We start from the raw sequence: 115,343 nt of genomic DNA on the forward strand, positions 1-115,343 counted from the left end.
GTTGGCATCGTCCTTGGACGGCACCTGCACACCGATCATCGCTTGGGTGGCCTTGCCGGTGGTGGTCAGCTCGTCGGCGATCCGCTTGGCCTGATCGACCGGGATCGCGAATCCGAGACCGATCGAGCCGCTCTGTGCGCCGGAGCCCTCACTGCCGCCCAGAGTGGCGATGGCGGTGTTGATGCCGATCAGTTGGCCATCGGTATTGACGAGAGCGCCGCCGGAGTTGCCGGGGTTGATGGCCGCGTCGGTCTGAATGGCGTCGATCACCGAGTTCTGGTTGCCGGACTCACCGGACGTCGATACCGGGCGGTTGAGTGAGGAAACGATGCCGGTGGTGACCGTTCCGGCGAGACCGAGAGGCGAGCCGATGGCGACGACCTGCTGGCCGACCTCGAGGTTGGACGAGCTGCCCAACTCGATCGGGGTCAGATTCGTCTTTCCTTCGGCCTTGATGACGGCCATGTCCGAGACCGAGTCCGCACCGACGATGGTGGCGTCGGCCACCGACCCGTCGGCGAACGCGACGGTCAGTTTGCCGTTGGCCCCTGCGCCGGTGGCGACGTGGTTGTTCGTCAGGATCAGGCCGTCACTGCTGAGGATGACGCCGGAGCCCTCACCTTCCTGCTGTGAGCCCTTCACCTGAATCTGCACGACACTCGGCAGCACCTTGTTCGCGACGGCCTGAACGGAACCGTCGGGGAAGTTGGCGGCCGGTTGCGCGGCGGTGATCGGCGAGTTCAGCGAATTGGTGACACCGGCGTTGTTGCCGTTGGCGTTGTTGGTCGCGATGGCACCGACCGCGCCGCCGATTCCGCCGCCCACGAGGACAAGAGCAATCGCTCCGGCCACCAGAGCGGAACGGCCCGGCCGGGACTTGACGGTGCCCGATGCCGAATGAGGCTGCGGCGCAACCTGTTGGGGCTGCGCATGCTGACCGGGGTTGTGTTGACCGGCCTGCGAGTCGCCGTGCTGACCGTAGGGGCCGTAGCCGGGCTGGTACTGATTCTGCCCGTAGCCCGCGTACTGCTGTGGGTAGCTCTGCTGGGGGTGCGCCTGCTGCGGCGGGAATTGATGCGTCGGATTCTGCTGAGCCGGCTGCTGCTGGGTGGGCTGGTGTTGGGTGGGCTGGTGCTGAGTCGAGGGATCGTGCTCGCCGCCGTGTGAAGCCCGGTCCGCAGGATGATGCTGTGCACCGGCATCCCGTCCGGGCTGTTCTGGTTCGTTACGGTCGTCGCTCATCGCTGTTGCTTCCTTCGATAGAGACCTCGGCTTCGAGGTCGCCCGCCTTCTTGCTACTCACTGTGCAGGGCGGTACTGAGAGCGCGCTGAGACTCGCCTATCAGTTTGCCGAGAGTGTCTCGGGGTCCGCGGCACCCTCACCGGGCAACACGATTCGAATGAGAGCTCCACCCCGCTCGGACACCTCGACGGCAATCGTGCCGCCGTGTTTGACGACCACCTGCCGCACGATGGCAAGTCCCAGACCGGATCCGGGCATGGAACGCGATGCCGTCGAGCGATAGAAGCGCTCGAAGACGAGTTCGCGGTCTTCCTCCGGAATGCCGGGGCCCGCATCGTCCACTGTCAGCTCGAGCAGGCCGTCACCGATCTGCCGCATGGCAACTCGCACTTCTCCGCCACTGGGGCTCCACTTGGCCGCGTTGTCGAGCACATTGAGCACTGCCCTCGACAGGCCCGCCTGATCTCCGTAGACGAACCACGGCATGAGCGTGGCATCGAAGTCGATCTCGTTGCGGCGACGGCGAGCTCGTTCGAGGCTGCGCTCGACGGCATCGGCCAGATCGACCCGCTCGAACACCGTCTCGGGTGCGTCCTCGCGTGCAAGATCCACCAGATCACCTACCAGCGTGGACAATTCCTGAATTTGAGCTACCACGTCGGTTCGCAGCTCGGCCATGTCCTCGTCGGGAATGGACGGTGCACCCGGACGTCCCGCCGCGATCAACAGTTCCATGTTGGTGCGCAGCGACGTCAGCGGCGTGCGAAGTTCGTGCCCGGCGTCGGCGACCAATCTGCTCTGCCTGCCGCGAGATTCGGCCAAGGCTCGGAGCATCGTGTTGAAACTCTCGGTCAATCGGGCCAATTCGTCGTCGCCGGTCACCGGAATCGGCGTCAGATCGTCGGTACGCGCCACCCGCTCTGCGGCCGCGGTCAATCGTGCAATCGGCCGTAACCCGGTGCGCGCCACGGCCATGCCGGCACCCGCCGCCAACACCACACCGCACGCACCGACGACCAGTAGAACCCACGCCAATCGATCCAGCACTTCCCCGGTGGGCAGCAGTCGCTGCGCCACGATCAGGGTGCTGCCGTCCTTGGTGCGCAGCGCGAGCACTCGCTGATCGTCGAGTGTGCGCAGCGACGAGGCCTGCTCTCCGCGCACCACAGCAAGTTCCGAATCGCCGACGGGCACCTTGGGTCCGGGCGGATTGTAACTGGTCATGTCGGGGTAGATCAACGCCACACTGACGTCGGTGCTGTACAACGTGGCACCGGCCACGAACCGTGGGTCGTAGGACACCAGGTCCGATTCCGCCAATGCCGATGCGCGAGAACGCAACTGGGTGTCCACGTCGCCGTACAACGCGCGCGAGACCACGGTGTAGGCCGCAATGGCCATGACGGCCACCGCGATCGCCACGACGGACGCAGCCAACAGCGTCACCCGCCACCGCAACGACACCGATCTCGTCAACGGCGTCGGTGGCCGCATCGGCGGAGGCGGAAGTGCGCCGCCGTCGGGCGTCTTGCGCCCGAACGAACTGCCTATCACGGGGGCGTCTCGCGCAGGACGTATCCGACACCGCGAACGGTATGGATCAGTCGCGACTCCCCTTCGGCCTCGGTCTTGCGCCGCAGATACCCGACGTACACCTCGAGCGCGTTGCCGGAAGTCGGGAAGTCGTAGCCCCAGACCTCTTCGAGAATGCGACTTCTGGTGAGCACTCGGCGCGGATTGGTCATGAGCATCTCGAGCAACGAGAACTCGGTCCTGGTGAGGCTGATCGAACGCTCGCCGCGCGAGACCTCACGGGTGACCGGGTCCAGCGACAGGTCCGCGAACGTCATGGTCTCCGAGTCGATGCCGGCTTCCATAGCTGTGCGCCGCAACAATGCCCGCAGCCGAGCCAGGAGCTCCTCGAGCGCGAACGGCTTGGGCAGGTAGTCGTCTGCACCGGCGTCGAGACCGGCTACGCGCTCGGACACCGAATCACGCGCCGTCAGCACCAGGATCGGCAGGTCGTCGCCCACGCTGCGCAATCGCCGACACACCTCGAGGCCGTCGAGACGCGGCATCATCACATCGAGCACCAACGCATCGGGACGCGCCGCAGCTACCTGTTCCAGGGCATCGAGGCCGTCGACCGCCAGGTCCACGGTGTACCCGTTGAACGTGAGCGACCTGCGCAGCGATTCGCGCACCGCTCGATCGTCGTCGACCACCAGTATCCGCATCGGTACAGTTTGTCCTGGTCGACTGAGACACGGCTGAGAGGGGTGGTCGGTCGGTACGCGCACCGGCAGTCGAAGCTCACAACGTAGGTAGGTTCCGAGCCTGGGGCAGGTTCCATTTACGCCACAGGGCCAGCAATCTCAGGCCGGTCGCCAGTACCGTCCCCGCGACCAACCCGACGTTCTCCGGCAGGGTGAGCGCCTCGGCCACCACGACGGCCGTCGCACCGAGCAGCGCAGGTAGGGCATACAGGTCGCGGTGCAGCAGCAGGGGAACGTCGTTGACGAGGACGTCCCGGATGACGCCACCGGCCACGGCCGTCGTCGTCCCGATCAGCGCTCCCGATAGGGCGCTACCGCCGACACCCAAGGCGATCGTCGCGCCGGTCGACGCGAACAGGCCCATCCCGAACGCGTCGAGCACGAGCACGCCTCGGCGCACCTTGCCCATCTGCCGATGCGCGACGAACACCACCAGCGAGGCGAAGAAGCCGACGGTGACGTTCGGCCAGGTGTCCAGTGACGTCGGTGGATGGATACCGAGCAGCAGATCGCGAACGATGCCGCCCCCGATACCCGTCGTGATTCCGACGACGCAGACCCCGAACAGGTCGAGTCGTCGATGTACGCCGACCAAGGCACCGGACGCCGCGAAGACTGCGATACCGATGTATCCGAGGAGGTCGAGAAGCACCGAACGAGCATGTCATGCGACTGACAGCAGCTTCACAGCAACATCGAAACGGCGTCACAGCCTTCGGGAGCACGGTTGCGTTGTCATACAGGGCCGACGAGTAAGGACGAAGACATGGGCATCGGATTCAAGAAGACGATCGCCACCCTCGCGGTGGCTGGGGCACTCACTCTCGGCGGCGGTGCCATCGCCGACGCAGCGCCCGACCGCGCGACGCTTCCCGCAGTGTCCGGACTGACCGAATCGGACGCGGAGCAGGCATTGTCGGATGCAGGCTTCTCCGACGTGAACAGTGACTACGACCGTCCTGACGCGACGGTTGTCGGAACCAACTTTCAAGCCGGCGACAAGGTCAGTGAGAACGCCTCCCTTCTACTGATAGTCGGTGCCGGCTAAGTCAGCCGAACCGTCCCGTCGTCGTCGACGCGCCAACCGGGGTTGTGGCAGATTTCCCAGATGACTCCGTTGGGGTCGGCGATGTGGGCGTGATAGCCACCGAACGATGTCCGCTCCGGTGCCTTGATCGGTGTCGCGCCGGCCGCGAGAGTGGCCGCGAACATCGCGTCGACGGCCGCCGCGTCGTCGACGTTGTGCGCCAACGTGACCGAGCCGAGATCGTGTTCGCGCGGCGGCCGTCCCAGATCCCCGTCGAACGCGGTGGCGTCGTACAGACCGAGCACCGCACCGGGCCCGATCTGGAAGAACAGAATCTCGCCAGGAACGTCGAGCAACGGCGTCCACCCCAGGCCGTCGCAATAGAACGTTCGAGCGGCATCGAGATCCGCAGTGGCCAGAGTGGTGAAATGAACTTGCTGCTGCATCGCCCCATTGTTTCAGGCGATAGTCTCGGTCGGGTGCCGTCCGGCACATTAGAAGTTCTCGAACCGAGGTGACCCGAAGTGCCGATCGTCGACAATGCCGTCTATGTCGAGGGAAAGCGGACCGCGAATCCGGAGAGTCTCGACATCACGTTCGAGTGCATGCGTGACCGCCACGGTATGGCGTGGATCGGCCTGTACCGTCCCGAGATCAGCGAAATCAACGCAGTAGCAACGGAATTCGGGCTGCACCGACTCGCCGTCGAGGATGCCATCGCGGCGCATCAGCGGCCGAAGCTCGAACGCTACGCCGAGCAATTGTTCGTCGTTCTGCGACCCGCGCGGTACATAGACGAGACCGAAAAGGTCGAATTCGGTGAATTGCACATTTTTCTCGGAGCCGATTTCGTCGTCACGATCCGCCACGCCGAATCACCCGAACTCGGTCTCGTCCGACATCGACTGGAGGAATCGCCCGAGTTGCTCGCGCTCGGGCCCGAGGCCATCCTGTACGGAATCCTCGACCAGGTGGTCGACGAGTACGTCCCGGTGGTGAAGGGACTGCAGACCGACATCGACGAAATCGAGGATCAGCTGTTCACCGGCGATCCCAGCGTATCGAGGCGCATCTACTCACTGCTGCGTGAGGTGTCCGAATTCGACCGTGCGGCAAAACCTCTGGTGGAGATGATCAAATCCCTCAAGCGCGGGTCCGACAAGTATCACGTCGATGTCGAGCTGCAACGAAACCTTCGGGACGTGTTGGACCACGCAATTCGCATCTCCGACCGCATCGAATCGTTCCGATCCAACCTGCAGAACGCGATGACGGTGCACTCCACCATGGTGGCGCAGCAGCAGAACGAAGAGATGCGGAACATGACGCAGGTCAGCCTCGAGCAGAACGAACAGGTCAAACGAATCTCGTCCTGGGGCGCAATCCTGTTCGCGCCGTCGCTCATCGCCGCGATCTACGGCATGAACTTCGAGGACATGCCGGAACTGAAGTGGCACTTGGGTTATCCGCTGGCGCTGGTCGCCATGGTGATCTGCTCCAGCGCGCTCTACGTGGTGTTCAAACGTCAGAAGTGGCTGTAGAGCGGCTGCGCCGCACGTGAGTGGAAGTTCGTAGCAGGGGTCGAAGTTCCACTCACATGGGCACTCAGGAGGAACCGAAGATCGGGCCCACCGGGATATCGCGCTCGAAGGTGAGGCGATCGAATTCGTTGCCGTATTCGTCGATCGCTCCGATGGACATCGCGCTGGCCTTGATGCCCGGAATACCCGGCACCACATCGACTCTCACGAACGAGTAGTTCAGGAATCTCACTCGCGACCACGTGATCGACTCCGCCGACTTGGTGCCGTCGGGCGCCCAGACGTAGCTGTTCGGAACAGCCGTGTCCGGCAATTCGTGGCCCCGGTAGCTGACGCCCTCGCCGTCCTGGAACGTGTAACGCGGACGACCACCCCCGCCGACGGTGTAGTACACGGTGCCGTCGGTCTTTCCGCGAACCGTGGCGTTGTCGCCGGCGACCCGCGTCGCACGGTTGGAGCGGATCGGATCGGTGCGCTCGAACACGTGGTTGTGCGCCTGGAGCACCACGTCGACCTCGTACTTGTCGAACAGCGATACCCACGCGTCGCGTACGCCGCCGTCGCTCGCGTGCGTCGAGGTGGTCGAGTAGGCGCAGTGATGGAAGAAGCAGACGATGAAGTCGATGTTCGGGTCCGCCCGATACTTGGCGAGAGTCTGCTCCACCCAGGTGTTCTGGGCTCCGCCGCTGTAGCCGGTGTTGGCTTTGATCTCGTAGCTGACGTCGTTCGCGTCGAGCGAGAGCACCGCGGTGTTGCCGTACACGAACGAATATGCCGACGGGCAGCCTTTCGGCCCGGTGCTCGGTTGATCGAGACGTGCCGCGTGGCCGCCGTATCCGTTGGGGCTGTACAGCGCCTCCATGTCGTGGTTGCCGGTGGCAAACAACCACGGTGTCGTCGACGCGCTGGCCTCGATCGCCTGGAAGTAGCCGTCCCAGACGAAGGGATTGAACTTGTCGAATCCCTTCGGCGGCGTCTTGCCGTGGCCGGCGAACTGCGGTGGCAGACCGGCACCCGACGGGTCCGCGTAGGCGATATCGCCGGCGAGAATGTGGAAGTCCGGACGCGACGCCTCGATCTGGCGATTGATGTTGCGCGCGTGCTTGACCGACGGTTCGTTGTCGGCCTTGTAGTACAGGTCGTCGTAATCACCGGCCACCAGACCGGCTGGCTGCGAAGGGGTTTCGTCGACGCCCTGGTCCCCCATCATGGTGAAGCGGAACGGAGCGATGCGTCCGGTCGGCAGCGCCGGAGATGCGCTGCGGATGTCGCTGACGAAACCGTCCGCGGTACGCCATCGGTAATAGTGCGGCAGCTTGGGCGTCAGATTGTCGACGGGCACGTGCACGTAGTACTGCTCGGCCGACAGGATGCCGCCATCGGTCTGCGGAACCTGGCTGACGAGGTTGCGCACCTCGGCGGAGGTCGTGGCTCCCAACGCAGGCGTCGGGCCGTGATCGAGGAAGACACCGGTGATGCCGGGATTACGGGAAAGCTGAGCGGAGAATCGCAACTGCGTCGCCGGGTCGTTGCCGAAGCCCATGTGTCGACCGGCCACCGCCAGCGGGGCGTCCTGCGCATAGGCGGTGCGCGTGAACGCCGAATTACCGACGCCCACCGCGGCTGCCGTGGCTGCGGCACCGACCAGGAAGTTGCGTCGACTCACCGGGTGCCGCCGCAGGAACGACCGATGCCAGTCGTGTTGCTCGGCCATCGTCATGTTCTCGGCGAGCGTCCCCGGAATTCCGGTCGCGACGGTCTCGCCTGCGGGATTGAGCGTCATGAATCGATGGTGACCGCCGAGCCCCCTCGGACGCTGAACAGCAGAGCACATTGCAGGTGAACAGACGGAGAACAGCGAGGCACAACAGGACGAACGGGGACAATCCCGTCGAGAAGGAAGGCCCCACCGGACCAAGGGCAACGGCGGTTCAGAAAGGCCGCAACCTCACGCAACACTGCGGTAAAGATCGGTAGATATCCAGCCACACGAGCGCCAGTCAGAGCTCTTGAGATATCCGAGTGGATAATCGCGACAATTTGCTTGCCCATTCAGTGGACAACCAGCGCGCCGATGGCCGTACGCACTGCTACTGTGAGCACGAAACTTGAGGTCAGCGCCCGTTGGCTGAAGTTCGACGTGAGTTATACACCTCCGGTGATTGCACGCGCCCCTGTGGCTGCAGCCAGTCAGCGGGAGCCAACAGTTGAAAACCGAGGAGATGTCATGTTGAAGAAGTCGTTGACCGTAGCTGCACTGTCCATTGCCTGTGCGCTCGGATTCGCCCCGCTGGCGCAGGCCGCCGATGTGCCCGATTTCAAGGACAAGATCGAGGGCAAGTCGATCTCCGCCGCGCGAGCAATCATCAAGGACAGCGGCAACCTGATGCTGGTCAAGCTCGACGGCCCCATCAACGATTGCGCACTCGCAGATCGCACAGCAACTGCCCTGCGCTCGGTGTACTTCGCGCCCATCGACCGCAGCAACGTGACCATCACCTTCTCGTGCCCCGAAGAGGAGTGAGTCTTCTCCTCCCCTGAACGACACGAAGGACGCGCACCGAGAGTGATCTCGGTGCGCGTCCTTCGTCGTTCAACAGGGCCCTGCACCCTCAGGTCCCCTTGACGTTGAGAATCTGGCGTAGCTCGTGCTCGACGCTCACCAGGTCGCGGGCGTCCTCCATCACGACGTCGATGGACTTGTAGGCGTCGGGAATCTCGTCGATGAAGTCTGCACTGTCGCGAAACTCGATCCCCTTCATCCGCTCCTGCAGGTTCTCGTGGGTGAACCGCTTCCTGGCCTCGGTCCGAGAGAACTGCCGACCGGCACCGTGAGGAGCCGAGCACAGGCCGGCCTTGGAACCCTTACCGGCGACCACGTACGAACGCGTCCCCATCGACCCCGGGATGATCGCCTTCACACCCTCGTGTGCGTCGATTGCACCCTTACGGGTGAGCCAGACGTCCTTGCCGAAGTGCGTTTCCTTCACCGTGTAGTTGTGATGGCAATTGATTCGCTCGACTTCGCGATGGTCGTCCGTTCCCATCCACTCGGCGAACACCGCGCCGAACCGGTCCATCATCTCGGCCCGGTTCAGGTACGCGAACCGCTGCGCCCACTTCAGATCTCTGATGTACTGCGCGAATTCAGTCGAGCTCTCGGGCAGGTACGCGAGATCTTTGTTGGGCAACGAAATCCACCATTGGGCACACAATCGCTGCGCAATCGCGATGTGCTTCTTCGCGATCTTGTTCCCCACGCCCCTCGACCCACTGTGCAGAAACAGCCACACTCGATCGGTCTCGTCGAGGCACAACTCGGCAAAGTGATTGCCGCCGCCTAACGAACCGAGCTGCTCCCGCCACTGCGGTGAGTGGTTCAGCTCTACACCGTCCCTGGCCGCCAACTCCTCGAGTTCGAGCAGCTTTGGCGCAGTGAACTGCCATCGATCGACACCGACGTTGTAGTTGCCGGGCGAGAGGGGGATGCTGGCCTCGATGGCGAGTCGCAAATCCTTCAGGTTCCGTCCGTCGAGGTCATCGAGTGTGAATTCTGTTCGAACACCGATCATTCCGCAGCCGATGTCGACACCGACGGCAGCCGGAATGACAGCACCCAACGTCGGAATGACTGTTCCTACAGCACTTCCCATGCCGCTGTGCGCGTCGGGCATCAACGCGACGTGCGGATGCACGAACGGCATCGATGCTGTTTCGCGGGCCTGCTCGAGTGTCTTGTCCTCGAGTTGTGACGCCCAGTTGAGCAGCCGTAAGCCCACCTTGTTCGGGGGCATGATGTTCCTTTCTGCCCCCTCGGCGAGAGAGAGCTATTCGATGGGTCGCTGTTTGCCGGTGAGAGCAGCACACAGCTCGGATGAATATGCGCGCAGCACAATGCTCGGACGGACTCTCGTGTCGAGAGCCGCGCAGGGCAGACAAGTGGCGCGCATGGCGATGACCCTATCGAGCTGAAAGTCTCCGACGCGAGCTAATTAATTCGACCGTGAGGATGGGAGACGGGACAGAATGCACAGAAGTGCGCCGCTCAGAAGGGATCCCGTCGAGGTACGTCGCATTTGTGCATTCCTGCCCAGAACGCAGAGCGGAACCTACACTCCCCCACCGAATGCGAGTCCCAGTAGATACGTCGCCCCGGCCGCGCCGTATCCGATGGCGAGTTGTCGCAGTGCACGTTTGACGGGCGGACCGCCGCTGAGCAGTCCGACGATCAGGCCCGTACAGATCAGCGCCAGTCCGACGAGCACCGCAGCAACGGCAAGGGCCACATAGCCTTCGAGACCGAACAGGTACGGCAACACCGGGATGACGGCACCGGAGGCGAAGAAGCAGAAGCTCGCTGCGGCGGCACCGAGTCCGGTTCCGATGGATTCGTGCTCGTCGATGTCGGTGGCCGGTTCTTCGACGGCGGGGAGCAGTCGGATGATGTCCGCGGCTTTCGCGTCGGCTTCCTCGTGGGTCATTCCGCGAGCGCGGTAGACGAGTGCGAGTTCGTTGGCGTCGACGTCGAGGTGTTGAACGGCCTCATTTGCGGCGCTGTCGGGCGACGACGCCTCGAGCAGCTCGCGTTGCGAGCGCACCGAGACGTATTCGCCTGCTCCCATCGACAGCGCACCGGCAAGCAGGCCGGCCAGTCCGGTGACCAACACGATCTGGTTGGACACCCCGGATCCGCTGATGCCGAGCACCAGGGCGAGGTTGCTCACCAAGCCGTCGTTGGCACCGAACACCGCGGCGCGGAAGGTTCCCGAGAGCCGATTACGGCCGCGGGCAGCCAAAGCCCGGATGACCTCGGCGTGAATTTGCTCGTCGGCCGTCATTGCGTCCGTTGCGTCGGCGTCGGTCGCGTAGGGCGAGCGGGTCTCGGCGCGTTGCGCGAGGGCGAGCACGAACACCGATCCGAAGCGGCGCGCCAGCACGCCGAGGATCCGGGTACGAATGTCGCCTTTGAGTGGCATCCCGACGCGATCGCCGAGCAGATTGCGCCAATGCTGTTCGTGGCGGCCTTCCGCGTCGGCCAACTCGAGCAGAATGTCGCGTTCCTCACCGCTGCGCCTACCCGCCAGGTCGCGATAGACGGCGGCCTCGGCCCGCTCGTCGGCGAGGTACTGCCGCCATCGCTTGACGTCCTTCGACGAAGGTTCCGTTCCGTCCATCGAGCAAACGTACCGGGCTCCGCCCTCGTGCGCGTTGTGCGTACCTGGAAGGGCGCACAACGCGCACGAGCGGGGGGTCAGCTCGGGTCGTACACCCCGGCCTGGACCGCTTTGACCAACCTGCGCGGCACTCTGAACTCGCGGCCCTGAAAACGCACGGTCACGAGATCCGGGGCGACGGCTTTCCACTGTGCCCGTCGGCTACGCGTGTTGGAACGCGACATTTTTCTCTTCGGAACAGCCATGTCTCACGCCTCCTTTCGGCTTCGACGGCCGTAGCGCTTCTCGAACTTCTCGACGCGTCCCTGGGTGTCCATGACGCGTGTCGCCCCGGTCCAGAAGGGATGCGACTCGGACGAGACGTCGACGACGATCAGCGGGTAGGTGTTGCCGTCTTCCCACTCGGTCTCGCGGGCGGACGTGACGGTGGATCGAGTGAGGAACTTGTTCCCGGTGCTCGAGTCCTGGAACACCACCGGATGGTAATCGGGGTGGATGCCTGGCTTCATTCTGTTGCCTCTCGTGACTGGTCTGCGTACGGGGATTCGCTGCTCTCGCAGGGGTCTTCGTGCCACTGGCCGAACGGGTCGGTCCACGTGGCCCACTGAGCGGGATCGGTCATCTCGTCGTCGGACACCAACGCCCACTGCAGAGTTCGGTCGATCTCGGTGGGGTCGGCCTGGTGTACCAAGATCACCAAGGACGTGTCTCGATCGCCGAACTGCTCGTCCCACCGCAGCGCAGCCATCGCTCGCCTGGTTGTGTCGACGCGATCCTGTTCCACCGGAGTCATTGCCGCAAGCCACTTTCCGGCACTCGCCACCCGTAGTCCGCCGCCGGCCGATTCGATCCAGAGCGCTTCGTCGGGTTGCGTGGCCACCCACGCCCGTCCGCGGGCGGTGACGACGCCGTCGAGCAACACGTCGATGGCCTCGTGCAGTCGTTCGGGATGGAACGGCCGAGTTGCGGTGAACTCCACGAGTGCGACTCCGCAGTCGACGGACAAGGGCGGCTGGCCGCGCAACAGCGGAGAGTGGGCGTCGGTGATCTCACCGCGCCGGGCATCGAAGGGAACGGACGCGAGAACTGCTGGGCCGTCGACCATCGAGTCCTGAGAAACCCAGACGACGGGTGCGTTCGGTGCCAACCGCGCGAGGACAGCCGCGAGCCTGGCACGCTCCCAGGCGTCGATTTCGGGACCTGCGGTGACGACGAGCGAGTCGGAGTAGTCCACCTGGCCTACTACCAGCTGCGCGACGGTTCGATCGTCGTCACCGCTGGCGACGATGCCGCGGTCGGCCAAGGTGTCGTCGCCGGTGGCGTCGGCCAACCAGGTTGCCGCGTCGAGGCAGCCGATCACGGCCTCGATACGTACGTCCCTCGAGGCCGGTCCGTCGATCTGCCCCACCACGTCGGCGACGATGACGTTGTCCACCGCCCAGCACAACGCCTCGGGCTCGAGAGCAGGGTCCAGTACGAGCACGATGCGATCGACACTGCTGCGGGTCGACAGTGCACGTAGCAGCGGCAGCAGGTCCTCGCGCAGCGTGCAGGAGACACAGCCGTGCGCCAGTTCCAAGATCGTCTCGCGCGGGTTCTCACCCAGGACGAACAACGTTCGGCGTACGACGCCCTCGGTGACGCGGCTCAGGTCGTGGCGGACTGCGACAGTTCCCGGCGCGAGCAGCGATGTCACGACAGCGTCCATGGCTCCGGTCCAGCCGGAGACGAGGACCATCGGGGTTCGATCGTCCGGTGATGTGTTCACGAGCACCTTTCTTCTCGACAACGATTGTCATTCTCTGAAGATGCACGCTACATTCGCTTGAACGCTTTGTCGAAAACGATTGTCATAACAGCAAGAAAGGAGTGCTCATGTCAGCGCACTGCCAAGTCACCGGCCGCACCCCCAGCTTCGGAAAGTCGGTCTCGCACTCCCACGTGCGCACCAGCCGCAGGTGGGATCCCAACATCCAGCGCAAGACCTACTACGCCCCCAGCCTCGGACGCCGCGTCACCCTCACGCTCTCGGCCAAGGGCATCAAGACCATCGACCGCGACGGCATCGACGCCGTGGTGGCCAAGATCCGCGCACGTGGGGAGAAGATCTGATGGGCAAGAGCACCGACGTCCGGCCCATCGTCAAACTGAAGTCGACCGCGGGTACCGGCTACACCTACGTCACCCGCAAGAACCGCCGCAACGACCCGGACCGACTGGTCATGAAGAAATACGACCCGGTCGTGCGCAAGCACGTCGATTTCCGAGAGGAGCGCTGATCGGTGGCCAAGAAATCGAAGATCGCGAAGAACGAGCAACGCAAGGTCGTCGTCGCCCGCTGGGCAACGCGTCGCGCAGAGCTCAAGGAGATCATTCGCAAGCCCTCGAGCAGCGATTCCGAGCGCGCGGAGGCCCAGGCGGCACTGCAGCGTCTGCCACGCGATTCGAGTCCGGTACGATTGCGCAATCGTGACGCTGCGGATGGACGTCCGCGCGGTTACCTACGGAAATTCGGGCTGTCCCGCGTGAAGATGCGCGAGATGGCTCACCGCGGGGAGCTGCCAGGCGTCCACAAGTCGAGCTGGTAAGGGAAAAGGTAGAGATGGCAGTCAAGAGAGCACCGTCGAAGAAGGTCCGCGCAGAGGCGGGTCGTCGACCGAAGAAGAACCCGTTGAACGCCGCCAAGGTCACCACGGTGGACTACAAGGACATCAACCTTCTTCGTCAGTTCATTTCCGACCGCGGCAAGATCCGTAGCCGCCGGGTCACCGGGCTCACCCCGCAGCAGCAGCGCCAGGTCGCTGTCGCAGTGAAGAACGCTCGTGAAATGGCATTGCTGCCGTTCACCAGCCGCTGAATCAGCTTTCGAGAAAGGCCACGTAGCCCTGGGCTACGTGGCCTTTCTGTCGTTCCTAGCAAGAAACGAGCAGTTCTACGATGTCCGGCGTTCTCGAAGGCTTCACCGTCATCTTCGTCGTCATCGCATTGGGCTACCTGCTCGCCCATCTGAAAATTCTCGGCGAACACGGCCAATTCGTTCTGAGCCGACTGGTCTTCTTCGTGGCGACGCCGTCACTGCTGTTCATCACGTTGGCCAGGTCGGATCTGTCGGTCATCCTGTCCCCCGTACTGGCCGTCGCCGGTTCCACTGCGCTACTCGTCGGGGCCATCTACTTCGTCATCGCGAAGCTCGCGCTGAAACGCGCCGTGCCCGACGCGACCGTCGGCGCACTCGCGAGCTCCTACGTCAATGCCGCGAACCTCGGTATCCCGATCGCTGTGTTCGTGCTGGGCGACGCCAACTTCGTCGCACCCCTGCTGCTGTTCCAGATCATGATCTACACGCCGATCGCGGTGACCGTCCTCGACATCTCCACCAAGATCGACGAGGTCTCACTGTTCAAGACGATCACGACGCCGTTCCGAAACCCGATCGTGCTGGCCGGGGCTGCGGGTCTCGTACTGTCGATCACCGGATTCGAGCTCCCCGAGGCGCTCATGCAGCCGTTCCAACTCGTCGGCAACCTGTCCGTTCCGGGTGCACTGCTCGCGTTCGGACTGTCGCTGTACGGCGCGCGGGTGCTGCAGAAGGGCATCAGCCCGCGACGGGACGTGGCTCTGGCGACCCTGTTCAAGATGGCGCTGCAGCCCCTGCTCGGGTATCTGATGGCCCGATTCGTCTTCGGCCTCGACGGGCACGACCTGTTCGCCATCGTCGTCGTCTCGGCACTGCCCACAGCGCAGAACGTCTTCGTCTTCGCGAGCCGTTACCAGCGAGGGGTCGTTCTGGCCCGCGACACGGCATTCGTCACGACCCTGGTCTCGATTCCCGTCATCGCACTCGTCACGGTGCTGCTGGCATGAGACGAACACAAAGGTTCTCCTCAGCTCCCAGCGCTACTTTGGGTTCATGAGGTTTCTCGCTGCAGGTGTCATGCTGTGCCTGCTCTTGGCCGGCTGCAGCACCGCCGCCGGTGACGACGACGAGACGACACCGACAACGAACTCCACCACCCCCATCGGGTTCGTCCAGCAACCCAGCGCGCCGCCCGTCCCCCACGAGGTTCCCGTCGGCGACGTCGGCACGATGTTCGAGTCGACCCCGGATCTGATCCGCGCGACGACCACTCCGTTCGAGTCGTGGAGCCAGGTGTCCCCCAACACCATCGCGGTGCACTTCGTCACCGGCACGCCCGAGTGCTACGGAGCCGACGCGACGGTGACCGAGACCGATACGGCCGTCACGATCGAACTGCGTACCGGGACCAGACCGGACGCCGAGGACAAGTCCTGCATCATGGTTGCCGTCTACGCCACCATGCAGATCACGCTGGCGTCGCCGCTGGGTCATCGCGCAATCCTGAATGCGGCCTGACCCGGTCGCCGGTAATGTCCGACCGGTGAGCGACCAACTACCCGACCGAAATCGAAGTACGGTGCGCGCTGCCGATGCCGATCGCAACCTCGTGGCGCAGCTGCTGAGCGACGCGTTCGCCAACGGTCAACTGACCATCACCGAGTACGACGAGCGGACGGCCGCGGCGTACCGAGCGAAGACCTACGGCGACTTGGACCTGTTGACCGACGATCTGGCCCTCACCCCACCTCCGCAGACAACGCAGACCGGTGCGCCCCAGACCGATCGGGCCATCGCGATCATGAGCGGCTCGGTTCGCAAAGGCGAATGGACTGTCGCCGCACGCATCGACGCCCTCGCCTTCTGGGGCGGAGTGCAACTCGACCTACGCCGAGCGACGTTCTCGGCCCAGGAAACCACGATCAACTGCGTCGCGATCATGGGCGGCATCGAGATCACCGTGCCGCCCGGCATCGGCGTCGAGGTCCGCGGCACCGGAATCATGGGCGGATTCGAGCACGTCAGCGCCACGCACCCCGGTGCGCCCCGAGTGGTCATCACCGGACTCGCCTTCTGGGGCGGAGTCTCGGTGGACATCAAGGCAGCAGAGAAATGACTACGATCGCCGACGCTTGAGGTAGTCGCTCACCACCGCAGCACCCAATCCGTCCAGATCCGGCGCGATCACCCGGCCGCCGACCCGCTCGGCCATCTTGTCCACCACCCGGGCCAGACCGGGATCGTCACCGAGACGGAAAATCGTCACCTGCGCACCGAGTTTCGCGACGGTATCGAGCTCACGCACCGTCAAACCCAACGTCTTCGACGACGGCGGGTAATCGAAATACGCATGGCCGTCCGGCTCCAGATGAGCCGTCGGTTCACCGTCGGTGACGATCAAGACCACCGGCTGCGCATTGGGATGACGACGCAGATGCCGCACTGCGAGCATCAACGCGTGATGCAGATTGGTGCCCTGATCGTAGGCACCGTCCAGGCCGGCAAGCTCCGAGGCCGTCAAAGTCTGAGCATGCCTGCCGAATCCGATCAGCTGCAGATCGTCGCCGCGGAATCGAGTACTCACCAGGTGATTGAGAGCCAATGCGGTGCGCTTCATCGGCACCCAGCGGCCGTCCATCACCATCGAGAACGACGTGTCGACCAACAACGCCACCGCAGCCTGCGTCCGGGTTTCGGTCTCGCTGATCTCCACATCCGTCACCTGTAGCTGCACCGGAAAGCCCGATCCCTGTGCAGCCGTACGCAAGACGGCATTGTTGACCGTGCGGGTCACGTCCCACGGTTCGGTGTCGCCGAATTCCCAGGTGCGCGACGCTCCCGTCGGCTCACCCATCGCGCCGGCCTTACGAGTATCTCGCTCGCCGCCGCGTCGAGACAGCTTTCCCGCGACATCCTTCAACGCCGACTGCCCCAATTGACGCATGGCCTTCGGCGACAGACGCCACTGACCATCGGCCCCCTTGTCCATGAAACCCTGCTGCTGCAGCGCCTTTTCGAGCTCCGAGAGCATCCGGGCATCGGCAGCAGCCTCCGGTCCGAGCTGTTTCAGCAGGGCATCGGCGTCGATATCGTCCAGCGCCGCGCCGTTGTACTGCTGCGAGAGCTGGTTTCCCAGGTTCTCGAGATCGGCAATGTCCTGCAGTGCCCCGGTACCGTCACCGAGGCCCATTCCGTTCTCTCCGCGGAAATTCTGCGAACCGTCCCAGTCCTCACCGGGCCGGGCCTGCTGCAGATTCTGATCCAGTTGATCGAGCTGATCCAGCAGGTTCGAATCACCGAAGGCCTGCTGGGCCAACGCATCCAACTCGGCTCGCTGCTCGGGAGTCAGAGAGTTGCGCAACCGCTGCGCGGCGGCAGCCCTTTCCGCCAGTGAATCGAGTAGCTCGTCGACATTCTTCGGATTCTCCGGAAAATGCTGACCGTGCTTGTTCATGAACTCGTCGAACTGCTCGTCGGTGTTCTCGCCCTTGTTGTGGGCGTCGAGCAGTTCGTTGAGGTCCTTCAGCATCTCGCTGATGGCCTGACGATCCTGCTCGGTGGCACCTTCGAGAGCCTGCTTCATGCCGGCGAATCTCTGATCGAGCATCTCGCGGCCGAGCAGATCCTTGATCTTCTCGTAGTTCTCGCGCCCCTCCGACGAACGCCAGTCGTAATCCGAGAGCTCCTGCACCGCTTGGGCGGTGGACGGAGACAGATCGCCGATCTGCATCTCCTGGAACCGCGCATCGTCGTCGAGGGCACGCGCCAACGCCTTACGCTCCTCGAGCACCGCCTTGTCCAGCAGCTCACGCACTTCCTGCAGCGTTCCGTCGAGGTTGTTCTGCTTCAACAGATCTCGGCGACGCTTGGCAGCCTGGGCCGCGAGGTCGTCGAGCCCGCGCATGTTCTTCGTCCCGCGCCGCAGCATCTCCTGCAACGCCCGGCGAGGCGACGCCCCCTCAAGGACGTCCTCGCCGATCGCATCCAGCGCCTCCCGCAGATCGACGGGAGGAGCCAGTGGATCCGGGCCCTCGTGATAGCGCCCGTACCTGGAGCGACGCATCAGCTGTACACCGTCTGGCCGTCGTCGTCGGGATCCTTCGAGATTCGCCGCGCGAGGTAGAGACCTTCGAGCGCCAGTTCGACGGCGGCTGCTTTCTCGCCGTCCGAGGTCGCCTTCAACCGCTCGGTGATGTCGCCGATCACGGATACGTCGGGCAGCTCGTCGAGCAGAGCCTTTGCGGTGATGCGATCGCCGGTGACGATCGGGTCGCCGGTCTCGACGGCCGTCACCAACGCCGCGAGGTTCAGGCCACCCAGGTGTGCCCGGACGGTATCGGCCGTCGCGCGTCGCAGCATGTGTTCGAGAACCTCGATTTCGCGGCCTTCTTCGCCCGACTCGAACTCGACCTTGCCGCGCAGCACCTCGATGATCGTTCCCAGGTCCACCGGCCGTGCTACCGCGTCCGCTTCGCCGAGTATCGCGGCGCGGTGAACCGCTGCGGCAGCGATCGTTTCGGCTGCGGCGATCGCGAATCGTGCCGAGACGCCGGAGCGCTGGTCGACCGACGGCGATTCGCGCAGCAGTCGAGTAAATCGAGCGAGCACCTCGAGCAGGTATGCCGGGACCTCGGCCTGCAGGTCCGCTTCCTGATCGATGACGGCTACCTCGTCGTCCAGCTCGAGCGGGTAGTGGGTCCTGATCTCGGCCCCGAAGCGGTCCTTGAGCGGGGTGATGATGCGTCCGCGATTGGTGTAGTCCTCGGGGTTGGCACTGGCCACCAACATGACGTCGAGCGGGAGCCGCAGGGTGTAGCCGCGAACCTGAATGTCGCGCTCCTCCATGACGTTGAGCAGCGACACCTGGATGCGCTCGGCGAGGTCGGGAAGTTCGTTGATCGCCACGATGCCGCGGTGACTCCGCGGAACGAGACCGAAGTGAATAGTCTCCGGGTCGCCCAAGCTGCGGCCCTCCGCGACCTTCACCGGATCGACATCGCCGACGAGGTCGGCCACCGAGGTATCCGGGGTCGCGAGCTTCTCTGCGTACCGCTCGCTGCGGTGCCGCCATTCGATGGGCAAATCGTCGCCCAGTTCCTTCGCTCTACGAATGCTCGCAGGGGTGATGGGCTCGTACGGATGCTCGCCCAGTTCGGCACCGGCGATCACCGGCACCCACTCGTCGAGGAGCAGGTTGAGGGTACGCAGCAGACGGGTCTTGCCCTGCCCACGCTCACCCAGCAGAACGACGTCATGACCGGCCAGAATCGCGCGCTCGAATTGCGGCAGCACCGTCGACCCGAAGCCGACGATCCCCGGCCACGGATCGTCGCCGTCACGCAATGCTTTCAAAAGATTTTCGCGGAGCTCTTCCTTGATCGACCGCTGCCGATGTCCGGATGCCTTGAGTTCGCCGAGAGTGGAGATGCCAGGTTTGGTGGAGGTCACTTCTCCACGCTACGAGCGTTTGACGATTGCTGCCATCTAGTGGTCCGTTGTGGTTCCGCCGAGTTCGCACTTATGCCACCCGAACTGGACAAATCCCCTGCACAACTGCGATCTCGCTAGATCGGTGCTCCTGCCTCACGGAGCTTGGCCCGAACTCGACGGACGACTTCGTCGGGACGACGGCGGAGTTGTTCGGAATTGACCCGAGCGATATGCCAATCGCACTGCTGCAGGTCCTCGTACCGCTCGATGTCGCGGGTCCGCTGACGCTCGTCGAGCCAGTGCTGCACCCCCTCGTATTCCACCCCGACACGCCACCTCTCCCACCCCATGTCGATCCGCGCGACAAATCGACCACGCGCATCTCGAATGTCGATCTGGGTGGTGGGTTTCGGGAGTCCAGCATCGATCAGCAACAGACGTGTGCGCGTCTCCTGCGGCGATTCCGCGCCTCCGTCCACCCGACCGAGGGCGTCGAGCAGCACCCGGATACCCCGACACCTCGGACGCAGTGACGCGAATGCACTCACCGCATCCCGCTCGAGGCCGGTCGCGGCCATGAGTGAATCGAGGAAGATCACGGACTGCGGTGGCGGAACCCATCGCCCTATATCGAACGCGGTTCGTACGGGGTTGGTCACCGCCACCCCGCCGACAACGAGCACATCGCCAGGCTCGATCGAGTCGCGCCGGAGGATCAGCCCTGGTATTCGATGTGATTTTTCCAGCGCAAGCACAGTGGGCGGCACCGTGGCGTCGACCCATCGCGCGCCATGCATGGCGGCCGCCGAAGTACCCGCGACAATTGCGCTGTTTCCGACGCACACAGATGCCGCCACAGCCAGGGTCCGCGCATCTATGGTGGTTCCCGCGGGCACATACGTGTCACGGAACACTCGTACATAGTCGCGGCTCAGTCGATGACGACTCAGTGCTCCCGACTGCACTGCAACCGACCCACGAAACGGTCCTGACTCGATCCCCATCGCTCAACCCTGGCAGGGTCGAGCTCCTCGAAACGGCCAGCAGGCCAATCTGTGGATTATGGTTTCGTTCATCCACAGATCGTCGAGATCGCAGTTATGCGAGCGGAAATGGTGTAAAAGGCTGCACAACTGCGATCTCGACGGAGCAGCTAGTGGGCGAAGTGCCGCGAACCCGTCAGATACAGCGTCACTCCCGCGTCCTGTGCAGCAGCGATCACTTCGTTGTCGCGGACCGAACCACCGGGCTGCACAACGGCTTTGACACCCGCGGTCATGAGGACCTGCAAGCCGTCGGGGAACGGGAAGAAGGCATCGGAGGACGCGACCGAACCGACGACGCGATCCCCGGCTCGCTGGACTGCCAGGTGGGCGGCGTCGACGCGGTTGACCTGGCCCATTCCGACGCCGACCGACGCGCCGTCGTTGGCAAGCAGAATTGCGTTGGACTTGACGGCTCGTCCTGCGCGCCAAGCGAATTCGAGATCCTTGAGGGTCTGCTCGTCGGCGGGTTCGCCTGCGGCGAGGGTCCAGTTGGCCGGATCGTCGCCGTCGGCGTCGATGACGTCGCGCTGCTGCAGCAGTGCCCCGCCGGAGATCGGCTTGAGTTCGACACCCGCGGTGGGCGGCGCTTCTGCGAGCAGAACTCGAATGTTCTTCTTGCGCTGCAGCACTCCCAGTGCACCGTCGGCGTAGGAGGGCGCGATGATGACCTCGGTGAAGATCTCGGCGACCTGCTCGGCCATCTCGACGGTGACCTCACGGTTGGCCGCGATGACGCCGCCGTAGGCGCTCACCGGATCGCACGCATGCGCCTTGCGGTGCGCCTCGGCGATGTCGGTGCCGACGGCGATTCCGCACGGGTTGGCGTGCTTGATGATCGCGACGGTGGGCTCCGAGTGATCGAACGCTGCCCGCCAGGCCGCATCCGAATCAGTGAAGTTGTTGTACGACATCTCTTTTCCGTGCAGCTGCTCGGCCTGAGCGATGCCGGCAGCAGCGGAGGAGTCGACGTACAGGGCAGCCTTCTGGTGCGGGTTCTCGCCGTACCGAAGTACTGCGGAGCGGTCCCAGGTGCCGCCGATCCACTCGGGAAACACCGTCTCGGTGTCGGGAGCCAGGACGCTCGACATCCACGACGCCACTGCGACGTCGTACGCCGCGGTGTGCTGAAATGCCTGCGCGGCAAGAGATGTGCGCTCGGCGAGCGTGAATCCACCACCGGAGACAGCGGAGAGTACGTCGTCGTACCGGCTCGGGTCGACGACAACCGCGACCGACGGGTGATTCTTGGCTGCGGCGCGCACCATCGACGGGCCGCCGATATCGATCTGCTCGACGCATTCGTCGGGAGTCGCACCGCTGGCGACGGTCTCGGTGAACGGGTACAGGTTGACCACGACGAGCTCGAACGCCTCGATGCCAAGCTCGTCGAGCTGAGCCATGTGCTCGGGCTTGCGGGTGTCGGCGAGGACCCCGGCATGGACGCGAGGATGCAGCGTCTTGACGCGACCCTCGAGGGTTTCGGGGAATCCGGTGAGGTCCTCGACCTTGGTGACCGGGATTCCGGCGTCGGCGATCTTGCTCGCCGTCGATCCGGTGGACACCAGAGCGACGCCCGCGGCATGCAAACCGGTCGCAAGTTCGATCAGTCCGGTCTTGTCGTAGACACTGACCAGTGCGCGGCGCACCGCTTTACGTTCACTCATCGGATTATCTGAGCCTTTCGTCCATCGGAGGTGACACCTTTGGCTGCGACCGCTGCGATCACGTCGACCAGCAACCGTCGTTCCACAGTCTTGATGCGTTCGTGCAATGCGGCTTCGTCGTCGCCGTCGAGTACAGGCACGGCTTCCTGAGCCAGGATCGGCCCGGTGTCGACACCGGAATCGACCAGATGCACCGTCGAACCGGTCAGTTTCACGCCGTGGTCCAGCGCGTCTCGAACGGCGTGCGCACCGGGGAACGACGGCAGCAGCGCGGGGTGCGTGTTGACGATTCGGCCGGCGAACGCGTCGAGAAATCGAGGACCGAGGATCTTCATGAACCCTGCGGTGACGATCAGATCGGGCTCGAACCCCAGTGCAGCGTCGGTGAGCGCCGCATCCCAGGCCGACCGATCGGCGAAGTCTCGCAAGCCGATACGAAAATGTGGGATCGCGGCATCGTCGGCATGACGAGCGGCCGCGCACTCTCGATCGACTCCGACGGCCACGATGCGTGCCGGGTAGTCCTCGGCAGTTGTCGCGGCGACGAGCGACTGCAGGAGCGAGCCGGTCCCCGACGCGAGGACGACGACCCGCGCGGGTGTCTCACGCAAGGCAGTCAGCGCACTACTCCTGAGGTATCGAGGGGATCGTTCGAGCCAGCAGAAAGCCTAGTCGCTCCGACCCGCGCCCCTACCGGGCAGGTCCGTCCTCCGCAGTGCTCGACGCGTCGTCCTGGGCCGGGGGCGGAGCGACGATCTCGGCTTCGAGCGGTTCCTCGGATTCGGCGTCTGCCGCGATCGGATCGTCTGCTTCCACTGTCGCGACCGGCTTCTCGTCGACGACCTCGGCCTCGACGACGGTGTCCGCGACAGCCTCGTCCGGTTCCGACGCAGGCGCTCGAATGGCCAGTTCTGCTGCGGGCACGGTCGCCGGTACAGGCTGCTCGGTACCGGATCGGTCGTGGGGTTCGTGGTCGGGTTCCGGGTCTGCTCGACGCCACACGACGAGGGCGGCCGAAGCGGATCCGACGACGCCGAGCCAGGCGAAGGTCAGCAGTGCGAAGCTCCACACGGTGACTTCGACTGTGCCGAACGTGCCCAGGTTCCCGCCTGCGGCGTAGCCGAACACCGCGGCGAGGGCTCCCATGACTGCAGCGACGGCCCACACCGAGGAGACCGCGACCTGGACGTCCACGCTTCGGATCGCGCAGTCGCGTCCCAGGAGTAGCCCGGCTGCGATGGGAACGACGAGCATGACGACCCAGATCGTCTGCGCGGAGCCCTCGGGGAGGACGGCGAGGATCGGGAGCGGTGGGAGCGGCCCGCCGGTCGTCGAGAACAGGCTGACCGATGCGTCTCCGAAACTCGCCGAGGACCCCGTCGCGACGGCGAGGGCACCGAGGACGATGTTCGGCAGGTACAGCACCGACAGCACGGTCAGTCCCAGCATGCCGACGAGGGTGCGTCCGTTGTCGAGCAGTGAACCGGCGGTGTCCCAGGAGGCGAGCAGAGCCAGCAGCACGATGGCGGCACCGCCTGCCGTCAGCACCGAAACGGACCGCACGAGTGGTGCGACGAGTGCGCGTACCCAGTCTGGAAGGTGTCGATCGATCACCAGGGAATCCCAGCGAGCGAGGATCAGGCCGGTGCCCGACGCCGCTGCGTGTACTCCCGCCACCCACGAGAAGGCGACGAGTGCGTTGGGGCTCGACAGTCCGATGACCGTCGACGCATCCTTGGCGACGGCCAGAGCGATGGCCGTGACGGCGAGGGGTCCGGCCATCGACGCGGCGAACACCCACCTGACCATGCGACGGTCGGTGGTCTCGTCCACCGCGTGGTGAACCGTGCGTGCGACGGACCAGGCGACGACGAGGGTGGGAAGCATCGGGGCGACGCCCATCGACGTGCCACCGATACTCAGCGGCACCAGGTGCACCGCGAACCAGGAACCGGCGATGGCACCGAGGGTTCCGGTGAGATCGCTGTTGACCGAGACAAGGGTGATCAGGACCAGAGTCGTGGCGATGACCACCACCAACCCGGAGGTTTTGAAGGCCACGGCAGCGAGCGTTCGTGACTGATCGGGCGTAGGCCCGGTGCTCACACGGGAACTGCGTGCGGCCGCGCGTCGAGTATCTCGGTTCAATAGATCGCTCATCACTACGAGATTCGCATCAACGACGCGGCACGCCGGTCAGGCGCGCCGCGAAGTCGAGTGTGACGTGCGAAATCAGTCGCGCTTGTTGTCGTCTTCCGCGGGAGTCGCGCCGAACGATTGAGTCGGTGCGCCGTACGGCGTCGACTGTGCGCCCGACTCGGACTCGTCGGGTGTGCTCGACGGCTGACCGTAACCGGACGGCTGGCCACCGTACGGGTACTGGTTCGGCGGGTAGGCCTGCCCTGCGGGCGGACCGCTCGGACCGGTGTAGGGCGGCGGCGAATAGCCACCCTGCGGTCCGGTGTTCGGCGCAGGCTGATTGCCGTACGGCGACTGTGCGCCGGGACCGTAGGAATGCTGGCCGGACGCCTGTCCACTCGGTGCTTGCCCGAAGTTCGACGAGCCCGCTGTGTTCGACGGGGACTGACCGTAGGCCGGCGGGTTGCTGTAGTTCTGCGGTCCGGACGGTCCACCGAACGACGTCGTCGGCGCGTTGTACGGATTCTGCTGGCCGTAACCGGACTGCTGACCCTGGTTCCCGAAGCCGGACTGCTTGGGTGCCGGGGCCTTGACGATGCCTGCATCGAGCAGCAGCGCAACCACAGCGGCCGCTGCCTGCACGAAGCCCAACACGAGTACCAGGATCGCGCCGATTCCGAGCGAACTGCTGGTGCTGGCGAACTCGTTGCCCTCGGCACTGGGCAGGCTGAACGATTGGAAGACCAGCACCAGGAATCCGGCGATGGCCAGTGCCGCGATCACGGCCTGGTTCCGGGCATCCTTCTGCAGCAGCGACGCACCTGCGATCAGACCGGCGGCGAGCAGAAACGCGATCGACGCCGCACTTCCGCCGGACTCGAAGAAGTTGGTGCTGAACGAGGTCTGGATGCCGCTGGGCAGTTGCTCGGACGACGACACTTCGGCGGTGACGAAATCGAGCAGGCCGAGCAGGAAGTTGACGATACCGAGACCGAGCACCACGAAGGTCAGGATCTTCGGCAGTTGCGCGAGCCCGGCACCGGACGACTTCGTCGAGTGCCCGGACGTGCCCGGCGCGGACCCGCTCGGAGCGGAGGTTCCTGGCACGGGCGGGCCGAACGGGTTGGATACCGACGGCTGGTGGAACGCCTGGTTCTGACCCGACTGGGGGTAGGCACCGGACGACGGCTGATTCGGCTGATTGGGCGTGGACTGATTCGGCGTGGACGGGGGGCCGTAGGACGGTCCGCCTCCGCCGTAGCCACCAGAGTTGGAGCCCCCGTTGTCAGGGCTGCCGGGCGAGTAGGTCATCGCGTCTCCTCATCCTGATAGTGCCGTACCCAGGTCGGTCGGGTCCGAGATCTCACGCTACTGCACGGACCCGACCGCTCGAGGAACTCCAGGTCAGTGGGACGCGACCAACTCGTGGTCGTTCGATTCGGCCACTTCGAGCTCCCGCACCAGCGGCAGCACCTTCGCTCCGAAGTATTCGATTTCCTCCTGAAAGTGCAGGAAGCCACCGAGAACGAGGTCGACGCCGAGGCGTCGGTAGGCGACGATGCGTTCGGCAACCTGCTCCGGGGTGCCGATCAACTGCGTCTTGAACCCGTCGTTGTACTGAACGAGGTCCTCGAACGTCGAGTCGGCCCACATCCCCTTCTTGTCGGCCGTCGAATTGCCCGCCTGCTGCACCGCACCTCTGAAACCCTCGACGGCAGGCTTGTTGGCCTTGTCGATGATCTCTCGCAACGTATCTCGCGCTTCCTTCTCGCTGTCTCGCGCGATGATGAATCCGTTGAGCCCGAACTTGACCTCACGTCGGTGATCGCGCGCGACCCGACGCAGGTTGTCGAGCTGCTCGGTGACGCCGTCGAAATCCTTGCCGTTGCTGAAGTACCAATCCGAGTACCGGCCGGCATTCTCCTGCGCAGCGGACGAGTTACCACCTTGGAAGAGTTCAGGATTGGGCCGTTCCGGGGTGTTGAGCGGTTTCGGCTTCAGCGTGAAATCGTGGATCCGATAGAAATCGCCCCGGAAATCCACGTCGTCCTCGGTCCAGATCTTGCGCAGTACCTGCAGGAATTCGGCGCTGCGACGGTATCTTTCGTCGTGCTCGAGCCACGGCTCACCGAGGTGGGTGAATTCGTCCTTGAACCAACCACTGACGACGTTGACCGCAAAACGGCCGTTCGAGAGGTGGTCTGCCGTCGCTCCCAGCTTGGCCAACACGGCAGGCTGCCAGAGCCCGGGATGCACGGCGGCAATGACTTTCAGACGTTCGGTGGCCAACAGCAACGCGAGCGAGAAACTCGTCGACTCGTGCTGGAACTCGGCCCCGTAGCTCGCCTCGTAACGGACCTGACTGAGCGCGTACTCGAAGCCGTTGTTCTCGGCGGTCTGCGCCAGCTTCTTGTTGTACTCGTAGTCCCAACTGGTCCGTTGCTCGATGGTGCTGGTGACCAGGCCACCCGAGACATTGGGAACCCAGTACGCGAACTTGATTGCGTCGGCGATCTTTTCGGTGCTCATGTGTGCGTCATCCTTCATCGGATGAATGCGCCATCCACGCACTCAGATGGCGTGGATGGCACATTCATCCGGAAATCGGGGGTCGGATCGGGGCCGGAAATTTGGGACTACGAGTACCAGGTGGGCTCGGGCAGCTCTCCGGTGAGCACCCAGCGGCCGACTTCGCGTCGCTTGTAGGCAACCGGATCGTGCAGGGTGTGGGTACGGACGTTGCGCCAGAAGCGATCGAACCCGTACTTGCTGGCCGTGGCACGGGCACCGAGGGCCTCGAACACGGTCGAGGTGATCTCGAGCGAGACGTCGGTGGCGCGAGCCTTGACTGCGGCCACCCGGACCTCGTGGTCACCGCGCTCCTCGGCGGTGACGTTCCACGCGTTGTCGTGAATCTTCTGGCCTTCCAACGCCACTGCGTCGGCCAGCGCTTCGACGGCCCACAGTTTGGCAGTCAGATCGCCGTAGATGTCGATGATGTACGGCTCGTCGACGGCCTTGTCCACCGTGCTGTGCAGCCACGCGCGAGTCTTGTCCTTGGTGTACGACGCGGCCTCCTCGAGAGCACCCCTCGCGATCCCGAGGTAGAAGTTGACGAACACCAACTGAATGGTCGGCACGTTGAGGGTGTTGTAGACGCGTGGCTGAAACACCTTGTCCACGAACCCCGCTGCACTTGCCCAGTCGACGCGAACCTTGTCGATCGTGACGCTGCCACTTTCGGTCTGACGCTGGCCGATGTTGTCCCAGTCGTCGTGGAAGGACAGACCCTCGATGTTCGACGGCACGATAGCGAACACGTGATCGGTGCTGCCCTCGAGCGCACCTTCGAGCACGGTCACGTCCGAGACACGACTGCCGGTGGAGAACGTCTTGGAACCGTCGAACACGATGGTGTCGCCCTCGTCGGTGACCGACACGTCGTTGTCGCGTGGATTGACGGCACCGCCGAAGAACCACTTGTTCTTCGTGGCATCGGCCTCGACGGCCTCGATCTGCTCGGGAGTACCGACCAGACGCGCGGCCCAGAACCAGAGAAGGTGGTAGCCCAGCAGCTGACCGATCGAGCCGTCGGCCTTCGAGACGGTGCGAATCACCTGGTAGGCCGTGGGCCAATCCTGGCCGCCGCCACCGTGCTCGACGGGACCGAGCAGCGTGACGAGCCCGGCGTCCTTGAGCAACTGAACCTCGGCGGACGGAAGCTCGCGGCCCTTGTCGCGGGCCACGGCGTCGACAGCGAGAAGCTGCGCTACCTCACCTGCGCGGGACACCCATCCGGCGGCAGTGGTGGGAGCGTCGGGCCAGTTCTTGGCGAGTGCACGATTTTCGGTAGTTGTCATGACGCACAGTGAAGTCCCGCGTCGAAGCAATGACCACAGTTCGATTCAGCGTGATTCTAACGGGCTCACCCACGAAGAATTTTCTCCATCTTCTTGCCCTTGGCCAGCTCGTCGATCAGCTTGTCCAGCAATCGGATTTTCTTCATCAGGGGATCTTCGACGTTCTCGACGCGGATGCCGCAGACCACTCCGGTGATCAGTGTCGCGTTCGGGTTCAGGTTCGCCGCCGCGAAGAAGTCCTCGAATGTCGTCTCGGCCTCGAGGTGTTCCTTCAGCGTCGCTTGATCGAACCCGGTGAACCACCGAACGATCTCGTCGACCTCCGCTTCGGTGCGGCCCTTTCGCTCGACCTTCTTGATGTAGAGCCGATGGACCGTCACGTAGGCGGTGGTGAAGATGTTGTGCACGGGGCCAATCTAGTCCACCGACGCGCCCGCGAAGTAGGCCCGCACACGAGGCGTGAACAGCAGCACTGCTACCGCCAGCAGGATGACCACTTGAATCGCTTGCACCACGTGGGTCCACGGAAGATTCGGGGTGAAGATCAGGTAGGAGTAGGCAGCAACTCCGAAGACGCTCCAGCTCAACAAGAGCCGATGTTCGGATGGACTGCGCCTGGAGAGTCGCTGGACAAGATACGAGTAGCCGAAGATCAGGCTGACCACGGTGATCACCCGCAGCGAGTAGGCCCCGTAGACGATCGCTTTCGCCGAGGCCGGTAGGGAGCCGTCGTCCATGCCCTGTCGATGCATCTGGAAGTCGGCCAGCGACTTCGCCAGCGCCACCGAGGCGAGTGCATACAGGCACGACACCACCATGGCCGCGATCATCAACCGGCCGACCGGTCGTACAGCGGGGTCCGCGTGCCACCCCTGTCGATACAGACGGTGCAGAAATTCCGACATCAGCCCTCCCCGAACGGTGTCACAGAGATTGTGACATGATGTCGTTACTTTAGCTATTGACTCCCCTTTACCTTCATTGTGAATTCCAATTACTATGCAACACAACACTTTTCAGGAAGAATGGGCAGCGACATCGTCGAACGGGAGGGCAAGACATGACACGCAAGAGGTTCGAGTACTTCAAAGTCGCGTTGTTTCTGATGTCCGCAATCGTCCTGGCATGGGCTGCAGGAACTTTCGAATCGCTCTACTACGCACTCGCGGCGGCGCTGTTCGGAGCGATGACAGTGTTCGTCCTGTGGCGAGTGGACAAGTTCGAGACCGAATAGCGCTGCCCATACGTCGTGCGCGTTTTGCGTACCTTCAGGTACGCAAAACGCGCACAAGGGATTGGGGCACGAAAAAGCCCGCCACCGAATCGGTGGCGGGCTCTTTCAGAAGCGAGTCCTACTTGACGGACAGCGATTCCAGGATTTCGCGCGCGAGGGCAGCGGTCTCGGACGGCGTCTTGCCGACCTTGACGCCTGCGGCCTCGAGTGCGTCCTTCTTCGCCTGTGCCGTTCCCAGCGAGCCGGAGACGATGGCGCCGGCGTGGCCCATGGTCTTGCCCTCGGGAGCGGTGAAGCCTGCGACATAGCCGACGACCGGCTTGGTCACGTTGGCCTTGATGTAGTCGGCTGCACGCTCTTCGGCGTCGCCACCGATCTCGCCGATCATGACGATGATCTTGGTATCGGGGTCCGCCTCGAACGCCTCGATGGCGTCGATGTGGGTGGTTCCGATGACGGGGTCGCCGCCGATGCCGATGGCCGTCGAGAATCCGAAGTCGCGGAGCTCGAACATCATCTGGTAGGTCAGCGTGCCACTCTTGGAGACCAGGCCGATGGGGCCGGTTCCCGAGATGTTGGCGGGCGTGATGCCGACCAATGCCTCACCGGGAGTGATGATTCCGGGGCAGTTCGGGCCGATGATGCGGGTCTTCTTGCCCTTCTCCACGTTGTAGGCCCACGCGTATGCGGAGTCCTGCACGGGGATGCCCTCGGTGATGACGACGAGCAGCGGGATCTCCGCGTCGATCGCTTCGACGATGGCGTCCTTGGAGAATGCCGGCGGCACGAACGCGATGGACACGTCGGCTCCGGTCTTCTCCATGGCCTCGGAAACCGAAGCGAACACCGGCAATTCGATGTCGTTGCCCTGTGCGTCGACGTGCTTGACCGTGGTTCCGGCCTTGCGTGCGTTGACGCCACCGACGACCTGGGTGCCGGCCTTGAGCATCAGGGCGGTGTGCTTGGTGCCTTCGCCGCCGGTGATGCCCTGGACGATGACCTTGTTGTCCTTGTTCAGAAAGATAGACATTGTTTCCTCTACTTCGCTGCCAGCTCGGCGGCCTTGTCGGCGCCCTCGTCCATGGTTCCGGCGAGCGTCACCAGCGGGTGCGCGGCGTCGGCGAGAATCTTGCGGCCCTCTTCGACCTTGTTGCCGTCGAGACGGACGACCAGCGGCTTGTTGGCGTCGTCGCCCAGCTTCTTCAGCGCGCCGACGATGCCGTTGGCCACTGCGTCACACGCGGTGATGCCACCGAAGACGTTGACGAACACGCTCTTGACCTGCTCGTCACCGAGGATGACGTCGAGGCCTGCGGCCATGACCTCGGCCGAAGCGCCGCCGCCGATGTCGAGGAAGTTGGCCGGCTTGACGCCGCCGTGTGCCTCGCCTGCGTATGCGACCACGTCGAGGGTCGACATGACCAGTCCGGCACCGTTTCCGATGATGCCGACCTGTCCGTCGAGCTTGACGTAGTTGAGGTCGTTCTCCTTGGCCTTGGCCTCGAGGGGATCGGCTGCGTCCTTGTCCTCGAACTCGGCGTGGCCGGGCTGGCGGAAGTCTGCATTGGCGTCGAGCGTGACCTTGCCGTCGAGGGCGAGGATCCGATCGTCGGGGGTGCGAACCAGCGGGTTGACCTCGACCAGGAGAGCGTCTTCGTTGATGAAGACCTCCCACAGCTTCTGGATGGTCACCGCAGCGGCGTCGAGCACCTCGGCGGGCAGCTTGCCCTTCTCGGCGATCTCACGAGCGAACGCGAGGTCGACGCCCTTGACTGCGTCGACGGGGATACGTGCGAGTGCGTCGGGGTTCTCCTCCGCCGTCACCTCGATCTCGACTCCACCTTCGACCGAACACATCGCGAGGTAGGTGCGGTTGGTGCGATCGAGCAGGAAGGAGATGTAGTACTCCTCGGCGATGTCGGAGGCTTCTGCGACGAGAAGCTTCTTGACGACATGGCCCTTGATGTCGAGTCCGAGAATCGCTTCTGCGTTCTCGGTTGCTGCTGCGACGTCCTTGGAGTACTTGACGCCGCCGGCCTTGCCGCGGCCGCCGACCTTGACCTGCGCCTTGACCATTACTGGCTTGCCGATTTCTTCGGCAATCTGTGTTGCTCCGGCGACCGTGTCGGTGACACGACCGGCGGAGGTGGGTACGCCATGCTTGGCGAACAATTCCTTCGCCTGGTATTCGAAGAGATCCATCAGCTCACCGTCTCGTCTACGTTGACGCCCGCTCCAGGGGTGTGAGCGGGTCTGAGCATGGACTTTATCCAGGTGCCCCGACGGCGCATCGGGCGCATGGATGCTATGTGGTCTATCTCACCGCTGCGGCCGCAGTGAAACCGGCGTCACCGATCGGTGCGACGAACCGAAAGTGCCGCCGCGACACCGAGAACGACGATTCCGGCGACCGATGGCACCACACCGGGTCCCATCTCCGGGTCGGCTGCGCGAGCGGACGTCAGTGGCCACGACGCGAGATGAACGACACCCGCGACGGCCGCACCGGCGAGCAGAACGCTGCCACGCGCGGGGCGGGCCCGGGCGGCAACGAGGGCGGCGACGACGACGCCGACAGCGAGCAGCAGCTGCCCCCAGGTGTCCCAACCCCACGGAAACTCGGTGATGGTCGCCGCGGTCAGATCGCTGCCTCGATACAGGGGCAGGGCCAATCCGACTGCCAGTAGAAGGGCCCCGACGAGCGCAGTTCCCAGCACCGGGAAGTAGGTGGCCGCATCCTCGGACGTGTCGACGTCGTCACGCTCGGCCGATCCGGCGAACAGGGCCAGCAGTCCGGCGACGGCCGCGAACACGACGCCCGCGATGATCAGCAGAGCACCCGTCCCGGTATCGACGCCCGCGAGGTCCTCGGCCAGCACCACCGACTGCAACACGGCCGCCGCGGCCGACACCGCGGCGAGCCAGAAGACGGACAAGAACGGACGAGCCGCCGCAGCGAACTCGGAGAACAGCAGCGGCACCGAGGCCAGAATCGAGACGAAGCCCGCTATGAGCACCACGCGGGTCGCCAGGATCGTGGGCGCAGTTCCCGCGGCGTCGGTCTCGAGAATCGGCAGCAGCGACCCCACCACCAGCAGTACGCCGGCAACTACGCCCGCACTGCCTGCTGCCGCATGCCACCTCGTGGTGCCGGGCCCCGAGACCCCGCGCGGACCCCGACCACCCTCGGCGACGGATCGCGCCGCCGCCAGAGCGTGGCGATCACGGCCGGAGGCAATAGGTGCGAGTACAGCGCCTCCGACGGTCAATCCGAGCCCGGCAACGGTGCCGAGGTATGCCCCGAGGCCGGCCTCGATCCGAGCACCGGTAGCCACTCCAGCGAGCAGACCGACACCCGCGAACGAGAGGACCCCGAGACCCGCGCCGACGGCGGCACCGGACGCGACCACCGGCGAGAGCGACGCCAACGCCGAGGCCGTGACCACGAGTGCGCCGATTCCGACCAGCGCGGACCCCACCGCCACGAACACCGGCGACTCCACCACCGCCGAGACGATCACCACCGGATCGGCCGACCGGTACAGCGAGGCGAATGCCGCTGCGGCGGCCACGACACCGAACACTCCGAGCAGGATCGACAACAGCGGACCCACCCGGCCCGCGGTCGCTCGTCCCACGTGCTCCGAGTAGACCGAATGTCCGTACCCGTCACCGAGCGCTGCGCGATGCACTGCGGACCACCCCGCCGCACCCGCCAGAACCGACGCAGCGTGACCGGCGAGCAGAACATGAGAGCCAAGGGTGGCGTCGAGCATCGCGGCGCTCAGGGGACGGAACAGCTCGAGCCGGTTCGCATCGATCGGATCGGACAGCACAGCGAGATCGAGGATCGCGATTCCGAGCGTCACCGCGCCGAAGCCTGAGAGCAGAGCGGCACCGAATTCGACGCGTCGCATCGCAGCACTGACGGCGGCGGCAACCGCCACCACGACCGGGAGCGCAACGGCCAGCACAGCGGCCGACGAGACCCCGTCGCCCACCGGCGAACCGTCGACGGCCTGGACGACGCCGATCAACGGAGCTGCAGCGGCACACAGTGCGGCGACGACAGCGAGCACGACGGCGACGACGATGCGCGACGTGGGCGAATGATCCTCCACGCCGCCGCGGGCGTCCTGCGGCGCGATACGTTGCGGTTCGGCTCGGTCGGAGCCGTGGGCGGACGATTCGTCGAAGGTGGGGGTCGGCACCCGTAGGACGGTATCGGCTCGGTCGCGTCCCCAGCCGTCGGTCACGGTGCGTGCCGCATTCGTGTCCGATTACGGATGTGGCGTGTCACCACATAAACCCTGGTCACCCTGTGAGCCATCTCACATATTGCCCTGGTTTCGGCTGTTAACTTGCGCGCGCCGCAACCATTTCGTTACCGTCTGCCGAGTCTTTCAGTAACGGCCAGGTCACAGATATCGGAGGTTGTAGGTCTTGCAGCAGCACCGCGCGTCCTTTACTTCCAGCCGATTCTCTCGCCCGACGGCGGACGACGCGACCACGGTGTACAGCTACGAGCCCACCACCGAGCCGAGTGCATACGAGGCCTATTCCTACCCCACGTACGAGTACGTCGAAGCCGATTTCGCCGGTGCAGTAGCAGCCGACGAGACACCGACCGTCTTCACGACCTACGCAACCACTGCAGACGCTGCACCCGTGGCTCGTCGCGGCGGAGCGCACCGCATCCCCGTTCCTCCGACTGCACTGAAGGGTCGCGCCGCCGTCTTGGCCGTGGCCGCCGGTGCCGTTGTTGCCGCAGGGCAAGCCGTCATCAACGACGATGCGCCCACCGCAGTCGCCACCTCCGAGTACGCACTCGCCGCGGGTGAAGCACCGGCCGCCGCAGCACTCGCGGCCACCACCGCACCGCAGGCCGACGAGCCGGTAGCCGACGTTTCGAGCGCAACTCCCTCGCAGGCACCGCAGATCCTCAGCGTCGCCGCACCGGTCGACCTCAGCCAGTTCAACGACCTGCTCGCCAAGGGCCAGCGTTTCAGCGAAGAGCGTGCCGCCCGCGAGGCCGCGGCCCGTCGCCCGCTGTTCTCCCTCCCGGCTCAGGGCACGTACACCTCCAACTTCGGCACTCGATGGGGCGTCCTGCATGCCGGCGTCGACGTCGCCAATGCCATCGGAACCCCCATCTACGCCGTCGCCGACGGCAAGGTGATCGATTCCGGTCCCGCGTCGGGCTTCGGAATGTGGGTTCGCCTGCAGCACGCCGACGGCACGATCACGGTCTACGGCCACATCGACACCTCGACAGTCACCGTGGGCCAGGACGTCATGGCTGGCGACCAGATCGCAACCATGGGCAACCGTGGCTTCTCCACCGGCCCGCACCTGCACTTCGAGGTTCATCTCCCGGGTGAGGTCAAGATCGATCCGCTCCCCTGGCTCGCGTCCCGAGGAATCTCCCTCGGACCCGAAATGGACTGAGTCCTTCTCCACCGCTTCACAACAAAGCCGGACCCCGCTTTCGCAGGGCCCGGCTTTCGCGTTGTCGGGACTTCTACAGCTTGGTCATCGGGACGCCGCCGATGAGCATCATCTTGACGCGACCTGCCGAGCCGAAATCGATCAGGACCATCGCCTTGACTCCGGCACCGGTGGATTCGAGCACCGTACCCAGTCCATACTTGTCGTGGCTGACTCGATCACCCACAGCCAGAACCAGATTGGAGTTTCGGCCCTTCGCGGCACCGAAGCTCGGAGACGAACTCTGGCCACGACTCGACGACCCGCCGTAGCTACCGGAGCCGTAGTTGCCCGAGCCGTAACCGCCGCCCGAGCCGTAACTGTTCGATCCGTAGCTGCCGGATCTACCGCCGCCGATTGCGCGGCCGCCGCCGGTGCCCGGGTCTTCGCGACGCCAGTCGATCAGATGTTGCGGAACCTCTTGCAGGAAGCGTGATTCCGGGTTGGCGATGGGCTGACCCCACGCCGACCTCATGATCGCGCGCGTGAGATAGAGCCGTTGCCGCGCGCGAGTGATGCCCACGTACGCCAGCCGTCGTTCCTCGGACAGCTCGTTCGGATCACCGAGCGCACGCATGTGCGGGAACTGGCCGTCCTCCCACCCGGTGACGAAGACAACCGGAAATTCCAGCCCTTTGGCGGTGTGCAGCGTCATCAACGTCACGACGCCGGTGCCCGAGTCGGGGATCTGATCGGTATCGGCAACCAGAGAAACCCGTTCGAGGAACGCGGCCAACGAACCCGGCTCGGCCAGACCGTCGACCCCGCCGTCGTCGTCGTTTCGGTCGTCACCTGTCTCAAGCGCCTCTTCGGCCACTGCGGCCTGGTTACGCGCCTCGGACGTGAACTCCCGTGCGACGCTGACCAATTCGTTGAGGTTGTCCAGGCGAGCACCGTCCTGCGGGTCGCTACTGGCCTCGAGCTCGGCGCGATAGCCGGTGCGGTCCAGAACTGCTTCGACCACGTCGCCGATATCGGCGATGTCGTTGCCGTCTCCGTCGGTGGCCGTCAGTACGGCACGCAACTCGTCGAGCAGCTCCATGAACTGAGCGATCAACTTCTGCTGCCGCGAGTTGAGCAACGCCACCTTGCCCGCGGCCGCGTCGTGCAGCGCTCGTGAGAAGCTGATGTCGCGTTGCTCGGCGTGCACGGCCACACACGCCTCGGCGCGGTCTCCGATGCCGCGTCGGGGGGTATTGAGGATGCGCCGCATGCTGACGGTGTCGTCTTCGTTGGACAGCACGCGCAGGTACGCAACGAGGTCCCGGACTTCCTTGCGCTCGTAGAACCGGACGCCGCCGACGACCTTGTACGGCAGGCCGAGACGAATGAAGATCTCTTCGAGCGCGCGCGAAGAGTTGTTGGTCCGGTAGAACACCGCCACCTCGTCGAAACGCACATCCCCGCTGTCGACGAGACGATCGATTTCCGACGCGACGAACGACGCCTCGTCGTGCTCGTTGTCGGCGACGTACCCGACGATCAGTTCGCCTTCACCGGTGTCGGTCCACAACTTCTTCTCGCGCCGTCCGATGTTGCGCGAGATGACGGCATTGGCCGCCGACAGAATGTTCTGCGTCGATCGGTAGTTCTGCTCGAGCAGAATGGTGCGAGCGTCGGGGTAGTCGCGCTCGAACTCCTCGATGTTGCGAATGGTCGCGCCGCGGAATGCGTAGATCGACTGATCGGCGTCACCCACCACGCAGAGTTCACCCGGCGCGACGGTGCCCTCGAGCGCGCCGTCTGCATCGGGCGTGCCGACGAGTTCGCGAACCAGCATGTACTGGGCGTGGTTGGTGTCCTGGTACTCGTCGACCAGTACGTGCCGGAACCGGCGTCGGTAGTACTGCGCCACCTGCGGGAAGGCCTGCAGAATGCCCACCGTTTCGCCGATGAGGTCGTCGAAGTCCATGGCGTTGGCTGCGCGCAGACGCTGCTGATAGATGCGGTAGACCTTCGCGACGAGTCGGGGCAGCTCGGCAGGGTCGCCGTCGGCGTCCTCGGCGGCCTTGTCCGGGCCGATCAGCTCGTTCTTGAGGTTGGAGATCGCCGTCGAGAGCAGACGAGCCGAGAACTTCTTGGTGTCGATCTGCAGGTCTTTGGAGATCATCGTCAGCAGCCGGCGTGAGTCGTCCGCGTCGTAGATCGAGAAGTTGGAGTTCAATCCCGGCAACAATGCCGCCTGGGCGCGCAGGATGCGCACGCAGCTGGAGTGGAACGTCGACACCCACATGGCGTTCGCCCGCGGCCCCACCAGACCTGCCACTCGCTCGCGCATCTCCGCGGCGGCCTTGTTGGTGAACGTGATCGCCAGGACCTGCCCCGGCGACACCCCCCGCTCCGCGAGCAGATACGCGATGCGACGCGTCAGCACCGCTGTCTTGCCCGAGCCTGCACCGGCCACGATGAGCAGCGGCGATCCCGTGTGCACGACGGCCTCACGCTGCTGAGGATTGAGCCCCTCCAGCAGTGCGTCGGACGAGGTGTTCTTACGGGACTCGAGGCCCTGGAGGAATGTGTTCATCGTCTGGCCAGGCTACCGGCGCGTACCGACAAACCCACATCCCGTGGTCGTCGGCGTCATCTCCGACTTTTCAGGACGGTTACCCCGTGGCACACTGGATCGGTGATCGAAAAAGTCGTGCGTCATCGCTTGCGTCGGATCGGCCACTGCGCAGCCGGACGAGCGGGAGCCTGTCGACAGTCGTAACGCCCCAGCTTTCCCGGCGGGAATCTCGTCGATCTCGGTCCTTCGAGACGAAACCCAGCCGACAGCCGCTGCAGTTCCGAATACGAAAGGCGTAACGGTGCCGGACGACGCAACGATCCAAGATGTGACCCGAGGAGAGACGATGGCTATGACGACGAAGATCGATTCAGAGACTGCATTGCCTTCCAGCGAAGCCGAGATCAACGACCTGCGTCAGGAGATCGACCGTCTCGACGCCGAGATCCTCGCGGCAGTGCGGCGTCGCTCCGAGGTCTCGCAGATCATCGGACGCACCCGCATGGCGTCCGGCGGCCCGCGCCTCGTGCACAGCCGTGAGATGAAAGTTCTCGAGCGCTTCAGCAGCCTCGGTCAGGAAGGCCACACGCTGGCCATGCTCCTGCTGCGCCTCGGCCGCGGTCGCCTCGGCCACTGACCGAACCCCGGTTGGGCGCGCAGGATGCACGCCCAACCGATGCTCTACTTCAGAGCGATGTACTTGGTCTCGAGGTATTCCTCGATTCCCTCGGATCCGCCCTCACGGCCGAATCCGGATTCTTTGACTCCGCCGAACGGTGCTGCCGCGTCCGAGATCACTCCGCGGTTGACACCCACCATGCCGCTGTCGATCGCGTCGGCCACCCGTAGCGCACGGTCCAGGCTCTCGGTGTAGATGTACGACGCTAATCCGTACTCGGTGGCGTTGGCTGCGTCGATTCCTTCCTGTTCGGTGTCGAATCCGACGATCGGGGCCACCGGGCCGAACACTTCTTCCTTCAGAATGCGGGCCGACGTCGGCATGTCGGTGAGTACGGTCGCCGGGTAGAAATAGCCGTCGCCACCCGGTGCGCTACCGCCGAGCGCTACCGTCGCACCCTTCTCCACTGCATCGTCGACGAGCTCCTGCACGGTCTCGAGCTGGTCTGCGTTGATCAGCGGTCCGAGCTTGGTGTCGGGGTCGACGCCGGGTCCGAGCTTCATCTCGGACATCTTCGCCACCAACTTGGTGGTGAATTCCTCACGCACGCTGTTGTGCACGTGCAGACGGTTCGCCGCCGTGCAGGCCTCGCCGCCGTTGCGCATCTTCGCCAGCATCGCGCCGTCCACCGCGTCGTCGATGTTCGCGTCGTCGAACACGACGAACGGGGCATTGCCACCGAGTTCCATCGACGTCCGCAGCAACCTCGTCGCGGACTTCTCGACTAGCGATTTGCCGACGCCGGTGGATCCGGTGAAGGTGAGTTTGCGGAGCCTCGGGTCTTCGAGCAGCGGCCCGGTGACGTCGCCGGACTTCGAGGTCGTCAGCACCGAGAGCACGCCCTCCGGTAGACCCACCTCGTCGAAGATCTGCGCGAGCAGCAGCATCGTCAGCGGGGTCTCTCGTGCCGGCTTGACCACGATTGTGCAGCCGGCGGCCAGGGCAGGGCCGATCTTCCTGGTGCCCATCGCCAACGGGAAATTCCACGGGGTGATCGCCAGTACCGGGCCGACCGGAGCCTTGGTCACGAGAATGCGGCCGTTGCCCGCCGGGGCCGGGGTGTAGCGACCACCGATGCGCACCGCTTCCTCGGCGAACCACCGGAAGAACTCCGCACCGTATTTCACCTCGGCCTTCGACTCTGCAAGGGCCTTGCCCATCTCCAGGGTCATCAGCAGCGCGATGTCGTCGGCACGTTCGGTGACCTTCTCGAACGCCGCTCGAAGAATTTCACTGCGTTCGCGGGCAGGTGTTGCCGCCCAGCTCTTCTGCGCCGCAGCAGCCGCGTCGAGGGCCTTCATCGCGTCGGCCGGGGATGCGTCGGCCACGTCGGTCAACGGCTTACCTGTAGCGGGATCGTTCACCGGGAACGTCTTACCGCCCTCGGCGTCGACGGCCTTGCCGCCGATCCACAGTTTTGCCGGAATCGATTCGATCAATGCACGTTGGTCCATACCGTCCATGATGCCTCCGCAGTGCCCGTCGCAAACGACAAACGACGCGCGCGCGGCACCGGCCCGCATTACTGTTGGATCGTATGAGCGTCGATATCACCGGCACGGATGCCTGGCAGAAACTGACCGATCACCACTCCGAGATTGCCGATACTCATCTCCGAACTCTGTTCGCCGATGACGCCGACCGAGGGCGCACCTTCACCCTCGCCGCCGCGGATCTTCACATCGACTACAGCAAGCACCGCGTCACCAGCGAGACTCTCGCCCTGCTGATCGAACTGGCCCGCACCGCAGACGTCGAAGGCAAGCGCGACGCCATGTTCGCAGGCGAACACATCAACACCTCCGAGGATCGCGCTGTTCTGCACACCGCGCTGCGCCTTCCCGCCGACGCGTCGTTGACCGTCGACGGCCAGGACGTCGTCGCCGATGTACACGAAGTCCTCACGGCCATGGGCGAATTCACCGATCGCGTGCGTTCGGGCGAATGGGTCGGTGCCACCGGCGAGAAGATCTCCACCGTCGTCAACATCGGTATCGGTGGATCCGATCTGGGCCCGGTCATGGTCTACAACGCACTCCGTCACTACGCCGACGCGGGGATCTCGGCGAAGTTCGTCTCGAACGTCGACCCCGCGGATCTGGTCGGCGCACTCGACGGACTCGACCCGGCGTCGACGCTGTTCATCATCGCCTCCAAGACGTTCTCCACCCTCGAGACGCTGACCAACGCCACCGCGGCCCGTCGATGGCTCGTCGACGCACTCGGTGAGGACGCCGTCGCCAAGCACTTTGTCGCCGTGTCCACCAACGCCGAACGCGTCGCGGACTTCGGCATCGACACCGACAACATGTTCGGCTTCTGGGACTGGGTGGGCGGACGCTATTCCGTGGACTCGGCAATCGGACTGTCGGTCATGGCCGTCGTCGGCAAAGAGGCGTTCGCCGAATTCCTCGACGGTTTCCATCGGATCGACGAGCACTTCCGGTTGACGCCTCTCGCCGAGAACGCACCGGTTCTGCTCGGCCTCATCGGCCTGTGGTACAGCAACTTCTTCGGCGCGGAAACCCGTGCAGTGCTGCCGTATTCGAACGACCTCTCCCGTTTCGCGGCCTACCTGCAGCAGCTGACCATGGAGTCCAACGGCAAGTCCGTCAAGGCCGACGGCTCACCCGTCACCACCTCCACCGGCGAAATCTTCTGGGGCGAACCGGGCACCAACGGACAGCATGCCTTCTACCAATTGCTGCACCAGGGAACACGTTTGGTGCCCGCCGACTTCATCGGCTTCGCCGAGCCCACCGACGATCTGCCCACCCGCGACGGCAGCGGCTCGATGCACGACCTGCTGATGAGCAACTTCTTCGCCCAGACCAAGGTGCTCGCTTTCGGCAAGACGGCCGAGGAGATCGCCGCCGAGGACACACCGGAAGATGTGGTGCCGCACAAGGTGATGCCGGGCAACCGACCGTCCACCTCGATCCTCGCCCCCAAACTCACCCCGTCCGTCGTCGGACAATTGATCGCCCTGTACGAACACCAGGTCTTCGTCGAAGGCGTCATCTGGGGCGTCGACTCCTACGACCAGTGGGGCGTCGAACTCGGCAAGACCCAGGCACTCGAACTGACCCCGGTACTCACCGACGCCGAAGCCCCTGCCGTGCAATCGGATTCATCCACCGACGCCCTGGTGCGCTGGTACCGCGATCAGCGGGGTCGCGCGAAGTAGGTCGGTCGGTGCCGGCCGGGACGCAGATCAGCTCCCCAGTTTCGGATTTATGCCTCCGATCGGCGTCGGATATCCGAAACTGGGGAGCTTTTTCGCTGCATACGGATCCGAATCGACGGTCGGCGCGTCCAAGCATCCATGGACCTACCTCACACCGACCTGTTCACCAGAGCTGACGCACTTACCTTCGGGTTGACCGACGACGACCTTAAAAGGCTGCGCCGCGCCGGTGAATTGTCGGTGCTGCGACCGGGCTTCTATGTGCCTACCACGCTGATGGACGAGGCCAGCCCGACCGAACGTCATTTCCTGCTGGCGCGGTCGTATCTGATGTCCGCACCGGCGGACGAAGTGCTCAGCCACGTCTCGGCGGCCATCGCCTGGGGCTTCGACGTCTGGCAGCTGCCGCTCGACAAGGTGCACATGACACACGGTCTCGATTACGCGAGCAAGCGTCGCCCGCTCCGAATTCTCCACGGGACTACATTGAACCCCGCCGAACGCACAACCATCAACGGCTACCCGGTCACCACCGCGGCTCGAACGGTCGTGGACATCGCTCGAACCAGCAGTGTGGATCGATCGGTATGCGTCGGCGACAGTGCACTGAGATCCGTCCACACGGACTCGGACACGCTGGCCCACGCGGTCGAATCCGCCCGATTCCGAACCGGCATCGCGGCCGCCCGACGCGCGGTGTCTCTTATGAACGGGCGCAGTGAGAGCGTCGGCGAATCGCGCAGCCGAGTGCTGTTCGAAACCCTCCCGCTCCCCACACCTCTGCTCAACCAATGGGTGCACGACGGAGCCGGCCGCTTCGTGGGAAGAGTCGACTTCCTGTTCTGGGAGCTGGGTGTCATCGGCGAATTCGACGGTGAATCGAAGTACGACTCGAAACGCGTTCTGCTGGATGAGAAGTATCGCGAGGACCGACTTCGCGAACTGGGTTGGGTCATCGTGCGGTGGAACTGGCGAGAACTCGACGATCCCCGAGCACTGCTTCGCCGCTTCGAGCAGGCCTTCGCCCGCGCAGCTGCGCTACCGGCACCCAGCGGATGGTTCGGCGACCAGAGGATGGCGGCGGATCAGCTCCCCAGTTTCGGATAACTGACTCCGATCGGCGTCACATTTACGAATGTGGGGAGCTGATCCGCAGGACACGAGCCAAATCGTCACACCCGACCCAACACAGCCGCCGTATCGACTCCGACGGGCAGGGTGCCGAAGGCAATGCCCCAGTCTCGGTCGAGTCGGCTCGCGCAGAAGGCGTCGGCCACTGCGGGGTTTCCGTTCATCACCAGCTGCGCACCTTGGAAGGTCAATGCCATCAGTTCGACGACGCGGCGGGCGCGGTATTCCATGTTGGAGGTGTCGGAGAGTTCTTTCCCGACGCGGGCGATGGCGTCGTCCAGTCGAGAGTCCACACCCGACGCCTTGCCGATCTCACCGAAGAAGGCCTCGACACTGTCGGGTTGACGGGCCAGTGCGCGGAGGGAATCGAGTGCGGCGACGTTGCCCGACCCTTCCCAGATCGACATCAATGGCGATTCGCGGAACAACCGAGGCATGCCCGATTCTTCGACATAACCGTTGCCGCCCAGGCATTCGAGTGCTTCGGCCGCGTGGGCCGGTGCGCGTTTGCACACCCAGTACTTGGTGATGGCCAACGCAATTCGGCGTAGCGCGCTCTCCTGCTCGTCGCCGCGGGCGGAACCGTCGGTGGCCTGCGCCAGGCGAATCATGGCGGCGGTGGCGGCCTCGGATTCGAGGGTCAAGTCTGCCAACACGTTTCGCATCAGAGGCTGATCGATCAGTTGCGCACCGAAGGCAGCTCGGTGACGTGCGTGATGCACCGCGCGGACGGTGGCGTTGCGAATACCGGCAGCAGAGCCGATGACGCAGTCCAGCCGGGTCATGTTCACCATCTCGATGATGGTGCGCACCCCGCGGCCCTCCTCGCCGACGAGCCAGCCGGTCGCACCGTCGTACTCCAGTTCTCCCGAGGCGTTGGACTTGTTGCCGAGCTTGTCCTTCAAGCGCTGCAACATCATTCGGTTACGGGTGCCGTCGGGCAGCACCCGCGGCAACATGAAGCACGACAGCCCGCCCGGTGCCTGGGCCAAGGTGAGGAACATGTCCGACATCGGCGCAGAGGTGAACCATTTGTGGCCGACGATCGAATAGGTGCCGTCCGACGACGGGGTGGCCGTGGTGGTGTTGGCGCGAACGTCCGATCCGCCTTGCTTCTCCGTCATCGACATACCGGCGATCAGTCCGCGTTTGCTCGACGGTTCGCGCAGCCCGAAGTCGTACTCCCGGGACGCGAGCAGAGGCTCGAACTGCGCGGCGAGAGAGGGGTTGTGCCGCAACGCCGGTACGACGGCGTAGGTCATCGAGATCGGGCACATGTGGCCTGCTTCGGCCTGTCCCCATACATAGAATTTCGCGGCGCGGGCCACGTGCGCACCCACTCGGTCGTCCGTCCACGGGCTGGCGTGCAGTCCGTGCTGCACCGCGACGGTCATCAGATCATGCCAGTGCGGGTGGAATTCGACCTCGTCGACGCGATGGCCGTACCGATCGTGTGTTCTGAGCACCGGTGGGTTCTCGTTCGCGAGCCTGCCCCACTCCTGGGCCTCGACTCCGCCTGCGAGAGCGCCCAATTGACGCACCTCGTCGCGCGCCCAGCCGCCGCCGGCTCGGTCGAGACCGTCCAGCAGCGAGGCGTCGTCGGACACGTCGTAGGGCGTCAGGTCGGTCGCCTGATTGAAGACCTCATGTGTGTTCATCTCGAACTCCTAACGCACGCAACGAATAAGCGACGAGACCGGGGACCACGTCCACGGACTCGTGCGAGGACAACGGACCGACCAGCACTTCGCCGACGGCACCCACGAGCCCGGCGGCCGAGATCGCCGCGTCCTGATCGGGAATTTCCCCGGCCGCGATTCCTGCCACAATCGCGTCGGCGAACGCAGCAGTGAATTTGCGCCGGAACACCAACCGCTCGGCGTCCACTGCTGGATCGACCGGTTCGGCGAGCAGCGCGTAGGCCATCGTGCGGTTCTTCAGGGCCCGCCCGGCGAAGGTCTGCACCACCGCGGCGACTCGCTCGGATGTGCTGCCGTGTGCGGCGACGGCGACCACCGCAGCCACTTCTCGGGTGCAGACCTGCCGGAAGATCTCGACGACCAGGTCGGACTTGCCGTCGAAGTGCGTGTAGACGCTGCCCGCGGACACGCCTGCGGCCGCGGCGACCGAGGCCACCGACAGGCCCGCGTATCCCTTGGTGGACAGGACCTCGACGGCGGCAGCAAGCAGTTTCGTTCGGCCGGCATCGAGCCGGGCCTGCACTGCGGGTGTTCGCCGGTAGGGCATTGAAGGATTGAAGCACTGATTCAGTGCTTCACGCAAGGGGACTCGAGTAGGTTCGTAACCATGCCGGTACGGATCGAACGATCAGGCCCCGTCACCACCGTGGTCCTCTCACGCCCGGAGGCACGCAACGCCGTCGACGGGCCCACTGCTCAGGAACTCACCCAGGCCTTCGAGGAATTCGATGCCGACGAATCCGCGTCGGTTGCCGTGTTGTGGGGCGAAGGAGGAACCTTCTGCTCGGGTGCCGATCTGAAGGCGCTCGGCACACCCAGGTCGAACCACGCGACCGAACACGGCGACGGTCCGATGGGCCCGACGCGAATGCGGTTGTCCAAGCCGGTCATCGCCGCGGTGTCGGGATACGCCGTCGCGGGCGGGCTCGAACTCGCCCTGTGGTGCGACCTACGCATCGCGGAGGACGACGCCACGTTCGGCGTGTTCTGTCGGCGCTGGGGCGTGCCTCTGATCGACGGCGGCACAGTGCGATTGCCGCGCATCATCGGTACCGGACGAGCGATGGACATGATTCTCACCGGTCGTGCCGTGGCCGCCCAGGAGGCGTTGGACATCGGATTGGTTACCCGGGTGGTTCCGGTCGGCCGTGCCCGATCCGAGGCCGAGGCATTGGCCGCCGAACTGGCATTGCTGCCCCAGACCTGCATGCGCGAGGATCGACTGTCCGTCCTCGAGCAGGACGGCCTCGACGAGGAAGCCGCGCTGAAGAACGAGTTTCGGCACGGTGCCATCTCGATCACCGCCGACGCGCTCACCGGAGCGAGTCGGTTCGCCTCGGGCGCGGGGCGACACGGTACCCCCAGTCCGTGACCTCGACCCGCCTGTCGGTGATCGACGAAATCTTTCTCCGCACACACCGCGGGTACGGCACACCGATTGCACTGCAGGGTATTTGGCGTACTGCCGAGTCGGTGACCCAGGACGAACTCGATCGGGTACACGCTGCGCTCGAACGTGGGCAGCTGGGTCGACAGGTCGGCGTGCCTCGCATCCCCGGTGCCAGGCTCCGATGGGACGTCTGTTCCACCTCGCTGCCGCTGACGGTCGCCTCCGAGCCGGTCGACGACGCCATCGAGTGGGCCGACCACCAGGCCGATGTGCAGTTGGATCCGCAATACGGACCGGGCTGGCGGTTGACGGCAGCTCCGCTGACCGGCGGCGGTACCGTCGTATCGCTGGTGTGCTCGCATGCGCTCGCCGATGCCCGTGGGCTCATCGACGCTGCCGCACAGTCGTTTTCGGGCTCGGTAGAAACCGAACCGATCGCCTCCCCCGGTTCCGACGCAGCGGACGCTCTGCGCATGATCGTCACCGTGCTCGTGCGGTCGATCGTCGCGACCGCTCGACTGTGGGTGAGCGCGAAGGCTCGGGCCGAGCTGCGCGCGTTCACGGCATCCGACTCGAATCGCACACGCCCCCAACGTGTTCGACGGGCCTTCTCGGTGGTCGTGGACGTCGATGCAGCGCAGTGGGATTCGGCTGCCGAGCTCGGTGGTGGCTCACCCAATTCGTTGTTCGTGTGCGTCGTCGCCGCGACCATGGCAGAACTCGGCTCACCCACGGTGACCGTCGACATCCCCTTCCGCACCGGATCCGGCGACGCGAACTCGATCGGGATGGCCACCGTCGACGTTCGCGGAGACGACTCACCGGCGGCAGTGCGCGCGGCGTGCAAAGCTGCCTTCGCCGCGCCCGTCGGAGCGCCCGCGGGGTACCCACCCGAGGTTGTCCAACTGCTCCCCCACCGCCTTGCGGCGAAGTTGACCTCGACGCCGGGGCGCGGAGAAGTGTTGTGCTCCAACATCGGCGACATTCCGCATGCGCTGACGACCCTCGGGCCGCATCGATCCTGCGGTCTGGCCACCCGCGCGATCCACCCCGCACCGACGGGACCGATCCCGCTGTCGACGATCAGGCTGTCGACCTACCTGTCCCGGATGGACGGGCGCTACACACTCTCCCTGGTGTGCACCGACGACGCGCTGGTCGGATCGGCGGCAGAGCTCACCGCAGCGGTGCACCGCGCTCTGGCGCGGCGAAACCTGGCCGGTACACCCTGGTAGGTCTACCGTTGCAGCCATGAACGAGCACGATATCCACACCAAGATTCAGCAGCTGATCGCCACCGAGCACAAGCTGCGCACCGACACCCAGGCCGGGGAGATCGACCCCGACACCGAGAAGGCGCAGCTCGCGTCACTCGAACACGCTCTCGATCAGTGCTGGGACCTGCTCCGGCAGCGCCGCGCACGCATCGACGCAGGCAAGGACCCCGACTCCGCGACGGCCAACAGCGTCAACCAGGTCGAGGGATACCTGCAGTAGTTCCGGTCATTCCCCAAGCTCCACTCCTGCGCTCAGACCATTCGATCCGTCAGCACGTTCGGCAGGAACCGCAGCGCCGCGTCGATGCCTCGCCATTTCAGGCCGGGCAGCGCGGCGCGGCGCGTTTCGCTCTCGATGGCCCGGACCATCGCGGTGACGCCTTCGTCCAGAGTGGCTGTGAGAGCAGCACTGTCGCCTGCGCCGGCCGACATGTCGGTGGCGATGAAACCCGGCAGAAGCGTCGTGACGACGATGTCGGTGCGAGCCAATTCGGTGGCCAACGATTCGCCCAGAGAGGCCACCGCCGCTTTGCTGGCCGAGTAGGTCGCCTTGGCACCGGGCAGACCCCGATCGGCGCTGATGGACGAGACGAACACCAGGTGCCCGTGCTTCTGGGCCCGGAATATCGCCAACGCAGCCTCGGCCTGCGACAGCGCACCGACGAAATTGGTGCGCGCGGTCTGCAGATTGGCGTCCGAGCGACCGGATCCGATCTTCGCACCCTTGCCGAGTCCGGCATTGACGACAACTCGATCCAGGCCGCCCAACTCGTCGCGCAGTTCGCCGAACACCGTCACCACGGCATCGTGATCGGTGACGTCGAGGGCGCGTACCGCCACGGTGATCCCGGGATGCTGCGTCATCAGTTCGGAACGAAGCTCGTCGAGCCGCTCGACCCGTCGCGCACAGAGAGCGAGATCCCGGCCCATGGCCGCGAAGCGGCGCGCCATCTCCTCACCGAGTCCTGAACTCGCGCCGGTGATCAGAATCTTGCTCCGAGTGGTCGCCATAAGCGGGGAGCCTATGTCACTGTGGAGCAATGGCCCCAGAGAGCTCGGAATTCGATGTGATCGTCATCGGCGGAGGACCCGTCGGTGAGAATGCCGCGCAGTACGCGATACAAGGCAGCAGCCGCACCGCCGCCATCGTCGAACACGAACTCGTCGGCGGCGAATGCTCGTACTGGGCATGCATGCCCAGCAAGGCGCTCCTGCGGCCGAGCGAGGTGCTCGATACCGCCCGAAACATGCCGGGTGTGAAAGAACTGGTCGGCGATCAGCCCCTCGACGCCGACGCCGTATTGGCCCGACGCGAATCCTTCACTCACGGCCTCGACGACTCGTCGCAGGTGTCGTGGGCCGAGTCCGCGGGCATCTCGGTGATCCGGGGCCACGGACGGCTCAGCGGGGTCAAGACCGTCGAGGTCGACGGCAGAACGCTCACGGCCCGGCACGCAGTGGTTCTGGCCACCGGCACCACCGCGTCGGTACCGAACACGCCTGGCCTTCGCGACGCCCGACCGTGGATCTCCCGCGACGCCACGAACATTCACGAGACCCCCGGCCACGTGGCCATCATCGGCGGCGGTGTCGTGGCGAGCGAGGCAGCGACGTGGCTGCTGTCCCTGGGGGCGAAAGTCACGATGATCGTGCGCGGCTCGTCCCTGCTGGCCGGCTCCGAGCCGTTCGCCGGGCAGCTCGTCGCCGATGCACTGAAACAACGCGGCGCAACGATCATGCTCGACGCGTCCCTGACGGCTGTGTCGCGACAAGATCCCGCCGACACCGGCGTCGGCCGAATCCACGGTGGTCCGGTCACTCTCACGGTCGGCGGCGAGGACCTCGTCGTGGACGAGGTGCTGGTCGCGGCGGGCCGCTCCCCGGCGAGCTCGGATCTGGGACTGTCCACCGTCGGTCTTCCCGACGGCAGATACGTCGACGTCGACGACCACCTCACTGTGGGGGACCACGACTGGCTCTATGCCGTCGGCGATCTCAACGGCCGGGCACCGTTGACGCACATGGGCAAGTATCAGGGACGGGTGGCCGGTGACGTCATCGCCGCCCGGGCCGAGGGAAAGCCGCTCGATCACAGAAAGTTTCGCGCCACCGCCGACCACGGACAGATTCCCCAGGTCGTGTTCACGCCCCTCGAGGTCGCCTCGGTCGGGCTCACCGAGGCCAAGGCGCGCGAAGCCGGTATCGACGTCGAGATCGCGGCCCAGGACATCGCCGTCGCGGGTTCCTCCCTACAGCAGGACGACTATTCGGGTCGTGCGCAGTTGGTGATCGACAGGGCCACCGACACTCTCGTCGGGGCGACCTTCGTCGGTCCGGGTGTGGCCGAGTTGGTACACGCGGCCACCGTTGCCGTGGTCGGGAAGGTATCGCTCGACGATCTGTGGCATGCGGTGCCGTCGTATCCGACGGTCAGCGAAATCTGGCTCCGACTACTCGAATCGCGCCGGTGACAGGTTCAGCTCCGCGCATATGCCGCAGCTATGCCGGCGTAAGTTGTCGGGTCGGTTCGCCTCAGGCGTAGAGCCACCAGGACTCCGAGGATCGCTGCGAAGATGAGCACGACCGGTACCGCGTTGACGACGGCAGAATCGGATCCGGTGAGCACGCTGTAATGCGTTCCGGCGAGAATCAATCCGGTCGTGAACCCGAGAAATCCGATGCCCGGGGCAATCGCGGTGCGCCACACGGATCGATCGGGATGGCCGATGAAGAACACGACCACCGACAGTGCCGCGGCGGCCTGCAGCGCAATGACACCCAGAGTGCCGAGGCCGATGGCACCGGCCGCATAACTCAGGTAGGGGTCGGCACCGGCCACCGCGAAGCCCGTCAGCGATACCGCTGCCACCACCGATGCGGTGATGCTCCCGATATGGGGGCTCGCGTGCCGCGGGTGAATTCGGCCGAGCCACACCGGAAGTACCCGCTCACGCCCCAGCGCGAACAGATAACGACTGGCGGCGTTGTGCACTGCCAGATACGACGCGAGCACGCTGGTGCACAGCAGCACTGCGGTGCCGTCGTACAGCACGGTTCCGCCGTACTCACGCGCCAGCGTGAACAGTAGGTTGCCCAGTTCGGTCTGGGCCAGCGCCGGAGCGTCGACACCGCCTGCCGCACCGACGACGATCCAGCTCGTCGTGACGTAGAAGACCGCGATGATCGACACCGCAATGAACGTCGCACGCGGGATGCTCCGCCGCGGGTCCTTGGTCTCCTCCCCGTACAACGCTGCGGATTCGAACCCGATGAAGCTCGAGAAGGCGAACATCATGGCAATACCGAGCGAACCGGAGAACACCTGAGTGGGTGTGAACGACTCCAGTGGCACTGCGGCAGCACCCTTCTGCCCGACGACCAAACCGTCGAACACCACCAGAAAAGCGAACTCGAGCACCATCAGTGTCCCCAAGACCTTGGCGGAGAGGTCGGCATTTCTGAACCCGAGAATTGCCACGACCACCACGGCAACGCCGGTGAAGACGTACCACGGAATATCGATGCCCGAATCGGCGAAGACCAAATGGGTGAAATAACCGAATGCTCCCGAAAGCCCGCACGCAAGTGACGTATATGCGACAACTGCGACATACGCGGCAGCAATTCCGGGCGGTTTACCCAACGCGAGACCGATGTAGGTGTAGAACGCACCGGTACTGTAGACCTGCTGCGCGATCGCCGCGAACCCGACCGAGAAGCAGAGCAGCACAACGGAACTGATCGCGTACGCGGCAGGCAATCCCGCCCCGTTTCCGCGAATCAAGGCCAGTGGCACATTACCGATCATGGCCGCCATCGGTGCTGCGGCAGCAACCACCAGAAATACCACTCGCCCGGTGGTCAGAGTACGTCGCTCGGACATCGTTGGGACGCTACCCGTACTGGGAGCACAATGCTGACACCGAACGCGATCACTCGGGTCGTCTCCCGCGTTGCCGAGTAGATTGGTCGAGTGACCGAGAATTCGCCGAAGCAGCAGCCGCTTCTCGTGCTGGGCAAGATCACCGAGATTCTCGATGCGTTCTCGTTCGATCGCCCGGCCATGACGCTGGGCGAGATTCAGCAGAGCACCGGGCTGCCCACCTCGACGGTGCAGCGTCTGGTCACCAACCTGGTTCAACAGGGCTTTCTGGATCGAGGCGGCGATCGCATCCGCATCGGGGTGCGGATGGCGTACTGGGCCGCGACGGCGACCAAGGATCTCGACGTGTTGTCGGTCGTCAACCCGATCCTCAAGGACATGCGCGATCTGACGACCGAGACCGCGTGCTTCTTTCGGCCCGAGCAGAACTACCGTGTATGCGTGGCCATTGCCGAGACGCGGCATGCGTTGCGACGAGACATGTACGTCGGCAAGGTCATTCCGCTCAGCGCAGGATCGGCCAGCCGTGTCCTACTGGCCTGGGACTCGGAACTGGCAGAGCGTGTTCTGTCCCGCGAACTCGAATCGCTGACCGAGCAGACGGTGACCGAGGCCGAGACGATGCGGGAACTGTTGGCGCAGACAAGGTCCGACGGCTACGCGATCACCACCGGTGAGCGCGAGACCGGCGCATCGGGGCTGTCCGCTCCGGTGTTCGATTCGGCCTCGGACATCGTCGGTGCCGTCACCATCAGCGGCCCGACATTACGGATGCCGCAGTCGCAGTGCGAGGCCTGGGTGGACCTGCTGATCTCGCATGCCGAACAGATCACCCGGACCCTCGGCGGCCGCTACCCCGCGTGACCCCAGGCCTCGGGATTGACCGGGTGCGGCGGGAGCTCACCGCGCAGCATCGCCACGGCATTGGTGGCGCACAGGCGCGCCATCTCCGAGCGCACCGAGACCGTCGCGCTGCCCACGTGCGGTAGGAGCACGGTATTGGACAGTTCGGCCAGGCCCGGTTCGAGCGCAGGTTCGCGTTCGTAGACGTCCAATCCTGCTGCAGCGATCGATTTCTCACGTAGAGCAATCACCAGCGCTGCCTCGTCGACCACTGGCCCACGGGCGGTATTGATCAGAATCGCCGACGGCTTCATGGCCTCGAACACGGCAGCATCGACCAGATGCCGGGTGGAGTCCGACAACGGGACGTGCAGCGACAGAAAGTCACTCGTTGCGACGATCTCGTCCCACGCCGCATGTTCGACGCGGCCGGCGAACTCACCGAGTTCGTCGTCGGAGACCTCTCGGTCGCCGGGCGGCCGGGGGCAGAACTTCACCGTCATGCCGAAACCCAGTGCCCGCCGAGCGGTGGCCCGAGCGATACGACCGAAACCGGCAAGGCCGAGCACACGGCCCGAGACATCGCTGCCCAGCAACAGTTCGGGCTCCCACCCGGTGAAGGATCCGGACCGAACGAAGGCATCGGCCTCGACGGCGCGGCGGGCCGTGGACAGAATGAGGAGCATCGCGATGTCTGCGGTCGAATCCGTCAGCACACCTGGAGTGTTCGCGGCGGTGATTCCGTAGCGTGTGGCGGCCGCGATGTCGATGTTGTCGAATCCGACGGCATAGTTGGATATCCCGACGAGTGATGCCGAGGCCAGCAGCTTCGCATCGAACCGGTCGCGTAGCTGGGAGACCACGACGGAGTAATCCCCCGAGGCGCATGCCTCGACCAACTGCTCGTGGTCCAACTCGCGGAGGTCGACCTCGCCGGCGGCCCGCAGAATGTCCATGCCGGGAGCCGGGATTTCCGACGTGACGAGAATGCGGCTCATACGACCCACTCGAACACGTGCGCCTCGGACCTGGCACCCTGCACGGTTTTCGATCGCATGGGCTCCTCCAGTTCGGCCAGCAGGCCCTCCGACAGAGAGACCATGCGTGCCAGCGTCTTCGGCTCGAACCAGTCCGGCCTCGTCGCGAAGAGAATGTCCTCGGACGAGGTGTTGCCACTGGCACCGGGGGCGAAGGGGCAGCCGCCCAGTCCGCCGAGCGAACCGTCGACCATCGCGGCTCCGGCCGAGATGGCGGCCAGAGTGTTCGCGACGCCCAGACCCCACGTGTCGTGACCGTGGAACACCACCCGGCGGTCCGGAGTTTCCGCGCGTACCCGTGAGATCAGCGACGACACCTGAACCGGTACTGCCTGTCCGAGGGTGTCGCAGATGACAATATCCGTTGCGCCCGTGGCTCGTTCGTCGTTGGCGATCTCGATGACCCGATCGGGCGGTACCTGTCCCTCGAAAGGACAGGTGAACGACGTTGCGATACACAGCTCGATCTGTCCGCCCACCGAGCGGGTGATGTCGACGGCATCGGGCATCGCGGCCAGCGATACCTCGGTGGTGCGCCCGATGTTGGCCTGGTTGTGCGAGTCCGACGCGGAGAAGCAGTACTGGAAGTTGCGAGCGCCTGCAGCAGCGGCCTTCTCGACGTGGCGTGGAGTGGCGACCCACACCCAGCATCGCTCGCGTTCCTCGGCGGTCAGCTCGCCGATGACCTCGAGGGTGTTGGCCATGGGCGGCACTTTGTCGCCGCGTGCCATCGAACCGATCTCGAGGGCCGGCACGCCGAGTTCGATGAGGGCCCTGACGATCTCGAGTTTGCGTTCGGTGGAGAGCATCTTGCCGGTGAGCTGCAGTCCGTCGCGCATCGTGACGTCGCGTAGCTCCGCGGTGGGGGTGAAACCGTACATCTACAGGCCCATCTCTTCGTCGGTCCGGCCGAGCAGCGTCGACAGTACTTCTCTGGTGTGCTCGCCCAGATCCGGCCCGACCGAACGGATCGGCAGGGATGCATCACCGATCACCGGGACAACTCCGACGAACCCGACGTCGGTGGGCTCTCCCTGGCCGGTGTCGACCGGAAAGTGCTGAATCATGTTGCGGGCCGCGTACTGTTCGTCGGCGACGATGTCCGCAGCGGTGTAGATCGGACCCGACGGCACCCCCGCGGCATCGAGTATCTTCAATGCCTCGGCGCGCGAACGCAATCCGGTCCAAGCCGAGATCGCGGCGTCCAGCTCGTCCCGGCGACGCCACCGGCCGGCGTTGGTCGCCAGGTCCGGATCGGCTCCCAGATCGGGACGGTCGATGGTCTCCATGTAGCGCTGGAAGATGGCGTCGCCGTTACCGGCGATGATGATCGAGTGACCGTCGTTGCACGGGTACGCATTCGAGGGCGCGATGCCCTCCATTCGGCCGCCCGTCCGTTCGCGTTCGACGCCGTACGCCAGATAATCCGGAATCAGCGACTCCATCATCGACAGAATGGATTCGTTCAAGGCCACGTCGATGGAACGCTGTTCGAGCGACAACGGGTCCGATTTCTCTGCTGCACGCTGCGTCTGTCGTTGGAACAACGCCATGACACATCCGAACGCCGCATAGAGACCGGCGATCGAGTCGCCGATCGACACACCGACCCGCACGGGCGGCCTGTCCGGATCACCGACGAGGTTGCGGAAGCCGCCGTACGCCTCTGCCACAGCGGCAAATCCGGGTCGCTGCGACATCGGACCGGTTTGCCCGAATGCCGAGATACGCGTGATGATGAGCTCCGGGTTGGCGGCACTGAGAACCTCGGGCGAGATCCCCCACTTCTCGAGTGTGCCGGGTCTGAAGTTCTCGAGCACGATGTCGCAGTGCGCGGCGAGGTCGACCACATCTTTGCGTCCCTGCTCGGTGCGCAGGTCCAGCACGATCGATTTCTTGTTCCGGTTGATCGTGCGGTACAGCATCGACGTCGTACCGGAATACAGCCGCCAATTGCGCAATTCGTCACCGGTACCCGGCCTTTCGACCTTGATCACCTCGGCACCGAAATCGGCGAGCATCCTGGCCGCCGTGGGTGCGGCGATGTAGTTGCCGAGTTCGAGAACTCGAACTCCACTGAGCGGCAATGCCATCGTGTTCCTTTCTGTATTCGCGGAAGAGGTCACAGGATCCAGCTCATCGGCACGATCAAGGCGATGGCGATGACCGATGCCACCGACACGCCCACCGAGCACGTCTTGAGTGTGCCCCTCGTCGACTGGCCCATCAAGGACTGCAGCAGCCAGAACGTGTTACTGGTGACGTGCACGGCGAACAATGATCCGGCACCGGCGGCGAGCGCGATGAACACCGGGTCGAGACCGATCAGGGGCGCGACAGGCGCGAGGATGCCGGCCGAGGTGATGGCGGAGATCGTCACCGATCCGACCGCGATATGCAACGCGGCCGCAATGACCCACACCATCAACAGTGGAGCCGCGGTACTGGCCGTGAAGTACTGGCCCAGTATGTCGCCGAGACCCGCCTCGTTGATGACGGCTGCGAGCGATCCACCGACACCGGTGAGAATGAGGATCTGACCGCTCTCCGCGAAACCACGAGCGAGAGCTTTCTCCACCCGCTGCTGGCCGACGTGGTAACGGCCGATGAGGCACGTCCCGACCAGTCCGAGGAGCAGCGCGATGACCGGGCTGGCGATGAATTCGACTACCGGAACCGATATCTCGGCGACTTCGAGAACGGCACCGATCGCGATCAGGACGAGCGCGAGCAGCAACGGCGAGAGCAACACCAGCAGCGAGGTCTGCTTCTCGGTGCGCACCTTCTGGGCCACGCCGCCGCCGGCACCGAGGGGCTCGTCGTCGGACTCGACGGGCTCCGAGACCACCGGCTCCGACACCGCGACGATCTGTTGCTCGTCCTTCTCCTCGTTCCACCAACCGTGGCGGAAGACGAACGACATGATGGCCACCGACAGCACGACGACAGGAACGATGAGGATCAGTCCGTAGATCATCATCTTGCCCAACGGCACGCCGAGCAATCCGGCCAGCGCCAGCGTCGCGACTCCGGGAACCATGAACACGATGCCGCACTCCAGGGCGATGGCCAGCGCCGTGGCCATCCTCGCCGTGCCGTATTTGCCGATCTTAGGGGCGAGGTTGCGTGCGAGCGGTGCGGAGATCACGAGCAACACGTCGAGGAAGATGGACTGCAACAGAGTCGCGATGGTCAGCGACAGCGCGTACGGGAGCCGCTTGGGGCCGAAGGCTCTCAGCAAGGTGCCGACGAGACGCTGGATGGCGCTCATCTCCTGCAGCACCGAACCCATCAGGACGCCGAACGCGATGAGCAATCCGACCTCGGCCATGATCTCGCCGAATCCGCCAGTGATCGTGTCGACAGTGGTCGACACTCCCAGCTTGGTCGCCAGGCCCAGGTACGCAGCCCCGAGCACCAGCGAAATCACCGGGTTGAAATGGAAACGAACGATGAAGACCACCACCGCCAGTACTGCGACGACGGTGTTGATCACGATCCACAAATCGGACATCGGTAGGTCTTTCCACCAGAGAGTGACCGCCGCCATGCATGACGGGCCGGTGTGATGCGTCGCACCATTGCTCACATTATGGGCACAGATTTACTTCGTGAGCAAGAGCGACCCCTGGCTTCGCGTCAGATGGGCTGCGCGCGCCGAATCGACAGCGCAGCTCGCGAGGCATCCAGTTCGACCGGGGAACGCACCGACAGCGGCCCGACTCGCAGGATTCCGTCCGAGAGCGGCTCGACCCGCAATCCACCGCGACCGATCAGTGCCTTGCGAGCGCCGTCGACCACCATGCGGTCCATCCACGCGCACGGATGGGCAGGTCGGCCGCCCCGGAAGCGAATCCAGCCGTCACCGGAATCGAGCTCGAATTCCAGTCCGCGCAGTGGGTCGAGTTCCAACCCGCGGACCACAACGTTTCGTCTGGCCACGGCCGGGTCGGGAACGTCGACGCCCAGTACCTCGCCGACGGCGTCCCAGGCTTCGAGTGCCAGAAAGCTCACCGCTGCCTCGGTATGAGCCTTGACCCCGAAGAACCGATCGCCGCGGATGCCCTTGTGGGCGACGATCTCGACGCTGTCCGGCAATTCGGTCGGCACCTCGGCTGGGCCGTCCTTGGATCTCCCGAAGTACGCGTGCGAGGGCGCTCGCAGCAGCTCCACTATCTCGGCTCGATACTCGAAAGGCATGCTTTCGAGTCTGCCCGGTACCCGACCCTGCCGGTTCTTACCACCGGGTAAGAAGCGCCCGGTAGTATCGCGAAATGGCTGTGAAAACACGCGTGACCACTACGGACGGCATGATCGAGGGAAAGCCGGTCGGCAATCTCACCACCTGGCGGGGCATTCCCTACGCCGCCCCTCCCGTCGGTCCGCTCCGGTTCCGCGCACCTCAACCCACCCAGCCGTGGCAGGGCGTGCGCGACGCGACCGAGTGGGGCAACGCATCCGTTCAGCACAAGCGGGGCACGATGCTCGCAATCGGCAAGTACCAACCGTCGAGCGAGGACTGCCTGACACTCAACGTCCTGGCACCGAGCACGCCGAGCACGACACCCAGACCGGTCATGGTGTTCATCCACGGCGGTGCGTACACCCTCGGCACGTCGGCCACCCCGCTGTACGGCGGAGGTTCGCTGGTCCGGCGCTCGCTGCAGGACGGCGACGGCATCATCTACGTGTCGGTCAACTACCGACTCGGCGCTTTGGGCTACCTCGACATGTCGCGATTCTCGACCCCCGAGCGGCCGTTCGATTCCAACCTGGGACTACGCGACCAGGTGGCGGCATTGGAGTGGGTAAAGCGCAACATCGCCGAGTTCGGCGGAGATCCCGACAACGTCACCGTCTTCGGCGAGTCCGCAGGCGGCAATGCCGTCACCACCCTGATGACAGTGCCCGCCGCGAACGGCCTTTTCGCCCAGGCAATTGCCGAAAGCTCGGCACCGGGCATGACGACCGCCAAGCACCGGGCGGACCAGTGGGCGAGCGAGTACGTCGGGTACCTCGGAGGCACCGCCGAGACCGCGGTGGAAACCCTGGAGAACGCCGAGGTACTGGCACTCGGCCGAGCAGGCACCAAGCTCGGACTCACCACGCTGCACCGCACTCCCGGCCTGCTCCCCTTCGGCCCGGTGATCGACGGTGATTTCCTTCCTGTCGATCCGGTCGAGGCGTACGCGAACGGCACCGCACACGACGTGCCGCTGATCATCGGCACCAATGCCCGTGAGGGAACACTGTTTCCGAAGTTTCTGGACGCGTTGCCCACCAACCCCGAACGCATTTCCAAACTCTTCTCCCTCACCGATCCCTCGGCGGAACCGGTTGTCACCGGCGGATACCGTGGATACCCAAGCGAGCGGGCCGCCATCGACTTCGGCGGGGATTTCACGTTCTGGAAGCCGTCTCTCGAAGTGGCCGAAGGACATTCGCGTCACGCACCGACGTACTTCTATCGCTTCGACTTCGCCCCTCGGTCGATGAAGTTGCTGGGCCTCGACGCTACTCACGGGTTCGAGTTGTTCGCAGTCTTCGGCATCAACGAGACGTTGTTCGGCAAGGCCCTGACCGCGACAGGGGGACGAAAGTCGTTCGCGGAGGTCACCGAGCAGGTGCAGTCACACTGGATTGCGTTCGCCACCAACGGAAAGCCGTTGGAATCGTGGCCGGCCTACGACGAAACCGAGCGCAAGACATTGATCTTCGACACGCGAACTCGGGTGCAGAAAGATCCGCGCAGCGATCGCCGCAAAGCGTGGGAAGGCTATCGCGGCTACGCCAGCCAGACGCTCGAACCGGCTACTTGAGCAACCGCGACATTCGGCGGTCGGCAAGAATCTTGCCGGCCGTCTGGCACGTCGCGCAGTACTGAAAAGAGCGGTCCACGTAGGCGACCTCGCGCACCGGATCTCCGCAGACCGGGCACGGTAGCCCGGTTCTGGCGTGCACCCGCATGCCGGATCGCTTCTCCCCCTTCAGACGCGCCGCATCCTGCCCGGCCGAGCGGTCCACCGCGTCGGACAGGACCGAGCGCATCGCGGCATAGAGAACCGCGACGGATTCCGCGTCGAGCTTGCTCGACGACGCGAACGGCGAGAGCTTGGCGACGTGCAGGATCTCGTCCGAGTAGGCGTTGCCGATTCCGGCGAGCAACGATTGGTCCACCAACGAGGTCTTCAGACGAGCTGTGGTGCTGCCCAGAATCTCGGCGAATTCGAGCTCGGTGACCGTCATCGCGTCCGGCCCGAGCCGGGCGATGCTCGCAACCTCCTGAGGATCACGGACCACCCAGACCGCCAATCGCTTTTTGGTACCGGCTTCGGTCAGGTCGATGGCGGGCGTCGCGCCCTCGGGAGTGAAGAAGTGGATCCGCAGCGCCAACGGCCCCTTACCCGGTTTCGGCGGAGCAACACTGGGGTTGTCCACCCATCGCAGCCAACCCCCTCGCGACAGGTGGGTGATCAGCCACAGGTCACCCGCCTGCAGCGCCAGATGCTTTCCGAACCGCGCGGCATCGGTGACGTCGCGACCCTGCAGATCGGTGATCGGCGGATCGAAGGTCTTGAGAACGCTGAGCGCCGCGATGTCGATGCGGCCGATCACGGCACCGACGGCATGCTCGCGCAAGAAGCCGGCAAGGGCCTCCACCTCGGGTAATTCCGGCATGCGTCCAGTATGCAGCTACGATGGCCGTCGTGATGGTTCCGACTCCGTACGAAGATCTGCTGCGCCGCATCCTCGACACCGGTACAGCCAAATCCGACCGGACGGGAACCGGGACGACCAGCGTGTTCGGGCATCAGATGCGCTTCGATCTGGCCGCGGGCTTCCCGTTGATCACCACCAAGAAGGTCCATCTCAAGTCGATCGTCTACGAACTGCTGTGGTTTCTGCGCGGAGACTCCAATGTCACGTGGCTGCAGGAACACGGCGTCAGCATCTGGGACGAGTGGGCAGCTCCGGACGGCGAACTCGGCCCCGTCTACGGAGTGCAGTGGCGTTCGTGGCCGACCCCGTCGGGCGAGCACATCGACCAGATCAGCCAGGTCATCGAGACTCTGAAGACCGATCCGGATTCGCGGCGAATGATCGTCTCGGCGTGGAACGTCGGCGAAATCCCACAGATGGCCCTGCCGCCGTGCCATGCGTTCTTCCAGTTCTATGTCGCCGACGGCAAGCTCTCGTGCCAGCTGTATCAACGCAGCGCAGACATGTTCCTCGGCGTCCCCTTCAACATCGCCAGCTACGCACTCCTGACCCACATGGTCGCCGCACAGACCGGCCTCGACGTCGGCGAGTTCGTGTGGACCGGCGGCGACTGCCACATCTACGACAACCACCGCGACCAGGTTGCCGAGCAGCTCTCCCGCGAGGCGTACCCCTACCCGACTCTGAAACTGGCACAAAGGGATTCGATCTTCGACTACACTTTCGACGACGTCGAGATCGTCGACTATCAGCACCACCCTGCAATCAAGGCCCCGGTAGCGGTGTGAGTGCATCGAGAGAAGTCGGCCTGATCTGGGCGCAGAGTTCCAACCTCAAAATCGGCGAAGCCGGCAGGATTCCGTGGGAAGTACCGGAGGACATGGCCCGGTTCAAAGCCGTGACGATGAATCATCCGGTCATCATGGGGCGCAAAACGTGGGAATCTCTGCCCGAAAGGTTTCGACCGCTTCCGGGCCGTCGCAACATAGTGGTCACTCGAAACCGCTCGCTCGAGGCACCCGGTGCCGAGACCTGTGGCGGGGTGGACGATGCCCTGGCCCTGGTCGGAGACGAGACCGTGTGGATAATCGGCGGTGGTGAAATCTACCGATCGGCAATGCCATTCGCCACAACCCTGCATGTGACCGAAATCGATGTCGAGGTACCGGGCGATACGGATGCGCCAACGGTGGAAGGCGATTGGATCAAGAAGACGGGTGACTGGCTCACCAGCAGAGTGGACGGTAGACAGTTCAGATATGTGGAGTACGGGAAGCCTACCCAAACTGTTTGAGCGCGTTCATGATTCCCCCATCGCGGCTGCGGGTGGTGCGTCATACTGGCGGCTATGGACAAGAAGTCACTCACCGCACTTGCCCGTCAGCAACTCAAGCTCGCAGTCGGCGCGTCGAGTGGCCGCAGTTCGCAGACGGTGTACGGCGGCCACAGCCGCAAATTGAGGCAGACCGTCGTGGCGCTGGCCGCGGGTAACAAGCTGGCCGAACACGATCTCAGCGGTGAGTCGACCGTCCTCGTCCTCAGCGGCAAGTTGGAACTGATCAGCGGTGAGAAGACCTGGAAGGGCTCAACCGGCGATCTCCTCGTCATCCCCGACGCACGGCACAGCGTCGAAGCTCTCGAAGACGTCAGCTTCTTGCTGACCGTCGCTATGTGACCGCTTTCCTGACGACCAACACCGGGCAATCTGCGGTGTTGACCAGAGCGAAGCTCGTCGACCCGAGAAGCATTCCCCCGAATCCGCCGCGCCCCCGGTTACCCACCACGATCACCGCTGCCGTTTCGGACAGTCCGCTGAGCACTCGAACGGGGCGATCCTGGGCGACGACGCGTTGGACGTCGACCTCCGGGAACCGCTCTTGCCACCCGGCGAGACTTTCCGCCAGCACCGCTTCCTCGGTGTCGGCGATGGCCTGCCAATCCGCGGGCGCGCGACCGAACGAGCGCGTCAGATCCACGTCGGACCACACGTGTACCGCGATCAACGGAGCATCACGCGCCGAGGCCTCGGCGAACGCCCACTCGACCGCTGCCTGATTGACGTCGGATCCGTCCACGCCGACGACGACCGGGCCCTCGGCGACGGGACGGCCGTCGATGTCCCGGCCGCGTACGACGGCGACGGGTGACACGCTGTGGGCGGCCAGAGAGAGTGTGACAGCGCCCGTTTCGCTCGCTCCGATCACCAGGAGCTCGGCTTGGGCCGATACGCCGATGAGTACGTCCATCACGCCGCCTTCGACGGCACTCGAGGTCACCTCGAACGTCGGGTCGTCGACGACCGACACGGCCAGCGTTTCCGCGGCTGCGAGCCGGGATTTAGCCGTGGCGACGAATTCGGTTGCCTCGCCTGCGAATTCGCTCAGATCGACAACGCCTGGCATGTCGACGGCCGTCACGATGTGCAATCGCCGATCCCGTCGCCGAGCGCACAGGGCCGCCCAGATCACAGCCTTGTCGGCCGCAGCGGAACCGTCGATGCCGACGATGATCGGTCGATGCCCTGTCACGTGTCGGCCTCCGGTAGTAGCCCCGAGCCCGGTGGCTCGGTGAATGACGAACAGGGGTTCAGGCTAGTCGATGAATGGTCGCCGAAGGCGTGATGCACTCACCTCAGCTGGCGCGCAGCGCGTCTGCGTACCCCGGAGTTCGGGTGCGGTTCGCCTCGGCTGCCGCGGCCCGGGTGTCGAGATGGACCAGGTAGTCGGCCAATTGGTCGCGGCTGCGGACACCGACGCCCAGGTCGGTCCGCTCGAAGACGCGCCACCGAGCGAGCGTCGGCAGCAGCACCTCGTCGAGATGACGTCGAAGATCGAAGATCTCGTCCCGCTCGATGAGCATGGCGCTCCGACCGAAGCCGGGCAGGTTGGTACCCGGCAACTGCGCGTTCATGACTACTTCGGTGATCGCCGTGACGGTCGGAGCGGGGGCGACGTCGAGCGCTGCCGACACCAGATTCGCAAAGAAGGTGACGTGCAGTTTCTGGTCGTCGACTATCCGGCCGAGCAAGCGATCGGCAACCGGATCGTGGCACTGGTGCGCGGTATTCGTATGGCAGACGCTACTGATCGTTTCGTCGAGGGTCACCTGCGCCAGAGAACGAAGGAGGTGAGCGCCGTTCATCGGGGAGTCGAATCCCACCGTCTTGCACTGTGCGCGAGCTCGACCGAGTGCCGTCGGATCGACGCTGCGCGTGGCGACCAGATAGTCGGTGACGGCTGCAGCATGCCGGGTGCGCTCGGCGCTCCACTCGGCGAGCCAGGCAGGCCATGAGCCGGTACCCGACGCCGCGACCTCGCACCGATACAGCGGAATGTTCTGCTCGGTGAGGAGATCGGTGACCAGTGCCGCCTTGGCGGCTTCGGTCAGCGGTGACGTACGCGTTCCCCAGTACATCTCGGTCCGGACGAAATCCGTGGGCTGCCAGGAGACAGCTGTCGAGCGGTGGCGCGCGAGGTTGTCGTCGATCGTCGGCTGCAGTTCCCGTAGAACCGTGAACTGCCCGATGTCGCTGCGCATACTCGTCCTCTCACCCCGCTCGTCCGGACCGATCCGAGATCAAGGTAGGCGCGTAGCGCAGGCGATGGGACCGCCTTCTGCATTGTTTAGGGCAAGTCGCAAGGCCTCTCGTGGCCCGCTCGAGATAAATCACAACGAGTTTTGCCGAAACCATGGATCACACGTAGATAACAACCTATGATCGATCCTGTTAGAGGCCAGGAAACAAACTTGAAGTTTGAAAAACCTGCCATTTTGGCTGAAGTTGCATAGATTCACGACAGGAAGCGCGTTTCTACGCGTGAGTACGGTAGCTCTCTCAAAACCTGAAGAATCCAACACGAAGGGTTGATCTGTGACCGTTCACAACTCGACTGGCCTCGGAATCATGGTCGCAGGGCAGCCTGCTTCGGCTCCCCTTCGCGATTTTCGCGCAGTGGCGCGCCTCCTGGTAGGCCACTTCGCCGCCAATACTCCCTGCGGTTCACTTCCCGGTGAACAACTCCACGGAGACGTCACCGAATTCACCGTCAAATGCATCAGCATCGCCGTGCAGATGCTCGACGAGCGGCGCGCACCTGCCGAGTCCGACTTGGCCGAACTGCGCGCCAAGGCCAGTCAATGGGCTCGTGAGGGTGTCCCGCTCGAGTCCGTCCTCAGCGTCTACCACGAGGGCATTCAGATCGGTTGGAATCTGGTGTCCAAGCGGGCAGGAGAAGGCGACGCCGCCCAGTTGATCGAGGCTGCGCGCATGTTCGTGCTGCTGTCGGAGAAGGTCTCGATCGCGGCCAGCAAGAGCTACGTCGAAGAGCTTCAGGCGGTGGCGAGCGAGCATCACACAGCCGCGCACACGCTGGTCACCTCGTTGCTGAGCGGACACAACGCCGTCTCGATGGCCCGCCAGTCGGGCATCGAACTCGCCGACAGTTACCTCGTGCTCGCACTGTCGGTACCGCCGCACCCCGACGAGAACGACCCCAACATCCAGAAGACGGTGGCTGCACGGCGCAAGCTGCGTCGCGTGCAGGCCGAACTGGCCACCGTGTGCGGACGCACTCCCCTGTCGCTGCTCAGCACCGAGGGCGGAACCGTCCTGATCCCCGGCGTCCACGACGACGAGTGGGTCGAGGCGCTGGTGCACCGCATCGGTACCGCCGCAGAGGTCCCCGTCACCGCCACCGCCGAGCAGGCTGCGACAGCCGACATTCCCACCGCAGCAGACCAGGTCCACGAACTGCTGTCCCTGGCTCATCAGCTGCACCGCCCGTCCGGGTTGTACCGGATGGACGACCTGGTGCTCGAGTACCAGCTCACTCGTCCCGGACCGGGTCGACGCCACCTCACCCAGATCCTCGAGCCACTCGATTCGTCACCCGAATTGCTCGAGACCCTCGAGATCCACATTTCGCACGACCTCAACCGTCAGCGCTCCGCCCGGCAACTCCATCTGCACACCAACACCGTCGACTACCGCCTCAAGCGAATCGCACAACTGACCGGGTTCGACCCGACTCGTCCGTCCGGTATCCGCCACCTCCAGGCGGCACTGGTGGCCAGGCGGCTCGAATCCTCGCGCGGCGCAGCGTGATCTGAGAACTCCGACCGGTTTCTCGACCCGACGGCAGGTAGCGTCGGAAGTATTCGAGAAGCAGGGGATCATGCATGACGAAGTTGAAGCTCCAGTTGTCCGGCGTGGTCAAGGAGTACCCCACCGGCGAACAACCGGTCCGCGCGTTGGACGGCATCGATCTCACGATCGACGGTGGTCAGTTCGTGTCGCTGGTCGCGCCGTCCGGAGCAGGTAAGTCGACACTGCTGCACATGCTCGGCGCGCTGGACACTCCGACGGCCGGGTCCATTCGATTCAACGACGTCGAGGTCACCACCCTCGACGACAACGCACAGTCCGATTTCCGACGCCATCAGGTGGGCTTCGTCTTCCAGTTCTTCAACCTGCTGCCGACCATGTCGGCGTGGGAGAACGTCGCCGTTCCGAAGCTGCTCGACGGCACCCCCATCAAGAAGGCGAAAGCCGACGCGATGCGGCTGTTGGACATGGTGGGGCTGGCGCAGCGGTCCGAACACCGCCCGGCACAACTGTCGGGCGGCCAGATTCAACGCATCGCCATCGCGCGAGCCCTGATGATGGACCCGGCGCTGCTGATCGCCGACGAACCGACGGGCAACCTCGATTCCAAGACCTCCCACAACGTCCTCGAGATTCTTGCCGACGTAGCCCACGGCAGCGAGGGGCGTCGGGCAGTGGTGATGGCAACCCATGACCTCGAGGCGGCTCGGTCGACCGATCGCGTCGTCAGCATGATCGACGGCCGCGTCGACACCGACACCGCTGGTACACCTCGGTGATCGGTACCGCGCTCAGCAGATTTCGCGTCATCAGCCTCCGAGACCTCCGAATGCACTGGGTGCGTTCGCTGGTCTCGGCGGGAGTCGTGGCCGTCGCCGCGGGTTTGCTCATCGCCGTCCTCGGCACCTACGGATCGCTGACCGGATCCGTCGAACGTCTGGCGGTCTCGATCGCAGGCAATGCGCAGTACGAAGTGGTCGGCGTGACCGATTCGGGATTCGACCAGAACGAACTCGACGTCGTACGCGGTGTTGCGGGCGTCGATGCGGCGGTACCCCTGCTCCGCAGCATCGTGCGATCCGATGTCGGCGAGCTGACGGTACTGGGTGTCGATTCATCGATCACGGCACTGCAGTCCGATCTGCAGGGTGCGGTCGGCAACGCGGCGGGTCTGCTGTCCGACCCGTCGGGCGTATTGGTCGGAGCAGCAACGGGATTGACGCAGGGTGACACGGTCACGATCGCCGACAGACCCACTGCGGTAGTGGGCGTGATCGACGGCCCTGGCACGCAGCGTATCGGTGGAGGCATGTTCGCCGTCACGTTGCTGCCCACCGCGCAGGCGTTGACCGACCGGCCGGGCCAGCTCGATTCGATCTTCGTTCTCGGTGGCGGGGATTCGCTGCGGTCCGACCTGGACGCAGCGTTGGCCGGCCGAGTCTCGGTGATGAATCCGGAATTCCGGGCCGACAGAGCCGATCAGGCCATGAGTCTGACGCGCAATGCGACGCTGATGGTCTCCCTCATTGCGTTCGTCGTCGCGGCGTTCCTGGTGTTCAACGTCATGAACATGGCCATCGCCAAGCGTCGCCCCACCATTTCCCTGCTCCGAGCGGTCGGCGGTCGGCGCGCGGACATCGTCCGCGACCTGTTGTTCGAGTCGGTGCTGGTGGGTCTCGTCGGCGGTGCCGTCGGGGTACCTCTCGGAATCATCATGGGCCGCATCGCCATCGAGAGCCTGCCGCCGTTCCTGTCGCAAGCATTCGATGCGCGAATCGAATACGTGTTGCCGAGCTTCGCCATTCCCGTCGCGATCGTGGCTTGCGTGCTGGCCTGCGTCGGCGCGTCCGCTCTGGCTGCCGTTCAGGTGTATCGCATCTCGCCGATCGAAGCATTGGCGGTCGGCGGCGGAGAAACATCCGGCGGCCCAAAGCTGTCGTTCACGTTGGCCGCCGGCGTGTTCGGTCTGCTCGCCATCGCCGGATCGTTCGTGTTCGCCGTCAACGTCGACGGGCAACTGACCCTCGGTGCCGGTGCCCTGTTCATGTTCGGCGTCGTCGCACTGTGCGTCGGCGGAACCGGGCCGATCGTCTGGGCCACCGGCGCTGTGCCCCGCCGATGGGGTGGTGCCGGACGGCTCGCCACCGCGACGATCGAACGCGCCCCGCGGCGCATCTGGGCGACGGTGATGACCATCGTCATCGCCGTGGGAGTCAGTGTGGGAGTGTCCGGTTCGTTGACGAACATGACCGACTCCGCCGCCGAATCACTGTCGTCGCTCGCCGACACGGACCTGTACGTATCGATGAGCTCACCCGACGCCATACCGTCGGGCCCGATCGTTCCCACCGCCGTAGACGAGGCCGTGCGGGCGACGGCCGGCGTCTCCCGCGTCGTCGAAGGGCAGTGGGCCTACGCGACCATCGACGACGAGCTGGTCTCCATCCAAGGCGTCGCCGACGGAAGCAACGCGGTGACGCTGGCCTCGCTCCCCGCAGACGTACGCGCGGGATTGCTCGCGGGCGACGGGGTGGTGCTCTCGAAGGCGCTCGGTACGACGCTGGGCGTGACGGCGGGAGACTCCATCGATCTACCGACGCCGACCGGGGTGCAGGACGTACGCGTGCTCGATCTCGTGGACTATATCAACGCCGCCGGCGGCACGATGGCGATCTCGCTGGAGTCGATGCAGCGCTTCTACGACCGCCCGGGTGCGACGTACCTCGAGATCACCGTCGACGGAGACGTTGCAGCCGTGCAGAATTCGCTGCGGTCGACGCTGCCGCCCGAAGCATTCGTGTACACGGGCGCCGCGGCACTCGAGGGCACCAGCGCGGCCATCCGCCAATCCGGTGCGCTGGCCATCGCACTGCAGTGGATCGTCGCACTGGTCGCTGCCGTCGCATTGCTGAACACATTGACGCTGTCGGTACTCGAACGTCGACGTGAACTCGGAGTACTGCGCGCCATGGGCGGCGGCCGAGGAACCCTGGCACGCATGGTGCTCGCAGAGGCACTGTCTGTGGGCATCGTCGGCGGTGTGCTCGGCCTCATCATCGGTGCCGGCCTGCAATACCTGAGCACGCTGATCCTCGGTGCCAGCATCGGAATTCCAGTGCAGTACAACGCCAGTTGGACGGTGCTGTTGTACGGACTCGTCGCGTTGGGCCTCTCGCTACTGGGATCGGCTCCGCCTGCGGTACACGCATCACGCCTGAACATCGTGGATGCTATTGCCGCGGATTGAGTGGTGGGGATCGGGCTCGTTCTGGGGTGCTGGGGCCTAGGGATCCGCAAACGCGCGCGCGTTCGTCAGGTGCGAGCGAAATAGACAGCCAGCGGCTGACGACTCTGCGCGCGTCTGGCACATGCGCGCGCGTTTGTACGAGGATGACCGACGTGGCCACATTCAGCGTCGAAGTAGAGAAGTACGCGGTCGAGACTCTGCGCGACTGTGTGGGTGGTCCCGAGTGGGAGTTGCGGCCCGAGCGCGCGGCACTTCTGGTCCACGACATGCAGCCGTACTACCTGAACGTGCTGCACTCCTCGGTTCGTGCGCGGGTGGCTGAGGAAGCGTCGGCGGTGGTCGCGCGCGCCAGGTCTGCCGGAGTGCCGATTCTGGCGAGCGGTCCACGGGCGGCTGAGGCGATCGAACAGCGTGGACTGCTGGGGCCGATGTGGGGGTTGGGCCCGTCTGCCGACGACGTGGCGGTCACCGAATCGGACTTCGTTCCGATCGCGAAGCGCAGCTACAGCGCGTTCTACGCGTCCGATCTCGAGGTCGAACTACGCCGACGAGGCCGTGACCAGCTGGTCATTGTGGGTGTCTTCGCCTCGGCGGGAATTCTCGCGACGACGTTCGACGCTTTTGCCCGCGACATTCAGTGCTTCGTCGGCATCGAATCGGTCGCCGATTACACCGCCCACCAGCACCGCACCGCCCTGAATCTGATCACATCACTGACCGGTGTGGTGACCAGCAGCGCGAACCTGCTTCACGATCTGCGGTGCGGACCGCTAGACTGACGACCGCGATGTGGGCCCGCTGTGCAGTACCACAGTGACCCACCCGCAACCCGATTGTTCGACTGATCGAAAGACCTTGCTGGCCAGGGACTTTGGCGCACTCGTTCGATCACCAGCCTTCGTAGCTCAGGGGATAGAGCAACCCTCTCCTAAAGGGTAGGTCGCAGGTTCGAATCCTGCCGAGGGCACCAGCCCCGCTTTTCGTCGCGCACTCTCAGATTTCACACCCCGCCCTATTGCACTACCTTCCGAACCGGCGTACATTCGAACATGCATTCGAGTACCGGGGAGGAACTCGTGGTCTCAGCTATACAAGAATCACCGCTCACATCCGCCGAGGTGTTGAGGTTCGTTGCGCGTCTTCAGGCGTCCGACATAGTCGTCGACGCAGCAGCAGGCGTCGATCTCATCTCTGCTCTCGAAACCGTCAAATGCGTCCGCGTGGCGGCCCAAGCCGTCGTGACCGATGCCGTTGCAACCGTGATCAGCACCGAACGTCGTGAACGTGGCAAACCGAAAGCGCAGTGGCGCACAGGAATTGCGTCGCAGATCGGCCTGGCTCGACGAGAGTCACCCAACCGCGGCGGCACTCATCTCGGGCTCGCTCGTGCGCTCGTTCATGAAATGCCACACACCCTGGCCCGCCTGAAAGCCGGCGAACTGAACGAGTGGCGCGTCATGATCCTCGCTCGCGAAACAGCGTGCCTCACCGTCGACGATCGCCGAACCATCGATGAACGCCTGTGCGCAGACCCCGCCACCCTCGCCGGCGCAGGAGATCGCACCATCGAGGGTCGCGCCCGCGCACTCGCCAACGAACTGGACGCCGCCTCCCAGGTCAAGCGACGCGCAAAGGCATACGCAGCACGCCGAGTCAGTACGCGCCCCGCACCCGAATCGATGGGGTTCTTCACCGCGCTCACCTCGATGGAGAAGACCGTCTGCATGTGGGCGACCCTGCGGCGCGACGCCGACACCGTCATCAACGCAGGTGGCGACACACGCAGCCGCGACCAGATCATGGCCGACCTGGTGTTCGAGAGAGTCACCGGCGCATCGGCCGCTCAAGGTCCACCGGTCACCGTCGACATCGTCATCTCGGATTCGACCCTGCTCGCCGGCGGCGACACGTCCGCATATCTGCACGGCTACGGCGACATCCCGTCGGACGTCGCACGCCAACTCGTGCGCGACGCACTCGACGGCGCACAGGGCAATGAGACGCGCGTCGCATTACGTCGCCTCTATGCCCACCCGAAAACCGGCGCACTGACAGCCGTCGAATCCACATCCCGCGCATTTCCCACCGCATTGGGACGCCTCATCGATCTCCGCGATCGCACGTGCCGCACCCCGTGGTGCGACGCGCCCATCCGGCACCACGACCACATCACCGCACACACCGCGGGCGGAGCGACAAGCGCCGAAAACGGCGCAGGTCTTTGTGCCGCATGCAATTACGCGAAAGAAGGCGAAGGCTGGACGGCCGAAGCACTACGAGACAAACGGAACGCGCGACATCGGTACAGGCTCATCTCACCCACCGGGCACACGTACGATTCGAGCGCGCCGCCGATGCCGGTGGTCGAGCTCTACAGCTCGCCGGCGGAGAACGTCTACATCGACGGACTGTTCGGCTCCGACGCCGCGTGACCGTCGACCGCGGGAAGAGATCGGGTCCGCACTCGGTTACACTCGGTATCGACGCGCGTAACTGCACGTCAGACGTCGTGGAATGCTCCCGAATCACCATGTGCACCCCGCACAGGCTTCTCTTACGGCGATCGAAACTGCCCACCGGCAGTCTCGCCACCTTGCATCTCGGCCCGAAGGCCCGCAGGTGCAACACCCTGCCCGAAAGGCACTTTTCATCACAATGACGACCCCACAGACTTTTGCTGCACTCGGAGTACCCCAGGCCATCGCAGACGTACTCGCGAGCCAGGGCAAGACCGAGGCCTTCCCCATCCAGGCCGACACGCTCCCCGACACACTGCAGGGACGCGACGTACTCGGACGCGGAAAGACCGGCAGCGGAAAGACACTCGCATTCTCCATCCCCATGGTCGCGCGCCTCGCCGGCCAACTCCCCGGCAACCGCAAGCCCGGCCGCCCGCGCGGACTGATCCTTGCGCCGACGCGTGAGCTTGCCACCCAGATCGCCGTCGCGATCGAACCCCTCGCCGCCGCATACTCGTTGAAGGTCACGACGATCTTCGGTGGTGTCTCTCAGGTTCGCCAGGTCTCCGCACTCAAGTCGGGTGTCGACATCGTCGTCGCCTGCCCCGGACGCCTCGAAGACCTCATGAAGCAGCGCCACCTGACCCTCGACGGCGTACAGATCACCGTCCTCGACGAGGCAGACCACATGGCCGACCTCGGGTTCCTGCCCGTCGTCACCCGGATCCTCGCCGCCACCCCCGACAAGGGTCAGCGCATGCTGTTCTCGGCGACCCTGGACAACGGTGTCGACAAACTGGTCAAGCGCTTCCTGCACAACCAGATCACGCACTCCGTCGACGAGGCCACTTCACACGTCGAGGCCATGACTCACAGCGTGTTCGAGGTCGACGGCGTCGAAGCCAAGAAGAAGCTGGTTCACCAGCTCGCCTCCGGCACCGGACGTCGCATCCTGTTCATGCGCACCAAGCACCAGGCCCGCAAGCTCGCCAAGCAGCTCACCGACGCCGGAATCCCGTCCGTCGACCTGCACGGCAACCTCTCGCAGGCCGCACGTGACCGCAACCTCGCGGCCTTCTCCTCCGGCCAGGCCCGCGTGCTCGTCGCCACCGACGTCGCAGCCCGCGGCGTTCACGTCGACGACGTTCAGCTCGTCGTCCACGTCGATCCCCCGGCCGAGCACAAGGCTTACCTGCACCGCTCCGGCCGCACCGCGCGCGCCGGAAGCGCAGGCGACGTCGTGACCGTGGTTCTGCCCGAGCAGCGCAAGGACACCGCCGTGCTGCTGCGCAAGGCCGACATCAAGGTCACCCCGATCCGCGTCACCGCCGACTCGCCTGCAGTGGCGAACCTCGTCGGCGAGCAGGCCCGCTACGTCGAGCCTGCACCGAAGGCAGAGCCGGCACCGGCACGCACCGGAGCCCCGCGCAACAACAACGCGCGACGCGGCGGCCCGGCCCGCTCGGGTGGTCAGCCGCGCAGTGGTGGACAGCCGCGTTCCGGTGGCGGCGGCCACAGCCGTCGCGCAGCAGGCCCGGCCACGAGCCAGCGCAGCCGCTGACCCGAACCTCGGAAACAGGGAAGCCCTCGCTACGAGGGCTTTCCTGTTCTGATGCTCACGACGGCAGCAACCGCGCACAAGCCGGCCGCGCCGAACCACGCCATCGTGTATGCGCCGGTGGCGTCACGCACAATGCCCGCGACGACGGACGCGATGCCCGCTCCGATCTGGTGTGAGGCGAACACCCATCCGAACACCAGAGAACCCTTGTCGCCGAACACCTCTCGGCACAGAGCAATCGTGGGCGGAACCGTTGCCACCCAATCCAATCCGTAGATCACTACGAAGATGACGATCGACGGTTGAATGGTTGCCGACAGCAACCACGGCAGAAACAGCAGCGAGATTCCGCGAAAGCCGTAATAGGCCGCCAACAGATACCGCGGATTCACTCGATCGGTCAGCCAACCCGATGCGATCGTCCCGACGATGTCGAAGATTCCCACCACCGCCAGCAGACCCGCTGCGGTGGTTTCGTGCATTCCGTGGTCGTGCGCCGACGGTATGAAGTGAGTTCCGATGAGCCCGTTGGTCGTTGCGCCACAGATCGCGAATCCGAGCACCAACGCCCAGAAGGTTCGTACTCGGCTCGCGTCGCGTAGAGCCTGCACCGCTGCGCGCGCGGGGTTCACGGTCGACACCGCCGCCGGCGGGACGTAGTCGGCGGGTGCGCCGTACGGAGTCACGCCGACATCGGCCGGCATGTTGCGCAGCCACCGCAACACGAACGGCACCACGATCAGCGAGCCCCCGGCGATGAGGAACGACGCTGCGCGCCAACCGGATCGGTCGACCAGCTGAGCGATCAACGGCAGAAAGATCAACTGCCCCGTCGCGCTGCCCGCGGTCAACACGCCCGAGACGAGCCCTCGACGCTGTACGAACCATCGATTCGTCACCACCGCCGCGAACACCAGAGCCATCGACCCCGTGCCCAACCCGATCATGACGCCCCACGTCAACACCAACTGCCATGCCTGGGTCACGAACACGCTCAGAGCGCTGCCCGCTGCCACGACGACCAACGCCGTCGACGTCACAGCTCGGATCCCGAAACGCTCCATCAACGCCGCGGCGAACGGTGCCGTCAGACCGAACAGCACCAGGTTGACGCCCACCGCGAGCGACAGCATCGACCGCGGCCAGCCGAACTCTTCCTGCAGCGGCACCATCAACACACTCGGTGCCGCGCGGAATCCGGCTGCGCCGACCAGGGCAAGGAACGCCACGGCCGCGACGATCCATGCCGGATGAAGTCGCCTGCGGGTCGCGATCTCGGAAGTCACGCAGACAGTGTGCCTCAGTCGAGCTGGCACACTGGAGCGGTGACCGTCAGCGCTGCCCACCGTCCCGAGTCCGGGCCCCTCGGTCCGCAAGAATTGGCGACCGCTGCGGTGATGAGCAGCTTCACCGTCGCGCTGACGGTGATCGGCGTGCTGGTGCCGATGGCAGCGATTCTGCAGGTAGTCGCCGCTATTCCCATGTCGGTGGTGGCCCTGCGCTATCGCACGCGAGCATTGGTCACCTCAGCGGTGGCGGGCATACTCGTAGGATTCGTCGCGGCCGGCACTCAGACGGCGCTCACCGTGGCCAGTGCGGCATTGCTGGGCGGTCTGGTCGGCCGGGCGAAGCGCCGGAAACAAGGCCTGTTCGGCGTGCTCGTCACGTCGGCAATCGTCGGACCGGCACTCGGAGCCCTCGCGGTGCTGTTGCTGCTGATCCTCGTCCCGCTACGGCAGCTGTTTCTCGAGACGCTCCGCAACACCATCGAAGGCATCTCCCGACTGTTCGAGCGGGTATCCGCCCCGCAGGCCATCCCCGATGTCATTCGCAGCAGCAGCACAGCGGTACTCGACAACTGGTGGTGGTGGGTCGGCGGGTCCATCGCATTCGGCATCGTCACCGGAACTCTGTTCGCGTGGCTGATCCTCACCGCCATCCTCGACCGCCTCTCGGCCATCCCCACACCGGAGCCGTTCGTCTCGGGCATCGACGACGAGATCGCGCCACTGCCCGTCACCCTGACCGCCGTGGGCTACCGATATCCCGGCAGCAGATCGGCAGCGTTGAGCGGCATCGACCTGCACATCGAACCGGGAGAATTCGTCGCGATCGTCGGCCACAACGGATCCGGCAAATCCACGCTGACGCGCATCCTCGCAGGCCGTGAACCCTCCGAGGGCTCGGTGACTCGTCCCGGCTCCACCGGACTCGGCCGGTACGGCGGCACCGCAGTGGTGTTGCAGCGACCCGAAAGTCAGATCCTCGGTACCCGCGTCGCCGACGACGTCGTATGGGGACTGCCACCCGGCGACTCTCGCCCCGACGTCGACGCCCTGCTCGACGAGGTGGGGTTGAGCGGCATGGGTGCTCGCGACACGGCCTCGCTTTCCGGCGGCGAGATGCAGCGACTCGCTGTCGCCGCGGCCCTGGCTCGGCGTCCCGCTCTACTGATTGCCGACGAGGCAACCGCCATGATCGACGCCTCGGGCCGGGAACATCTGGTCTCGCTACTCGCGGCACTGCCCCGTCGGCACGGGATGTCGGTCGTACTCGTCACCCATCATGTCTCGGAAACTGTTGCCGCTGATCGCGTCGTACATCTACACGAGGGCATGCAGGTGGAGCACGACACTCTGTGGATGCAGACCAGGACCGGCAACGCTGCTGTTCTGCACGACAATTCGAGCCCGCGCCTGCTCGAACTACGCGACGTGCGGCACGTCTACAACAGGCGCACCCCGTGGGCACAATCGGCGTTGAACGGCGTCGACATCACCGTCAAGCGAGGCGAGGGAGTTCTCGTTCTCGGCGGAAACGGTTCGGGCAAGTCGACTTCGGCGTGGATCATGGCCGGACTGACCGGGCCCACCACCGGCGTCGCGCAGCTCGACGGCAAGGCGATGACGTCGCGAGTCGGCGACGTCGGGCTGGCCTTTCAGCATTCGCGCCTGCAGTTGCAGCGGCGCACCGTCTCCGAGGACATCGCCGCGGCCGCGGGGCCCGAAACCGGTTCTGCCACAGTGTCGGCCGCGATGGATGCCGTCGGCCTCGACCGGTCACTGGCCGCACGCGACGTCGACTCGCTCAGCGGCGGGCAGATGCGACGCGTGGTGCTGGCCGGTCTGATCGCTCGTCGACCCCGCATCTTGGTGCTCGACGAGCCGCTGGCCGGACTCGACCCGCCCGGACGCGACGACATCATCGGCGTCCTCGCCGGCCTGCGTGAGCGCGGCGTATCGATCGTGGTCATCTCGCACGACGTGGACGGTATGGACGCCGTCTGCAGTCGAACCATCACGATGGCCGACGGCCACATCGTCTCCGATTCGATTCATGGGAGCGTGCATTCGTGACGACCGTCGTACTGCGCCAGGTTCCGCGGTTCTCACCCATTCATCGACTGTGGGCGGGCACCAAGCTCATCGTGGTGTTGCTGCTCAGCATCACGCTCGTCGTGGCTCCGACGTGGCCTGCCCTCGGCATCGTGTTCGCACTGCTGGTCATCGCCGCTGCCATTGCCCATATTCCGATCACAGCACTACCGCGCCCGCCGTGGTGGATCTGGGCACTCTTCGGCGTCGGAGCATTGATCAATCTGCCCATCGGCGGCGCAGCGGTTCTGCTGTACTTCCGTGCGACGCTGTTCGTGTTCGTTCTGCTCGGTGCATCGATGATGATCGGGTGGACGACGTCGATGAGTGATATCGCTCCGGCGGTGTCGAAACTCGGTGCACCGCTGAAGAAGCTGAAGCTGCCGGTCGACGAGTGGGCGATCGCCGTAGCGCTCAGCCTGCGGTCGCTTCCACTGCTCATCGAGGAGATGCGCACCCTCAACGCCGCCCGACGGCTGCGCCCGAAACCCGTGGTCAACAGTGCGTCGGACAACTCGCTGGTCGACATCGTGACCACGGTGATGTCGGTGGCCATCAGACGCGCGGACGAGATGGGTGAAGCCATCACCGCACGCGGGGGCACCGGCATGATCACCGCCACCGAGGCACGTTTCAAGGCCTCGGACGCGGCGACTCTGGTGGTGGTGACGCTGGCCTGCGCGGCCGCGATCGCGATCAGCTTCCTGCTGCGGTGAGCTACTCCCCCGCGAGACGCTCGGTGCGTGAGTTCAACGCCTTGACGAACACGTCCGGGATATCGCGGGGATCCTCCGCGACATAGCTCGTACCACCGGTGGCCGCGGAGATCTGCTGCAGCGCAACCGGATCGGCATCACTGGTGACGCCGACCGTGATGATCACGATGGGACGCACCGGATCCTGCTCCTTCTGCAGGGCGGCGAGAAGCTGGTCCAGGGAAATACTGCCGTTGTCCTCGTTCGCGCCGTCGGTGAGAATGATGACGCTGTTGACGTAGTCCGGGTCGTAGCCCTCCTTGACACGTCGGAACGCCGCAAGAGTGGTGTCGTAGAGCCCGGTTCCGCCTCCGACCAGAGCCGGTAGCCCACGGACCGCATCGAGAATGGCCTGACGCTGCGGCTTACCGTCGAACGTGTTGCTGACCGGGCCGAGCGGCACCAGTTCTCGATAGTCCTGCTTTCCACCACCGAGTCCGATGGAGAAGGCCCACAGCCCCATCTGCGTCTGATCGCTGAACAGATCGTTGGCACCGAGCGAGGCATCGACGGTCAACGCGATGCGGGTGGAGTCGCCGGATTTCGCCGCCATCGAACCCGATACGTCCTCGACGACGAGGGTCCGGAGCGGCAACGCGAGCACCGCCCAGTCGCGCAGCGTCGTCTCGATCGACAGCGGATTCTTGATTTCCAACGCGGCGACCGAGCCGACGCCTCTGCCGTCGGCCAAGGGGGTTCCACTCGACGTTCGGAAGCCGGCTGCAACGAGTGTGTCCGTCGCCGACTGCGAGGCCAGCACCGACGCCAACGCGGCCCCGGCGGCCTTGACGCGGTCGTACTCCGGCCCGGCCGGAGCCGTGACGGCGAGGGGGTAGTTGAGGAAGTAGCTGCCCGTCGGCGGCACCGACTCGGCGAGCGACGATCCGGGGTTCGCTGCCTCGTAGGCCAGCACGGCCTGTTCGGTGGCGACGCTGGTTCCGCCCTCGGTCGCCACCTGGGCGACGAGGTCCGGGGTGTCGTGGGGCGTGTCGGCTATCCGGCCGAAGTCCTGTGCCATGGGCACCAGAGCGGCAGACACGGCTTTGGCGTCGGAGATCGCGACCTCGGACTCGGCCAGCGCACCGAGGATCGCAGCGTTGGACGCACTACTGGTGAGCGGATCGCCGATGCGTTGGCCCGGCATCTGCAGCACGCTGAGCCAGGTGTCGGTCACCGGGGCGCCGTCGGACGCCGACACCAGCACGGGCAGTGTGTTCGCCACCGACGTCTTGGCGAGTTCGGGCAGGGCTCCGGTCGAACGCAAAGTCTTGAGCAGCCACAACGTCGAGTCCGGGATCCACAGGTCGGGGCGGTTCTCGTCGGTACCTGCGATCTCGGTCGCCGTGTCGGTGGGGCGCTCGGCCCGCACCTCGAAGTCGACGCAGCCGCGGTCCACCTCGCCCGCCTGGGCCAGGATCTGCTGCACCGGTTCGGCGATCGAGGTGTCCACCGCGAGCGAGACCGTGTCCAGCGATTCGCACGAGTCCGAACCCGCTGCGCGTACGGCCTGGACGCCGAACCAGCCACCGGCCGCGACCACGACTACTGCCAGCGCGGCCGCGCCCCAGGTCACGACAGGACTGAACCTGCGACTACTGCCGCTGTGACGTCCTGACATCGCTGACTCCCCTACTTATACCCCCGACACGACTGTGTTGCGGGACTTCTCCGCACTACCCCACGTGACGGAGAGCACGCGGCGCACAGCATAGCCGCTCCCGTCAGCGACCGGAACGGCTTCTCAGTGCATTGACGAAGACGTTCGGTATTTCGGCGGGGTTTCGCGCTACGAAGCTGGTGCCCCCGGTGGCAGCAGAAATTTGTTGCAGCACACCCGCATCGGCGTCGTCGGTGATACCGATGGTGACGATGACGACCGGACGAGACGGGTCCTGTTCGGTACGCAGTGTGGCCAGCAGTTCGTCGAGCGAGATGCTGTTCGGATCCTCGTTGGCACCGTCGGTGAGGATGATGACGCTGTTCACCGCATCGGGGTCGTAGCCCTGCTGCACGGTGCGGAACGCGGCCAACGTGGTGTCGTACAGTCCGGTTCCACCACCGACCAGGGACGGAAGGGTGCGGGTCTGCTGCAGCAGCACTTCACGCTGGGTCGTGTCGCCGACCTTCTCGTCCATGCGCCGGATCGGTGCCAGCTCACGGTAATCCTGATCGCCGCCGCCGAGCCCGATGGAGAAGGCCCACAATCCCATCGACGCATTGTCGGGAAACAGTCGATTCCCGGTCTCGCTGGCCTGCACCGTCATCGCGATCCGGGTGTTCGCCCCGGCGCTGTAGTTCATCGAGCCGGACACGTCTTCCATCACGAGCGCTCGCGACGGGAGCGCGAGCACCTGATATTGACGCAGCACCGATTCGGCAGCCTGCTGGTCGCCGATCGCCAGACTCTCGACGGCACCGATACCACGATCGGACTCGAGGGGCGCGTTGTCTTCCGACCGAAAACCGGCCTCGGACAACATCTCCCGACCTCGATCGGATTCGATGACCGCGGCCAGCGCGCTGCCGACCGACTTCGCGCTGTCGTGCCGCTCGCCTGCAGGCTCGGTGACGGCCAGCGGGAAGTTCAGAAAGATGCTGCCCGTCGGCGGCACCGTCGCACCGAGTTCGGCACCGGTGTCGTTTCGGTACTCCAACATGGTCTGCTCGGACACCACGGCCACGCCGCCGTCGGCCACCAGATCGTCCAACCGGGTGGTGGGATCGGCTTCGCCGCGGGTGGCGGCCTGAGCCTGAGCGATCGGCACGAGCGCCGTCGACACCGCATCGAGGGCCTTCTCGTCTCCACCCGCCTCGGCTACCGCCCCGAGGATCGCCGCGTCGGAGATGGTGTTGGCCAACGGATTACCGATGCGCAAACCTTCGAGCTTCAGTGCGGTGAGCCACGTGTCGAAGAACGGAACCTCGTCCTTGCGGGTTGCGAGGACGGCCGGGGTGCTTGCCACCGACTGGCTCGCCAGGTCGATCAGCGACGCGGTCGATCGCACGGTCTTGCCGACCCACAGCGACGAATCGGGAATCCAGAGCGAGGGAACGTCGTCGCCTTTGGCCACTGCGGCCGACACCTGACCCGACTCCATCGCCGTCACCGCCACCTCGGCACAACCGAGATCCTCGGGCGCGGAGTCGTCGACGATCTTCTGCAGTACCGGCGCGATCGCGGGGTCGGCAGCCAACGTGTAGTTCGACGGGTCACCGCAGTCGCTGCCGAAGACCTTCTGCGCCAAGAACACTCCGCCTGCGACGATCAGAAGCAGGACGACGGCAACGACGACGTACTTGGCGAACCCTCTGTTGCCCGTCGCGGACGACGGCGCACTGTGCCTACCGGGCATGCATCTCCACTCCTACACCGTCAGGCGTAGATCTTGACGAACGTCTTCAGCGAGTTCTCGATGTCGCCCTTGAGTGCGCGAGCGACACCGGACCCGATGGGTCCGAACAACGGGGCACCGCCCAGATTGACGTCGATCGTGATCTCGGACCCGTCACCCTTGGACTTCACCGACAGGTCGAGACCGATCTTCACTCCGCCCTTACCGTTGCCCTTGAGCTCGAGCTTCCGGGGCGGATCATAGGACTCGATCTTCCACGAGACGCGGTTGCGCATGCCCTTCACGCTGGCGATGGAGTCCAGGGTGGTGCCGACGGCCAGCTGCTCGGGCAGCTCACCGCGCCACGCTTCGTGGATGGAGAGCCACTGCTCGTAGCCGGACAGATCGGACGCATGCGCCCACGTCTGCTCGGGGGTCAGCGGGACGTCGAGGGAAACCTTCAGCTTGGCCACAGCAGGGATGGTAACCGCTGGACGAAAAATGCCCGTGTGAGGCCTTGCTCACACGGGCACTTCGCGAACAGTCCTACAGGTGGATCAGTGGGCGCTGGCCTTCTCCGCACCGATGCCGGTGAGAGAGCGAACCTCCATCTCGGCCTGCTTGTCGGTGTTCTCGGTGTCCTTCGAGATCAGCGTTCCGACGATACCGAGGATGAATGCCAACGGAATCGACACGATGCCGGGGTTGGACAGCGGGAACCACGCGAAGTCCGAGCCGGGGATCATCGACGTCTTCGATCCCGACACGGCCGGGGAGAAGATGATCAGCACGATCGTCGAGATCAGGCCGCCGTACATGCTGAACAGTGCGCCCGTGGTGGTGAAGCGACGCCAGAACAGCGAGTACAGGATGGTCGGCAGGTTCGCTGCTGCCGCGACGGCGAACGCCAGCGCCACCAGGAAGGCGATGTTCTGCCCGTTCGCGAGGATGCCGAGGCCGATGGCCAGAATGCCGATGACGACGGCCGTGATCCGCGAGACCTTGACCTGCTTCTTGTCGTCGACCTTGCCCTTCTTGATGACGCTCGCATAGATGTCGTGAGCGAACGACGCCGACGCGGTGATCGTCAATCCGGCGACGACGGCGAGGATGGTCGCGAAGGCGACCGCAGAGATGACGCCGAGCAGAATGACGCCGCCGAGCTCGAAGGCCAGCAGCGGAGCCGCGGAGTTCTGACCACCGGCGGAGGCCAGGATGCGGTCGGGTCCGACGATCGCTGCGGCACCGTAGCCGAGCACGAGGGTGAAGAGGTAGAACGCACCGATGAGCGCGATGGCCCACACGACACTGCGACGAGCTTCCTTGGCGGTGGGCACCGTGTAGAAGCGCATCAGCACGTGCGGCAGACCTGCCGTACCGAGGACGAGTGCGATGCCGAGCGACAGGAAGTTGATCTTCGAGGTGGCGCTGCCGCCGTACTGGGCACCGGGCTCGATGACGTCACGAGCACCGACGATCGGGTCGGCCGAGCTCGACACCATCGCCTGCGCGCTGCCGAGAAGCTCGGAGAAGTTCAGGCCGAACTTGGCGAGCACGAGCACGGTCATGAATGCGGCACCGGCGATGAGCAGAACGGCCTTGATGATCTGCACCCACGTGGTGCCCTTCATACCGCCGATGAGCACGTACGCGATCATCAGCACACCGACGATGGCGATCACGATGGACTGTCCGGTGCGGTCGGAGATGTCGAGCAGCAGTGCGACGAGTCCGCCTGCGCCTGCCATCTGAGCCAACAGGTAGAACAGCGACACCGTCAGCGTCGACAGTGCGGCCGCGGTACGAACCGGGCCTTGCTTGAGCCGGAAGCTCAGCACGTCCGCCATCGTGAATTTCCCGGTGTTCCTGAGCAATTCGGCGACGAGCAGGAGCGCGACGAGCCAGGCGACGAGGAACCCGATGGAGTACAGGAAGCCGTCGTAGCCGTAGACGGCGATGGCACCGGCGATACCGAGAAAGCTTGCGGCCGAGAGGTAGTCACCGGCAATGGCGACGCCGTTCTGCGGTCCGGAGAATCCGCCGCCCGCGGTGAAGAACTCCGCAGACGTCGCGTTCTTCTTGGAGGCGCGAATGACGACGGCCATCGTGATGAGGACGAACGCGCCGAAGATCGCGATGTTGACGAGCGGTTCACCGACCGTGGTGTCGGCGGCCTGGGCAAGTACATTCACGGCTTCTACATTCACGGCTTCGCTCCCTGGGAGGCTTCCATCTCGGCGCGCAGGGCTGCGGCGCGAGGATCGAGTTCACGGTTGGCGAACCGCACGTAGATGCCGGTGATGGCGAACGTGGTGACGAACTGGCCGAGGCCGAGCAGCAGACCGACGTTGATGTTGCCCCACACCTTGGTCGACATGAAGTCGACGGCGTAGGTGCTGAGCAGCACGTAGATGACGTACCAGACCAGGAAGAACCCGGCCATCGGGAACACGAAGCTACGCAGGCGGTGCCGGAGTTCCTGGAACTCGGGACTGGCCTGCATGTCGACGAACGCTTGCGCGTCCGGTGGCGAATTGGTTTCCGGTGCGGTCACCTTGGACTCCTGAAGTTGATGTGAGCTGTAGCTGACTCGGAACAGTAGTGAGAGTCAGGTCACAACATCAGGGGGTGGCGTCGATCACACGACGGGCTGCGGGAGTGTGCGACGAGCGGTAGCGCAGACCCGACGAACGGCCTTCTCTCACTACAGCTCGCGCTCTCGGTCTTTGCCCATGTCGAGGCCTTCGGGCAGGTGCAGTCGGGCGAAGATTCGGGAGATGTCCGACGGCACTGTTCGCCGGGTGGCGAGGCTGACGACGATCATCGCGGCGAAGGCCACGGGAACGCTGACCGCGGCCGGGTAGCCGAGTATCGCTGCCGCCCAGCCCCCGAGGACGCCGTCGGAGATGGGGGTGACGACGGAGATCGACGCGGCGACGAGGGAGAGTCCGCCGCCGAGGAACAGCCCGGCCGCGGCTCCTGCTGCGGTGAGTCCGCGCCACCAGATGCCGAGCACGAGCAGCGGACACAGCGTGGACGCGGCGACGGCGAACACGAGCCCGACGGTACGCGAGAGATCCAGTGACACAACGCCGATCGACAGTGCGAGTGGCACTGCGCCGGCAAGGACGGCCGCGACACGGAAGTCTCGGACCTTGCCGGAGAGTACGTCGGTGCTCAGGACGCCCGCGATGCTGACCAGCAGGCCGGACGACGTGGACAGGAAGGCGGCGATGGCTCCGGCCGCGACGAGTGCGGCCAGCAACTGGCCGGGTACCCCCGACAGCACGGAGCCGGGCAGCAGCAACACTGCGGCGTCTGAGGCACCGGTGATCAGCAGCTGCGGCACGTAGAGCCGGGCGAACACTCCGAGGACCGTCGGGAACAGATAGAAGGTGCCGAGCAGCGCCAGCACGGTCAGCGAGGTCAATCGCGCGGCTCGGCCGTCGGGGTTGGTGTAGAACCGCACCAGCACGTGCGGCAGCCCGAGGGTGCCGAGGAACGTGGCCAGGATCAGCGAATACACCTGGTAGAGCGGGTGCTGACCGCCCAGTCCCCCGCCGGGCATCGCCCAGGCGCGGTCGGTTGTCGGTGCGCCGGCGACCACCGGAACCGGCGAGCCCGCGTCGAGGGTGAGCAGTGTCCCGGACCCGAGCCGGTGTTCGCCTGCATCGAGATTCACACGTCCATCGACGCTCTGCTCGTCCAGGGTTCCTGTCACGGACACCACGACCGGCGAGTCGACCTGCACGAGCACGTCGGTGGTGATGTCGACCCGGGTCTGCTCGGCGACGGTCGGCGGGGCCGCGCTACCGACGCTGCGGTCGTCGGCGACGAAGTGGACGGTCAGCACCAGTGCGGGGATGGCGATCGCGGTGAGCTTGAGCCAGTACTGGAACGCCTGCACGAAGGTGATCGAGCGCATTCCGCCGCCGACGACGTTCGCGATGACGATCAGACCGACCGCGAGTGCTCCCACCCAGCCCGGCACTCCGAGAAGGATGTTCAGCGTCAGGCCCGCGCCCTGGAACTGCGGCACCAGATACAGCGCGCAGATCACCACCACCACGAGCATGGCCACGGTACGCAACCATGGTGCGCCGAGCCGGAATTCGACGAAGTCGGGCACCGTGTACGCACCGCTCCTGCGCAGTGGAGCGGCGACGAACAGCAGCAGACCGAGATAGCCTGCAGTGAAGCCGACGGGATACCACAGCGCATCGGCACCGTACTTGGCGATGAGACCAGCGACACCGAGAAAGGATGCGGCAGAAAGGTATTCACCCGAGATGGCCGCGGCGTTCCACCGCGGTCCGACGGTCCGCGAGGCCACCAGGAAGTCGGACGTGGTGCGGGCCAATCGAACTCCGTAGACACCGATGCCGACGGTTGCCACCGCGGCCACGATCAACGCAATCAGTGTCGCGACGGGTATCGATCCGTTCACCGGCGCCTAGTCCTCGACCAGGCCGACGAACTCGGCCTCGTTACGCTCGGCGCGGCGCACGTACGCGCGGCCGACGCCGAACAGCAACGGATAGATGGCCACCCCCAGCAGCAACCACGGCAACCCGAAACCGAACGGCGCGACATCGGTGAAACGGGTGAGCAGCATGCCCAACAGGGGAATCGCGAACAGGATCGACAACGTCATCACTGCCAGGCGCAGCGACAGCAGGAGTTGCGCACGCACCAGGCTTCGCACCAGCGCGTCGCCCACCTCGGTTTGCTCCTGCACCTCGACGCGGGTGCGCACCAGGCGCGCGCCGCGGCGCTGCGAGAGCACCACCCGCTCCCGGTGCGGCTGACTCACCGCGCACCTCTCGTCACCGTGACGACCACGACTGCAGCGGACCGCGCACGAGCCGGTCCTTCAGTTCTCTGGTGTGCCGCCGGCTCACCGGGAGTTCACAGGCCGGCAGCGCGCCGGTGGCGCGCAGACACACCACCAAGCCCGAACCGACGCTTCTGATTCCGGTGACCAAGGAAAGCGAAACCAGATACGAACGATGCACTCGCAGGAAACCGGCATCGGCCCAACGACTTTCGAGAGCCGAGATGGGAATTCGCACCAGGTGCGAACCGGTGGCGGTGTGCAGCCGCGCGTAGTCACCGTCGGCCTCCACCCACGCCACCGACGACCGGTGTACCAGCGTGGTGGTTCCACCGAGCTCGACCGGGATGACCTCGTCGGCAGCCGATTCGGCCGACTCGGCGGGCCGACGACGGGCGAGCAGAACCCGTCGGACGGCCTCGGCCAAGCGGTCGTCGCGCAACGGCTTGAGGAGGTAGTCCACCGCGCCCAGATCGAAGGCAGCCAATGCCCGATCGTCGTGCGCGGTGACGAACACGACCGCAGGTGGCCGAGCGAACGCCGACAGGATTCCGGCGAGCTCGAGGCCGTCGAGGCCGGGCATGTTGATGTCGAGAAACACTGCATCGACCACGGATTGACCGGAGGTCTGCTTGAGTTGGCGCAGGGCGGTGGTCGCGTCCTGCGCGGTGTACACCTCGGCCACGGCCTCCTGCTCGCGCAGCAGGAAAGCCAGCTCGTCCAGGGCAGGCCGCTCGTCGTCGACCGCCAGCACGACCAGCCCGCGCGCCGAACCGGAGTTCGCTGGATGCGTCATGCCCGCACCCCCGGCCTGAACTTGGGCACCCGCATGCTCACTTTCGTGCCTGCTCCCGGTGCGGTGTCCACGACGAGACCGTAGTCGTTTCCGAAGGCCGCCCGCAGCCGATCGTCCACGTTCGCCAGTCCGACGTGGGCCGCATCCTCGGTGTGCAGGCTGCCCGATCGCAGTACCTCGGGGTCCATTCCCACTCCGTCGTCCTCGATGCTGATCACGGCGTCGGTGCCCTCGTCGGCGGCGATGATCGTGACGCGACCGCCGTCGGCCTTGCCCGACAAACCGTGCCGGACGGCATTCTCCACCAGTGGCTGCAGCGCCAGAAACGGCAGGGCCACCCCGAGCACCTCGGGAGCAACCTGCAGGGTGACCTGCAGCGAATCGCCGAACCGGGCCCGTTCGAGCGTCAGGTACCGATCGATATTGCGTAGTTCGTCGGCGAGCACGGTGAATTCCCCGGCGTTGCGGAATGAGTACCGGGTGAAGTCGGCGAATTCGAGCACCAGTTCCCGTGCCCGATCCGGATCGGTACGGACGAACGACGCGATGGTGCCCAGCGCGTTGTAGATGAAATGCGGGCTGATCTGGGCCCGGAGTGCACGCACCTCGGCTCGGTCCAACCGCGCCCGCGATGCGTCCAGTTCGGCGAGTTCGATCTGACCGAACGCGTAGCGCGCGACCTCGGCGATGGCCCCGAGCATGCCCGGGCCTGGTTCGGCCACCACCGCGGCACCGAGCACCCCCACCACCGGCGAATCCTCGTCGATCAACGGCTGCACCACCAGGGCTTTGACCTCGTGGATCGAGCCGAGCGGAAGCCGCACGAGCACGCGCCGCTGCCCGTCGACGGCGCGTCTGGCCGCCTCCACGAACGCCGGAGTCAACTCCGGCCACGGCCCGTCCCAGGCCAGCAGCGACGCACTCGGATCGCAGATACCCAGTGCATCCGCCCCGGTCAGGACTCGAAGATGGGGAGCAGCGGCGGCAGCCGAGCGGGCATCGAGACCGTTCCGCAGCGGCTTCGCCGCCAACGACGCGGTATGCAGGGTGGCATGAACCGCACGCTCCTCGGGGGTGGTCAGATCGCGTCGCCCGCGCAGGCTGATCAGCGCGATGGCGGTGACGATCGCCGCCACGATCACCGCCATCCACGCCAGTGCCGCGGTCATCGTGCGCAGGTGGTCGAGTTGGGCACGTTCAGGAAACGCTCGACGAGCCAGTCGACGCCGATACCGTTGGCGGCCAGATCCGCGTGCCCCTGCTCGGGTTCCGAACGCAGTTCCACGTCGTCGCCGAGTCCGCAGGCTTTCGCCACGGCGTCGCGAGTCCACTGCGGATCGATCAGGTCGTCGCGCTCGCCGACCAGAACGAACAGCGGAACATCGGTGCGGGACGTCGGCAGCGCCACCGATCGGAGCCAGTCCGTCATTCGATTCGCGGCCCGGTCATCGGCCGGGACGGCATCGGCCGGATCGATGACGGCTCCGGCGTCGGCCTTGGAGAAACCGAGCAGATCGCTGCACGCCGTCAGCGCGGTCACGTTGTCGGCGAAGGTGCCGCGGATGTAGTCGGAGCGCTCGACGCTCGGATCCGTGACGTGCAGACCCTCGTAGAGAAACGGCACCAGCAACTGACGGGACAGGGTCTGTTCGGTGTCGGCTGCGAAGTACCGCGTGAGATCGGCTGCAGGCGACAGCGCGGCGACTCCGACCAGTTCCAAACCGTCGCCGTACTCCGCATTGCGCTCGGCAGCGGCCCAGACCGCTTGTCCCCCTTGAGAAGTGCCGATGGCGCCCCATCGGGTTCCGACGTCGGGCACCACTGTACGCGCGGCGCGCACGGCATCGATGACGTCGTAGGCCGCAGCATCGATATTCAGATACGCCGGATCCCCCGGAGTCCCCAGACCCTGGTAATCCGTCACCACCACGACGGTGCCGCGCTCGAGGAAAGGCGTCACCAGGCCGATGGTGCCCAACAGGTTCGGATACAGCGAGGGCGCACACTCGTCGGTGACACCGGTGGTGCCGTGCCCGACCGAGACGATCGGCCAGCCACCGGCAGGCGCAGAACCCTTGGGTACGAACACCGTTGCCGATGTCTCGGTTCCGCCTCCGGTGACGCCGTCGGTGGTGCGGTAGACGATCTTCGTGGCGGATCCGCCCAGAAATGCAACACCGATGTCGACCTGACCGAGCGGCATCGACGAGACGATCGAACCGCGGTCGGAGCCCTCGGGTGCCGGATTCGACGTGGGTGCCGGAGCCACGGGAGGCACGGCAGGCGAACTGCACGCGGCGAGGGCGAACACGAGTGCCGCGGCGGCCACCAGTCCGGTCGACCTCACTGTCTCAGCGCTCCCACTGTGTTCGTCGTCTACGTCGTGCGTCGTTCGATGCGTGCCTCGGCCGCGATCTCTTCCACGTCCAGACCATTCAACACTGCGCGTAGGGCTTCGTCGTCCAACTCCCCCGAGTCGCGGGCGGCGATCAGTGCGGCCCGCTGCGCGACCAGGACATTGTGCCGCAGGGTGTCGAACAGCGCGCCGGCCGCCGCGATTCGCTTCTCGCGGTCCTCGGTCTCGTCCGCGTCCATCCGGGCCCGCACCGACCGTCGCACGCGGGCGATCACCTCGGCTACCCGGTCACTGTCGACGCCGGAGATGCCGTCCTTCGCGGCCCGCTCGAGGTACGTCTCGGCAGCCGTGCGGGCGATGGCCTGCGAGAGCAGTCGTTGATTGTCGTTGCGTTGCTGCTCGAGTGGATCGGCGACGTCCAACCGCCGAATGAGGAGCGGAAGCGTCAGGCCCTGCAGCAGCAACGTTCCGACTGCGACGACGAACGCGACCGCTTGAATCACCGCCCGCCCGGGAAATTCCTCGCCGAGCACGGTGGTGAACGGAACACCCGCGGCTGCGGCGAGAGTCACCACTCCGCGCATCCCGGCCCACGACAGCACCAGGTTCTGCTGCCACGTCAGGCCGTCGGCCACCCCCTCGCGCCGAAACACCGTGCGAAAGAGCAGGTTTCTCCCCGAGTTGAAGAAGATCCAGGCCGGACGAACGACGATGACCACGAGCAGCACCAGCAGCGCGTACCCGAAAATGTGATGCACCGGAAGACCCTCGCGCTGCACCTCGGAAATGACGAACTTCAGCTGTAAACCCATGTACGCGAACACGAATGCTTCCAGCAGCAGGTCCACCGTCGGCCACACCTGGCGCTCCTGCACCCGGGTCGAGACCGACACGTCGGCCGTGACACGGCCCAGTACGAAACCTGCGGTGACGACGGCCAACACGCCGGACGCGTGAATCTCTTCCGCTGCCAGATACGCCGCGAACGGCAGGACGAGTCCGAGCACCGTCTCGAGCGCCGAATCGGCGATCCGGTTTCGCACGAAACGAACGATGCGCGAGAGGACGAATCCGACCAGCACGCCGCCGACGATCTCGTACAGAAAGAACAGAACCGGTGAGCCGAGTTCGATACGACTGCCCGTCACCGACGCAACGGTCAAGGTGAACAAGGTCAACGCAGCCGCGTCATTCACCAGGCTCTCCCCGGTGAGGATGGCCATCATTCTCGCGGGCAGGCCGAGCTTGCGGCCGACGGCGATCGCAGAGACCGCGTCGGGTGGGGCCACGACGGCACCGAGCACGAGGGCCGCACCCAGAGTCAGCTCGGGAACGAGCAGGTTGGCGAAGTACCCGACGGCCACGGTCGTCACGATCACCATCACCAGACCGAGGCGCAGGATCTGGCCGATGTTGCGGCGAAAACTGACGAAGGAGTAGTTCAGCGCCGCGGAGTACAGCAACGGCGGCAGCACGACACCGAGGATGAGCTGGGGCGAGAGACTGATGTGCGGTACGCCGGGCACGAACGACGCGATGGATCCGACGGTCACCAGAACGAGCGGGACCTGCAGGTCCAGACGCTTGGCGAATCCCGCGACTGCGATCGCGAAGATGACTACGAGAAGAAGTACCGGTCCGTCCACCCGCCCGATTCTGCCGCCCGCAGCGCCCTACGGCACCACCGACGACCCGAACACCGGGTGGACGGCCCGAATCGACCTACTTGTCCGGAATTGCCTTCTTGGCGGCTTCCTGCGCCTTGTCGATCTTGTCCGCGTACTTGCCGCCGGTCTTGTTGTCGATGAAGTCCCCGGCCTTCTCCACGACGTCGTCGATCTTGTCCGCGTTCTCTGCCGCAAGGTTCTTGCCCTTGTCGACCATGCCCTTCAAATTGTCTGCGAAGCCCATGAAACTCTCCTGCCAGTCGGGTGAAACGGAACGCCCCCAGTCTACGTTTCGCTCTGTCCGTTACGCAGAGTCGTTCGATTACGCAGTACCGATCCGAATCGGTGGGCAATCTCGACGAGTGCGATACCGACAGCACCGATGATCAAGGCGCTCGTGGTGGCACCGACGTTCGAGGGATCGAGCTTGAAGAAGGTGCGGCAGAACGGGATTGCGAACAACAGCAGGTATCCGCCGACGGATCCCGCGAGCAGCACCACCTTCCACCAGGTGTACGGCCGCGCGACGACGGCCAGTACCCACAGCGCGATCATGATCAACGTGATCAGTGCGGTGGTGCTCGCCTGGGTCACCTGAGTCTCGGTGGCGTTCGGACCCGCGTAGGCCAGCAGATACGACACGAACGTGCACGAGCCGACGATCAACCCGGACGGAACGGCCAACCGCATCACCCGCGAGACGAACCCGCTGCGTGCCCGTTCGTTGTTCGGGGCCAGCGAGAGCACGAACGCCGGAATGCCGATGGTGAACCACGCGGCGATGGTCACGTGCCTCGGCAGGAAGGGATACGGGATCGGCTCGAAATGGAAGACCTGCGACAGCACTCCCGAGAGCCCGATGAGAAACGCCAGCAACACCGAGTACACGGTCTTGGTCAGGAACAGGTTGGACACGCGCTCGATGTTGCCGATGACGCGTCGCCCCTCCCCCACCACATAGGGAAGCGTCGCGAACTTGTTGTCCAACAGCACGATCTGTGCGACGGCACGCGTGGCCGCACTACCCGAGCCCATCGACACCCCGATATCGGCGTCTTTCAGTGCGAGCACGTCGTTGACGCCGTCACCGGTCATCGCAACGGTATGACCACGAGACTGCAACGCGCCCACCATCGCCCGCTTCTGGTCCGGCCGAACGCGGCCGAACGTCGTCGAGTTCTGCACGGAGTCGGCCAGTAGCTCGGAATCCTCGGGCAGGTCACGAGCGTCGATCGGGGCGTCGCCACCTGGAAGTCCGAGCGAGCCGGCGACCGCGCCGACCGACACGGCGTTGTCCCCGGAAATGACCTTGACCTGAACCTGCTGACTTGCGAAGTACTCCAACGTGTCTCGGGCGTCCTCGCGCACCTTCTGCTCGAGAACCACCAGAGCCCGCGGGGTGACGACTCCCGGTGCCGCGGTGTCGTCGACGGCGAGGTCGCTGCTGGCAAGCAGCAGTACCCGCAGCCCCTTGGATCCGGCGTCTTCGGCCTGCCGAGCGGTCTCCGAGGTCGGGTCGAGCAACACGTCCGGGGCACCGAGCAGCCAGTTACCGTGCTCGCCGTACGACAGACCGCTCCACTTCTTGGCCGAGGAGAACGGGGCCACCGCGCTCTGCGTCCACCCCGGCGCGTCGGGATACGCCTCGGCAACGGCCTGCACACTGGCATTGGGACGCGGGTCGTCGTGTGCCAGAGACGCCAGTACTTTTGTCACCGAGTCGGAGTCGTGCTCGTCGATCAACACCAATTCCGATAGCCGCATGCCGTTCTCGGTGAGGGTGCCGGTCTTGTCGGCGCACACCACGTCGACTCGGGCGAGCCCTTCGATCGCAGGCAGCTCCTGCACCAGACATTGCCGCTGACCAAGCCTGATGACTCCCACGGCAAAAGCGATGGACGTCATCAGTACGAGACCCTCGGGGACCATCGGGACCAGGGCCGCGACCATGCCGTTCAAAGCAGGCTTCAAAGCCTGCCCGCTGGAGAACAATTGGTTGTATATGATGAGCGCCCCGGCCGGAATCATCAGGTAGGTGATGAATTTCAGGATCTTGTCGATACCGCTGCGCAGCTCGGACTTGACCAGGGTGAACTTGCTGGCCTCTTCGGCGAGCTTGGCCGCATAGGCGTCGCGTCCGACCTTCGTCGCCCGGTAGGCCCCGCTGCCCGAGACGACGAAGCTGCCCGAAAGTACCTGCGCTGCTTCGAGTTTGTGCACCGTATCGGCCTCGCCGGTGAGCAACGACTCGTCGATCTCCAGGCTTGCCGTCTCGATGACCTCGCCGTCGACGACGATCTGATCACCCGGTCCGAGTTCGACGATGTCACCGAGGACGACCTCGTCGGGCGGAATCTGTTGCGAGACACCGTCACGTCGCACCTGCGGCTTGTTCTGGCCGACGATGGCCAGCCGATCCAGCGTGCGCTTCGCGCGGATCTCCTGAATGATTCCGATGCCACTGTTCGCGACGATCAACAGCCCGAACATGCCGTCGATCACCGAACCGGTCGAGAGCACGATGATCAGCAGCACCCCGAGAATTGCGTTGATTCGGGTGAACACATTGCCCCGGACGATGTCGCGAACCGAACGTGAAGCACGAGCGGGAACGTCGTTCGATTTCCCCTCGGCCCGCAGTGCGGCGACCTCCGCCTCGGTCAGCCCGGTATCCCGCTGTGCATCGGCGTCGATAGACATGGGTGCAGCCTAGTGCTGCCTCAGCCCAGACGGGTCCACCAGCGATCGTCGTGCAGGGCCCTCGTACCGTCGACGCGTTGACCCGGCATCGGTACCGCAACCTGCACACCCACGTCCTGGGCGGCGGCGTGCAGTCGCACGATCGGTTCGGACCACGGATGGAACGCCAGGTTGAACGTCGCCCAGTGGATCGGCACGAAGATTCCCGACGGCGTCAGATCCACGTGCGCGGTGACAGCCTCCTCGGGATTCATGTGAATGTCCGGCCAGCGCACGTCGTAGGCCCCGACCGGAAGAAGCGTCAGGTCGAAGGGTCCGTACTTGCTGCCGATCTCCGCGAACTTCGGTGTGTAACCGGTGTCGCCGCCGAAGAAGACACGCCGCACCGGACCGGCGAACGCCCAGGACGCCCACTGCGTCGAATCGCGAGTCAGGCCGCGGCCGGAGAAGTGACGAGCCTCGGTACACGTGACGGTGAGGCCACCGATCGCCGTCTGCTCGTCCCAATCGAGTTCGATGATGCGTTCCTCGGGCACCCGCCACTTGCGCAGGTGCGCGCCGATGCCCAGAGGCACGACGAAGGGAGCCGACTGCGTGCTCGCCAGCTTCTGTACCGTCGCCTTGTCGAGATGGTCGTAATGATCGTGGGAGATCACGATGGCGTCGACCCGAGGTAGGTCCGTCAGGTCGACCGGCGTCGGATGCAGCCGTGCCGGGCCCACCACCGAGGACGGGGACACGCGATTGCTCCACACCGGATCGGCCAGAATGCGATACCCGTCGACCTCGACGAGCACACTCGAATGTCCGTACCAGGTGACCGCCAGCTCGCCCGCGTCCACCGGCGCGATCGGCGGTGCCAGTGGGATCGGCCGCTGCGGCCTGCCCTTACCTCGCTCGGTGAACAGCGAGACGAGCATGTTCTTCTGCCCCTTCTCGCCGCGACCCGGGACGTAACTCGAACTGGGGTCGGAGTTGTGGAACCGGCGATCGCTGTATCGCGGCGACCCGGCCGCGTAGGGAGTGATGTGCACTCTCCTGGCACCGATGGCCGACGGAAGCCCCCACAGCGCACGCGCCAACCATGCCCCGCCCAACGCTGCGGTTGCTCCTGCTGCCAACTTCGTCTTCGTCACGGGCACCACAGTAGGCGGCGCCGACGTCTTCGCAGCTCACCCGTAGCCTTGCCGTAGAATATTTGCGTCGGTTTTGCTGCTAGAAGGGGAGACATTGAGTACCGAACAGCTCGAATTCCAGGCGGAGACGCGTCAGCTCCTGGATCTGATGGTGCACTCCATCTACTCCAACAAGGACAGCTTTCTCCGTGAACTGATCTCGAACTCCTCGGACGCGCTGGACAAGCTGCGCCTGGAGTCGTACCGCAACAAGGATCTGGACGTCGACGTCTCGGATCTGCACATCGAGATCGACATCGACTCCTCCGCTCGTACCCTCACCATCCGGGACAACGGCATCGGCATGTCGCGCTCGGAGGTCATCGACCTCATCGGCACACTCGCCAAGTCCGGCACCGCAGAAGTTCGCAAGAAGCTCAAGGAAGCCAAGGACGCCGCCGCCTCCGAGGAACTGATCGGCCAGTTCGGCATCGGCTTCTACTCCACGTTCATGGTGGCCGAGAAGGTCACGCTGCTCACCCGCAAGGCAGGCGAGAGCACCGCCACCAAGTGGGAATCCACCGGCGAGGGCACCTACGAGATCACCGACGTCGACGACGCCCCGCAGGGTTCCTCGGTCACGCTCGCTCTCAAGCCCGCCGACGAGGAAGACCACCTCCACGACTACGCGTCCGAGCGCAAGATCAAGGAACTGGTCAAGAAGTACTCCAACTTCATCGCCTGGCCCATTCGCATCGACGTCGAGAAGCGCGTCAAGAGCGAAGAGGAAGGCGGCGAGGACACCGTCACGATCGAGACGGAAACGATCAACTCGCAGAAGGCGCTGTGGACCCGCTCCAAGGACGAGGTGTCCGAGGAGGAGTACAAGGAGTTCTACAAGCACGTCAGCCATGCCTGGGACGAGCCGCTCGAGGTCATCCCGTTCAAGGCCGAGGGCACGTTCGAATACCAAGCGCTGCTGTTCATTCCGTCGCAGGCGCCGTTCGACCTGTTCATGCGCGAGAGCAAGGCCGGCGTACACCTGTACGTCAAGCGCGTGTTCATCATGGACGACTCGCAGGAACTGCTGCCCGAGTACCTGCGCTTCGTCAAGGGTGTCGTCGACGCAGCGGACCTCTCGCTCAACGTTTCTCGCGAGATCCTGCAGCAGGACCGGCAGATCCGCGCGATCCGTCGTCGCCTGACCAAGAAGGTGCTCTCGACCGTCAAGGAGCTGCAGAGCGAGCAGCCCGACAAGTACAAGACGCTGTGGTCGCAGTTCGGCACGGTCCTCAAGGAAGGCCTGATCTCCGACTCCGACAACCGCGAAACCCTGTTGGGCATTTCGTCGTTCGCGTCCACCCACTCCGAAGAGGGTCTGACGACCCTCGCCGAGTACGTGGACCGGATGAAGGACGGCCAGCAGCAGATCTACTACATGACGGGCGAATCGCGTCAGCAGATCGAGAGCTCGCCGCACATGGAGGCGTTCAAGGCTCGCGGTCTCGAGGTGCTGCTGCTCACCGATTCGGTCGACGAGGTGTGGGTCGGCAACGTCACCGACTTCGACGGAAAGTCGTTCCAGTCCATCGCCAAGGGCGAGGTGGACCTCGACACCGAAGAGGAGAAGAAGGAGTCCGAGGCCAAGCGCGAGGAGCAGGACAAGGAATTCGCCGACCTGCTCACCTGGCTGACCGACACCCTCGGCGAGGACGTCAAGGAGGTACGTCTGTCGACGCGACTGACGACGTCACCGGCCTGCGTCGTCGGCGACGAGTTCAGCTTCTCCCCGCAGCTCGAGAAGATGTACAAGGCGTCGGGCCAGTTCGTGCCGACCTCCAAGCGCATCCTCGAACTCAACCCGAACCACGACCTGGTGACGGGATTGAAGAAGGCCCGCGAGGATCGCAGCGACGATCCGCACCTCGCCGAGACCGCCGAATTGCTCTATGCGACGGCACTTCTCGCCGAGGGAACCGAGCTGAAGGATCCGGCCAAGTTCTCCAAGTTGCTCGCCGATCGGTTGACGCGGACCATCTGAGCGGCTTCGCCCCATGTGAGTGGAACTTCGTAGCCTGCTACGAAGTTCCACTCACATGCTGAGTTCACTGAGGCGGGAGAATGTGCTCCCCCGTCTTGTCGGTGCTCAGTGACAGCGAACTGATGTACTGCTTCTCCCCTTTGGGTCCCGGCACGTTGGACGCGATCATGTCGGGTCGCTCGAATTCCATGCCGCTGACGTGGCACATCACGAGCTCGTCGGACGGGTTGCCGTGCTCGTCGAACATCGGCAGATCGATGCCGTCATCGGTGCGTCGCAGGTAGTACTTGCCCTTGGTCGCCACCGCCAGGATGGGCGGAAGCACCAGTGCGAGAACGAGAGCCACGATGGGCGAATACGGTTTGATCGCAGATCCGAATGCGCCGAAGAACACCAGAATCGACAGTATCGCCGACACCGCCATCGATCCGAAGCCGACCGGATTGATGTTGTAGAGCATGCCGCGTCGGAACTCGGGCACCTTGGGCGAGAGCTTCAGGATGTACTTGTTGAACACGATGTCCGAGCCCACCACCGCGATCCACGCGATACCGCAGTTGGCGTAGAAGCCGAGGATGCTGTTGAGGAAGTCGAACATGTTGGCTTCCATCAGGATCAGCGCGATGGCCAGGTTGAACAGCACGAACACCATGCGGCCCGGATACGTCTTGGTGAGGCGGGTGTAGGAGTTGGTCCACGCCAGCGATCCCGAATAGGCGTTGGTCACGTTGATCTTGATCTGGCTGATGACGACCAGGATCACCGCGAGGGTCATGGCGAGCCAGCCCGGCATGAAGTTCTCGTAGATCTCCAGGAACTGGTGCACCGGCTCGTTGGCGATGCTGGATCCGTCGACGACGTTGGCGATCAGGTACACGGCGAGGAAGAGGCCGACGACCTGCTTGAGGGCACCGAAGATGACCCAGCCGGGGCCGGCGAGAAGCACTGCGGCCCACCAGCGTCGGGAGTTCTCGGGAGTCTTGGGCGGCATGAAGCGCAGGTAGTCGATCTGTTCGGCGATCTGCGCGATGAGCGAGAGACAGACTCCGGCCGCGAGCATCACCGATCCGATGTTGACGCCCTTGCCGTCGGCCCCGTCCTGACCGCCGTAGGCGAAGAACTCCCCGACCGAGTCGGGATTGCTGATCACCAGGTACACGAACGGCAGTACCATCAGGACGAGCCACAGCGGGGTGGTCCAGACCTGAAGTTTGGCAAGGGCTTTCATGCCGTAGATGACCAGCGGGATGACCATGATGGTCGAGACCGCGTACCCGATGGGCAACGGGATGCTCAGCCCCAGTTCGAGTCCCTGCGCCATGATCGAACCTTCGAGCGCGAAGAAGATGAACGTGAACGTCGCGAAGATGACGTTGGTGACGACCGATCCGTAGTAGCCGAAACCGCTTCCACGCGTGATCAAGTCGAGGTCGATGTTGTAACGGGCCGCATAGTAGGCAAGCGGAAGGCCGGTCAGGAAGATGACGACAGCGAACACCAGAATGCCCCACAGTGCATTGCCGGTTCCGTACGAGATTCCGATATTGGCACCGATGGCGAAATCCGCGAGATACGCGATGCCGCCGAGCGCGGACGTCGCGACAACACCGGTCCCCCACTTACGGTAGCTACGCGGCGCGAAGCGCAGCGTGTAGTCCTCGAGCGTCTCTTTCAGCGCGGTGTCTGTCGGCGCTGGCTGTACGGCGGTCATGGCTCAGTAACCTAGAACCGCCACGTTGCCGACGTGTCTTGAGCCGATGTAGCTGGTGTTACTCAATCCGGCGATTCGGACATACGTCTCGGACACCCCTCCACCGGGCGGTGTCAGGCAGCTGTGCGGGCCGCCAGTAGCGAGAAGTTCGACAGTTCGGCGCGCAGCATGTTCATCGCCCGGTGCTGGGCGACCCGCACTGCACCGGCCGTCATTCCCAGAGCTTCGCCGGTCTGCGGTGCGGTCAGGCCCCACACCACTCGCATCAGGATGATCTTGCTGTACTTCGGGGGCAAGGTGTTCATCAGGGCCTGCGCATGGGAGCGGAGTTCGTCGCCGAGCGCGACCTGCTCGGGACCGTCTTCACCCGACACCTCCTCGGGCAGCTCGGCCGTCGAGAACGTCTGCCGCAGAGCCGATCGTCGGCCGGCATCGGCCAGTTTGTGAGCAGCGATTCCGTAGACGAATGCCATGAACGGTTTGCCCATGTCGCGGTACTTGGGAATCGCGGTGACCAGAGCGAGGCAGACGTCCTGCACCACGTCGTCGGCCGCGACATCGAGATTGCCGATCCGAGAGGCGCAGTAGCGGCGAATCGGAGGCTGGATCAACACCAGTACGCGTTCGAGTGCGGCGCGGTCACCCGCGACGGCCCGCGGTACGACGTCTTCGAGCGTGTCCATGGAAGTGCTCATGGCCGATCTCCTTCTTGGCAACGCGCGCCCTCACCTGAACGCTCACCAGTACTTCGAGGCAGCCGACCGTTCGGCTTGGTCGGATCGGCTACCACAATCGAGAAGAATGTGACTCAGGTAACACGGCGTGTCGTCCGAGCGACGTACCGGACAACATCCACGTCGCGTCACGTGACCCTGACACCGCGGAGCGCACATGAGTACCAGTGAGCAGAACCACCTGGTCGGTCGCCGGAGCACCGTCGCCGCAGGGGACGGCACCACGCTCGCAGTGCGCGAGTTCGGACGGTCCGATGCGGCTCTGACCGTGGTGTTCGCCCATGGGCACTGCCTGCGGATGCAGTCCTGGACCGAGCTGCGCACCCACGTCGAGGATGTCTGGGGCGAGAACACGCGAATCGTTCTGTACGACCACCGCGGCCACGGCGAATCCGGTGCCGCATCGCCCGACAGCTGCACCATCGATCAGCTCGGCGAGGACCTGGCCGACGTGATTCGCGCCGTCGTCCCGGTCGGTCCGTTCGTTCTGATCGGCCACTCGATGGGCGGCATGACGGCGCTCTCCTACGCGCGTCAGTACCCGGATGCCGTCGGATCGCGCCTGGTCGGGGTCGGGTTGATCGCGACATCCGCGGGCGGGATCACCGATGACGGGCTCGGTAGTTGCCTCGCGCATCCGGCCGTGTCGGCGTTTCAGGCAGCTGTTCGACGGGCCCCTCGACTGATGTCGGGTGCCAAGAGGCTCAGTCGCGGGGTGTGCGCGCCCATCGTCAGGACGGCGGGATGCGGCTCCCACAAAGTCAGCCCGCGGGTGGTCACTCTGGCGACGGCCATGCTCGGCGACACGTCCATCGTGACGATGGCCGGCTTCCTCGGCGCGTTCCGTGGACTCGACGAAGTGGCCGGTCTGGCCGCGCTGGCCTCGATTCCCACCCTGGTGCTGTGCGGTTCGGACGACCTGATGACGCCGATGCGACACTCGGAAACCCTCGCCGCCCACCTGCCCGACGCACGTTTGGTACGGATCGCGCAGGCCGGACACATGGTGATTCTCGAACGAGCACACGAGGTGGCGGACGCCATCGTCGAACTCGTGACGGCAGCTCGGCGAGCTCACGTGGGGGATCTCGCCCTGGCTCGCTAGACCTTTCGACGACTGTGGCCCGCACCGGATATCCGATGCGGGCCACAGCACTGTTGTCGAGGCGGCGTTACTTCTTCACTGCGGGAGGAGCGTTGAGCAGCTGGATGAACTGTCCGGCGTTACCGATGACTGCGCCGAGGCCACCGGCGGAGGTGCCGGCGAGCGATCCGATGGCACCGAGGGCGATTGCGCCGATGACGCAGCCGCCGATGGGGCCTGCTCCGAGAAGAGTCGCGACCGGTGCGGTCACGACGACTCCGGTGATGATTCCGAGGATGCATCCGCCGACTATTCCGGTTGCAGCACCGAGGAATCCACCGACGGAGGCGGTGAGGCTGAGGTTGTCCTTGACGCCTGCGACTGCGGCGGGCAGGTCGACCTGCTGCAGGCCGGGAAGGGAGGTGGAGACCGGGGTTGCCGCGGCAGGCGAGACATCAGCGGTCAGAGTGGCGTGGTTGCCGTCGATGTCGGCGGCGACGGGGTGCGAGAATCCGTCGGCGGCGATGGCGAGCGGTACGGAGTCGACGAGTGCGCCGTTGGCGTCACGGACGACCAGGTGGTTGTCTTCGTTGCTCAGGGTGCCGGCCGTCGTGTCGACGAGGACCTGGTTGCCGGCCTGGGTGACGTTCCACCCGACGGCAGCGGCGGGAGCCGGTGCCGGATCCGCATAGGCGGTGCCCATGGCGGTCGTCATCGCTGCAATGACCAATGCGGACGTTGCCGCGAATCGAGTCAGCTTCATGTTCCTCAGTCTTTCGTCGTGTCCATCTCTCGATACCGAGCAGCGAAAAGCTATGGGCACAACGAGCGTGAAGAGCGAACCGAAGATGAACGAGAGGGGTCGAACCGAACAACGATCGATCGCATCAACGCGAAAGGGACAGAACGACTTTCAGCGACCGATCGGTTCGTAAAGGACGCGCAGGGTTTGCCCCTACTTACCGAAAAGACCAGGCTTGTTGCTGCCTCCGTGGCCCACTCCGAAGTCGTAGGCGGACTCGGCGTGCTCGTGCTCGTCCAGGCCGTCGGCCTCGTGCTGCGCGTCGGCGCGCACGCCCATGACGGCCTTGATTGCGAACGCGATAGCGGTGGTGACGACTGCGGTGTACGCGAACACCGCCACGACGGCGATGGCTTGCACCCAGAGTTGATGCAGACCGCCGCCGTACAACAAACCGTCCTTGCCCGCCGGCATCTGCGCACTGGCGACGAGTCCGATCATCAGCGTTCCGACGACACCGCCGACGAGATGCACACCGACGACGTCGAGTGAATCGTCGTAGCCGAAGCGATATTTGAGGCCGATCGCCAACGCGCACAACGCGCCCGAGACGATGCCGATCGCGGCTGCACCGATCGGTGTGACGGCAGTACACGACGGCGTGATCGCGACGAGTCCGGCCACCACTCCGGACGCCGCACCGAACGACGTCGCGTGCCCGTCCCGCCATTTCTCGACGACGAGCCACGCCGCCATCGACAGCGCGCCCGCGCCCATCGTGTTCACCAGCGCCACTGCGGCGACGCCGTCGGCCGCCAACGACGAGCCCGCGTTGAAACCGAACCAGCCGAACCAGAGCAGTCCGGCTCCGAGCATGACGGCCGGAAGATTGTGCGGACGCATGGGATCTCGCGGCCACCCGCTCCGCTTGCCGACCACGAGGGCCAGCACCAGCCCGGCCACACCCGCGTTTATCTCCACGGCCGTGCCACCGGCGAAGTCGATCGCGCCGAGCCTGTTGGTGATCCACCCGCCGAACTCACTGGTGAGCCCGTCGAGCGAGAAAACCCAGTGCGCCACAGGGAAATACACCAGCGTGGACCACAGGGCCGCGAACAGCACCCACGGCACGAACCGCATCCGGTCTGCGACGGCACCCGAGATCAGCGCGACCGTCACCATGGCGAATCCCGCTTGGAATGCCGCGAACACCAACGCCGGAACGGTTCCCACCAACGGAATCGACACCGTGCCCGCCGCCGAGGTGTACACGCCGCCGAGCAAACCCTCGAAACCGGCGTACTGCAACGGGTTTCCGATCCAGCCGCCGATCACGTTGTCGCCGAACACCATCGAGAACCCGAACACCAACCACAGCAACCACACGACGGCGATGGCCGACAGGCTCATCATCATCATGTTCAGCACGCTCTTCGAGCGCACCATGCCGCCGTAGAAGAAGGCCAAGCCCGGCGTCATCAGCAAAACCAGTGCGGTGCTCGCCAGCAACCAGGCCGTGTCGCCCGCGTCGGGCGCTCCATTGATCACTTGCCCACGAATTTCGGTGCGCGCTTCTCGGCTCTCGCGCGGCGCGCTTCCTTCATGTCCGCACTGCTCCACGCGGCCTCGAATGCCGCGCGCTGTGCGGGCGTCGGATCGTCGTGCGCGCCGTCGTCGTTGAACACCAGCTTGAGGTGTCGCAGCGCCAGGGGTGCAAGGGCAGTGATCGAGTGCGCCCACTGCACGGCAACATCGCGATCGCCGAGCTTGTTGGCCAGACCGCACGTATACGCCTGATCGGCGTGCACCCGTTCGCCGCCGAGCAGGATCGTGCGCGCCACGCCGCCGCCGGCCAACGCCGCCAGACGCTTGACCGTCCAGTTGCTCACTGCGATTCCGAGACGCGTGGAGGGAATCTCGAAGAATGCCTCGGGTGCGACCACCCGCAGGTCGCAGGCAATGGCCAACTGCGTCCCCGCTCCGACGGCAGGCCCGTTGATCGCCGCCACGACGGGAACGGACACTCGCTCGATGGCGGTGAGCATGCCTTCCAGCGTTTCGCCGAACGCGTCGGGAAACGCATCTCCGGTCAGGTCGGCACCGGCACAGAAGCTACTGCCCTGTCCGGTGATCACCACGACCCGCGCGCCGTCGGCATCCGCCTGCTCGACTTCGCGTCGTAGCGCGACACAGAGATCCGTGCTCAGCGCATTGCGCTTGTCCGGTCGCTGCAATTCCAGGATGACGACATCGCCGTCACGAGTGTGTCCGATCACGCCGAGCAGGTTACCGGCTGGTAGCCGCGGTCACAGGGCGGGGCCTGATCTACTGATACTCGTGATCGACACTCGGGTTGCTGTCATCGGTGCCGGCCAGGCCGGGCTCTCGGCCGGCTGCCACCTCAGGCGGGCCGGACTTGCCGCAGGTGCGGGCTTCGTCATGCTCGACCGCTCCCCCGGACCTGGCGGTGCCTGGCAGTTCCGGTGGCCGTCGCTGACGCTCAGCACCGTCAACGGAGTGCACGATCTGCCCGGGATGCCGTTCGCCGACACGCTGGGAGACGAGCCACCCGAATCCATCGCGGCAGCCGACGCGGTTCCCCGCTACTACCGCGCGTACGAGAAACGGTTCGAACTGAATGTCCGACGCCCCGTCACGGTGACGGTCGTGTGCGACCGCGAACCACTCTTTCGGGTCGAGGCCGGGGACACGGTCGTCATGGCCGAGGGCCTCATCAATGCGACCGGAACGTGGGAGAAGCCGTTCGTTCCGCACTACGACGGAGCCGAGACCTTCACCGGTAGACAACTGCACACCAAGGACTACCGAACTGCGGACGAGTTCGCCGGCAAACACGTCGTCGTGGTCGGCGGCGGAATCTCGGCCGTGCAGCTACTCGACGAGATCTCGCAGGTGACCACCACAACATGGGTGACGCGTCGACCACCGGTGTTCCGGGACAGCCAATTCGACCACGACGCCGGACGCAAAGCCGTCGCCATGGTCGAGGAGCGGGTGCGAGCGGGCCTGCCGCCGGGCTCGGTCGTCTCGGTGACCGGCCTGTTGCTCACCCCGTCGCTGGCTGCCGCCCGCGAGCGCGGGGCTCTCGAACGCAAGCCGATGTTCTCGTCCATCACCGCCGATTCCGTTGTGTGGGAGGATGGTTCGACCCAGCACGCCGACGTGATCCTGTGGGCCACCGGATTCCGCAGCGCCCTCGATCACCTTGCCCCGCTGCGACTGCGCGGGCACGGCGGCGGAATCGTCATGGACGGCAGGCTGACCACCCGGGTCGCCGCGAACCATCGCGTCCACCTGCTGGGGTACGGCCCGTCCGCGAGCACGATCGGGGCGAACCGGGCCGGGCGAGCAGCGGTGACGGAGTTGCTCGAGACTCTGGGTTAACCCAGCTGCTCGACGACGAACTTGGCCAGGGAGCCGAGACGCGCACGGTCCGGCATCGACGTCGGAACGCCCAACGCATCCAACGGGGCCGACGTCACCGGCCCCACGCAGATCGCGGCGACGGGGCCTCGAAATGCGGCGAGGAAGGCGTCGAGCATGCCGTTGTCCTTGGCCGTCGACAGCAGGGAGGCGACGGCGGGAGCGCTCGTGAACGTCACTGCGTCCACTCGATGCTCGATGATCTGTGCCAACAAGTCCATGAGCGGGGCCTGATCGACGGGGCGGATCCAGCGGTACACCGGGATCGGTCGTACATGCGCACCGAGTTCGCTCAGAGCATCGCTCAGGTGAATCGTCGGTTCCCATTCGGTGATGACGCCGTGCAGTTGCACGGCGATGTCGGCACCGGAAATGCCCTGGGCAGCAAGATGATCGGCGACTTCCTGCGATGCTTCGGTGGCGGGCGACCATTCATCACGCAGCCCGGCACCCCGGATCGCACCACGCGCTTTGGGGCCACGCGCAATGATTCTCGTGTGCGCGAGCGCTGCCAGGAGGTCGTCGCGCACACCCCATTCGGCCGCCGCATCGAGCCAGCCACGGAAGCCGATACCGGTGCTGATCACCACGATCTGCGGGGGACGATCGACAATGCCTTCGGTAGCCGACTTCAGCTCCGAGTCGTCGATCAGGGGCAGAACATGAATCGCCGCGGCGTGAACGATGTTCGCGCCGCGGCGTTCGAGCATGGTGGCCAATTCGTCGGCACGCCGCTCGGCGGTGAGGGCAACGGTCTTGCCTGCGAGCGGTTCCGACATGGGTACAGACTAGGCCCCCATGTGCGCGCTGTGCCCGCGGTCGTTGCGCAGGCTCCACTCCGGACTTCGTAGTCCACTACGAAGTTCCACTCACATGGCGGGTCAGCTGCTGAACTTGTCCGGGTCCGGGCCGGTGCGGCCGTCGGCGGTGTCCAGAGCGTTGATCTGCTGAATCTCGTCGTTGCTCAGCTCGAAGCCGAACACGTCGAAGTTGCTCGCGATCCGCTCCGGGGTGACCGACTTGGGGATCACGACGTTGCCGAGCTGGATGTGCCAGCGCAGAATCACCTGCGCCGGGGTGACGCCGTGTGCCTCGGCGATGGGCGCAAAGGCCGGATCGTCCAAAACGGTGCCGGAGCCGAGCGGGCTCCACGCCTCGGTGGCGATGCCCTTCGAGGTATGGAAAGCGCGCAGTTCTTCCTGGATGAAGCGCGGATGCAGCTCGATCTGGTTGACCGACGGGACCTCACCGACGGCGTCCATCAGCTTCTCGAGCGTGGGGATGGTGAAGTTGGAGACGCCGATCGAACCGATGCGGCCGTCCGACTTCAGCTTCTGGAACGCCTTGAACGTGTCGATGTACTTGTCGCGATCGAGCTGCTGCCAGTGAATCAGGTACAGGTCGAGGTACTCGAGGCCCAGACGATCCATGCTGGCGTCGAAGGCCTTCAAGGTGGAGTCGTAGCCCTGATCGTCGTTCCACAGCTTGGTGGTGACGAACAGCTCGTCGCGCGCGATGCCGGACTCCGCGATGGCCTTGCCGGTGCCGGCCTCGTTCTCGTACACCTTGGCGGTATCGATGCTGCGGTATCCGACCTTCAGCGCCTCGGACACGGCGGCCTGGGCACCGTCGTCGGGAACCTGCCACACACCGAACCCGAGCTGGGGAATCGACGTGCCGTCGTTGAGCACGATGGTCGGGACAGTACTGGTCTCGGCTGAATACGTCATACGAATGCCAACGGACGGCGCTGTGAATCTGTTCCCGGTCCCGGGGATACTGGTCCGGTGACTGCCACGCTCCGCATCGACGATCTGGCCGCCTTTCACGGCGATCGAACCCTGTTCTCCGGACTCGATCTGACGGTGACCGAGGGTGATGTGATCGGGTTGGTCGGTGCGAACGGTGCCGGTAAATCGACGCTGTTGACGCTGCTGGCGGGCGTGGGAACTGCCGATCACGAGGGTGAGATCTACACCAGCCCGCCCGACGCAACCGTCGGTTATCTTGCGCAGGAGCCCGAGCGCATCGCCGGGGAGACGGTGTTGGATTTCCTCGGCCGGCGTACCGGGGTCACCGATGCCGAAGCCTCCATGAACGCAGCCGCCGAGGCGTTGGGTGGCAGCGACTCCGGTCACTCCGCAGGCTCCGCTCCTGCCGACGAGGACCTCTACACCCCGGCGCTGGAGAAGTGGCTGGCTCTCGGCGGCGCGGATCTGGCGGAGCGAACGGCGAAGGTGCTCGCGGATCTGGGCCTCGATGTCGACGGCGGCGCATTCATGACGGATCTATCGGGTGGGCAAGCCGCCCGAGCCGGGCTCGCCGCGATTCTCCTCGCGCGTTACGACATTCTTCTGCTCGACGAGCCCACCAACGACCTGGACCTCGCAGGCCTCGAGCAACTCGAACAATTCGTCGTCGCGACGCGGGCGGCCATCGTCGTCGTCAGTCACGATCGCGAGTTTCTGGCGCGGACGGTGACCGGTGTCGTCGAGCTCGATCGAGCGCAGCGTCGCATCGATGTGTACGACGGCAGCTACCAGTCCTATCTCGCGGAACGTGAAATTGCGCGCCAGCATGCACGGGAGAAGTACGACGAGTTCGCAGACACCAAGTTGGCGTTGGAGTCTCGCGCGCAGATGCAGCGGAACTGGATGGAATCGGGCGTCCGCAATGCGCGACGCAAGGCCACCGACAACGACAAGATCGCCCGCAAGACTCGCGCCGAGTCGACCGAAAAGCAGGCCGCGAAAGCTCGGCAGACACAGCGCCGCATCGAGCGACTCGAGGTGGTCGAGGAACCCCGTAAGGAATGGGAACTGCGGATGGAGATCGCGGCGGCTCCTCGCAGCGGGACCGTTGTCGCGGTGTTGGGCGGAGCCGTCGTACGCCGATCGGACTTCACCTTCGGTCCGGTGACGACGCAGATCGACTGGGGCGATCGCATCCTCATCACCGGACCCAACGGCTCCGGCAAAACGACGCTGCTGTCGGTACTGCTGGGCCGGTTGACGCCGGACGAGGGAACGGCCTCACTGGGTTCGGGTGTGGCGATCGGCGAAATCGACCAGGCACGAGCCTATTTCGTCGGCGACGGAACAGTGTCCGACGCCTTGAGTGCAGCAGTTCCCGAGTGGCCCGACGCCGAGGTCCGCACACTGTTGGCCAAGTTCGGGCTGCGCGGCGACGACGCACTGCGGCCGGCGTCGTCCTTGTCGCCGGGTGAACGAACCCGTGCCGCACTCGCATTGCTACAGGCCCGCGGCGTGAACCTGCTGGTGCTGGACGAGCCCACCAACCACCTCGACCTGCCCGCCATCGAACAACTCGAACGCGCGATGGAAAACTTCGAGGGCACCCTGCTGCTGGTGACCCACGATCGCCGCATGCTCGACACCGTTCGCAGCACTCGTCACTGGACGATGAACGATGGGCAGCTGAGAGAGAAGTAGGTCGCAGTGAAATCGGGTGCAGCTGACCGCGGTGGTGAGCGCGGCTAGCTGCACCCGATTTTCGTCAACTGAGAAGAATTTCGTTCACCTCGGCGGCGGGAAGCATCGGCAACGTGTGATGCGTGGCTCCGTCGAGTATCACGGTCCGCGCTGCAGGCAGGGCGGTTCGGACCGCCGATTCGATTCGAGCGGCATTGTGCACCTTGCCATTCCCAGCCAGCACCACGGTTGTCGCTACACCGAAGTTCGCGAACGTAGCAGGATTCGGCCGTTTCGGAACAATGGTTTTTGTGGTCGGAGCATGCGCGGCTCCCAGAGCAAGTACGTCGAGCCAATCCGGATCCAACTGCGCGTCATCGGTTTCCCATCGGACGAAAGCACGCTGCCGTTTCTCGTTGGGAGACAGCAGTATCGGTAGGGCGTGCAGCAGGTAGCGCGGACTCATGGAGCCGAAGCATGCGTTGGGATCGAGTAGCGTCAGCGCATCGACGCGGCTCTCGTTGCGCAAGGTGTACGCCAGAGCGATCATCGCGCCGTAGGAATGGCCGCACAGTGCCACAGCTCGAAGGCCCAGTTCATCCAGCACCGCCGTCACCCAGTTCAGCAGCTCGTCCACGGAGTCGATGGACTGCTCACCGGGCACGCTCCGTCCGACGTCGCCCATGAGGTCGACCGCGTAGACCCGATAGTGCTGCGAAAGCGCGTTGATGTTGGCGAACCACACGGTGGACGTGGCACCCGCCCCAGGGAGCAGCACCAGCGCCGGGCCGTCGACGGGTCCGCAGGCGTTGATTCGCGTGGTGCCGTGCACCGTGTTCACGTCGATTGCTTGGGTATCCGCCGGCCACTTCTGCAGCACCCGGTCGTAGGCGGTGAAGAATCCGTCGAGCGTCACTGGTACCCCTATTCTCTCGATGATCGAGATAGTAGACAATAGAGAGACATCTCGTCCAGCATCTCCCGAGGGATCAGCACATGACCGAGCCCGCCTCTACCGTCCATCAGCTACGCGCACTGACGGTCGACCTCGATCTTCTGGGCGCAGAATTCGCCCAGCGTCACGCGCTCCACCCGACGGATATCCGGGCGCTGATCTGTCTCCTCGACGCGGACCGAGCCGGAACGCGCGCTACGCCCGGTTGGCTAGGAACCCAGCTGGGCCTGGAATCCGCATCGGTCACGGCCCTGATCGATCGAATGAGCAAGCGAGATTTGGTATCACGCGAAGCGGACCCAGCCGATCGCCGGCGAGTACTGCTGCGCGTGACTGCACACGCGTCGGAACTCGGGACAACGTTCTTCGGCCCCGTCATCGGCCAGGCCGTCGACGAGCTCGCCCGCTTCACGCCAGAGCAGCGGGCGACGATCGACGAGTTTCTGTCGACGATGCGCGCCATCGTTGCCAACGCTCGGGAGCAACAGACCCCGTAGACAAATCAGCAGTTTTGTTATTAACGGTTGACACATCGTTGGGTTTATACAACACTTCATTGTCATGAGTCCCGTCAAGCGCGGTACCGCGCTCCCGATCTACAACAGGGTGGGTGTTCTGCGGGCAGAACGAAAGATGAGCCGCGCGCAACTGGCCGAACTCGTCGAAGTCAACCCCCAGACAGTGGGTGCCCTCGAACGAGGAGACCACTACCCGAGCCTCGACCTCGCGATGCGCATCTGCGACGTCTTCGATCTGCCGATCGAAGCGGTGTTCTCACGCACCGAACTCGGACCACTCTCGGCCGAACTCTTCCGAAAGGAAAAGGATCGATGACCACGCCCGGCTCCGACATCCTCACCCGCTATCAGGCGTATCGCACCCGGCGATTCCTCGAGAACGACGCCAAGACACGGCATTGGCTACCCGCCTGGCGAACCCAGCATCGACGCCGAATCCTCGTTGTCGCTGTGGCTGCACTCCTCTTCGCATTTTTCGTCGTCAGTATCGGCAGCCTGTTCTCGAAGTGGTTCGCGATCGGATGGATACCGGCCGCCCTGGTGTTCATACCGGTGTGGACTGTTCTCCAGACGGTCTCGGGCCGGCACGGAGACGCACCGGTAGGAGCACTCGACGAGTGGGAAGTGCAGCAGCGCAACGAAGCTCGATCCATCGGCCTCACCGTCACGCAGACCCTGGTGATGGCGGCGGCGTTCGCGTCCATCTTCCTGTCCACGGCGAACGACGAGATGCCGCGCCTGGCCTACGCAGGTGGCGGATGGACTCTCGCCGCACTGATGACCGGCATCTGCTCCCCCGCAATGATTCTCGCGTGGATAACCCCTGACCCCGAACCAGAAGACACCGAAGAGTTCGACCAGCAGTAACGACCGAAAGGGCACCATGAGCACCCTCACGATCGACTCCGTCTCCAAGAGATACGGCGATAAGATCGCCCTCGACAACCTGAGTTTCGACGTCCGGCCGGGCGAACTCTTCGGCTTCGTCGGCAGCAACGGCGCGGGCAAGACCACCACGATGCGCATCGCGCTGGGCGTGCTGTCGGCAGATTCCGGCCAGGTTCTGTTGGGCGGCAAGCCCGTCGACCTCGATGTCCGCCGCACCATCGGTTACATGCCGGAGGAACGCGGGCTGTACCCGAAGATGAAGGTCGGCCCGCAATTGGCGTACATGGCCGAGCTACACGGCCTCTCGTCGAAGGATGCCAAAGCCGCAGTGATTCGCTGGACCGAACGCCTCGGCATCGACGAGCGAGTGAACGACACCGTCGACGCACTGAGCCTGGGGAATCAGCAGCGCGTGCAGTTGGCAGCCGCGCTGGTGCACGACCCCGCAGTGCTCGTGCTGGACGAACCGTTCTCCGGCCTCGACCCGATCGCCGTCGACGTCATGAGCGAGGTACTGCGCGAAAAGGCCGCTGCCGGAGTGCCGGTGGTGTTCTCGAGCCACCAACTCGATCTGGTGCAACGCCTGTGCGACCGAGTCGGCATCATCGCCGCAGGCTCGATGAAAGCCGTCGGTACCGTCGACGAACTACGCGGATCGGGAGATTCGCACCTGCACGTCCACGCACCGAACGCTGCGCCCGGATGGGCGTCGGGCATCGCCGGAGTGAGCACACTCGGGCACAGCGACGGCGTCACCGTTCTCGGGCTGGCACCGGGAGCCGATGATCAAGAAGTCCTGCGGGCCGCTCTCGCGACCGGACCGGTACACGAATTCTCCATCCAGAAACCTTCCCTGAGCGACCTGTTCCGAGAGGCGGTAGTGGCATGAGCTCCCAACTGAACTCCTTCAGCGCAGTGTCCTTGATAGCCAAGCGCGAGTTCACCGTTCAGGTGATGAAGAAGAGCTTCGTCATCAGCAACGTGATCATCCTGGCCGTCATCGTCGGCGGCATCATCGCATTCTCGATCTTCTCCGGCAGCGGTGACGAAGAGCGCGACGTCATCGGCGTCGCCGGGGACCAGTCCATTGCAACGGTATTGGAGGCGACCGGCGACGCCGTCGGTAGCCCCGTCGAAGTCCGTGACGTTGCCGACGCGGCGGCCGCGCGCAGTGGCGTCGAATCCGGGGATCTCGATGTGGCGCTGGTTCCCGACGGCACTGCGGGCGCGTACACCGCCGTCACCGAGTCCGATCTGACCGGCACGTTGCGCGCCGTCGTCGAAGGCAGTGTCGCGACGCAGGCCACGAATGCTGCACTGGCGCAACAGGGTGTCGACCAGAACGAGCTCGGGGCAGCGACGAGTGCCGCGACGGTCACCGTCGACGCGATCGATCCGCCCGACCCCGAGGCCGGTCAGCGGACAGCCCTGGCCCTGTCGGCCGTGTTCCTGTTGTACGCACAGATCATCGGCTTCGGCATGTACGTCGCGATGGGCGTCGTCGAAGAAAAGTCTTCGCGCGTGGTCGAACTGCTGCTCTCCACCGTTCGCCCCCTGCAGTTGCTCTGGGGCAAGATTCTGGGCATCGGTGCGGTCGGCATCCTGCAGCTCGCTCTGTACGGAATTGCCGGTGTGGGAGCAGGATTGGGCACAGGCGTACTCACCGTCACCGGTGCCGCGGTGAGTGTCTTCGCGGCCACACTCGCGTGGTTCATTCTCGGCTTCGCGTTCTTCGCGGTGCTCTACGCAGCGGGCGGATCCATGGTCTCGCGGCAGGAGGACGTGAACTCGACGACCATGCCACTGCTGATCCTGATCATGGCCATGTTCTTCGCGGCCTTCTATTCCGTCAGCGATCCGGAGAGCACTCTCGCCAACACGCTGAGCTGGATCCCGCCGTTCTCGGCGATCATGATGCCGCTGCGCATCGCCGCGGGCGTGACCTCGCCGGTGCAGATCGTCGGTTCGGCAGTCCTGATGGTGATCACCACCGCGATCCTGGCGATGGGCGCAGCGAAGATCTATCAGCGCTCCATTCTTCGGATCGGCAAGACCGTCTCGTGGAAGGAAGCATTCGCTCGATAGAGTTCGCGCCATGAGCCCACGGACATCCGCCGCCGAGATTCTCGATTCCGTTCTCGACGGCGGATCGTTCGTGTCGTGGGACTCCACGCCCGTGGACGTCCATCCTGGGGAGTCCTATCTGAAGGATCTGGCCAAGGCTCGCGAGAAGAGTGGCGTCGACGAATCGGTGTTGACCGGCGAGGGCACCATCGACGGCCGACGCGTCGCAATCGTTGCCTGCGAGTTCGCGTTTCTCGCCGGATCGATCGGCGTCGCGGCGGCCGAGCGCATCACCTCCGCAATCGAGCGCGCCACTGCAGAGGGCCTGCCACTCATTGCCTCCCCCACCTCCGGCGGCACGCGCATGCAGGAGGGAACGTTGGCCTTCGTGCAGATGGTCAAGATCGCCTCCGCCGTCACCGCACACAAAGCGGCGCACCTGCCGTATGTGGTGTATCTCCGCAATCCGACGACGGGAGGCGTTTTCGCATCCTGGGGTTCACTGGCCCACGTCACCGTCGCCGAACCCGAGGCCCTCATCGGGTTCCTCGGCCCGCGGGTGTATCAGGCCCTGTACGACAAGCCATTTCCCGATGGCGTCCAGACCGCCGAGAATTTGTACCAGCACGGTGTCATCGACGGTGTGGTGCCGGTCGAGCAATTGCGTCACTTGCTGATCCGCACGCTGCGAGTGATCGTCGACGCATCCGTGTGGACGGACGTTCCCGAAGTCGAACGTACGAGCATTCCCCAGCAATCGGCCTGGCACTCGGTGCAGTCGTCGCGCCGCGCCGATCGTCCAGGGATTCGGCAGATCATCGAACATGCTGCGGCCGAACATGTTCCGCTCAGCGGCACCGGCCAGGGCGAGGCCGACACCTCGATCCTGTTGTCCCTGTGCCGCATTCGCGGTGTCTCCTGCGTGCTGTTCGGCAACGACCGAAGCAGCAGCACCGCCACGGCAACGATGGGACCCGCCGCACTACGAGAAGCTCGCCGCGGCATGCGCCTGGCCGAGGAACTCCGGCTACCTCTGGTACTCGTCATCGACACATTCGGCGCAGCACTGTCCAAGGAAGCCGAGGAGGGTGGTCTCGCTCCCGAGATCGCGCGGTCGATCTCCGACCTGGTCACCGTGAACACCCCGACGGTGTCGGTACTACTGGGCCAGGGCACCGGCGGCGGAGCACTCGCACTGCTGCCCGCCGACCGCGTCCTGTGTGCCCAGAATGCCTGGCTCGCACCACTTCCACCCGAGGGTGCCAGTGCCATCGTGCACCGCGATACCGCCCATGCACCGGACATGGCCGAGGCTCAGGGCATTCGGTCGGTCGATCTGCTGCGAGACGGCATCGTCGACGCCATCGTTCCCGAACTCCCCGATGCAGCCGACGAACCGGCCGCGTTCTCCGGTCGCATCGCCGATGCCATTGTCCGCGAACTACGCGAGCTGTCGACCCTCGAAGCGGCAGCTCGGACGAGTGCGAGACTCGGCCGCTACCGCACTCTCGGGGTCGCCTTGTGAGTGGAAACTCGACCCCTGCTACGAGACCGGAGTGGAGCCTGCGGAACGACCGCAGGCTCCGCCGTGCACGTGCGAGGTCACGAGCGCTACTACGTCGCCCGCACGCAGGTCGGCTGGCAACTCGACCGGACTGACGCAACTGCGCCCCGGACCGTGCACGTCGACCTTGACCACCGGGCCCACCGAGTGCCGGTTGACCACTACTGCCTGCTGAAGATCACCGAACTCCGCATCGACGCCCACCTCGCCGGCGATGACCGACCGCACGCGAGTGATCAGAATCCGACCCCACTGCACCGGAGTGCCCTCGGCATCGGCCACATCCTCGAGCGCGACGCCGTCGACGGTGATGCGGCCGCACACACAGTGAGTGTCCTCTGGCCAGAGCGCTGGATCGCACCGCGACACATAGGCGGCACCGAGAGACGGAAGAATGTCCACAAGAGTCATGAGAAGAAGTCTTGCGCCGGGCGGTGGCGTCGAACAGGGGTGTTGACGCAATCTTGACGCCTCGGCCGTGAATCTTGACGGCGTGTGGGCACCAGTGCACACAACGACCGCCGGTCGACGGGATTCCGCCGGTCGTCGCCGGTAGTGCGCAACCCGGCCCGGACCACCCCACCTCGAACTACGCTCGCAGACATGAGTGGCGAGTATCGGCAGGCATTCGACAGCAGCATCGAGAACCGCGAGGATTTCTGGCTGGCGGCCGCGTCGGGAGTCGACTGGGACACCCCTCCCACCACGGCGTTCGACGGTTCGCAGTGGTTTCCCGGAGCCCGTCTCAACACGTGCGTCAACGCCCTGGATCGGCACGTCGACGCCGGCCACGGGGATCGGACCGCACTGATCTACGACTCGGCGATGCTCGGGCTCACCCGGAGCTACACCTACGCCGAACTTCTCGACCAGGTCGCGCGCTTCGCCGGGGTGCTGCGCGCGCAGGGCGTCGGACCGGGCGACCGCGTGGTCATCTATCTGCCGATGATTCCCGAGGCCGTCATCGCGATGCTCGCGTGCGCACGGCTCGGCGCGGTGCATTCGGTGGTGTTCGGCGGCTTCGCGGCCAAGGAGCTCGCAGCGAGAATCGACGACGCCGAGCCGGTGCTGCTGATCACCGCGAGCGGTGGGTTCGAGCCGGGTCGCGTCATCGAATACCTCCCCTTGGTGCAGCGCGCCCTGACGCTCACGACCGCGAACACACCGGCCGTGATCGTAAAATCACGAGAGGGCATTCCCGGCGAACACGAGTGGCTGGATTGGGACACCCTCATCGCCGACGCATCCGCCGCACAACCGGTTTCGATGGCGGCGACGGATCCGCTGTACATCCTCTACACGTCTGGTACGACGGGCAAGCCCAAGGGCGTGGTGCGCGACAACGGCGGTCATGCCGTCGCGTTGACGTGGTCGATGCGCAACATCTACGACGTGAATGCCGGTCAGGTGATGTGGACGGCCTCCGACGTCGGGTGGGTGGTGGGACACTCGTACATCGTCTACGGCCCGCTGTTCGCCGGTGCCACAACGGTTCTCTACGAGGGCAAGCCTGTCGGGACTCCCGATGCAGGCGCGTTCTGGCGGGTGATTCAGGACCACGGTGTGCGGGCCCTGTTCACCGCACCGACCGCGCTACGCGCCATTCGCAAGGTCGATCCGCACGCCGCCGAGCTCGAGAAATACGACACGTCCTCGCTCGAGACACTGTTCGTCGCCGGTGAACGCCTCGATCCCGATACGTACGAGTGGATTTCACGCACCCTCGATCGACCCGTCGTCGACCATTGGTGGCAGACCGAGACCGGGTGGGCCATCTGCGCCAACCTTCGCGGGCTGGAACCACTTCCGATCAAACCCGGATCGCCGACCGTGCCGGTACCGGGATTTCAGGTCGGTATCCTCGACGCGTCCGGTAATCCCGTGGACGCAGGCTCGGAGGGCAACATCGTCGTGCAGCTGCCACTGCCGCCCGGTGCACTGGTCGGACTGTGGAACGACGAATCACGTTTCCAGCGTTCGTATCTCGATACTTTCCCCGGTTACTACCTCACCGGCGACTCCGGTTACATCGACGCCGACGGGTACGTCTACGTACTCGGTCGCAGCGACGACGTCATCAACGTCGCCGGACACCGTCTGTCCACCGGATCGATGGAGGCGGTACTCGCCGGCCATCCGGCCGTCGCCGAGTGCGCCGTCATCGGTATTCACGACGACCTCAAAGGACAGCGTCCCAGCGGCTATGTAGTGCTCAAGGCCGGCGAGAACATCACCGAGGAACAGCTGCGCACCGAATTGGTGGCCATGGTTCGCGATCAGATCGGTGCGCTCGCAACGTTCCGCGACGTGACGATCGTCGGAGCGCTGCCGAAGACCCGATCGGGCAAGATCCTGCGGAAGACGATGCGTCAGATCGTCGCAGGCGAGGAATACGGCGTGCCGTCGACCATTGAGGATCCCGCAGTCCTCGATGCACTGGAGAAGCTACTCGGCAGATAGGCGGAAACCGAAGCAACCATGGCCGAAACCCGCGCGCCATGGGGCACTCCCGCACGATAGCGTCCTCGGCATGACAGATCTCGACACCCGCCCCGCCGTCGACTGGCTCGCACTCGGTGCGGTCACCGTCACGGTGATCTCGTGGGCCTCGGCCTTCGTCGCCATCCGCGGCGTCGGCGAGTCGTTCGGTGCCGGCCCACTCGCTCTGGGCCGGCTCCTCATCGGATCGTGCGCCCTCGGCGCGATCGTGCTGGTCAGGAGACAGTGGGTCAAGCCGAACCGCACGCAGTGGTTACAGATCGCCAGCGTCGGCGTGTTCTGGTTCGGCGTCTACAACGTCGCCCTCAACGCCGCCGAGCAACGTGTCGACGCCGGAACGACGTCGATGATCATTCAGATCGGCCCCATCCTGGTGGCGCTGTTCGCCGGTCTGCTTCTGGGCGAGGGCTTTCCGAAGTGGTTGGTGATCGGTGCCGGTATCGCGTTCGCCGGTGCCGTCATGGTCGGCGTCGTCACCGCCGTCACCACCACCTCGACCACCAGGACGGACGCCGACTTCCTCGGCATCGCACTGTGTCTCGTATCCGCAGTGACCTATGCGATCGGAGTACTCAGCCAGAAGCCGGTACTGCGCACGGTCCCCGGCCTGCAGGTCACCTGGATGGCCTGCACCATCGGGGCGGTCTGCACACTCCCGTTCGCGCCTGCTCTGCTCGACGACCTGTCCACCGCCTCGGCCGGAGCCACCGGCGGACTGCTCTACCTCGGCCTGGTTCCCACCGCGCTGGCGTTCAGCACCTGGGCCTATGCGCTGACGCGCATGAACGCAGGCAAGCTCGGCATCACCACGTATGCGGTGCCGCCGATCACCATCACTCTGGCCTGGTTGTTGCTCGGCGAGATACCGCACATTCTCGCCGTCGTCGGCGGTGTCATCTGCCTCGTGGGTGTCGGATTGTCCCGCAGGAGATAGCAGCCGTCACAGGGCCTTGAACCGAGCGATAGCAACCTCACGCTCGTGCTTGTGGTCGACGATCGGATCCACGTACTCCTTGGGTCGGCCGAACTTCAACGTG

At 64.9% G+C, this 115,343-nt stretch carries 107 protein-coding genes, 1 tRNA gene and 1 pseudogene (2 of these 109 cut by a window edge); 45 read left to right on the forward strand and 64 right to left on the reverse strand.

What is annotated here, in order from left to right:
- The 4 genes from AB0O58_RS09705 to AB0O58_RS09720 form a co-directional block, all read right to left on the reverse strand.
- Positions 1-1,242 carry the 5' portion of a trypsin-like peptidase domain-containing protein gene (locus AB0O58_RS09705; protein WP_080733202.1) on the reverse strand. The gene continues 282 nt to the left of window position 1, outside the view, so 1,242 of the gene's 1,524 nt are visible here — the first part of the coding sequence; it begins with the start codon at positions 1,240-1,242; its stop codon lies beyond the left edge, outside the window.
- Positions 1,243-1,342: 100 nt separating this feature from the next.
- Positions 1,343-2,737 (reverse strand): HAMP domain-containing sensor histidine kinase, encoded by a 1,395-nt coding sequence (locus AB0O58_RS09710; protein WP_230595145.1) that lies wholly within the window; start codon positions 2,735-2,737, stop codon positions 1,343-1,345.
- Between the two features lie 56 nt (positions 2,738-2,793).
- Positions 2,794-3,480 carry a response regulator transcription factor gene (locus tag AB0O58_RS09715; protein ID WP_027496041.1) on the reverse strand — a complete coding sequence of 229 codons (687 nt, stop codon included), beginning with the start codon at positions 3,478-3,480 and terminating at the stop codon, positions 2,794-2,796.
- A gap of 76 nt (positions 3,481-3,556) precedes the next feature.
- Positions 3,557-4,171: a trimeric intracellular cation channel family protein gene (locus AB0O58_RS09720; protein ID WP_032373042.1), complete on the reverse strand. Its 615-nt coding sequence runs from the start codon at positions 4,169-4,171 to the stop codon at positions 3,557-3,559.
- Between the two features lie 114 nt (positions 4,172-4,285).
- Here AB0O58_RS09720 and AB0O58_RS09725 point away from each other — a divergent pair, with 114 nt between their 5' ends.
- On the forward strand, positions 4,286-4,567 hold the full coding sequence (locus tag AB0O58_RS09725) for a PASTA domain-containing protein (RefSeq protein WP_032373043.1): 282 nt from the start codon (positions 4,286-4,288) through the stop codon (positions 4,565-4,567).
- Here AB0O58_RS09725 and AB0O58_RS09730 read toward each other — a convergent pair.
- Positions 4,564-4,992 carry a VOC family protein gene (locus AB0O58_RS09730; protein WP_032373044.1) on the reverse strand — a complete coding sequence of 143 codons (429 nt, stop codon included), beginning with the start codon at positions 4,990-4,992 and terminating at the stop codon, positions 4,564-4,566. The genes AB0O58_RS09725 and AB0O58_RS09730 overlap by 4 nt on opposite strands.
- A gap of 78 nt (positions 4,993-5,070) precedes the next feature.
- Between AB0O58_RS09730 and AB0O58_RS09735 the strand changes: the two genes are divergently transcribed.
- The gene (locus AB0O58_RS09735; protein WP_366238144.1) at positions 5,071-6,087 is read left to right on the forward strand and encodes a magnesium and cobalt transport protein CorA; all 1,017 of its coding nucleotides are present in this window, start codon (positions 5,071-5,073) and stop codon (positions 6,085-6,087) included.
- 64 nt (positions 6,088-6,151) lie between these two features.
- On the opposite strand, the gene AB0O58_RS09740 is transcribed toward AB0O58_RS09735, so the two are convergent.
- Complete coding sequence (locus AB0O58_RS09740; RefSeq protein WP_032373045.1) at positions 6,152-7,870, reverse strand: metallophosphoesterase; 1,719 nt, start codon at positions 7,868-7,870, stop codon at positions 6,152-6,154.
- 444 nt (positions 7,871-8,314) lie between these two features.
- Here AB0O58_RS09740 and AB0O58_RS09745 point away from each other — a divergent pair, with 444 nt between their 5' ends.
- Positions 8,315-8,611 carry a hypothetical protein gene (locus AB0O58_RS09745; protein ID WP_032373046.1) on the forward strand — a complete coding sequence of 99 codons (297 nt, stop codon included), beginning with the start codon at positions 8,315-8,317 and terminating at the stop codon, positions 8,609-8,611.
- 88 nt (positions 8,612-8,699) lie between these two features.
- Here the strand turns inward: AB0O58_RS09745 and AB0O58_RS09750 are convergent, their stop codons facing one another.
- From AB0O58_RS09750 to AB0O58_RS09770, 5 genes are all read right to left on the reverse strand, one after another.
- Positions 8,700-9,881, reverse strand: coding sequence for an RtcB family protein (locus tag AB0O58_RS09750; protein WP_032373047.1), 1,182 nt, complete (start codon positions 9,879-9,881; stop codon positions 8,700-8,702).
- Positions 9,882-10,196: 315 nt separating this feature from the next.
- Entirely contained in the window at positions 10,197-11,261 is a 1,065-nt protein-coding gene (locus AB0O58_RS09755; RefSeq protein ID WP_032373048.1) for a VIT1/CCC1 family protein, read from the reverse strand.
- A 77-nt stretch (positions 11,262-11,338) separates the two neighbouring features.
- Positions 11,339-11,506 (reverse strand): 50S ribosomal protein L32, encoded by a 168-nt coding sequence (gene rpmF / locus AB0O58_RS09760; protein ID WP_027496033.1) that lies wholly within the window; start codon positions 11,504-11,506, stop codon positions 11,339-11,341.
- 3 nt (positions 11,507-11,509) lie between these two features.
- Positions 11,510-11,770 (reverse strand): type B 50S ribosomal protein L31, encoded by a 261-nt coding sequence (locus AB0O58_RS09765; RefSeq protein WP_032365913.1) that lies wholly within the window; start codon positions 11,768-11,770, stop codon positions 11,510-11,512.
- Positions 11,767-12,999 carry a GTP-binding protein gene (locus tag AB0O58_RS09770; protein ID WP_032373129.1) on the reverse strand — a complete coding sequence of 411 codons (1,233 nt, stop codon included), beginning with the start codon at positions 12,997-12,999 and terminating at the stop codon, positions 11,767-11,769. The genes AB0O58_RS09765 and AB0O58_RS09770 overlap by 4 nt, the downstream gene beginning before the upstream one ends.
- Positions 13,000-13,136: 137 nt before the next feature.
- Between AB0O58_RS09770 and rpmB the strand changes: the two genes are divergently transcribed.
- The 7 genes from rpmB to AB0O58_RS09805 all read left to right on the forward strand — a co-directional run bounded on the left by rpmB (position 13,137) and on the right by AB0O58_RS09805 (position 16,234).
- On the forward strand, positions 13,137-13,373 hold the full coding sequence (rpmB, locus tag AB0O58_RS09775) for a 50S ribosomal protein L28 (RefSeq protein ID WP_032365915.1): 237 nt from the start codon (positions 13,137-13,139) through the stop codon (positions 13,371-13,373).
- Entirely contained in the window at positions 13,370-13,540 is a 171-nt protein-coding gene (gene rpmG, locus AB0O58_RS09780; protein WP_170944568.1) for a 50S ribosomal protein L33, read from the forward strand. Before rpmB ends, rpmG begins: the two co-directional genes overlap by 4 nt.
- A gap of 3 nt (positions 13,541-13,543) precedes the next feature.
- Positions 13,544-13,849: a 30S ribosomal protein S14 gene (rpsN, locus tag AB0O58_RS09785; protein ID WP_027496028.1), complete on the forward strand. Its 306-nt coding sequence runs from the start codon at positions 13,544-13,546 to the stop codon at positions 13,847-13,849.
- A gap of 14 nt (positions 13,850-13,863) precedes the next feature.
- A complete protein-coding gene (gene rpsR, locus AB0O58_RS09790; protein ID WP_008719028.1) occupies positions 13,864-14,118 on the forward strand; it encodes a 30S ribosomal protein S18 in 255 nt (84 codons plus the stop codon).
- An 80-nt stretch (positions 14,119-14,198) separates the two neighbouring features.
- A complete protein-coding gene (locus AB0O58_RS09795; RefSeq protein WP_222057376.1) occupies positions 14,199-15,125 on the forward strand; it encodes an AEC family transporter in 927 nt (308 codons plus the stop codon).
- 46 nt (positions 15,126-15,171) lie between these two features.
- Positions 15,172-15,636 carry a hypothetical protein gene (locus AB0O58_RS09800; protein ID WP_027496026.1) on the forward strand — a complete coding sequence of 155 codons (465 nt, stop codon included), beginning with the start codon at positions 15,172-15,174 and terminating at the stop codon, positions 15,634-15,636.
- A 25-nt stretch (positions 15,637-15,661) separates the two neighbouring features.
- Positions 15,662-16,234 (forward strand): DUF1707 domain-containing protein, encoded by a 573-nt coding sequence (locus AB0O58_RS09805; protein ID WP_366238145.1) that lies wholly within the window; start codon positions 15,662-15,664, stop codon positions 16,232-16,234.
- Here the strand turns inward: AB0O58_RS09805 and AB0O58_RS09810 are convergent, their stop codons facing one another.
- From AB0O58_RS09810 to AB0O58_RS09860, 11 genes are all read right to left on the reverse strand, one after another.
- Positions 16,235-18,181 carry a VWA domain-containing protein gene (locus AB0O58_RS09810; RefSeq protein WP_032365919.1) on the reverse strand — a complete coding sequence of 649 codons (1,947 nt, stop codon included), beginning with the start codon at positions 18,179-18,181 and terminating at the stop codon, positions 16,235-16,237.
- A complete protein-coding gene (locus AB0O58_RS09815) occupies positions 18,181-19,566 on the reverse strand; it encodes an ATP-binding protein (RefSeq protein ID WP_366238146.1) in 1,386 nt (461 codons plus the stop codon). The genes AB0O58_RS09810 and AB0O58_RS09815 overlap by 1 nt, the downstream gene beginning before the upstream one ends.
- 116 nt (positions 19,567-19,682) lie before the next feature.
- Positions 19,683-20,405, reverse strand: a complete 723-nt coding sequence (locus tag AB0O58_RS09820) for a hypothetical protein (RefSeq protein WP_366238147.1) — start codon at positions 20,403-20,405, stop codon at positions 19,683-19,685.
- 296 nt (positions 20,406-20,701) lie between these two features.
- A complete protein-coding gene (purH, locus tag AB0O58_RS09825) occupies positions 20,702-22,258 on the reverse strand; it encodes a bifunctional phosphoribosylaminoimidazolecarboxamide formyltransferase/IMP cyclohydrolase (RefSeq protein WP_366238148.1) in 1,557 nt (518 codons plus the stop codon).
- Positions 22,255-22,869, reverse strand: coding sequence for a phosphoribosylglycinamide formyltransferase (gene purN, locus AB0O58_RS09830; RefSeq protein WP_032385691.1), 615 nt, complete (start codon positions 22,867-22,869; stop codon positions 22,255-22,257). Before purN ends, purH begins: the two co-directional genes overlap by 4 nt.
- 79 nt (positions 22,870-22,948) lie before the next feature.
- Positions 22,949-24,418, reverse strand: a complete 1,470-nt coding sequence (locus AB0O58_RS09835) for a DUF6350 family protein (RefSeq protein ID WP_366238149.1) — start codon at positions 24,416-24,418, stop codon at positions 22,949-22,951.
- Between the two features lie 72 nt (positions 24,419-24,490).
- Positions 24,491-25,708, reverse strand: coding sequence for a DUF5336 domain-containing protein (locus tag AB0O58_RS09840; RefSeq protein WP_366238150.1), 1,218 nt, complete (start codon positions 25,706-25,708; stop codon positions 24,491-24,493).
- 93 nt (positions 25,709-25,801) lie between these two features.
- Positions 25,802-26,926, reverse strand: a complete 1,125-nt coding sequence (sfnG, locus tag AB0O58_RS09845; protein ID WP_366238151.1) for a dimethylsulfone monooxygenase SfnG — start codon at positions 26,924-26,926, stop codon at positions 25,802-25,804.
- A gap of 107 nt (positions 26,927-27,033) precedes the next feature.
- Positions 27,034-28,257, reverse strand: a complete 1,224-nt coding sequence (locus AB0O58_RS09850; protein WP_027496018.1) for an acyl-CoA dehydrogenase family protein — start codon at positions 28,255-28,257, stop codon at positions 27,034-27,036.
- A gap of 65 nt (positions 28,258-28,322) precedes the next feature.
- On the reverse strand, positions 28,323-28,664 hold the full coding sequence (locus AB0O58_RS09855) for a DUF2200 domain-containing protein (RefSeq protein WP_205024183.1): 342 nt from the start codon (positions 28,662-28,664) through the stop codon (positions 28,323-28,325).
- A 9-nt stretch (positions 28,665-28,673) separates the two neighbouring features.
- Positions 28,674-29,162 (reverse strand): hypothetical protein, encoded by a 489-nt coding sequence (locus AB0O58_RS09860; protein ID WP_032381721.1) that lies wholly within the window; start codon positions 29,160-29,162, stop codon positions 28,674-28,676.
- A 155-nt stretch (positions 29,163-29,317) separates the two neighbouring features.
- Here AB0O58_RS09860 and AB0O58_RS09865 point away from each other — a divergent pair, with 155 nt between their 5' ends.
- Positions 29,318-29,491 carry a hypothetical protein gene (locus AB0O58_RS09865; protein WP_155288490.1) on the forward strand — a complete coding sequence of 58 codons (174 nt, stop codon included), beginning with the start codon at positions 29,318-29,320 and terminating at the stop codon, positions 29,489-29,491.
- 118 nt (positions 29,492-29,609) lie between these two features.
- On the opposite strand, the gene sucD is transcribed toward AB0O58_RS09865, so the two are convergent.
- The 3 genes from sucD to AB0O58_RS09880 all read right to left on the reverse strand — a co-directional run bounded on the left by sucD (position 29,610) and on the right by AB0O58_RS09880 (position 33,702).
- On the reverse strand, positions 29,610-30,521 hold the full coding sequence (gene sucD / locus AB0O58_RS09870) for a succinate--CoA ligase subunit alpha (protein ID WP_027496015.1): 912 nt from the start codon (positions 30,519-30,521) through the stop codon (positions 29,610-29,612).
- 8 nt (positions 30,522-30,529) lie between these two features.
- The gene (sucC, locus tag AB0O58_RS09875; RefSeq protein ID WP_201009748.1) at positions 30,530-31,693 is read right to left on the reverse strand and encodes an ADP-forming succinate--CoA ligase subunit beta; all 1,164 of its coding nucleotides are present in this window, start codon (positions 31,691-31,693) and stop codon (positions 30,530-30,532) included.
- Positions 31,694-31,839: 146 nt separating this feature from the next.
- Positions 31,840-33,702, reverse strand: a complete 1,863-nt coding sequence (locus AB0O58_RS09880; RefSeq protein ID WP_201009749.1) for a hypothetical protein — start codon at positions 33,700-33,702, stop codon at positions 31,840-31,842.
- Between the two features lie 232 nt (positions 33,703-33,934).
- Here AB0O58_RS09880 and AB0O58_RS09885 point away from each other — a divergent pair, with 232 nt between their 5' ends.
- Complete coding sequence (locus tag AB0O58_RS09885; protein ID WP_201009750.1) at positions 33,935-34,939, forward strand: M23 family metallopeptidase; 1,005 nt, start codon at positions 33,935-33,937, stop codon at positions 34,937-34,939.
- Positions 34,940-35,012: 73 nt separating this feature from the next.
- On the opposite strand, the gene pcrA is transcribed toward AB0O58_RS09885, so the two are convergent.
- Positions 35,013-37,502 (reverse strand): DNA helicase PcrA, encoded by a 2,490-nt coding sequence (gene pcrA, locus AB0O58_RS09890; RefSeq protein ID WP_032388643.1) that lies wholly within the window; start codon positions 37,500-37,502, stop codon positions 35,013-35,015.
- Between the two features lie 328 nt (positions 37,503-37,830).
- Between pcrA and AB0O58_RS09895 the strand changes: the two genes are divergently transcribed.
- A complete protein-coding gene (locus tag AB0O58_RS09895) occupies positions 37,831-38,121 on the forward strand; it encodes a chorismate mutase (protein ID WP_027496010.1) in 291 nt (96 codons plus the stop codon).
- A gap of 44 nt (positions 38,122-38,165) precedes the next feature.
- Here AB0O58_RS09895 and AB0O58_RS09900 read toward each other — a convergent pair whose 3' ends face one another.
- Positions 38,166-39,617 (reverse strand): NAD-dependent succinate-semialdehyde dehydrogenase, encoded by a 1,452-nt coding sequence (locus AB0O58_RS09900; protein WP_027496009.1) that lies wholly within the window; start codon positions 39,615-39,617, stop codon positions 38,166-38,168.
- Positions 39,618-39,700: 83 nt separating this feature from the next.
- Between AB0O58_RS09900 and pgi the strand changes: the two genes are divergently transcribed.
- Complete coding sequence (pgi, locus tag AB0O58_RS09905; protein WP_201009751.1) at positions 39,701-41,350, forward strand: glucose-6-phosphate isomerase; 1,650 nt, start codon at positions 39,701-39,703, stop codon at positions 41,348-41,350.
- 138 nt (positions 41,351-41,488) lie between these two features.
- Complete coding sequence (locus AB0O58_RS09910; protein ID WP_366238152.1) at positions 41,489-42,457, forward strand: type IV toxin-antitoxin system AbiEi family antitoxin domain-containing protein; 969 nt, start codon at positions 41,489-41,491, stop codon at positions 42,455-42,457.
- A 65-nt stretch (positions 42,458-42,522) separates the two neighbouring features.
- Here AB0O58_RS09910 and AB0O58_RS09915 read toward each other — a convergent pair whose 3' ends face one another.
- Both AB0O58_RS09915 and AB0O58_RS09920 read right to left on the reverse strand, forming a co-directional pair.
- Positions 42,523-44,139 (reverse strand): acyl-CoA dehydrogenase family protein, encoded by a 1,617-nt coding sequence (locus tag AB0O58_RS09915; protein WP_366238153.1) that lies wholly within the window; start codon positions 44,137-44,139, stop codon positions 42,523-42,525.
- Positions 44,126-44,728, reverse strand: coding sequence for a TetR/AcrR family transcriptional regulator (locus AB0O58_RS09920; protein ID WP_027496005.1), 603 nt, complete (start codon positions 44,726-44,728; stop codon positions 44,126-44,128). Before AB0O58_RS09920 ends, AB0O58_RS09915 begins: the two co-directional genes overlap by 14 nt.
- A 60-nt stretch (positions 44,729-44,788) precedes the next feature.
- Between AB0O58_RS09920 and AB0O58_RS09925 the strand changes: the two genes are divergently transcribed.
- From AB0O58_RS09925 to AB0O58_RS09935, 3 genes are read left to right on the forward strand one after another with little or no spacing between them, the layout of a single operon-like run.
- Positions 44,789-45,553, forward strand: coding sequence for a crotonase/enoyl-CoA hydratase family protein (locus AB0O58_RS09925; RefSeq protein WP_094714937.1), 765 nt, complete (start codon positions 44,789-44,791; stop codon positions 45,551-45,553).
- On the forward strand, positions 45,550-46,806 hold the full coding sequence (locus tag AB0O58_RS09930) for a hypothetical protein (RefSeq protein WP_201009754.1): 1,257 nt from the start codon (positions 45,550-45,552) through the stop codon (positions 46,804-46,806). The genes AB0O58_RS09925 and AB0O58_RS09930 overlap by 4 nt, the downstream gene beginning before the upstream one ends.
- A gap of 16 nt (positions 46,807-46,822) precedes the next feature.
- On the forward strand, positions 46,823-47,068 hold the full coding sequence (locus AB0O58_RS09935; protein WP_027496002.1) for a DUF2630 family protein: 246 nt from the start codon (positions 46,823-46,825) through the stop codon (positions 47,066-47,068).
- A gap of 32 nt (positions 47,069-47,100) precedes the next feature.
- Here the strand turns inward: AB0O58_RS09935 and AB0O58_RS09940 are convergent, their stop codons facing one another.
- Positions 47,101-47,859: an SDR family oxidoreductase gene (locus AB0O58_RS09940; protein ID WP_048319414.1), complete on the reverse strand. Its 759-nt coding sequence runs from the start codon at positions 47,857-47,859 to the stop codon at positions 47,101-47,103.
- A gap of 29 nt (positions 47,860-47,888) precedes the next feature.
- Here AB0O58_RS09940 and AB0O58_RS09945 point away from each other — a divergent pair, with 29 nt between their 5' ends.
- Complete coding sequence (locus AB0O58_RS09945) at positions 47,889-49,319, forward strand: NAD(P)/FAD-dependent oxidoreductase (RefSeq protein ID WP_201009755.1); 1,431 nt, start codon at positions 47,889-47,891, stop codon at positions 49,317-49,319.
- Positions 49,320-49,324: 5 nt separating this feature from the next.
- On the opposite strand, the gene AB0O58_RS09950 is transcribed toward AB0O58_RS09945, so the two are convergent.
- Complete coding sequence (locus AB0O58_RS09950; protein WP_222057345.1) at positions 49,325-50,731, reverse strand: APC family permease; 1,407 nt, start codon at positions 50,729-50,731, stop codon at positions 49,325-49,327.
- 90 nt (positions 50,732-50,821) lie between these two features.
- Between AB0O58_RS09950 and AB0O58_RS09955 the strand changes: the two genes are divergently transcribed.
- Positions 50,822-51,595, forward strand: a complete 774-nt coding sequence (locus AB0O58_RS09955) for an IclR family transcriptional regulator (RefSeq protein ID WP_228139160.1) — start codon at positions 50,822-50,824, stop codon at positions 51,593-51,595.
- On the opposite strand, the gene AB0O58_RS09960 is transcribed toward AB0O58_RS09955, so the two are convergent.
- From AB0O58_RS09960 to AB0O58_RS09980, 5 genes are all read right to left on the reverse strand, one after another.
- Complete coding sequence (locus tag AB0O58_RS09960; protein WP_201009757.1) at positions 51,583-52,572, reverse strand: D-glycerate dehydrogenase; 990 nt, start codon at positions 52,570-52,572, stop codon at positions 51,583-51,585. The two genes, AB0O58_RS09955 and AB0O58_RS09960, sit on opposite strands and share 13 nt — an antisense overlap.
- The gene (locus AB0O58_RS09965; protein WP_201009758.1) at positions 52,569-53,492 is read right to left on the reverse strand and encodes a hydroxymethylglutaryl-CoA lyase; all 924 of its coding nucleotides are present in this window, start codon (positions 53,490-53,492) and stop codon (positions 52,569-52,571) included. Before AB0O58_RS09965 ends, AB0O58_RS09960 begins: the two co-directional genes overlap by 4 nt.
- A complete protein-coding gene (locus AB0O58_RS09970; RefSeq protein ID WP_032365946.1) occupies positions 53,493-54,704 on the reverse strand; it encodes a CoA transferase in 1,212 nt (403 codons plus the stop codon).
- Between the two features lie 29 nt (positions 54,705-54,733).
- Positions 54,734-56,125 carry an SLC13 family permease gene (locus AB0O58_RS09975; RefSeq protein ID WP_201009759.1) on the reverse strand — a complete coding sequence of 464 codons (1,392 nt, stop codon included), beginning with the start codon at positions 56,123-56,125 and terminating at the stop codon, positions 54,734-54,736.
- Positions 56,126-56,250: 125 nt separating this feature from the next.
- On the reverse strand, positions 56,251-56,811 hold the full coding sequence (locus tag AB0O58_RS09980) for a molybdenum cofactor biosysynthesis protein (RefSeq protein ID WP_032365947.1): 561 nt from the start codon (positions 56,809-56,811) through the stop codon (positions 56,251-56,253).
- A 74-nt stretch (positions 56,812-56,885) separates the two neighbouring features.
- On the opposite strand from AB0O58_RS09980, the gene AB0O58_RS09985 reads away from it, so the two are divergent.
- Positions 56,886-58,430, forward strand: coding sequence for a carboxylesterase/lipase family protein (locus AB0O58_RS09985; RefSeq protein ID WP_201009760.1), 1,545 nt, complete (start codon positions 56,886-56,888; stop codon positions 58,428-58,430).
- On the opposite strand, the gene AB0O58_RS09990 is transcribed toward AB0O58_RS09985, so the two are convergent.
- Entirely contained in the window at positions 58,423-59,289 is an 867-nt protein-coding gene (locus AB0O58_RS09990; RefSeq protein ID WP_032390788.1) for a DNA-formamidopyrimidine glycosylase family protein, read from the reverse strand. The genes AB0O58_RS09985 and AB0O58_RS09990 overlap by 8 nt on opposite strands.
- A gap of 29 nt (positions 59,290-59,318) precedes the next feature.
- Between AB0O58_RS09990 and AB0O58_RS09995 the strand changes: the two genes are divergently transcribed.
- The 3 genes from AB0O58_RS09995 to AB0O58_RS10005 are packed head-to-tail and all read left to right on the forward strand — an operon-like array spanning position 59,319 to position 61,006.
- Entirely contained in the window at positions 59,319-60,119 is an 801-nt protein-coding gene (locus AB0O58_RS09995) for a thymidylate synthase (RefSeq protein WP_027495989.1), read from the forward strand.
- On the forward strand, positions 60,116-60,625 hold the full coding sequence (locus AB0O58_RS10000) for a dihydrofolate reductase (RefSeq protein ID WP_201009762.1): 510 nt from the start codon (positions 60,116-60,118) through the stop codon (positions 60,623-60,625). Before AB0O58_RS09995 ends, AB0O58_RS10000 begins: the two co-directional genes overlap by 4 nt.
- Positions 60,626-60,679: 54 nt before the next feature.
- On the forward strand, positions 60,680-61,006 hold the full coding sequence (locus tag AB0O58_RS10005) for a cupin domain-containing protein (protein ID WP_027495987.1): 327 nt from the start codon (positions 60,680-60,682) through the stop codon (positions 61,004-61,006).
- Here the strand turns inward: AB0O58_RS10005 and AB0O58_RS10010 are convergent.
- Positions 60,999-61,859, reverse strand: a complete 861-nt coding sequence (locus AB0O58_RS10010; RefSeq protein WP_201009763.1) for a universal stress protein — start codon at positions 61,857-61,859, stop codon at positions 60,999-61,001. The two genes, AB0O58_RS10005 and AB0O58_RS10010, sit on opposite strands and share 8 nt — an antisense overlap.
- A gap of 103 nt (positions 61,860-61,962) precedes the next feature.
- Positions 61,963-62,868, reverse strand: coding sequence for an acyl-ACP desaturase (locus AB0O58_RS10015; RefSeq protein ID WP_201009764.1), 906 nt, complete (start codon positions 62,866-62,868; stop codon positions 61,963-61,965).
- Between the two features lie 334 nt (positions 62,869-63,202).
- Between AB0O58_RS10015 and AB0O58_RS10020 the strand changes: the two genes are divergently transcribed.
- The 7 genes from AB0O58_RS10020 (at position 63,203) to AB0O58_RS10050 (ending at position 71,702) form a co-directional block, all read left to right on the forward strand.
- Positions 63,203-64,435, forward strand: a complete 1,233-nt coding sequence (locus tag AB0O58_RS10020; RefSeq protein WP_027495984.1) for a CdaR family transcriptional regulator — start codon at positions 63,203-63,205, stop codon at positions 64,433-64,435.
- A 74-nt stretch (positions 64,436-64,509) separates the two neighbouring features.
- The gene (locus AB0O58_RS10025; protein ID WP_176456678.1) at positions 64,510-65,214 is read left to right on the forward strand and encodes an ABC transporter ATP-binding protein; all 705 of its coding nucleotides are present in this window, start codon (positions 64,510-64,512) and stop codon (positions 65,212-65,214) included.
- Positions 65,211-67,682, forward strand: a complete 2,472-nt coding sequence (locus AB0O58_RS10030; protein ID WP_201009765.1) for an FtsX-like permease family protein — start codon at positions 65,211-65,213, stop codon at positions 67,680-67,682. Before AB0O58_RS10025 ends, AB0O58_RS10030 begins: the two co-directional genes overlap by 4 nt.
- A gap of 152 nt (positions 67,683-67,834) precedes the next feature.
- Complete coding sequence (locus AB0O58_RS10035) at positions 67,835-68,461, forward strand: isochorismatase family protein (protein ID WP_201009766.1); 627 nt, start codon at positions 67,835-67,837, stop codon at positions 68,459-68,461.
- Between the two features lie 115 nt (positions 68,462-68,576).
- Positions 68,577-68,652: transfer RNA gene (locus tag AB0O58_RS10040), tRNA-Arg, on the forward strand.
- Between the two features lie 106 nt (positions 68,653-68,758).
- Positions 68,759-70,114, forward strand: a complete 1,356-nt coding sequence (locus AB0O58_RS10045) for an HNH endonuclease (protein ID WP_366238154.1) — start codon at positions 68,759-68,761, stop codon at positions 70,112-70,114.
- A 223-nt stretch (positions 70,115-70,337) separates the two neighbouring features.
- Positions 70,338-71,702, forward strand: a complete 1,365-nt coding sequence (locus tag AB0O58_RS10050; RefSeq protein ID WP_052068934.1) for a DEAD/DEAH box helicase — start codon at positions 70,338-70,340, stop codon at positions 71,700-71,702.
- A 29-nt stretch (positions 71,703-71,731) separates the two neighbouring features.
- Here AB0O58_RS10050 and AB0O58_RS10055 read toward each other — a convergent pair whose 3' ends face one another.
- The gene (locus AB0O58_RS10055; protein WP_032365954.1) at positions 71,732-72,988 is read right to left on the reverse strand and encodes an MFS transporter; all 1,257 of its coding nucleotides are present in this window, start codon (positions 72,986-72,988) and stop codon (positions 71,732-71,734) included.
- Positions 72,989-73,027: 39 nt separating this feature from the next.
- Here AB0O58_RS10055 and AB0O58_RS10060 point away from each other — a divergent pair, with 39 nt between their 5' ends.
- Both AB0O58_RS10060 and AB0O58_RS10065 read left to right on the forward strand, forming a co-directional pair.
- Positions 73,028-75,058: a DUF2232 domain-containing protein gene (locus AB0O58_RS10060; protein ID WP_230591090.1), complete on the forward strand. Its 2,031-nt coding sequence runs from the start codon at positions 73,028-73,030 to the stop codon at positions 75,056-75,058.
- On the forward strand, positions 75,055-75,792 hold the full coding sequence (locus tag AB0O58_RS10065; protein ID WP_032371267.1) for an energy-coupling factor transporter transmembrane protein EcfT: 738 nt from the start codon (positions 75,055-75,057) through the stop codon (positions 75,790-75,792). Before AB0O58_RS10060 ends, AB0O58_RS10065 begins: the two co-directional genes overlap by 4 nt.
- A 1-nt stretch (position 75,793) precedes the next feature.
- Here AB0O58_RS10065 and AB0O58_RS10070 read toward each other — a convergent pair whose 3' ends face one another.
- From AB0O58_RS10070 to AB0O58_RS10135, 14 genes are all read right to left on the reverse strand, one after another.
- Complete coding sequence (locus AB0O58_RS10070) at positions 75,794-77,404, reverse strand: VWA domain-containing protein (RefSeq protein ID WP_230591091.1); 1,611 nt, start codon at positions 77,402-77,404, stop codon at positions 75,794-75,796.
- A gap of 148 nt (positions 77,405-77,552) precedes the next feature.
- Positions 77,553-79,184 carry a substrate-binding domain-containing protein gene (locus tag AB0O58_RS10075; protein WP_094694777.1) on the reverse strand — a complete coding sequence of 544 codons (1,632 nt, stop codon included), beginning with the start codon at positions 79,182-79,184 and terminating at the stop codon, positions 77,553-77,555.
- Positions 79,185-79,204: 20 nt separating this feature from the next.
- Positions 79,205-79,636 carry an SRPBCC family protein gene (locus AB0O58_RS10080; protein WP_027495972.1) on the reverse strand — a complete coding sequence of 144 codons (432 nt, stop codon included), beginning with the start codon at positions 79,634-79,636 and terminating at the stop codon, positions 79,205-79,207.
- Between the two features lie 84 nt (positions 79,637-79,720).
- Positions 79,721-81,355 carry a cation acetate symporter gene (locus AB0O58_RS10085; protein WP_032373078.1) on the reverse strand — a complete coding sequence of 545 codons (1,635 nt, stop codon included), beginning with the start codon at positions 81,353-81,355 and terminating at the stop codon, positions 79,721-79,723.
- Positions 81,356-81,366: 11 nt separating this feature from the next.
- Complete coding sequence (locus AB0O58_RS10090; RefSeq protein ID WP_063216896.1) at positions 81,367-81,666, reverse strand: DUF485 domain-containing protein; 300 nt, start codon at positions 81,664-81,666, stop codon at positions 81,367-81,369.
- 201 nt (positions 81,667-81,867) lie between these two features.
- Positions 81,868-83,610 carry a cation acetate symporter gene (locus AB0O58_RS10095; protein ID WP_032371271.1) on the reverse strand — a complete coding sequence of 581 codons (1,743 nt, stop codon included), beginning with the start codon at positions 83,608-83,610 and terminating at the stop codon, positions 81,868-81,870.
- A 6-nt stretch (positions 83,611-83,616) separates the two neighbouring features.
- Positions 83,617-83,976, reverse strand: a complete 360-nt coding sequence (locus AB0O58_RS10100; RefSeq protein WP_032371272.1) for a hypothetical protein — start codon at positions 83,974-83,976, stop codon at positions 83,617-83,619.
- A 13-nt stretch (positions 83,977-83,989) separates the two neighbouring features.
- The gene (locus AB0O58_RS10105) at positions 83,990-84,793 is read right to left on the reverse strand and encodes a LytTR family DNA-binding domain-containing protein (RefSeq protein ID WP_032371273.1); all 804 of its coding nucleotides are present in this window, start codon (positions 84,791-84,793) and stop codon (positions 83,990-83,992) included.
- Positions 84,790-85,962 carry a histidine kinase gene (locus AB0O58_RS10110; RefSeq protein WP_032365963.1) on the reverse strand — a complete coding sequence of 391 codons (1,173 nt, stop codon included), beginning with the start codon at positions 85,960-85,962 and terminating at the stop codon, positions 84,790-84,792. The genes AB0O58_RS10105 and AB0O58_RS10110 overlap by 4 nt, the downstream gene beginning before the upstream one ends.
- Positions 85,959-87,140 (reverse strand): alpha/beta hydrolase, encoded by a 1,182-nt coding sequence (locus tag AB0O58_RS10115; RefSeq protein WP_179274209.1) that lies wholly within the window; start codon positions 87,138-87,140, stop codon positions 85,959-85,961. Before AB0O58_RS10115 ends, AB0O58_RS10110 begins: the two co-directional genes overlap by 4 nt.
- A 29-nt stretch (positions 87,141-87,169) precedes the next feature.
- Complete coding sequence (locus AB0O58_RS10120; RefSeq protein WP_032381694.1) at positions 87,170-88,795, reverse strand: Na+/H+ antiporter; 1,626 nt, start codon at positions 88,793-88,795, stop codon at positions 87,170-87,172.
- A gap of 76 nt (positions 88,796-88,871) precedes the next feature.
- Entirely contained in the window at positions 88,872-89,060 is a 189-nt protein-coding gene (locus tag AB0O58_RS10125; RefSeq protein WP_032371276.1) for an antitoxin, read from the reverse strand.
- 41 nt (positions 89,061-89,101) lie between these two features.
- Positions 89,102-91,516, reverse strand: a complete 2,415-nt coding sequence (locus AB0O58_RS10130) for an HAD-IC family P-type ATPase (RefSeq protein ID WP_094694779.1) — start codon at positions 91,514-91,516, stop codon at positions 89,102-89,104.
- Between the two features lie 20 nt (positions 91,517-91,536).
- On the reverse strand, positions 91,537-92,652 hold the full coding sequence (locus AB0O58_RS10135; protein ID WP_366238155.1) for an MBL fold metallo-hydrolase: 1,116 nt from the start codon (positions 92,650-92,652) through the stop codon (positions 91,537-91,539).
- Between the two features lie 94 nt (positions 92,653-92,746).
- Between AB0O58_RS10135 and htpG the strand changes: the two genes are divergently transcribed.
- Positions 92,747-94,672: a molecular chaperone HtpG gene (htpG, locus tag AB0O58_RS10140; RefSeq protein WP_094694781.1), complete on the forward strand. Its 1,926-nt coding sequence runs from the start codon at positions 92,747-92,749 to the stop codon at positions 94,670-94,672.
- Between the two features lie 64 nt (positions 94,673-94,736).
- Here the strand turns inward: htpG and AB0O58_RS10145 are convergent, their stop codons facing one another.
- Both AB0O58_RS10145 and shbA read right to left on the reverse strand, forming a co-directional pair.
- A complete protein-coding gene (locus AB0O58_RS10145; RefSeq protein WP_366238156.1) occupies positions 94,737-96,383 on the reverse strand; it encodes a hypothetical protein in 1,647 nt (548 codons plus the stop codon).
- A gap of 113 nt (positions 96,384-96,496) precedes the next feature.
- On the reverse strand, positions 96,497-97,078 hold the full coding sequence (shbA, locus tag AB0O58_RS10150; protein WP_027495956.1) for an RNA polymerase sigma factor ShbA: 582 nt from the start codon (positions 97,076-97,078) through the stop codon (positions 96,497-96,499).
- A gap of 196 nt (positions 97,079-97,274) precedes the next feature.
- Between shbA and AB0O58_RS10155 the strand changes: the two genes are divergently transcribed.
- Entirely contained in the window at positions 97,275-98,222 is a 948-nt protein-coding gene (locus tag AB0O58_RS10155; protein WP_057473705.1) for an alpha/beta hydrolase, read from the forward strand.
- Positions 98,223-98,289: 67 nt separating this feature from the next.
- Here the strand turns inward: AB0O58_RS10155 and AB0O58_RS10160 are convergent, their stop codons facing one another.
- The 3 genes from AB0O58_RS10160 to AB0O58_RS10170 form a co-directional block, all read right to left on the reverse strand.
- Positions 98,290-98,964: a hypothetical protein gene (locus tag AB0O58_RS10160; RefSeq protein ID WP_027495954.1), complete on the reverse strand. Its 675-nt coding sequence runs from the start codon at positions 98,962-98,964 to the stop codon at positions 98,290-98,292.
- A 192-nt stretch (positions 98,965-99,156) separates the two neighbouring features.
- Entirely contained in the window at positions 99,157-100,491 is a 1,335-nt protein-coding gene (locus AB0O58_RS10165) for an ammonium transporter (RefSeq protein WP_032375364.1), read from the reverse strand.
- Positions 100,488-101,219 carry an enoyl-CoA hydratase gene (locus tag AB0O58_RS10170; protein WP_366238157.1) on the reverse strand — a complete coding sequence of 244 codons (732 nt, stop codon included), beginning with the start codon at positions 101,217-101,219 and terminating at the stop codon, positions 100,488-100,490. Before AB0O58_RS10170 ends, AB0O58_RS10165 begins: the two co-directional genes overlap by 4 nt.
- Positions 101,220-101,274: 55 nt before the next feature.
- Here AB0O58_RS10170 and AB0O58_RS10175 point away from each other — a divergent pair, with 55 nt between their 5' ends.
- Positions 101,275-102,348: an NAD(P)-binding domain-containing protein gene (locus AB0O58_RS10175; RefSeq protein ID WP_366238165.1), complete on the forward strand. Its 1,074-nt coding sequence runs from the start codon at positions 101,275-101,277 to the stop codon at positions 102,346-102,348.
- On the opposite strand, the gene AB0O58_RS10180 is transcribed toward AB0O58_RS10175, so the two are convergent.
- Both AB0O58_RS10180 and AB0O58_RS10185 read right to left on the reverse strand, forming a co-directional pair.
- Positions 102,345-103,166: a uroporphyrinogen-III synthase gene (locus AB0O58_RS10180; RefSeq protein WP_167326625.1), complete on the reverse strand. Its 822-nt coding sequence runs from the start codon at positions 103,164-103,166 to the stop codon at positions 102,345-102,347. The two genes, AB0O58_RS10175 and AB0O58_RS10180, sit on opposite strands and share 4 nt — an antisense overlap.
- 102 nt (positions 103,167-103,268) lie before the next feature.
- The gene (locus AB0O58_RS10185) at positions 103,269-104,117 is read right to left on the reverse strand and encodes an aldo/keto reductase (RefSeq protein ID WP_063216894.1); all 849 of its coding nucleotides are present in this window, start codon (positions 104,115-104,117) and stop codon (positions 103,269-103,271) included.
- Positions 104,118-104,174: 57 nt separating this feature from the next.
- On the opposite strand from AB0O58_RS10185, the gene AB0O58_RS10190 reads away from it, so the two are divergent.
- Positions 104,175-105,839, forward strand: a complete 1,665-nt coding sequence (locus AB0O58_RS10190) for an ABC-F family ATP-binding cassette domain-containing protein (RefSeq protein WP_366238158.1) — start codon at positions 104,175-104,177, stop codon at positions 105,837-105,839.
- Between the two features lie 64 nt (positions 105,840-105,903).
- On the opposite strand, the gene AB0O58_RS10195 is transcribed toward AB0O58_RS10190, so the two are convergent.
- Positions 105,904-106,734 (reverse strand): alpha/beta fold hydrolase, encoded by an 831-nt coding sequence (locus tag AB0O58_RS10195; RefSeq protein WP_366238159.1) that lies wholly within the window; start codon positions 106,732-106,734, stop codon positions 105,904-105,906.
- Between the two features lie 80 nt (positions 106,735-106,814).
- Here AB0O58_RS10195 and AB0O58_RS10200 point away from each other — a divergent pair, with 80 nt between their 5' ends.
- The 6 genes from AB0O58_RS10200 to AB0O58_RS10225 all read left to right on the forward strand — a co-directional run bounded on the left by AB0O58_RS10200 (position 106,815) and on the right by AB0O58_RS10225 (position 111,768).
- Positions 106,815-107,270, forward strand: coding sequence for a MarR family winged helix-turn-helix transcriptional regulator (locus AB0O58_RS10200; RefSeq protein ID WP_288124379.1), 456 nt, complete (start codon positions 106,815-106,817; stop codon positions 107,268-107,270).
- 64 nt (positions 107,271-107,334) lie between these two features.
- Positions 107,335-107,607, forward strand: a complete 273-nt coding sequence (locus tag AB0O58_RS10205; RefSeq protein WP_032365905.1) for a helix-turn-helix transcriptional regulator — start codon at positions 107,335-107,337, stop codon at positions 107,605-107,607.
- Positions 107,604-108,158, forward strand: coding sequence for a hypothetical protein (locus tag AB0O58_RS10210; RefSeq protein ID WP_366238160.1), 555 nt, complete (start codon positions 107,604-107,606; stop codon positions 108,156-108,158). The genes AB0O58_RS10205 and AB0O58_RS10210 overlap by 4 nt, the downstream gene beginning before the upstream one ends.
- A gap of 16 nt (positions 108,159-108,174) precedes the next feature.
- Positions 108,175-109,068, forward strand: coding sequence for an ATP-binding cassette domain-containing protein (locus AB0O58_RS10215; RefSeq protein ID WP_032381681.1), 894 nt, complete (start codon positions 108,175-108,177; stop codon positions 109,066-109,068).
- Entirely contained in the window at positions 109,065-110,264 is a 1,200-nt protein-coding gene (locus tag AB0O58_RS10220; protein WP_206498749.1) for an ABC transporter permease, read from the forward strand. Before AB0O58_RS10215 ends, AB0O58_RS10220 begins: the two co-directional genes overlap by 4 nt.
- A gap of 10 nt (positions 110,265-110,274) precedes the next feature.
- A complete protein-coding gene (locus AB0O58_RS10225; RefSeq protein WP_206498748.1) occupies positions 110,275-111,768 on the forward strand; it encodes a carboxyl transferase domain-containing protein in 1,494 nt (497 codons plus the stop codon).
- Positions 111,769-112,062: 294 nt separating this feature from the next.
- Here AB0O58_RS10225 and AB0O58_RS10230 read toward each other — a convergent pair.
- Positions 112,063-112,218 (reverse strand): annotated as a pseudogene (locus AB0O58_RS10230) (diaminopimelate decarboxylase); the annotation flags it as partial.
- A 192-nt stretch (positions 112,219-112,410) separates the two neighbouring features.
- Between AB0O58_RS10230 and AB0O58_RS10235 the strand changes: the two are divergent.
- Both AB0O58_RS10235 and AB0O58_RS10240 read left to right on the forward strand, forming a co-directional pair.
- The gene (locus AB0O58_RS10235) at positions 112,411-114,267 is read left to right on the forward strand and encodes a propionyl-CoA synthetase (RefSeq protein ID WP_206498747.1); all 1,857 of its coding nucleotides are present in this window, start codon (positions 112,411-112,413) and stop codon (positions 114,265-114,267) included.
- Between the two features lie 70 nt (positions 114,268-114,337).
- On the forward strand, positions 114,338-115,240 hold the full coding sequence (locus tag AB0O58_RS10240) for a DMT family transporter (RefSeq protein ID WP_032372942.1): 903 nt from the start codon (positions 114,338-114,340) through the stop codon (positions 115,238-115,240).
- 6 nt (positions 115,241-115,246) lie between these two features.
- On the opposite strand, the gene AB0O58_RS10245 is transcribed toward AB0O58_RS10240, so the two are convergent.
- A protein-coding gene (locus AB0O58_RS10245; RefSeq protein ID WP_206498746.1) for a deoxyribodipyrimidine photo-lyase crosses the window boundary here: on the reverse strand, positions 115,247-115,343 show its 3' end. It continues 1,232 nt past the right edge of the window; 97 of the gene's 1,329 nt are visible here — the last part of the coding sequence; its start codon lies off the right edge, out of view — the gene reads right to left on this strand; its stop codon occupies positions 115,247-115,249.

This window comes from Rhodococcus sp. NPDC080181, from assembly GCF_040702225.1.
Classification (GTDB): Bacteria; Actinomycetota; Actinomycetes; order Mycobacteriales; family Mycobacteriaceae; genus Rhodococcoides; species Rhodococcoides fascians.

Excerpts from the sequence above, each read along its gene's own strand:
- AB0O58_RS09765 (WP_032365913.1), bottom strand. The coding sequence starts at position 11,770 with ATGAAGCCAGGCATCCACCCCGATTACCATCCGGTGGTGTTCCAGGAC.
- pgi (WP_201009751.1), top strand. The coding sequence starts at position 39,701 with ATGAGCGTCGATATCACCGGCACGGATGCCTGGCAGAAACTGACCGAT.
- purH (WP_366238148.1), bottom strand. The coding sequence starts at position 22,258 with ATGAGTGAACGTAAAGCGGTGCGCCGCGCACTGGTCAGTGTCTACGAC.
- AB0O58_RS10200 (WP_288124379.1), top strand. The coding sequence starts at position 106,815 with ATGACCGAGCCCGCCTCTACCGTCCATCAGCTACGCGCACTGACGGTC.
- AB0O58_RS09900 (WP_027496009.1), bottom strand. The coding sequence starts at position 39,617 with ATGGACCAACGTGCATTGATCGAATCGATTCCGGCAAAACTGTGGATC.
- AB0O58_RS09710 (WP_230595145.1), bottom strand. The coding sequence starts at position 2,737 with ATGCGGCCACCGACGCCGTTGACGAGATCGGTGTCGTTGCGGTGGCGG.
- AB0O58_RS10215 (WP_032381681.1), top strand. The coding sequence starts at position 108,175 with ATGAGCACCCTCACGATCGACTCCGTCTCCAAGAGATACGGCGATAAG.
- AB0O58_RS10090 (WP_063216896.1), bottom strand. The coding sequence starts at position 81,666 with ATGCAGGCCAGTCCCGAGTTCCAGGAACTCCGGCACCGCCTGCGTAGC.
- AB0O58_RS10015 (WP_201009764.1), bottom strand. The coding sequence starts at position 62,868 with ATGCGCAGCGACATCGGGCAGTTCACGGTTCTACGGGAACTGCAGCCG.
- AB0O58_RS10185 (WP_063216894.1), bottom strand. The coding sequence starts at position 104,117 with ATGACGTATTCAGCCGAGACCAGTACTGTCCCGACCATCGTGCTCAAC.
- shbA (WP_027495956.1), bottom strand. The coding sequence starts at position 97,078 with ATGAGCACTTCCATGGACACGCTCGAAGACGTCGTACCGCGGGCCGTC.
- AB0O58_RS10110 (WP_032365963.1), bottom strand. The coding sequence starts at position 85,962 with ATGACCGCGGCACTGGCGTGGATGGCGGTGATCGTGGCGGCGATCGTC.
- AB0O58_RS10050 (WP_052068934.1), top strand. The coding sequence starts at position 70,338 with ATGACGACCCCACAGACTTTTGCTGCACTCGGAGTACCCCAGGCCATC.
- AB0O58_RS10130 (WP_094694779.1), bottom strand. The coding sequence starts at position 91,516 with ATGTCTATCGACGCCGATGCACAGCGGGATACCGGGCTGACCGAGGCG.
- AB0O58_RS09940 (WP_048319414.1), bottom strand. The coding sequence starts at position 47,859 with ATGGCGACCACTCGGAGCAAGATTCTGATCACCGGCGCGAGTTCAGGA.
- AB0O58_RS09810 (WP_032365919.1), bottom strand. The coding sequence starts at position 18,181 with ATGCGTCGCTCCAGGTACGGGCGCTATCACGAGGGCCCGGATCCACTG.
- AB0O58_RS09745 (WP_032373046.1), top strand. The coding sequence starts at position 8,315 with ATGTTGAAGAAGTCGTTGACCGTAGCTGCACTGTCCATTGCCTGTGCG.
- sfnG (WP_366238151.1), bottom strand. The coding sequence starts at position 26,926 with ATGAGCACCGAAAAGATCGCCGACGCAATCAAGTTCGCGTACTGGGTT.
- AB0O58_RS09740 (WP_032373045.1), bottom strand. The coding sequence starts at position 7,870 with ATGACGCTCAATCCCGCAGGCGAGACCGTCGCGACCGGAATTCCGGGG.
- AB0O58_RS10105 (WP_032371273.1), bottom strand. The coding sequence starts at position 84,793 with ATGACGCATCCAGCGAACTCCGGTTCGGCGCGCGGGCTGGTCGTGCTG.
- AB0O58_RS09865 (WP_155288490.1), top strand. The coding sequence starts at position 29,318 with ATGACACGCAAGAGGTTCGAGTACTTCAAAGTCGCGTTGTTTCTGATG.
- AB0O58_RS10225 (WP_206498748.1), top strand. The coding sequence starts at position 110,275 with ATGAGCCCACGGACATCCGCCGCCGAGATTCTCGATTCCGTTCTCGAC.
- AB0O58_RS09970 (WP_032365946.1), bottom strand. The coding sequence starts at position 54,704 with ATGGCATTGCCGCTCAGTGGAGTTCGAGTTCTCGAACTCGGCAACTAC.
- AB0O58_RS10155 (WP_057473705.1), top strand. The coding sequence starts at position 97,275 with ATGAGTACCAGTGAGCAGAACCACCTGGTCGGTCGCCGGAGCACCGTC.
- rpmF (WP_027496033.1), bottom strand. The coding sequence starts at position 11,506 with ATGGCTGTTCCGAAGAGAAAAATGTCGCGTTCCAACACGCGTAGCCGA.
- pcrA (WP_032388643.1), bottom strand. The coding sequence starts at position 37,502 with ATGAACACATTCCTCCAGGGCCTCGAGTCCCGTAAGAACACCTCGTCC.
- AB0O58_RS09915 (WP_366238153.1), bottom strand. The coding sequence starts at position 44,139 with ATGAACACACATGAGGTCTTCAATCAGGCGACCGACCTGACGCCCTAC.
- AB0O58_RS10235 (WP_206498747.1), top strand. The coding sequence starts at position 112,411 with ATGAGTGGCGAGTATCGGCAGGCATTCGACAGCAGCATCGAGAACCGC.
- AB0O58_RS09755 (WP_032373048.1), bottom strand. The coding sequence starts at position 11,261 with ATGGACGGAACGGAACCTTCGTCGAAGGACGTCAAGCGATGGCGGCAG.
- AB0O58_RS09770 (WP_032373129.1), bottom strand. The coding sequence starts at position 12,999 with ATGGTCCTCGTCTCCGGCTGGACCGGAGCCATGGACGCTGTCGTGACA.
- AB0O58_RS09840 (WP_366238150.1), bottom strand. The coding sequence starts at position 25,708 with ATGACCTACTCGCCCGGCAGCCCTGACAACGGGGGCTCCAACTCTGGT.
- AB0O58_RS09990 (WP_032390788.1), bottom strand. The coding sequence starts at position 59,289 with ATGCCGGAATTACCCGAGGTGGAGGCCCTTGCCGGCTTCTTGCGCGAG.
- AB0O58_RS09835 (WP_366238149.1), bottom strand. The coding sequence starts at position 24,418 with ATGAGCGATCTATTGAACCGAGATACTCGACGCGCGGCCGCACGCAGT.
- AB0O58_RS10005 (WP_027495987.1), top strand. The coding sequence starts at position 60,680 with ATGGACAAGAAGTCACTCACCGCACTTGCCCGTCAGCAACTCAAGCTC.
- AB0O58_RS09895 (WP_027496010.1), top strand. The coding sequence starts at position 37,831 with ATGGCTATGACGACGAAGATCGATTCAGAGACTGCATTGCCTTCCAGC.
- AB0O58_RS09730 (WP_032373044.1), bottom strand. The coding sequence starts at position 4,992 with ATGCAGCAGCAAGTTCATTTCACCACTCTGGCCACTGCGGATCTCGAT.
- AB0O58_RS09975 (WP_201009759.1), bottom strand. The coding sequence starts at position 56,125 with ATGTCCGATTTGTGGATCGTGATCAACACCGTCGTCGCAGTACTGGCG.
- AB0O58_RS09910 (WP_366238152.1), top strand. The coding sequence starts at position 41,489 with ATGGACCTACCTCACACCGACCTGTTCACCAGAGCTGACGCACTTACC.
- AB0O58_RS10205 (WP_032365905.1), top strand. The coding sequence starts at position 107,335 with ATGAGTCCCGTCAAGCGCGGTACCGCGCTCCCGATCTACAACAGGGTG.
- rpmB (WP_032365915.1), top strand. The coding sequence starts at position 13,137 with ATGTCAGCGCACTGCCAAGTCACCGGCCGCACCCCCAGCTTCGGAAAG.
- AB0O58_RS09850 (WP_027496018.1), bottom strand. The coding sequence starts at position 28,257 with ATGACAACTACCGAAAATCGTGCACTCGCCAAGAACTGGCCCGACGCT.
- AB0O58_RS09965 (WP_201009758.1), bottom strand. The coding sequence starts at position 53,492 with ATGTACGGTTTCACCCCCACCGCGGAGCTACGCGACGTCACGATGCGC.
- AB0O58_RS09725 (WP_032373043.1), top strand. The coding sequence starts at position 4,286 with ATGGGCATCGGATTCAAGAAGACGATCGCCACCCTCGCGGTGGCTGGG.
- AB0O58_RS09935 (WP_027496002.1), top strand. The coding sequence starts at position 46,823 with ATGAACGAGCACGATATCCACACCAAGATTCAGCAGCTGATCGCCACC.
- AB0O58_RS10210 (WP_366238160.1), top strand. The coding sequence starts at position 107,604 with ATGACCACGCCCGGCTCCGACATCCTCACCCGCTATCAGGCGTATCGC.
- AB0O58_RS09750 (WP_032373047.1), bottom strand. The coding sequence starts at position 9,881 with ATGCCCCCGAACAAGGTGGGCTTACGGCTGCTCAACTGGGCGTCACAA.
- AB0O58_RS09715 (WP_027496041.1), bottom strand. The coding sequence starts at position 3,480 with ATGCGGATACTGGTGGTCGACGACGATCGAGCGGTGCGCGAATCGCTG.
- AB0O58_RS10240 (WP_032372942.1), top strand. The coding sequence starts at position 114,338 with ATGACAGATCTCGACACCCGCCCCGCCGTCGACTGGCTCGCACTCGGT.
- AB0O58_RS09960 (WP_201009757.1), bottom strand. The coding sequence starts at position 52,572 with ATGAGCCGCATTCTCGTCACGTCGGAAATCCCGGCTCCCGGCATGGAC.
- AB0O58_RS10220 (WP_206498749.1), top strand. The coding sequence starts at position 109,065 with ATGAGCTCCCAACTGAACTCCTTCAGCGCAGTGTCCTTGATAGCCAAG.
- AB0O58_RS09985 (WP_201009760.1), top strand. The coding sequence starts at position 56,886 with ATGGCTGTGAAAACACGCGTGACCACTACGGACGGCATGATCGAGGGA.
- AB0O58_RS09950 (WP_222057345.1), bottom strand. The coding sequence starts at position 50,731 with ATGTCCGAGCGACGTACTCTGACCACCGGGCGAGTGGTATTTCTGGTG.
- AB0O58_RS09925 (WP_094714937.1), top strand. The coding sequence starts at position 44,789 with ATGCCGGTACGGATCGAACGATCAGGCCCCGTCACCACCGTGGTCCTC.
- AB0O58_RS09920 (WP_027496005.1), bottom strand. The coding sequence starts at position 44,728 with ATGCCCTACCGGCGAACACCCGCAGTGCAGGCCCGGCTCGATGCCGGC.
- AB0O58_RS09800 (WP_027496026.1), top strand. The coding sequence starts at position 15,172 with ATGAGGTTTCTCGCTGCAGGTGTCATGCTGTGCCTGCTCTTGGCCGGC.
- rpsR (WP_008719028.1), top strand. The coding sequence starts at position 13,864 with ATGGCAGTCAAGAGAGCACCGTCGAAGAAGGTCCGCGCAGAGGCGGGT.
- AB0O58_RS10160 (WP_027495954.1), bottom strand. The coding sequence starts at position 98,964 with ATGAAGCTGACTCGATTCGCGGCAACGTCCGCATTGGTCATTGCAGCG.
- AB0O58_RS10075 (WP_094694777.1), bottom strand. The coding sequence starts at position 79,184 with ATGCCCGGTAGGCACAGTGCGCCGTCGTCCGCGACGGGCAACAGAGGG.
- AB0O58_RS10145 (WP_366238156.1), bottom strand. The coding sequence starts at position 96,383 with ATGACCGCCGTACAGCCAGCGCCGACAGACACCGCGCTGAAAGAGACG.
- AB0O58_RS10025 (WP_176456678.1), top strand. The coding sequence starts at position 64,510 with ATGACGAAGTTGAAGCTCCAGTTGTCCGGCGTGGTCAAGGAGTACCCC.
- AB0O58_RS09795 (WP_222057376.1), top strand. The coding sequence starts at position 14,199 with ATGTCCGGCGTTCTCGAAGGCTTCACCGTCATCTTCGTCGTCATCGCA.
- sucC (WP_201009748.1), bottom strand. The coding sequence starts at position 31,693 with ATGGATCTCTTCGAATACCAGGCGAAGGAATTGTTCGCCAAGCATGGC.
- AB0O58_RS09980 (WP_032365947.1), bottom strand. The coding sequence starts at position 56,811 with ATGCCTTTCGAGTATCGAGCCGAGATAGTGGAGCTGCTGCGAGCGCCC.
- AB0O58_RS10180 (WP_167326625.1), bottom strand. The coding sequence starts at position 103,166 with ATGTCGGAACCGCTCGCAGGCAAGACCGTTGCCCTCACCGCCGAGCGG.
- AB0O58_RS09945 (WP_201009755.1), top strand. The coding sequence starts at position 47,889 with ATGGCCCCAGAGAGCTCGGAATTCGATGTGATCGTCATCGGCGGAGGA.
- AB0O58_RS09860 (WP_032381721.1), bottom strand. The coding sequence starts at position 29,162 with ATGTCGGAATTTCTGCACCGTCTGTATCGACAGGGGTGGCACGCGGAC.
- AB0O58_RS10125 (WP_032371276.1), bottom strand. The coding sequence starts at position 89,060 with ATGGGCTTCGCAGACAATTTGAAGGGCATGGTCGACAAGGGCAAGAAC.
- sucD (WP_027496015.1), bottom strand. The coding sequence starts at position 30,521 with ATGTCTATCTTTCTGAACAAGGACAACAAGGTCATCGTCCAGGGCATC.